Origin of the sequence: Cobetia sp. MM1IDA2H-1 (assembly GCF_002916775.2) — a bacterium.
Lineage (GTDB): Bacteria > Pseudomonadota > Gammaproteobacteria > Pseudomonadales > Halomonadaceae > Cobetia > Cobetia marina.
In genome coordinates, this window is the sequence record NZ_CM133225.1 from 3,741,672 (window position 1) to 3,857,014 (window position 115,343).

Annotated in this window: 92 protein-coding genes, 3 rRNA genes and 1 pseudogene (2 of these 96 cut by a window edge); 30 read left to right on the top strand and 66 right to left on the bottom strand. The window is 62.9% G+C overall.

The window, feature by feature from the left end:
- Positions 1 to 132: the beginning of a 3-deoxy-7-phosphoheptulonate synthase gene (locus BOH68_RS15675; RefSeq protein WP_077378189.1), read on the bottom strand. Its footprint begins 963 nt before the window's first position; 132 of the gene's 1,095 nt are visible here — the first part of the coding sequence; its start codon is at positions 130 to 132; its stop codon lies beyond the left edge, outside the window.
- A 794-nt stretch (positions 133 to 926) separates the two neighbouring features.
- On the opposite strand from BOH68_RS15675, the gene BOH68_RS15680 reads away from it, so the two are divergent.
- Entirely contained in the window at positions 927 to 1,481 is a 555-nt protein-coding gene (locus BOH68_RS15680; protein ID WP_077377876.1) for a sigma-70 family RNA polymerase sigma factor, read from the top strand.
- Positions 1,460 to 2,170, top strand: a complete 711-nt coding sequence (locus BOH68_RS15685; RefSeq protein WP_077377873.1) for an anti-sigma factor — start codon at positions 1,460 to 1,462, stop codon at positions 2,168 to 2,170. The genes BOH68_RS15680 and BOH68_RS15685 overlap by 22 nt, the downstream gene beginning before the upstream one ends.
- A gap of 152 nt (positions 2,171 to 2,322) precedes the next feature.
- Here the strand turns inward: BOH68_RS15685 and folM are convergent, their stop codons facing one another.
- The 5 genes from folM to trxA all read right to left on the bottom strand — a co-directional run bounded on the left by folM (position 2,323) and on the right by trxA (position 7,730).
- Positions 2,323 to 3,036, bottom strand: a complete 714-nt coding sequence (folM, locus tag BOH68_RS15690) for a dihydromonapterin reductase (RefSeq protein ID WP_077377870.1) — start codon at positions 3,034 to 3,036, stop codon at positions 2,323 to 2,325.
- 33 nt (positions 3,037 to 3,069) lie between these two features.
- Positions 3,070 to 3,864, bottom strand: coding sequence for an FAD-binding oxidoreductase (locus tag BOH68_RS15695; protein ID WP_077377867.1), 795 nt, complete (start codon positions 3,862 to 3,864; stop codon positions 3,070 to 3,072).
- A gap of 84 nt (positions 3,865 to 3,948) precedes the next feature.
- On the bottom strand, positions 3,949 to 5,418 hold the full coding sequence (gene ubiD, locus BOH68_RS15700) for a 4-hydroxy-3-polyprenylbenzoate decarboxylase (protein ID WP_077377865.1): 1,470 nt from the start codon (positions 5,416 to 5,418) through the stop codon (positions 3,949 to 3,951).
- A 197-nt stretch (positions 5,419 to 5,615) separates the two neighbouring features.
- Complete coding sequence (gene rho, locus BOH68_RS15705; RefSeq protein WP_077377862.1) at positions 5,616 to 6,875, bottom strand: transcription termination factor Rho; 1,260 nt, start codon at positions 6,873 to 6,875, stop codon at positions 5,616 to 5,618.
- 528 nt (positions 6,876 to 7,403) lie between these two features.
- Positions 7,404 to 7,730 carry a thioredoxin gene (trxA, locus tag BOH68_RS15710; protein ID WP_077377859.1) on the bottom strand — a complete coding sequence of 109 codons (327 nt, stop codon included), beginning with the start codon at positions 7,728 to 7,730 and terminating at the stop codon, positions 7,404 to 7,406.
- A gap of 411 nt (positions 7,731 to 8,141) precedes the next feature.
- Here trxA and ppx point away from each other — a divergent pair, with 411 nt between their 5' ends.
- Positions 8,142 to 9,704 (top strand): exopolyphosphatase, encoded by a 1,563-nt coding sequence (gene ppx, locus BOH68_RS15715; RefSeq protein WP_077377856.1) that lies wholly within the window; start codon positions 8,142 to 8,144, stop codon positions 9,702 to 9,704.
- A gap of 104 nt (positions 9,705 to 9,808) precedes the next feature.
- Here the strand turns inward: ppx and tilS are convergent, their stop codons facing one another.
- The 18 genes and pseudogenes from tilS to rpsB form a co-directional block, all read right to left on the bottom strand.
- Positions 9,809 to 11,269, bottom strand: coding sequence for a tRNA lysidine(34) synthetase TilS (tilS, locus tag BOH68_RS15720; RefSeq protein ID WP_103751452.1), 1,461 nt, complete (start codon positions 11,267 to 11,269; stop codon positions 9,809 to 9,811).
- A 143-nt stretch (positions 11,270 to 11,412) separates the two neighbouring features.
- A complete protein-coding gene (gene accA, locus BOH68_RS15725; RefSeq protein ID WP_077377854.1) occupies positions 11,413 to 12,366 on the bottom strand; it encodes an acetyl-CoA carboxylase carboxyl transferase subunit alpha in 954 nt (317 codons plus the stop codon).
- Between the two features lie 277 nt (positions 12,367 to 12,643).
- Entirely contained in the window at positions 12,644 to 16,144 is a 3,501-nt protein-coding gene (gene dnaE, locus BOH68_RS15730; protein WP_077377851.1) for a DNA polymerase III subunit alpha, read from the bottom strand.
- A gap of 428 nt (positions 16,145 to 16,572) precedes the next feature.
- A pseudogene (gene rnhB, locus BOH68_RS15735) lies at positions 16,573 to 17,217 on the bottom strand (ribonuclease HII); the annotation flags it as partial.
- Between the two features lie 92 nt (positions 17,218 to 17,309).
- Positions 17,310 to 18,461, bottom strand: a complete 1,152-nt coding sequence (gene lpxB / locus BOH68_RS15740) for a lipid-A-disaccharide synthase (RefSeq protein WP_077377845.1) — start codon at positions 18,459 to 18,461, stop codon at positions 17,310 to 17,312.
- Positions 18,462 to 18,463: 2 nt separating this feature from the next.
- A complete protein-coding gene (gene lpxA / locus BOH68_RS15745) occupies positions 18,464 to 19,231 on the bottom strand; it encodes an acyl-ACP--UDP-N-acetylglucosamine O-acyltransferase (protein WP_077377842.1) in 768 nt (255 codons plus the stop codon).
- On the bottom strand, positions 19,228 to 19,671 hold the full coding sequence (gene fabZ / locus BOH68_RS15750) for a 3-hydroxyacyl-ACP dehydratase FabZ (protein WP_077377839.1): 444 nt from the start codon (positions 19,669 to 19,671) through the stop codon (positions 19,228 to 19,230). The genes lpxA and fabZ overlap by 4 nt, the downstream gene beginning before the upstream one ends.
- Before the next feature lie 251 nt (positions 19,672 to 19,922).
- On the bottom strand, positions 19,923 to 20,960 hold the full coding sequence (gene lpxD / locus BOH68_RS15755; RefSeq protein WP_077378183.1) for a UDP-3-O-(3-hydroxymyristoyl)glucosamine N-acyltransferase: 1,038 nt from the start codon (positions 20,958 to 20,960) through the stop codon (positions 19,923 to 19,925).
- An 86-nt stretch (positions 20,961 to 21,046) separates the two neighbouring features.
- Positions 21,047 to 21,559: an OmpH family outer membrane protein gene (locus BOH68_RS15760; RefSeq protein WP_077377836.1), complete on the bottom strand. Its 513-nt coding sequence runs from the start codon at positions 21,557 to 21,559 to the stop codon at positions 21,047 to 21,049.
- A gap of 117 nt (positions 21,560 to 21,676) precedes the next feature.
- Positions 21,677 to 24,013 carry an outer membrane protein assembly factor BamA gene (gene bamA / locus BOH68_RS15765; protein ID WP_170877460.1) on the bottom strand — a complete coding sequence of 779 codons (2,337 nt, stop codon included), beginning with the start codon at positions 24,011 to 24,013 and terminating at the stop codon, positions 21,677 to 21,679.
- A 258-nt stretch (positions 24,014 to 24,271) separates the two neighbouring features.
- A complete protein-coding gene (gene rseP, locus BOH68_RS15770) occupies positions 24,272 to 25,627 on the bottom strand; it encodes a sigma E protease regulator RseP (protein ID WP_077377833.1) in 1,356 nt (451 codons plus the stop codon).
- Between the two features lie 88 nt (positions 25,628 to 25,715).
- Positions 25,716 to 26,936 (bottom strand): 1-deoxy-D-xylulose-5-phosphate reductoisomerase, encoded by a 1,221-nt coding sequence (gene ispC, locus BOH68_RS15775; protein WP_077378177.1) that lies wholly within the window; start codon positions 26,934 to 26,936, stop codon positions 25,716 to 25,718.
- An 11-nt stretch (positions 26,937 to 26,947) separates the two neighbouring features.
- Positions 26,948 to 27,751, bottom strand: a complete 804-nt coding sequence (locus BOH68_RS15780; protein ID WP_077377830.1) for a phosphatidate cytidylyltransferase — start codon at positions 27,749 to 27,751, stop codon at positions 26,948 to 26,950.
- Positions 27,751 to 28,494 carry a polyprenyl diphosphate synthase gene (gene uppS, locus BOH68_RS15785; RefSeq protein ID WP_077377828.1) on the bottom strand — a complete coding sequence of 248 codons (744 nt, stop codon included), beginning with the start codon at positions 28,492 to 28,494 and terminating at the stop codon, positions 27,751 to 27,753. Before uppS ends, BOH68_RS15780 begins: the two co-directional genes overlap by 1 nt.
- Positions 28,495 to 28,549: 55 nt before the next feature.
- Entirely contained in the window at positions 28,550 to 29,107 is a 558-nt protein-coding gene (gene frr, locus BOH68_RS15790) for a ribosome recycling factor (RefSeq protein ID WP_077377825.1), read from the bottom strand.
- 4 nt (positions 29,108 to 29,111) lie between these two features.
- On the bottom strand, positions 29,112 to 29,849 hold the full coding sequence (gene pyrH / locus BOH68_RS15795; RefSeq protein WP_240499639.1) for a UMP kinase: 738 nt from the start codon (positions 29,847 to 29,849) through the stop codon (positions 29,112 to 29,114).
- Between the two features lie 115 nt (positions 29,850 to 29,964).
- Entirely contained in the window at positions 29,965 to 30,834 is an 870-nt protein-coding gene (gene tsf / locus BOH68_RS15800) for a translation elongation factor Ts (RefSeq protein ID WP_065392492.1), read from the bottom strand.
- Between the two features lie 179 nt (positions 30,835 to 31,013).
- On the bottom strand, positions 31,014 to 31,748 hold the full coding sequence (gene rpsB, locus BOH68_RS15805) for a 30S ribosomal protein S2 (protein WP_065392491.1): 735 nt from the start codon (positions 31,746 to 31,748) through the stop codon (positions 31,014 to 31,016).
- Between the two features lie 316 nt (positions 31,749 to 32,064).
- Here rpsB and map point away from each other — a divergent pair, with 316 nt between their 5' ends.
- The 7 genes from map to BOH68_RS15840 all read left to right on the top strand — a co-directional run bounded on the left by map (position 32,065) and on the right by BOH68_RS15840 (position 40,210).
- Positions 32,065 to 32,856, top strand: coding sequence for a type I methionyl aminopeptidase (map, locus tag BOH68_RS15810; protein ID WP_077378170.1), 792 nt, complete (start codon positions 32,065 to 32,067; stop codon positions 32,854 to 32,856).
- Positions 32,857 to 32,861: 5 nt separating this feature from the next.
- The gene (locus BOH68_RS15815) at positions 32,862 to 35,573 is read left to right on the top strand and encodes a [protein-PII] uridylyltransferase (RefSeq protein WP_077377823.1); all 2,712 of its coding nucleotides are present in this window, start codon (positions 32,862 to 32,864) and stop codon (positions 35,571 to 35,573) included.
- Positions 35,574 to 35,736: 163 nt separating this feature from the next.
- Positions 35,737 to 36,936, top strand: coding sequence for a succinyldiaminopimelate transaminase (dapC, locus tag BOH68_RS15820; protein ID WP_077377820.1), 1,200 nt, complete (start codon positions 35,737 to 35,739; stop codon positions 36,934 to 36,936).
- Positions 36,937 to 36,975: 39 nt separating this feature from the next.
- Complete coding sequence (locus tag BOH68_RS15825; RefSeq protein WP_308457344.1) at positions 36,976 to 37,377, top strand: ArsC family reductase; 402 nt, start codon at positions 36,976 to 36,978, stop codon at positions 37,375 to 37,377.
- Positions 37,378 to 37,417: 40 nt separating this feature from the next.
- Positions 37,418 to 38,443, top strand: coding sequence for a 2,3,4,5-tetrahydropyridine-2,6-dicarboxylate N-succinyltransferase (gene dapD / locus BOH68_RS15830; protein ID WP_077377814.1), 1,026 nt, complete (start codon positions 37,418 to 37,420; stop codon positions 38,441 to 38,443).
- 157 nt (positions 38,444 to 38,600) lie between these two features.
- Positions 38,601 to 39,800, top strand: coding sequence for a succinyl-diaminopimelate desuccinylase (gene dapE / locus BOH68_RS15835; protein ID WP_258954885.1), 1,200 nt, complete (start codon positions 38,601 to 38,603; stop codon positions 39,798 to 39,800).
- Entirely contained in the window at positions 39,797 to 40,210 is a 414-nt protein-coding gene (locus BOH68_RS15840) for a hypothetical protein (protein WP_077377811.1), read from the top strand. Before dapE ends, BOH68_RS15840 begins: the two co-directional genes overlap by 4 nt.
- Before the next feature lie 100 nt (positions 40,211 to 40,310).
- Here BOH68_RS15840 and BOH68_RS15845 read toward each other — a convergent pair whose 3' ends face one another.
- Positions 40,311 to 40,775 (bottom strand): cold-shock protein, encoded by a 465-nt coding sequence (locus BOH68_RS15845; protein WP_077377808.1) that lies wholly within the window; start codon positions 40,773 to 40,775, stop codon positions 40,311 to 40,313.
- A 499-nt stretch (positions 40,776 to 41,274) separates the two neighbouring features.
- Here BOH68_RS15845 and BOH68_RS15850 point away from each other — a divergent pair, with 499 nt between their 5' ends.
- Positions 41,275 to 41,532: a SlyX family protein gene (locus tag BOH68_RS15850; protein ID WP_077377805.1), complete on the top strand. Its 258-nt coding sequence runs from the start codon at positions 41,275 to 41,277 to the stop codon at positions 41,530 to 41,532.
- A 122-nt stretch (positions 41,533 to 41,654) separates the two neighbouring features.
- Here BOH68_RS15850 and trxB read toward each other — a convergent pair whose 3' ends face one another.
- The 3 genes from trxB to BOH68_RS15865 form a co-directional block, all read right to left on the bottom strand.
- Positions 41,655 to 42,611, bottom strand: a complete 957-nt coding sequence (gene trxB / locus BOH68_RS15855; protein ID WP_077377802.1) for a thioredoxin-disulfide reductase — start codon at positions 42,609 to 42,611, stop codon at positions 41,655 to 41,657.
- Positions 42,612 to 42,958: 347 nt separating this feature from the next.
- The gene (locus tag BOH68_RS15860) at positions 42,959 to 43,561 is read right to left on the bottom strand and encodes a peroxiredoxin (protein WP_065392448.1); all 603 of its coding nucleotides are present in this window, start codon (positions 43,559 to 43,561) and stop codon (positions 42,959 to 42,961) included.
- 292 nt (positions 43,562 to 43,853) lie between these two features.
- Positions 43,854 to 44,210: a CPXCG motif-containing cysteine-rich protein gene (locus tag BOH68_RS15865; protein ID WP_077377799.1), complete on the bottom strand. Its 357-nt coding sequence runs from the start codon at positions 44,208 to 44,210 to the stop codon at positions 43,854 to 43,856.
- A gap of 346 nt (positions 44,211 to 44,556) precedes the next feature.
- On the opposite strand from BOH68_RS15865, the gene acnA reads away from it, so the two are divergent.
- Positions 44,557 to 47,301 carry an aconitate hydratase AcnA gene (acnA, locus tag BOH68_RS15870; RefSeq protein WP_077377793.1) on the top strand — a complete coding sequence of 915 codons (2,745 nt, stop codon included), beginning with the start codon at positions 44,557 to 44,559 and terminating at the stop codon, positions 47,299 to 47,301.
- Between the two features lie 146 nt (positions 47,302 to 47,447).
- Here acnA and BOH68_RS15875 read toward each other — a convergent pair whose 3' ends face one another.
- The 11 genes from BOH68_RS15875 to radC form a co-directional block, all read right to left on the bottom strand.
- Positions 47,448 to 49,127, bottom strand: coding sequence for an NAD-dependent malic enzyme (locus tag BOH68_RS15875; protein WP_077377790.1), 1,680 nt, complete (start codon positions 49,125 to 49,127; stop codon positions 47,448 to 47,450).
- A gap of 311 nt (positions 49,128 to 49,438) precedes the next feature.
- Positions 49,439 to 50,683: a YeeE/YedE family protein gene (locus BOH68_RS15880; protein WP_077377787.1), complete on the bottom strand. Its 1,245-nt coding sequence runs from the start codon at positions 50,681 to 50,683 to the stop codon at positions 49,439 to 49,441.
- Positions 50,684 to 50,894: 211 nt separating this feature from the next.
- Positions 50,895 to 51,908: a tryptophan--tRNA ligase gene (locus BOH68_RS15885; protein WP_077377784.1), complete on the bottom strand. Its 1,014-nt coding sequence runs from the start codon at positions 51,906 to 51,908 to the stop codon at positions 50,895 to 50,897.
- A 217-nt stretch (positions 51,909 to 52,125) separates the two neighbouring features.
- A complete protein-coding gene (gene ald / locus BOH68_RS15890; protein WP_077377781.1) occupies positions 52,126 to 53,247 on the bottom strand; it encodes an alanine dehydrogenase in 1,122 nt (373 codons plus the stop codon).
- 143 nt (positions 53,248 to 53,390) lie between these two features.
- Complete coding sequence (locus tag BOH68_RS15895) at positions 53,391 to 53,906, bottom strand: acyl-CoA thioesterase (protein WP_077377778.1); 516 nt, start codon at positions 53,904 to 53,906, stop codon at positions 53,391 to 53,393.
- On the bottom strand, positions 53,903 to 54,259 hold the full coding sequence (locus BOH68_RS15900; protein ID WP_077377775.1) for a putative signal transducing protein: 357 nt from the start codon (positions 54,257 to 54,259) through the stop codon (positions 53,903 to 53,905). The genes BOH68_RS15895 and BOH68_RS15900 overlap by 4 nt, the downstream gene beginning before the upstream one ends.
- A gap of 144 nt (positions 54,260 to 54,403) precedes the next feature.
- Entirely contained in the window at positions 54,404 to 55,594 is a 1,191-nt protein-coding gene (locus tag BOH68_RS15905; RefSeq protein WP_077377772.1) for a class I SAM-dependent rRNA methyltransferase, read from the bottom strand.
- A gap of 159 nt (positions 55,595 to 55,753) precedes the next feature.
- Positions 55,754 to 56,569, bottom strand: a complete 816-nt coding sequence (mutM, locus tag BOH68_RS15910) for a bifunctional DNA-formamidopyrimidine glycosylase/DNA-(apurinic or apyrimidinic site) lyase (RefSeq protein WP_054556537.1) — start codon at positions 56,567 to 56,569, stop codon at positions 55,754 to 55,756.
- 155 nt (positions 56,570 to 56,724) lie between these two features.
- Complete coding sequence (rpmG, locus tag BOH68_RS15915) at positions 56,725 to 56,880, bottom strand: 50S ribosomal protein L33 (protein WP_016417370.1); 156 nt, start codon at positions 56,878 to 56,880, stop codon at positions 56,725 to 56,727.
- A gap of 92 nt (positions 56,881 to 56,972) precedes the next feature.
- Positions 56,973 to 57,209, bottom strand: coding sequence for a 50S ribosomal protein L28 (rpmB, locus tag BOH68_RS15920; RefSeq protein ID WP_043336270.1), 237 nt, complete (start codon positions 57,207 to 57,209; stop codon positions 56,973 to 56,975).
- Positions 57,210 to 57,710: 501 nt separating this feature from the next.
- Entirely contained in the window at positions 57,711 to 58,385 is a 675-nt protein-coding gene (gene radC / locus BOH68_RS15925; RefSeq protein WP_077377769.1) for a RadC family protein, read from the bottom strand.
- A 363-nt stretch (positions 58,386 to 58,748) separates the two neighbouring features.
- Here radC and coaBC point away from each other — a divergent pair, with 363 nt between their 5' ends.
- From coaBC to slmA, 5 genes are all read left to right on the top strand, one after another.
- Positions 58,749 to 60,080, top strand: a complete 1,332-nt coding sequence (gene coaBC, locus BOH68_RS15930; protein ID WP_077378165.1) for a bifunctional phosphopantothenoylcysteine decarboxylase/phosphopantothenate--cysteine ligase CoaBC — start codon at positions 58,749 to 58,751, stop codon at positions 60,078 to 60,080.
- On the top strand, positions 60,081 to 60,539 hold the full coding sequence (gene dut, locus BOH68_RS15935; protein ID WP_077377766.1) for a dUTP diphosphatase: 459 nt from the start codon (positions 60,081 to 60,083) through the stop codon (positions 60,537 to 60,539). It abuts the gene before it with no gap.
- Between the two features lie 182 nt (positions 60,540 to 60,721).
- On the top strand, positions 60,722 to 62,104 hold the full coding sequence (locus BOH68_RS15940; RefSeq protein WP_077377763.1) for a phosphomannomutase/phosphoglucomutase: 1,383 nt from the start codon (positions 60,722 to 60,724) through the stop codon (positions 62,102 to 62,104).
- Positions 62,105 to 62,335: 231 nt separating this feature from the next.
- Positions 62,336 to 63,253, top strand: a complete 918-nt coding sequence (gene argB, locus BOH68_RS15945; RefSeq protein WP_077377759.1) for an acetylglutamate kinase — start codon at positions 62,336 to 62,338, stop codon at positions 63,251 to 63,253.
- Positions 63,254 to 63,368: 115 nt separating this feature from the next.
- Positions 63,369 to 63,986, top strand: a complete 618-nt coding sequence (gene slmA, locus BOH68_RS15950) for a nucleoid occlusion factor SlmA (RefSeq protein ID WP_077377757.1) — start codon at positions 63,369 to 63,371, stop codon at positions 63,984 to 63,986.
- A 78-nt stretch (positions 63,987 to 64,064) separates the two neighbouring features.
- Here the strand turns inward: slmA and BOH68_RS15955 are convergent, their stop codons facing one another.
- The 5 genes from BOH68_RS15955 to ftsY form a co-directional block, all read right to left on the bottom strand.
- The gene (locus BOH68_RS15955) at positions 64,065 to 66,722 is read right to left on the bottom strand and encodes a putative bifunctional diguanylate cyclase/phosphodiesterase (protein WP_139345486.1); all 2,658 of its coding nucleotides are present in this window, start codon (positions 66,720 to 66,722) and stop codon (positions 64,065 to 64,067) included.
- Positions 66,723 to 66,900: 178 nt separating this feature from the next.
- Positions 66,901 to 67,776 (bottom strand): RNA polymerase sigma factor RpoH, encoded by an 876-nt coding sequence (gene rpoH / locus BOH68_RS15960; RefSeq protein WP_065392478.1) that lies wholly within the window; start codon positions 67,774 to 67,776, stop codon positions 66,901 to 66,903.
- A gap of 257 nt (positions 67,777 to 68,033) precedes the next feature.
- Positions 68,034 to 69,104, bottom strand: coding sequence for a permease-like cell division protein FtsX (gene ftsX / locus BOH68_RS15965; protein WP_077377751.1), 1,071 nt, complete (start codon positions 69,102 to 69,104; stop codon positions 68,034 to 68,036).
- Positions 69,101 to 69,769 carry a cell division ATP-binding protein FtsE gene (ftsE, locus tag BOH68_RS15970; RefSeq protein WP_077377747.1) on the bottom strand — a complete coding sequence of 223 codons (669 nt, stop codon included), beginning with the start codon at positions 69,767 to 69,769 and terminating at the stop codon, positions 69,101 to 69,103. The genes ftsX and ftsE overlap by 4 nt, the downstream gene beginning before the upstream one ends.
- Entirely contained in the window at positions 69,766 to 71,427 is a 1,662-nt protein-coding gene (ftsY, locus tag BOH68_RS15975) for a signal recognition particle-docking protein FtsY (protein ID WP_077377744.1), read from the bottom strand. The genes ftsE and ftsY overlap by 4 nt, the downstream gene beginning before the upstream one ends.
- A gap of 106 nt (positions 71,428 to 71,533) precedes the next feature.
- Here ftsY and rsmD point away from each other — a divergent pair, with 106 nt between their 5' ends.
- Complete coding sequence (gene rsmD / locus BOH68_RS15980) at positions 71,534 to 72,184, top strand: 16S rRNA (guanine(966)-N(2))-methyltransferase RsmD (protein WP_077377741.1); 651 nt, start codon at positions 71,534 to 71,536, stop codon at positions 72,182 to 72,184.
- A gap of 180 nt (positions 72,185 to 72,364) precedes the next feature.
- Complete coding sequence (gene zapB, locus BOH68_RS15985) at positions 72,365 to 72,625, top strand: cell division protein ZapB (RefSeq protein ID WP_077377738.1); 261 nt, start codon at positions 72,365 to 72,367, stop codon at positions 72,623 to 72,625.
- A gap of 124 nt (positions 72,626 to 72,749) precedes the next feature.
- Here zapB and BOH68_RS15990 read toward each other — a convergent pair whose 3' ends face one another.
- From BOH68_RS15990 to prfB, 6 genes are all read right to left on the bottom strand, one after another.
- On the bottom strand, positions 72,750 to 73,256 hold the full coding sequence (locus tag BOH68_RS15990; protein WP_077377734.1) for a GNAT family N-acetyltransferase: 507 nt from the start codon (positions 73,254 to 73,256) through the stop codon (positions 72,750 to 72,752).
- Positions 73,253 to 74,164, bottom strand: coding sequence for a hypothetical protein (locus BOH68_RS15995; protein WP_077377731.1), 912 nt, complete (start codon positions 74,162 to 74,164; stop codon positions 73,253 to 73,255). The genes BOH68_RS15990 and BOH68_RS15995 overlap by 4 nt, the downstream gene beginning before the upstream one ends.
- A gap of 2 nt (positions 74,165 to 74,166) precedes the next feature.
- A complete protein-coding gene (locus BOH68_RS16000; protein ID WP_077377728.1) occupies positions 74,167 to 74,478 on the bottom strand; it encodes a BolA family protein in 312 nt (103 codons plus the stop codon).
- Between the two features lie 225 nt (positions 74,479 to 74,703).
- Entirely contained in the window at positions 74,704 to 75,087 is a 384-nt protein-coding gene (locus BOH68_RS16005) for a hypothetical protein (protein WP_077377725.1), read from the bottom strand.
- Positions 75,088 to 75,440: 353 nt separating this feature from the next.
- Positions 75,441 to 76,979 carry a lysine--tRNA ligase gene (gene lysS / locus BOH68_RS16010; protein ID WP_077377722.1) on the bottom strand — a complete coding sequence of 513 codons (1,539 nt, stop codon included), beginning with the start codon at positions 76,977 to 76,979 and terminating at the stop codon, positions 75,441 to 75,443.
- A 162-nt stretch (positions 76,980 to 77,141) separates the two neighbouring features.
- Positions 77,142 to 78,240 (bottom strand): peptide chain release factor 2 gene (gene prfB, locus BOH68_RS16015; RefSeq protein WP_103751451.1). Its coding sequence is split into 2 segments (ribosomal slippage): positions 77,142 to 78,164 and positions 78,166 to 78,240, totalling 1,098 coding nucleotides; the frame shifts between segments, so codons are not numbered across the junction.
- A 429-nt stretch (positions 78,241 to 78,669) separates the two neighbouring features.
- On the opposite strand from prfB, the gene BOH68_RS16020 reads away from it, so the two are divergent.
- From BOH68_RS16020 to BOH68_RS16045, 6 genes are all read left to right on the top strand, one after another.
- Positions 78,670 to 80,295, top strand: a complete 1,626-nt coding sequence (locus BOH68_RS16020; protein WP_077377718.1) for a peptide ABC transporter substrate-binding protein — start codon at positions 78,670 to 78,672, stop codon at positions 80,293 to 80,295.
- A gap of 150 nt (positions 80,296 to 80,445) precedes the next feature.
- The gene (locus BOH68_RS16025) at positions 80,446 to 82,110 is read left to right on the top strand and encodes a peptide ABC transporter substrate-binding protein (RefSeq protein ID WP_258038308.1); all 1,665 of its coding nucleotides are present in this window, start codon (positions 80,446 to 80,448) and stop codon (positions 82,108 to 82,110) included.
- Positions 82,111 to 82,169: 59 nt separating this feature from the next.
- Positions 82,170 to 83,096 carry an oligopeptide ABC transporter permease OppB gene (gene oppB / locus BOH68_RS16030; RefSeq protein WP_077377715.1) on the top strand — a complete coding sequence of 309 codons (927 nt, stop codon included), beginning with the start codon at positions 82,170 to 82,172 and terminating at the stop codon, positions 83,094 to 83,096.
- Positions 83,097 to 83,110: 14 nt separating this feature from the next.
- Positions 83,111 to 84,034 carry an ABC transporter permease gene (locus BOH68_RS16035; protein ID WP_077377712.1) on the top strand — a complete coding sequence of 308 codons (924 nt, stop codon included), beginning with the start codon at positions 83,111 to 83,113 and terminating at the stop codon, positions 84,032 to 84,034.
- 147 nt (positions 84,035 to 84,181) lie between these two features.
- Positions 84,182 to 85,777: an ABC transporter ATP-binding protein gene (locus tag BOH68_RS16040; protein WP_077378159.1), complete on the top strand. Its 1,596-nt coding sequence runs from the start codon at positions 84,182 to 84,184 to the stop codon at positions 85,775 to 85,777.
- 300 nt (positions 85,778 to 86,077) lie between these two features.
- On the top strand, positions 86,078 to 87,160 hold the full coding sequence (locus tag BOH68_RS16045; RefSeq protein WP_169477284.1) for a porin: 1,083 nt from the start codon (positions 86,078 to 86,080) through the stop codon (positions 87,158 to 87,160).
- 169 nt (positions 87,161 to 87,329) lie between these two features.
- On the opposite strand, the gene BOH68_RS16050 is transcribed toward BOH68_RS16045, so the two are convergent.
- Positions 87,330 to 88,583, bottom strand: coding sequence for an OmpP1/FadL family transporter (locus BOH68_RS16050; RefSeq protein WP_240499638.1), 1,254 nt, complete (start codon positions 88,581 to 88,583; stop codon positions 87,330 to 87,332).
- A 444-nt stretch (positions 88,584 to 89,027) separates the two neighbouring features.
- Between BOH68_RS16050 and BOH68_RS16055 the strand changes: the two genes are divergently transcribed.
- Both BOH68_RS16055 and BOH68_RS16060 read left to right on the top strand, forming a co-directional pair.
- A complete protein-coding gene (locus BOH68_RS16055) occupies positions 89,028 to 89,486 on the top strand; it encodes a MerR family DNA-binding protein (RefSeq protein WP_077377703.1) in 459 nt (152 codons plus the stop codon).
- Complete coding sequence (locus BOH68_RS16060) at positions 89,483 to 92,314, top strand: heavy metal translocating P-type ATPase (protein WP_308457343.1); 2,832 nt, start codon at positions 89,483 to 89,485, stop codon at positions 92,312 to 92,314. Before BOH68_RS16055 ends, BOH68_RS16060 begins: the two co-directional genes overlap by 4 nt.
- Positions 92,315 to 92,986: 672 nt before the next feature.
- Here the strand turns inward: BOH68_RS16060 and rrf are convergent.
- From rrf to ffh, 13 genes are all read right to left on the bottom strand, one after another.
- Positions 92,987 to 93,102, bottom strand: a 5S ribosomal RNA gene (gene rrf / locus BOH68_RS16065).
- A gap of 138 nt (positions 93,103 to 93,240) precedes the next feature.
- Positions 93,241 to 96,129: ribosomal RNA gene (locus BOH68_RS16070) — 23S ribosomal RNA — on the bottom strand.
- A gap of 242 nt (positions 96,130 to 96,371) precedes the next feature.
- Positions 96,372 to 97,912: ribosomal RNA gene (locus BOH68_RS16075) — 16S ribosomal RNA — on the bottom strand.
- Together the 16S, 23S and 5S rRNA genes form the textbook arrangement of a ribosomal RNA operon.
- 480 nt (positions 97,913 to 98,392) lie before the next feature.
- Positions 98,393 to 100,243: a single-stranded-DNA-specific exonuclease RecJ gene (locus BOH68_RS16080; protein ID WP_077373635.1), complete on the bottom strand. Its 1,851-nt coding sequence runs from the start codon at positions 100,241 to 100,243 to the stop codon at positions 98,393 to 98,395.
- Positions 100,244 to 100,357: 114 nt separating this feature from the next.
- A complete protein-coding gene (gene thrC / locus BOH68_RS16085; RefSeq protein WP_077373632.1) occupies positions 100,358 to 101,749 on the bottom strand; it encodes a threonine synthase in 1,392 nt (463 codons plus the stop codon).
- Positions 101,750 to 101,864: 115 nt separating this feature from the next.
- On the bottom strand, positions 101,865 to 103,181 hold the full coding sequence (locus tag BOH68_RS16090) for a homoserine dehydrogenase (RefSeq protein WP_077373629.1): 1,317 nt from the start codon (positions 103,179 to 103,181) through the stop codon (positions 101,865 to 101,867).
- Between the two features lie 175 nt (positions 103,182 to 103,356).
- Positions 103,357 to 104,127, bottom strand: a complete 771-nt coding sequence (locus tag BOH68_RS16095; RefSeq protein ID WP_077373626.1) for a DsbC family protein — start codon at positions 104,125 to 104,127, stop codon at positions 103,357 to 103,359.
- A 39-nt stretch (positions 104,128 to 104,166) separates the two neighbouring features.
- Positions 104,167 to 105,075: a site-specific tyrosine recombinase XerD gene (gene xerD, locus BOH68_RS16100; RefSeq protein ID WP_077373623.1), complete on the bottom strand. Its 909-nt coding sequence runs from the start codon at positions 105,073 to 105,075 to the stop codon at positions 104,167 to 104,169.
- Positions 105,076 to 105,316: 241 nt separating this feature from the next.
- Positions 105,317 to 105,673, bottom strand: a complete 357-nt coding sequence (rplS, locus tag BOH68_RS16105; protein WP_043336437.1) for a 50S ribosomal protein L19 — start codon at positions 105,671 to 105,673, stop codon at positions 105,317 to 105,319.
- A 196-nt stretch (positions 105,674 to 105,869) separates the two neighbouring features.
- Positions 105,870 to 106,622 carry a tRNA (guanosine(37)-N1)-methyltransferase TrmD gene (gene trmD / locus BOH68_RS16110; RefSeq protein ID WP_065392606.1) on the bottom strand — a complete coding sequence of 251 codons (753 nt, stop codon included), beginning with the start codon at positions 106,620 to 106,622 and terminating at the stop codon, positions 105,870 to 105,872.
- A 25-nt stretch (positions 106,623 to 106,647) separates the two neighbouring features.
- On the bottom strand, positions 106,648 to 107,214 hold the full coding sequence (rimM, locus tag BOH68_RS16115) for a ribosome maturation factor RimM (protein WP_065392605.1): 567 nt from the start codon (positions 107,212 to 107,214) through the stop codon (positions 106,648 to 106,650).
- An 8-nt stretch (positions 107,215 to 107,222) separates the two neighbouring features.
- The gene (rpsP, locus tag BOH68_RS16120; RefSeq protein ID WP_065392604.1) at positions 107,223 to 107,474 is read right to left on the bottom strand and encodes a 30S ribosomal protein S16; all 252 of its coding nucleotides are present in this window, start codon (positions 107,472 to 107,474) and stop codon (positions 107,223 to 107,225) included.
- A 226-nt stretch (positions 107,475 to 107,700) separates the two neighbouring features.
- Positions 107,701 to 109,143, bottom strand: coding sequence for a signal recognition particle protein (gene ffh / locus BOH68_RS16125; RefSeq protein WP_077373620.1), 1,443 nt, complete (start codon positions 109,141 to 109,143; stop codon positions 107,701 to 107,703).
- A gap of 342 nt (positions 109,144 to 109,485) precedes the next feature.
- Between ffh and BOH68_RS16130 the strand changes: the two genes are divergently transcribed.
- From BOH68_RS16130 to BOH68_RS16140, 3 genes are all read left to right on the top strand, one after another.
- The gene (locus BOH68_RS16130) at positions 109,486 to 110,283 is read left to right on the top strand and encodes a cytochrome C assembly family protein (protein ID WP_077373617.1); all 798 of its coding nucleotides are present in this window, start codon (positions 109,486 to 109,488) and stop codon (positions 110,281 to 110,283) included.
- Between the two features lie 99 nt (positions 110,284 to 110,382).
- Positions 110,383 to 111,660, top strand: a complete 1,278-nt coding sequence (locus BOH68_RS16135; RefSeq protein ID WP_077373614.1) for an HlyC/CorC family transporter — start codon at positions 110,383 to 110,385, stop codon at positions 111,658 to 111,660.
- Positions 111,661 to 111,881: 221 nt separating this feature from the next.
- Positions 111,882 to 113,141 carry a multidrug effflux MFS transporter gene (locus BOH68_RS16140; protein WP_170877369.1) on the top strand — a complete coding sequence of 420 codons (1,260 nt, stop codon included), beginning with the start codon at positions 111,882 to 111,884 and terminating at the stop codon, positions 113,139 to 113,141.
- Positions 113,142 to 113,284: 143 nt separating this feature from the next.
- Here the strand turns inward: BOH68_RS16140 and BOH68_RS16145 are convergent, their stop codons facing one another.
- Positions 113,285 to 115,177 (bottom strand): MFS transporter, encoded by a 1,893-nt coding sequence (locus BOH68_RS16145; RefSeq protein ID WP_077373608.1) that lies wholly within the window; start codon positions 115,175 to 115,177, stop codon positions 113,285 to 113,287.
- A protein-coding gene (locus tag BOH68_RS16150; protein ID WP_077373605.1) for a TetR/AcrR family transcriptional regulator crosses the window boundary here: on the bottom strand, positions 115,174 to 115,343 show its end. Its footprint extends 475 nt past the window's final position; the window shows 170 of its 645 coding nt (coding positions 476-645); its start codon lies off the right edge, out of view; the stop codon is at positions 115,174 to 115,176. The genes BOH68_RS16145 and BOH68_RS16150 overlap by 4 nt, the downstream gene beginning before the upstream one ends.

Here is a 115,343-nt window from a genome sequence, read left to right on the forward strand (position 1 = left end):
CAGGTCAGCATCCACCGGCAGCTGCGCGCGCAATTCGCTGGCGCTGGGCAGGGCTTCACGACTGATGCGTCCGGGAGTGGTCGGTGTCTGGGCGGCATCGAAGCGGGTCACGGGGGTAGTCTCGGCGGTCATGGTGTCGACAGTGGTATCGGCTGTGTGCGGGTCATTCGTCAACACGCGTTCAAGGCTGGCGTTCATGGTCTTCTCTCCTGTGACGAAGCTTCGGCTTCATCACGCAATATTCACTCTGACAGACAGGGACTTCGCGAATCGTCACCCCGATGTTGCTCGCCCTGCCCCGCGGTGACAGCGGAAAGAGGCAGGACGCCGCTAAATCGCCAGCGCCAATAACCATGCACGACCCGAGCGGAAGCGAAAGAGAAGCGGGTAGTCGGGATCGTGGTACGCATGGTCATTCCTCCAGTCATTCATGCTGCTATCATCGTTGGCACGTTAGGGTGGCACGCCTCTCTCGTCATGAGAGATTGCCGGGCCCAAACGCAAGAACCCCCGGTCGTGGCTGCGACCGGGGGTTCTTCAAGGTGGTGGCAGCCCGTACGAGACAGGCACGCCGTAACCTCAGGCGCGCCCCTGTGTAAACCAATACCAATAGCCGGCCGCACACGCAGCCGACGCCAGCTGACCCGAAGGGCAGGCAGCGGCAGTGCGAAGGCGGGAGCTTGAGGATTGATTCATGGGTCGGGCCGGTGTCCAGTGATGACGATGAAGCGTCGATGACTCTATCCTTGCACTACGAAACGTCGCACGCAAGCGTGATCGGGCAACAAACCGTTGCCTGCACGTATAAAGAAGGACTATCAGCCCGGAGTGGCATCAGTATAACCTTTGGTTGTCGAACGACATGATCGGCAACGCGCATTCGTCCAGCGGTGCCTGACACCGCGCCCACAGCTTGGAATGCATGCATGCAGGATTCCCGAAATGAAGCACTGATAGAGTATCTGTCGGGATGTGCCCGGCAGGATGCCAAGGCACTGGATCGACTTTATCGCGCAACCAGTGCGCATCTATACGCTCAGTTGCTGCGTATCTTGAGACATGAGGCATCCGCGCAGGATTGTCTTCAGCAGGTCTACATCCGGGTATGGGCCGCCGCCGGCCAGTATGACGCCGGCCGCGCCCGCCCGATGACCTGGCTCGGCACCATGACCCGCAACATCGCCATCGACTGGATACGTCGACAGCGACCCAGCGAGCACGACAGCGACGAATTGATCGCTGCCATGCCCGGTCGAAGTGATATCGAGGCAGATGTCGACCTGGCCCAGCACAGTGGTGAACTCCACCAGTGTCTGGCCGAGCTGAATGACGATCAACGCCGCGCCCTGGAACTGGCCTACTTCGAAGGCCTCACCCACCAGGATCTGGCCAACCAACTGGACCAGCCCTTGGGCACCGTCAAGAGCTGGGTCCGACGTGGACTCGAGAGGTTAAAGACATGCATGAGTCATTTGATCTGAGCGATCCCGAACTGCGCGAAACCGCAGCGGGCGAGTACGCGCTCGGAACCCTGACACGCAGTGAGCGCGCCGCTTTCGAGTCGCTGCTCTCCGTAAGTCACGATCTGCAGCGCGATGTGGAGCGCTGGCGCGAACACCTGAACGTGTTCAATGAACAGCTGCCCCCTGTCGCGCCGCCCGCCGATGTCTGGCAAGGCATCGCCGAGGCGACGGGCACCGCCCGGCAGCCGTGGTGGCGTCGCCTGGGCCTGTGGCAAGGCATGACGGCCACGGCGTTCAGCCTCGCACTCGCCGTCAGCCTGACCTTCAGTCTGGGTCAGAACGAGAGCATGGAGAGCGACTACGTGTTCGTGGTCAGCAACCCTGACAGCAGCCCCGGCTGGATCGTCAATGCCTCCCACTCGGGTGAGATGATGGTCCAGGCCGTCAGCCCCAACGCCCCGGCCCCCGGCAAGGTCTGCGAGCTGTGGCTGATGGCCAAGGATGGCAAGGAGCCGATGTCACTGGGCATCCTGCCGCACTCCGGCACCATGAAGGTGGAGGTGCCGAAGGAATATCTGGCCGCCTTCCCCGACAGCGATCTGGTGATCACGCTGGAAAATCCGGGCGGCGCTCCCTCCGGTCAGAACATGGGCCCAACGCTCAAGAAAGGCCAGTTCACCGCCGTAGAAGGCCGCCACATTCTGTAGGCACTGCCTGCAAGCACTGACGGCAAACGCTGCGTCACCACACGACGCCGCATCAACGAAAAAGCCCCCGCTTCTCAGCGGGGGCTTTTTTCATGCTGCTCTGCCGGGCCTCGATCTCTGGAGGCTACCCGGACACCGGCAGGAAATACCCGTCACGTGAGATGACGTCCGCCATCCACCGGCAGTGTCGTGCCCGTGACATAGGGACTGTCCAGCAGATAACGCAGCGCCTGCCAGATCACCCCTGGGCCCGGCACACTCTGCATCGCAGACTTGGCCCGCGCTCGCTCGGCGTAGTCATCATCGTCGTCCGGGCGCAGCATGATCAGCGCCGGAGCGATGGTGTTGACCTGGATGCGTGGCGCGAACATCGATGCGAACGACAAGGTCAGATTCTCGAGCCCCGCCTTGCTGGCCGCGTAGGCCGCATGCTTGCGCGAGCCTTTCTGGACCACGAAATCACTCATGTGAACGATGTCGGCCTGAGTCTCGATACCTGCCTCCAGCAGATCACGCAGCGCCAGATTGATCAGATACGGCGCCTGCATGTGGACGCGAAACAGATGCTCGAACATCTCGCCGCGCTCCTCCGCCCCACCATCCGGCGCCCAGTCGCTGGCATTGTGCACGATGGCCCTCAACGTCGGCGTCATCTCACGAATCGTCGCGATGAAGGCCTGGATGCCCGCCTCACTGGAGAAATCCGCCTGGACGGTGCGGATACCCAACGCCCGCAGGGCATCGAGCTCTTCGCGCTCACGTCGGTAGCTGATGATGACGGGATGGCCATCATCCACCAGACGTTCGGCGCAGTAGCGCCCCAGTCGCTGGGCGCCACCGGTGATCAGGATGGGGGACTGACTCATTCACTCGACTCCTTCAGGCAACGTCAGGCAGCTTCAGCCGGATACCAGCGCCGGATCCAGCAGCGGCTCGCGTGGTGCATAACTGAAGACATCGGAGCTCAGCGCGCCGGCCTCGACCCCCAGCGGCGTCAGCGCATCGACACAGGCATAGACCATGCCGGGCGAGCCCGACAGATAGACGCGCTTGCCTGCCATGCTCTCCGCATGCGCTCGCAGCGCATCATCGATACGACCGATATGGCCATTGAAGCTTGCCTCGACCCCAGCCGCTTCCAGTGCCTGATGGTGGGCATCACCCGCCTCAGGCGCTTCTTCCAGTACCGGCACGTAGCGGAAATTGGGCTGACTGGCGGCCCAGTGGAGCGCAGCGCTTTCCAGATACAGATCCCGACGCTCACGCGCGGCCCACCACAGTTCGATGGGCTGATTGAGGCCGTGTGCAAACGCTGCCTGCAACATGGCATGCATCTGCGAGAATCCGGTACCGGCACAGATCAGCACGATGGGACTGGGGTCGTCGAGATCGAGCACGCATTCGCCATTCGGCAGGCGCAACTCCAGCTGATTGGCCGCGACCAGCAGGCTGCGCAGACGCGCCGAGTTGCTGCGCTCCGGCCAGTGCTGGATGTGCAACTCAAGCACGCCATCTCCCTTGGCAGCGTTGGCGATGGAGAACGGTACCCAGGTGGTGTCGTCGAGCTTCATCTCGAGATACTGGCCCGGCGCATGCGCCAGGGCCTCGGGACGTGCGGCAAAGCGCACACGAAACACGTCCGGGGTCAGGTCTTCCACACTCTCGACATGACAGGTCAGGGTCCGCGCCGTCATCGTATCCTCTTGTTGTCTGAAGCCTGCCGCGACGCCTGGCGCCGAGGCAGGGTAAATGCATGAGTGGTGATGGTCAGGTGAGACTCAATCCAGAATGCCCAGACTGTCCCAGCGCTCATCGACCCGCGAGACGATCTCGTCGCTCATCACGATGGGCTCGCCCCATTCGCGGTCGGTCTCGCCGGGCCACTTGTTGGTGGCATCCATGCCCATCTTGGAGCCGAGCCCCGCGGTTGGCGAGGCGAAATCGAGATAGTCGATCGGCGTATTGTCGACCAGAACGGTATCACGGCTCGGGTCCATCCGCGTGGTGATGGCCCAGATGACATCTTCCCACTTGCGGGCATCGACATCATCATCCAGCACGATCACGAACTTGGTATACATGAACTGGCGCAGGAAGCTCCAGACTCCCATCATCACGCGCTTGGCGTGGCCGGGGTACTGCTTCTTCATCGTCACCACCGCCATGCGGTAGGAGCATCCCTCCGGCGGCAGATAGAAGTCGACGATCTCCGGGAACTGCTTGCGCAGAATCGGCACGAAGACCTCATTGAGGGCCAGACCGAGAATCGCCGGCTCATCCGGTGGACGCCCGGTATAGGTCGAGTGATAGATCGGATCGCGCCGATGGGTGATGCGCTCGATGGTGAAGACGGGGAAGCTCTCGACCTCGTTGTAATAGCCGGTGTGATCGCCGTAGGGGCCTTCCGGTGCCATGTCATCCGGATACAGGTAGCCCTCGAGGATGATCTCGGCGCTGGCCGGCACCTCGAGCTCCGACAGGCCGCATTTGACCAGCTCGGTGCGCGAGCCGCGCAGCAGCCCCGCGAAGGCATACTCGGACAGCGTATCCGGCACCGGAGTGACAGCGCCCAGAATCGTCGCGGGGTCAGCCCCCAGCGCCACGGCGACCGGGAAGGGCTCACCCGGATGGGCCTTCTGCCACTCACGGAAGTCCAGAGCCCCGCCACGGTGCGCCAGCCAGCGCATGATCAGCCGATTCTTGCCAAGCTTCTGCTGACGGTAGATGCCGAGGTTCTGACGCTCCTTGTGCGGCCCGCGGGTAATCACCAGCGGCCAGGTCACCAGCGGCGCGGCGTCTCCGGGCCAGCAGTGCTGGATCGGAATCATGTCGAGATCGACATCATCCCCCTCCAGCACGACCTCCTGACAGGGCGCACGCTTGACCCGCTTGGGGCCCATGCTCATCACCTGCTTGAAGATCGGCAACTTGTCCCAGGCATCACGGAAGCCTCTGGGCGGCTCCGGCTCCTTGAGGAAGGCGAGCAGCTCGCCGACTTCGCGCAGCGCCTCGACCGATTCCTGCCCCATGCCCAGCGCCACACGACGCGGTGTGCCGAACAGATTGCCCAGCACCGGCATGCTGTGGCCCTTGACGTTCTCGAACAGCAACGCCGGACCACCCGCCTTCAGGGTGCGATCGCAGATCTCGGTCATCTCCAGGTAAGGGTCCACCTCGGCACGAATGCGCTTGAGTTCGCCCTTCTCTTCCAGCGCCGCGATGAAATCGCGCAAGTCTCGATACTGCATGGGAGTTTCCGGTCGGCTTGATCAGGTTCCGAGCATACCATTGCCAGCCGATAGTCGGCAGGCCGACAACGCAAGACGCCCATCTCCTGATCAGGAGATGGGCGTCTCGGGAAGTGCTGATTCCCCACGTGATTCCGTCATTGAACGGAATCACGTGGGGAATCCATGGCATTGCCTCGTCAACTCAGGACATCGGCTCAGCGGCGCTTCATGGCCTCGAAGAACTCGAGGTTGGTCTTGGTATCTTTCAGGCGGTCGATCAGGAATTCGGTCGCGGCCACGTCTTCCATCGGATTGAGCAGCTTGCGCAGGATCCACATGCGCTGCATTTCATCTTCAGACGCGATCAGGTCTTCACGACGCGTACCGGAACGACGGATGTTGAGTGCCGGGAAGACACGACGCTCGGCCAGCTTGCGGTCGAGGTGCGCTTCCATGTTACCGGTGCCCTTGAACTCCTCGAAGATGACTTCGTCCATCTTGGAACCGGTGTCGACCAACGCCGTGGCGAGGATGGTCAGACTGCCGCCTTCCTCGATGTTGCGCGCGGCACCGAAGAAGCGCTTCGGCTTCTCGAGGGCATGCGCATCGACACCACCGGTCAACACCTTGCCGGAAGACGGCACCACGGTGTTGTAGGCACGCGCCAGACGCGTGATGGAATCGAGCAGGATGACGACATCCTTCTTGTGCTCCACCAGACGCTTGGCCTTCTCGATCACCATCTCGGCGACCTGGACGTGACGGGCCGGCGGCTCATCGAAGGTGGAGGCCACGACTTCGCCGCGCACGGTGCGCGACATTTCGGTGACTTCCTCGGGACGCTCATCGATCAGCAGCACGATGAGGTGACATTCGGGGTTGTTGCGAGTGATGGAGGCGGCGATGTTCTGCAGCATCATCGTCTTGCCCGCCTTGGGCGGTGACACGATCAGACCACGCTGTCCCTTGCCGATCGGGGCCGTGAGATCCAGGATGCGCGAGGTGATGTCCTCGGTGGAACCGTTGCCGATTTCCATCAGCAGACGCGATTGCGGGAACAGCGGCGTCAGGTTCTCGAACAGGATCTTGTGCTTGGCGTTCTCGGGACGGTCAAAGTTGATCTGATTGACCTTGAGCAGCGCGAAGTAACGTTCCCCTTCCTTCGGCGGACGAATCTTGCCGGAAATGGTATCGCCCTTGCGCAGATTGAAGCGGCGAATCTGGGACGGGGAAACGTAGATGTCGTCGGGGCCAGCAAGGTAGGAAGAATCCGCACTGCGCAGGAAGCCGAAGCCGTCCTGCAGGATTTCCAGCACACCATCACCATAGATATCCTCGCCGCTTTTCGCGTGCTTCTTGAGGATGGCGAAGATGATGTCCTGCTTGCGCGAACGTGCCAGGTTGTCGATCCCCATGGTCTGGGCGAGTTCCAGCAGTTCCGGGACGGTATTTTGCTTGAGTTGGGTAAGATTCATCGGCTTGTTTGAACGTAGCTCGTGTCAGCAGGGCTGAAGATAAGAAGGGAATCGAGAAGACGAGCAGGAGGCAGAGACTGACACTGTACTGTGTGAGTGCAGGCTGATCTCGACAGCATTCCCGGGGGCAAGCGCCTGAGTGGAAAGAATACAGGTGCCAAAGGTTCAGGAAAGATCACTCACCACGGCCGTACAACGGATTCGGCAACGGAGTGTCGAGCGACTGCAGCCCGTCCGCAAGGACATGGGGCGTCGTGCTTCCTGACGTAAAAGTCTTCTCGATATGGAATCTAGCGGTATGAATCGCCTGGTGGCTGACCTGTGAATAGAAGGACAGAATTACCAGAGGGCTGGCTGACAACTGGGGGACCGTGGGACGGTCGACATGACGCAATCAGAGAGCGTGTAATCAGGCGAACGCCTCGATGGTAGTCAAGCTTCACCTCGAACGCAAGTCCCGTGCTCAGAGGCCATGCCAGCGCAGCCCGGGGGACGGGGCCGCCGCTCAACTGACGGCGTCATCCCCCATCACAGGTTGGCATCCAGGAAGGCGGCCAATTGCGCACGAGGCATCGCCCCGACCTTGCTGGCCTCGACATTTCCGGACAGGAACAGCATCAGGGTCGGCACGCCACGAACGCCGAAACGGGACGCCAGCTCAGGGGCCTCATCGACATCGACCTTGACGATCTTCAACCGCCCTTCATATTCCTCCGCCAGCGACTCGAGTGTCGGGGCCACCGTCTTGCACGGCCCACACCAGGAGGCCCAGAAATCCACCAGTACCGGCTGCTCGCTCTCCAACACCACGGATTCAAAGTCTCTTTCTGAAATCGGTGCCACACGTTCGCTCATCGCGACGTTATCTCCCAGGCCACATCGGCCTTGCTGATCTTCCTGCAGGTAAATGATGATGCTTCAGCGTGACGACGATGACGGCAAGCCCCGCGACGAGCGGTGTCACGCGAGCGCCTTGCACGAGAGGCATCGCTCTCTGGCGCTTCGCACGACTGTCATGTCGCACCAGTAGACTACCACGCCCTGTCTCTGACATGCCCCACTCTCGACCGATCCTGCCGACGACATGCCATGAGGTTTGACACCTCACACAAGTCGCCGCAACCTTGATCCAGACTGACATTGCATTCTTTACCGTGATACTCCGCAGCGTGGACGGCTTGGCACATGGCGCCCTGCCCTCGAGGACAGCGCATGTAGCAGCGCCCGTTCGCGCAAGGCCTGCCAGCAGGACCTGCCACAAGGACCATGCATTTGAGTGATTCAGCCTCCTCTCTACCTGACAGCTCCCCCGCTGCCACGGACACCAGTGACGATGCACCACTGTTGAAGCTGGCCGCCATCGATCTCGGCTCCAACAGTTTCCATCTGCTGCTGGCCAATCATCAGGCCGGACAATTGCAGGTCGTGGCCAAGCAGGGCGAGAAGATCCAGCTGGCAGCTGGCCTGGATGAAGACGGCATGCTCAGTGAAGATGCCATGGAGCGTGCGCTCAACTGCCTCGCACAGTTCGCGCCCTTCCTGGATGGCATCGAGGCGGAGCATCTGCGCATCGTCGGCACCAACGCGCTGCGTGCCGCGCACAACAGCCAGACATTGATCGATCGCGCCGAGGAATTGCTGGGGCATCCCATCGAGATCATCGCCGGCCGTGAAGAAGCGCGCCTGATCTATCTGGGGGCCGCCCATGCCCTGGCCGATGTGCATGGCAAGCGTCTGATCATCGACATCGGCGGCGGCTCGACGGAATTCATCATCGGTGAACAGTTCGAGCCGCTGTTGCTGGAAAGTCTGCACATGGGCTGCGTGGCCTATACCAAGACATTCTTCTCTGACGGCGAGATCAGCGAGAAACGCATGCGCCGTGCCGAACTGGCCGCTCGCTCGGAGCTGGCCAGCATACAGCGCAGCTATCGCGAGCTGGGCTGGGACGACCCCGTCGGCTCCTCCGGCACCATCAAGGCAGCCGCCAGCGTGATGGAAGCCCATGGCTGGGCAGCACACGGCCTGGTGACTCGCGAGGGACTCCATCGGCTGCGCACCGCTCTCTTGGGATTCAAGCGTCTCGACAAGGTCAGCCTGCCAGGCCTGAAAAGTGACCGCGCCAGCGTCTTCCCGGCCGGGGTCGCGATCCTGTGCGGTATCTTCGAAGCCCTGGAACTCGAGCAGATCCGCTACTCCGATGGCGCGTTGCGCGAAGGCGTGCTGTTTGATCTGATCGGTCGCAATACGGCGGAAGACTCGCGCATCGCGGCCATCGATCTGCTGCGTCGTCGCTATGGTATCGACACCCGCCATGCGGCCAACGTGCGCGATACCGCGCTGGCGCTGTTCGACCAGGTCGCGGATGCGTGGTCACTGGGGGCAACCTCCCGTCAGATGCTGGCCTGGGGGGCCGAACTGCATGAAGTCGGGCTGGCCATCTCGCATAGCCAGTTCCATCGTCATGGCGCCTACCTGATCGAGCATTCCGACCTGCAGGGGTTCTCGCGACCGGAGCAGAAGGCGCTCGCCTTCCTGGTACGCGCCCATCGTCGCAAGTTCGCCAGCCGGGAGCTTGCCAATCTGCCGCTGACGCTTCAGCCACGCCTCGCCCGTCTGGCGCGCCTGCTGCGCATCGCCGTGATGCTCAATCATTCACGCCCTGAACAGCCTGTCCTCGGCACGCAATTGAGCGCCAAGGGCGACGAATTGCGACTGAGCCTGGCAGAAGAATATCGGGATCACAGTCTGATCTGTGATGACCTGACCCAGGAAAGCAGTCTGCAGAAGGCCGCCGACATGACGCTCACCCTCGAAGGCGTCGACTGAGAACGGTCGCCGCCTTGGCCTCGTGCTGTCCCGCCACTACGCCCAGGGCCCCGTGAGACTCTCTGTCGAGACTGACTCCCGGGGCCGACTTCTGAGGCCCACAGTCAGCCACTCGGCTTTGCTCGCAACCACCACCCGCACGCGGGATGCCATAGCGCCACGATGGCTTGATCGCGGGCACGTCGCGCCACCCGCAGCTGGTGGCGCTGCCAGGGTGGGATGTCGGCTTCCTGCAGCAGGCGCTTGAGGTCCCGCCGGCCCCTGTCAGCCAGACGCATGACATCACCCGGCTGACGCTGACCGATCACGACTTCGTCCTCCTGCGCGGCCAATGCCTGCCAGCTCTGTCTCGCCCGATCATCCAGTTCACGCCGTTGGCAGTCACTGACCCCATCACCAAGACCATGCCTTGTAACGGTATCACTCGCCTGCCACCACAGCTGACCGCGCCAGAGGCGCACCACCAGACTTGAGACCGGACTGTGCCAGCGCACCTCCGCCACCGAGTCCGGCGGCGTGACGATCCACTGCTGCAGACTGGCCAGGCGCCCGCGCGGCGGCACCGGCCAGCCGCGTGATTGGCACAGGTGGCGCAGGACCAGACGCTGACGTGGCTCACTCAACTCGCCCAGACGTGCCAGCGACAGCTGCACCTCTTGCTCTTGCTCCTGCCCTTGCTCCAGCTCCTGCCCCGGCGTGACGCGCTCCGCGCCTGACAGCCGTACCTTCGCCAGCAGCTCGGCCGCCAGCTCATCCAGCAATGACTGCTCTTCCTGGAGCTGCTGCGCCGAGCGCGCAAGGCTGCCCGCAGCCTGTGGCCAACGCCCTTCGAGTGCCGGCAGCACCGTGTGACGCAGATAATTGCGATCGAAACGCTGACTGAGATTGCTGGGGTCCTCGCACCAGTCTCGTGAGACACATAGCCCTTGCTGACTCGCCAGAGTCTCGAGATCACGGCGAGAGACATCCAGCAGCGGGCGTACCAGTCGTGCACGCGCATGGGGGGGCAGATCTCGCCCAGTGGACAAGTTGCCCACGGTCAGCGCCCGCTCAGGCGGCATGGCCGCCAGCCCGCGCCCGCCACTGCCGCGCAGCGCGTTGAGCAATAGTGTCTCGGCCTGATCATCCTGATGCTGCGCCAGCCACAGGCTATCGCCCGCCGCCAGACAGGCCGTCAGTGCCGCCAGCCGCGCCTCACGTGCGGCAGCCTCCACGCCTCGCGACTTGAAAGCGGCCTCATCCAGCGCCAGATGGCGCACACTCAACGGCAGCCCCAACCGCGAGGCCAGCCTGCGCGCCAGACGCTCGAAATCATCATTGGCCGCCTGCAGGCCATGGTGCACATGCACCAGGCGCAGCCGTCGCGGGCACTCCTGCGCCGCTCGCGCCACCAGCCTCGCCAGCATCACCGAATCCAGTCCGCCCGAGAGTGCGATCCATACCGTGTGCCGTGAATCCGTTGCTGCCAACGCCGCACGGACGGCAACGAGTGCGCGCGATTCCGCCATCTCGCCAAGAGACTGCGGAGACGAGGACATCGAGTCCAGTGAAGAAGACAGAGACATGCCGAGCTCCCGTCGCGAAAGCAGATGGATGGAGTGAGCGGAGAAAAAGCGGCCCTGAACGCAAGGACGCCCCCGGAAGATTCCGGAGGCGTCCTGGTCACTCAGGCGTGAACTGCATGCGCATCAAGCGTGATGTGCAGAGATCATGCCGGTGCGCCGTAGCTCATCAGGCGCTGGTAACGACGCTCCAGCAGGGCGTCGGCATCCAGCGCGCCAAGACGCTCCAGGCCTTCACCCAGCGCGGCCTTGATGCTGTCGGCAGCAGCTTGCGGGTTGCGGTGCGCGCCACCCAGCGGCTCCTTGATCAGGTTGTCGACGAAGCCCAGCTCCTTGAGGCGCGAGGCCGTGATGCCCATGGCATCAGCGGCATCGGCGGCACGCTCTGCGCTCTTCCACAGGATGGAGGCACACCCTTCCGGCGAGATCACCGAGTAGGTGGAGTACTGCAGCATGTTGAGCTCGTCACACACGCCGATGGCCAGTGCACCACCGGAACCGCCCTCACCGATGACGGTGGAGATGATCGGGGTCTTGAGGCGCGACATCACTGCCAGATTGTAGGCGATGGCCTCGGACTGACCGCGCTCCTCGGCACCGATGCCCGGATAGGCACCCGGGGTGTCGATGAAGGTCAGGATCGGCATCTTGAAGCGCTCGGCCATCTCCATCAGACGGCAGGCCTTGCGGTAGCCTTCCGGACGCGGCATGCCGAAGTTGCGACGCACCTTTTCCTTCACGTCACGGCCTTTCTGGTGACCGATCACCATCACCGGCTTGTCGTCGAGACGCGCGATGCCACCGACCAGGGCTTCATCGTCCGCGTAGTGACGGTCGCCGTGCAGCTCATCGAAATCCGTGAACAGGTTCTCGAGGTAGTCGAGGGTATACGGACGCTGCGGATGACGCGCCAGCTGAGATACCTGCCAGGCACCGAGGTCCTTGAAGATGGACTCGGTGAGCTTGGTGCTCTTGTCCTGCAGACGAGCGATCTCGTCAGACAGGTTGACCTGGGAGTCGTTACCGACCAGACGGAGTTCCTCGATCTTGGCCTGCAGCTCGGCGATCGGCTGTTCAAAGTCCAGATAATTGGGATTCATAAGGCGTTTCGTTCGTCGTCTCGGGCAGCCAGGAAAGCGAGTCGGCCGGGTCACTCCCCCTGAGCAAGCGCTCAGGCGATCTGTGGCTCACGGCGGTCACAGTCGGCATGGAATTGGGTACGGAAAAGATAGGGGGGCATTATCGCACCCTGTTCGACAGGTGCAAACCTTGCCCGCCCGTTCGGCGCGGGATTGCCTCTCCCCCACGCCCTTCACCACCTCGTTTCACTTGCATCATCAAGGGGAAGGGATGGCGTCCCTCCCCCTTGATCAACAATCACTCACGGTACTTGAGTCGCACGCCGCGCTGGCCTTCCACCTCACCCAGCTGGATCAGCAGTTCATCGCTGGGGGCGACGCGCCATTGCTCACCAAGCTCCAGCCAGGCCTCCGCGGCGGCATTGCGATAGCGTAGCCGCATCGGCAGGCCTTCGCTGGCCAGGTGCGGCGTCAACAGCGTGGATAGCTGCTGGGTGAAGCGTCCGCCGATATCCTCGGCGGCGATGCTCATCTCGACGGCCTCACCGAAGCGCGCCCGCGCATCGATGATCGGCGTGACATCCTTGCCACGCAGGCGCAGGCCGCCGGAATAATCATCCTGACTGACCTCCCCCTCGACGATCACCACGCTGTCAGGTACCAGCTTGTTGCGTACCTGGTCGTAGAGTTCGCCGAACATCGAGGCCTCGATGCGTCCGGTGCGATCATCCAGGGTCACGAAGGCCATGGTATCGCCACGCTTGGACTTCATGGTGCGCATGGCGATCACTAGCCCGGCGATGCGCTGCGGCTCCCGCGACGGCTTCAGGTCGCTGATGCGCGCATTGATGAAGCGCTTGAGCTCACCTTCGTATTCATCGATGGGATGGCCGGTCAGATAGAGCCCCAGGGTGTCCTTCTCGCCGGTGAGGCGCTCCTTGTCGGTCCACTCACGCGCCTTGCGATAGCCGGCGTAGACATCCGTTTCCGGCTCGCTGAAGGCATCGCCGAACATGTCGGTGATGCCGACATCGTTGTTGGCATGATTCTGGGAGGCGGCCTTGAGCGCATCCTCCACCGCCAGCATCAGCACCGCACGGGACGGGCCGATGTTGTCCAGCGCCCCGGAGCGGATCAACGCCTCCAGGGTGCGCTTGTTGATCTTCTTGGCATCGATGCGCTTGCAGAAGTCGAAGATGTCGCTGAACGGCCCACCCTCGGCACGTGCGCTGACGATCGCTTCGATCGGGCCCTCGCCCACGCCACGGATCGCGCCCAGCCCGTAGACGACGCGCCCTTCGAGGTCGACGGTGAACTTGTAGCCACCGATGTTGACGTCCGGTGGCGTGACCGTCAGGCCGATATGGCGGCATTCCTCGATCAGCGGTACCACCTTCTCGATGGTCTGCATCTCGGTCGAGATCACCGCGGCCATGAACGGCCCCGGATAGTGCGCCTTCAGCCAGCCCGTCTGGTAGGAGACGAGGCCATAGGCCGCCGAGTGGGACTTGTTGAAGCCGTAACCGGCGAACTTTTCCACCAGGTCGAAGATGTTGCCCGCCAGGTCCTTGTCGATGCCCTTCTCGGCACACCCTTCCATGAAGCCGGCACGCTGCTTGGCCATCTCTTCCGGCTTCTTCTTGCCCATCGCGCGGCGCAGCATGTCGGCCTGGCCCAGCGTGTAGCCGGCCAGCACCTGCGCGATCTGCATGACCTGCTCCTGGTACAGGATGATGCCGTAGGTCGGCTCCAGTACCGGCTTGAGCAGCTCATGCTGATAATCCGGGTGTGGATAAGACACTTCGGAGCGACCGTGCTTGCGGTTGATGAAGTCATCCACCATGCCGGACTGCAGCGGGCCCGGGCGGAACAGGGCCACCAGGGCGATCATGTCTTCCAGGCAGTCGGGCTTGAGCTTCTTGATCAGCTCCTTCATGCCGCGGGATTCCAGCTGGAAGACCGCCGTCGTCTCCGCCTTCTGCAGCATGTCGAAGGTCTTGGCGTCATCCAGCGGAATGTCATCGATCTCCAGCGGCGGCAGCCCTTCACGCTCACGGACCTTGTCGACCATCTCGGTCGCCCAGTCGATGATGGTCAGGGTACGCAGCCCCAGGAAGTCGAACTTGACCAGCCCGGCTTCCTCGACATCGTTCTTGTCGAACTGCACCACCAGACCGCTGCCATCCTCTTCACACAGCAGCGGCGAGAAATCGGTCAGCTTGGTGGGAGCGATCACCACGCCCCCGGCGTGCTTGCCGGTACCGCGGGTGGTGCCCTCGAGCTTGAGCGCCATCTCCCAGATTTCCTGGGCCTCTTCATCGTTCTCGATGAATTCCTTGAGCTGAGGCTCCTGCTCGATGGCCTTCTCCAGCGTCATGCCGACTTCAAAGGGAATCAGCTTGGAGAGCTTGTCGCCCAGCGAGTAGGGGCGCCCCTGGGCACGCGCCACGTCACGCACCACCGCCTTGGCGGCCATGGTGCCGAAGGTGACGATCTGCGAGACCGCATTGCGCCCGTAGCGCTCGGCCACGTAATCGATGACGCGATCGCGCTTCTCCATGCAGAAGTCGACGTCGAAGTCGGGCATGGAGACACGCTCCGGGTTCAGGAAGCGCTCGAACAGCAGGTCGTATTCCAGCGGATCCAGATCGGTGATCTTCTGGGCATAGGCCACCAGTGAGCCGGCACCGGAACCACGCCCCGGACCGACCGGCACGCCGTTGTCCTTGCCCCACTGGATGAAGTCCATGACGATCAGGAAGTACCCGGGGAAGCCCATCTGCAGGATGATGTCGAGCTCGAAGTCCAGGCGGGAACGATAGCGCTGTTCGGTGTCGGCCCAGGCTTCGCTGTCGCGGGGATGCCTGTCGCGCGGATAGAGCTTCTCGAGGCGTTCCGTCAGGCCATCATGGGAAACCTTGCGGAAGAACTCATCCATCGTCATGCCTTCCGGCACCGGGAACTCGGGCAGGAAGTAGGTCCCCAACTGAACCGTCACGGAACAGCGCGCCGCGATCAGCACGCTGTTCTCGAGCGCTTCGGGAATGTCGGCGAACAGCTCGTGCATTTCCTCGGCGGTCTTCAGGTATTGCTCATCGCTGTAGCGGGTCTCGCGGCGCGGGTCATCCAGCGCCTTGCCTTCCCCGATGGCCACGCGCGTCTCGTGGGCCCAGTAGTCCTCACGCTTGAGAAAGCGCACGTCATTGGTGGCGACCACCGGGGTATCGGTCGCCTCCGCCAACGCCACCGACAGGTGCAGGCACTCTTCCTCGTACTGGCGCTGGGTACGGGTCAGCTCCAGATAGAAGCGATCCCCGAAGACCGCCTTCCATTCGCTCAGTAGGGTCCGTGCGGTGTCTTCGTGATCCGAGAGCAGATGACGCCCGATCTCGCCCTCGCGACCCCCGGACAGCACGATCAGCCCCTCGGCCTGCTCGAAGATCCACTGCTTCTCGAGATAGGCACGCCCCTGCTTCTGGCCGTCGGTCCAACCGCGCGAGATCAGCTCGGTCAGATGACGATAGCCGATGTCATTCATCGCCAGCAGCGTGATGCGGTAGGGGCGCGTGACGTCCTGCGGATTGGTCATCCACAGATCGGAACCGATGATCGGCTTGATCCCGGCCCCTCGGGCATTGGAGTAGAACTTGACCAGCCCGAACAGGTTGGCCTCGTCGGTGACCGCGACAGCCGGCTGGCCTGCCGTGGCGGTCGCCTTGATCAGCGGCTTGACGCCGGGCAGACCATCGACGAGAGAGAACTCGGTGTGAACGCGCAGGTGAACAAAGGGCGTGGTCATGGAATCGGCTCGTGAAGTCTGCGTGACGGTAAAGGATTCAGTCGCGGCGGGTGACGATGGCCGCGCTGACGCTGCCGGCGCCTCGGACGCTGAAGGCGGGGACTCCGCTGCCAAGGATAGCGCGTCGGGGGCAGCGTCTGAAGGCGCCTCGCCTGTCAGGACGACCTCGACTGACGGGGATGCCGTGGTCTCACTGGCATCAGTCAGACCACGGCTGGCGGCTTTTTTTCAGCGGGAGACTGGCTCGGCTCACTCGTCGCCAGGGCCGCTTCCTGCTCTGACGGCCCCGACGATCGCTCTGACGGCCCCGACGATTGCTCTGATGACTCGACAGCCTTGTCCGGCTCAGCGGTTGGCTCAACCGGGGCTGGCAGCGCGATCAATGCATCTTCCGGCACGGCCTGCGGCACATGCCCGGCCATGTAAAGCCGCTTGACCGGCCCGAAGCTCTTGCGATGCAGGGTAAGGATGCCATGCGTCTCGATGGCGGCCTGATGCTCGCGGGTCGGGTAGCCCTTGTGACGCGCGAAACCGTAGGCGGGGAAGCAGGCATCCAGCGCTGCCATCTGGGCATCGCGGTATACCTTGGCCAGTATGGAAGCCGCGCCGATGGCGGCGTGGCGCAGGTCGCCCTTCACCACCGCCATGCCGGGAATCTCGTGCCCCGGCAAGCGGTTGCCATCCACCAGCAGATATTCCGGGCGCACACCCAGGGCATCGATGGCGCGCCGCATCGCCAGGTGCGTGGCCTGATAGATGTTCAGCTCATCGATCTCTTCACTGGTGGCCTCGGCGATCGCCCAGGCCCAGGCACGCGCACGAATCTGCTCGTACAGTGCCAGGCGCTTCTTCTCGCTGAGTTTCTTGGAGTCGGTGATGCCCTCGATGGGGTCATTCGGGTCAAGAATCACCGCTGCCGCCACCACGGGCCCGACCAGCGGTCCACGCCCGACCTCATCGATACCTGCCAGCAGCTCCCCGTGATAGGGGATCACCAGCGCCGGGAAATCATCGGCAGGTTTGCGCTTGCGACTGGCGGGCAGAGTGGCGGGTCGATCGGCAGAATCGGTCATGGTATCTCGGGGCGTCAGACAACCGACAGACCACTGTTGCGGCCTGCCGATCAGGGGGTATCAGTCAGTAAAGGCATCTCGGGCGGCCGTGATCAGCGCCCCGCCAGCTCACCGATGGCAATGGCGGCCGCGGCGCTGGCATCACAGGTCAACTCACGATGCATGGCGACGAAGCGCTCACGCAGCTCACGCTGGCGACAGACATCGCCGGCGGCACGCGACAGCAAGGGAGCGAGGCTTTCCTCGATGGACTCCGGCGTGGCTGCGTCCTGGATCAGCTCCGGCACCAATGTCTCGCGGGCAATCAGGTTGGGAAGCGAAATCCAATCGGTCTTGACCATGTGCCGTGCGATGCGGTGGGTCATCGGCGCCATGCGATAGGCCACCACCATCGGACGATGACACAGCAGACATTCGAGCGCTGCCGTACCGGAGGCCAGCAGCACGGCATCGGCGGCAGTCATCGCTTCACGCGACTGGCCATCGATGAGGTGAATGCGACTGCGATCCAGCGCCTCGCGCCCCTGCATCAGTGACTCAAGCTCGCTACGCCGCAGCGGCGTGGCGGCCGGAATCACCACTTCAAGCGCAGGGTAACGCTGGCAAAGGCGCTCAATGGAGGCCAGGAAGGTCTCGCCGAGGAAACGAATCTCGTTGCCACGGGATCCCGGCAACACCGCCAGCAACTGCACGTCGGGGGCAATCCCCAGCTGCAGGCGAGCAGCATCGCGATCATCCTCGAGCGGCAACTCATCCGCCAGCGGATGGCCGACGAAGGTCACCGGCACCTGATGTTCGCGATAGAAGGCCGCCTCGAAGGGCAGGAAGGTCAGCATGCGATCGACGGCACGGCGGATGGTCTTCACCCTGCCCTGACGCCAGGCCCAGACGGAGGGACTGACATAGTGCGCCGTAGTGATGCCCCGCTTGCGCAGGCGCAGCTCGAGCCCCAGATTGAAGTCGGGAGCATCAATACCGATCATCACGTCAGGCTGCCACTCAAGCGCGTCGCGCAACAGATGGCGACGCACCTTGATCAACTCCGGCAGATGCTTGAGCACCTCGACCAGCCCCATGATGGAGAGAGTTTCCAGCGGATAGAGGCTGTCGAAGCCTTCGGCCTGCATGCGCGGCCCCCCGATGCCACGAAACTCGACATCGGGATGACGCGCCTTGAGCGCGCGCATCAAGCTGGCACCGAGGATGTCACCGGAGAGCTCTCCGGCTACCAGGAAGATGCGCATGCTCAGCGTGTCAGGCCACGAGTGGACGCCTTGAGCGAGGCGATGAAGACATCGCGCTCGGCGAGAGGCGGCTCACCTTCCAGCTTCTCGAGTGCCTGCGCCAGTGTCAGCCCCTGACGGAAGACCGTCTTGTAGGCCGCGTTCAGGGCGGAGATGGTCTCGCGACTGAAACCACGGCGCTTGAGGCCGACGCTGTTGAGGCCATGCGCCTCGGCAGGGTGCCCATTGACCATCACGAAGGCCGCGATGTCCTTGGTGATGATGGAGCCACCACCCGCCATGGCGTGCTCGCCGACATGACAGAACTGGTGCACCGCCGACAGGCCGCCGAGAATGACGTGATTGCCCAGATGGACATGCCCCCCCAGCGTCGCCTGATTGGCCATGATGCAGTCATCCCCGATGATGCAATCATGGCCCACGTGCGAGTAGGCCATGAACAGGTTGCGACTGCCGATGCGTGTCAGGCTGGCATCCTGGACGGTACCCCGGTGCAGGGTCACACCCTCGCGAATGACGTTGTCATCCCCGATCTCCAGGCGTGTCGGCTCACCGGCGTACTTCTTGTCCTGGCAATCCTCACCGACCGAGGCGAACTGGAAGATGCGGTTACGCTCACCGATGACCGTCGTACCCTTGATGACGACGTGCGGCCCCACCACCGTGCCAGCGCCGATCTCGACGTCGGCACCGATCACGCAAAACGGACCGACCTCGACATCGTCGGCCAGGCGGGCGCCGGGATCGACAATGGCAGTAGGATGTATCAAGCGACCTTCCTCTCGGCACAGATGATTTCGGCTTCACAGACCACGTCACCGTCGACCTTGGCCTGACAGGCGAACTTCCAGATACCACGCTTCTCGCGCAGCACGCGGGCGCTGATCTCGAGCTGGTCGCCCGGCATGACCGGACGCTTGAAGCGCACGTTGTCACTGCCCACGAGGTAATAGATGTAACCATCGGCAGGACGCTTGTCGACCGTCTTGAAACCCAGAATACCTGCCGCCTGAGCCATGGCCTCAACGATCAGCACACCCGGCATGATCGGGTGTCCCGGGAAGTGGCCATTGAAGAACGGCTCATTGATGCTCACATTCTTGCGCGCGACGATGAACTCGCCAAGGGACAGTTCCATGACCCGATCGATCAGCAGGAAAGGATAGCGGTGCGGGAGATACTCACGGATCTCGTTGACGTCCATAACCATTGGCTTGCAACCTCTGAAATAACGAAATGCCTGCCGCACTCGGGCAGGCATGTAATGACGGTCCGGACCGCCGTTCTGGCAATGGCGCGCATTATAGCGTCCTTGCGCGCGACTGGCAGCCGCTCATTGCCCAGAGTCGCCGGGCTGACGAGATGACCTGCCTGGACAGGCGCTCGGCACAAGGCACAAAACCAGCGACCACTGCCTCATGGACAACGCCTGCTGGCACCTGCCGCGGTGCCAGAGCAGCGCTACCTGTCCTTCAAGTCCTTCTCGACCTGGTTCAGACGTCGTGCGAGCTGATCCAGCTGCTTGAAACGCACGGCATTGCGGCGCCACAGGCCATTGTCCATCGCCCCGGTACCCGACGAGTACACGCCCGGCTTGGTGATGGAATTGGTCACCAGACTCATGCCGGTGACCTGCACGCCATCACAGATTTCCAGATGCCCGGCAAGCCCCACGCCACCGCCCATCAGACAGTAGCGACCCACCTTGGTGGAACCGGCGATGCCGACACAGCCGGCCAGCGCCGAGTGATCTCCGATCTGCACGTTGTGCGCGATCTGGACCTGGGAGTCGATCTTGACGTCATTGCCGATGATGGTGTCGCCGAGTGCTCCTCGGTCAATGCTGGTGCAGCTGCCGACCTCGACATCATCACCGATCATCACGCCACCCAGCTGGGCGATCTTGTGCCAGCCCTTGCCGTCGTGGGCGAAACCGAAGCCGTCGGCACCGATCACGCAGCCACTGTGCAGGACTGCCCGCGCCCCGATGACCACCCCGTGATAGAGCGTGACATTGGGATGCAGCAGACACCCTTCGCCCAGCACGCTGTCAGCGCCAATGACGCACCCGGCCTGGAGACGGGAGCCATCCCCGATACTGACACCGGGGCCGACCACCACCTGCGGGCCGATCTCGACATTCGCGCCCAGCGTGGCCGTCTCATCGACGACCGCACTGGGATGCACACTGGCCTGCGGTGCCTGTGCCATGGGATCGAACAACCGTGACAGCTCGGCATAGGCCAGGTAAGGATTGTCCAGCACCAGCGCATGGCTCTTGCACTCGTCGAGATGACTCTCGTGCAGCAGCACCGCCGTGGCCTGAGAGTCCGCGAGATACTTGAGGTAGGCGCGATTGGCGAGGAAGGCGATATCGCCTGGCGCCGCGTCCACCAGCGTCGACAGACCAGAGACCCGAACGTTCGGGTCGCCAACGAGTCGAGCACCCAGCCGCTGAGCCAGATCCTCGAGAGTGTAGGAGAATTGTTGCTTTTTCATGCTGTCTCTAGGCGTCGGGCGCCGCTGGCTCGCATTCGCGTAGGCATGCTCAATGCTGGCATCGCGCGCCGTGACGCGCGACGACATCAGTTGAGCGAGTTGAAGACCTGGGTGACCTCATCGGTCAGGTCGAGACCATCCTTGCTGTAGACCGTGGCACTGCGGTCTACCAGCAGCTCGACACCGTGCTTGTCGACGACCTGCTGAATGGCCTTGTCCAGCTTGGGCTTGGATTGCTTGAGGAATGCCTGCTCGGCCTGCTGCTGCTGCTGCTGGACCTGGCCGCGCAGCTGCTGGAACTGCCCGCCCTTCTGGCGCAGTTGCTGCTGCAGTGACTGGCGCTCGGAATCCGACATCACCGCACCATCCTTCTGCAGCTTGTTCTGCATGGTCTCAAGCTCCTTGGCCAGCGCCTTGGCCTGATCCTGCTTGCCAGCCAGCTGATTCTTGAGCTGATTCATGGAGCGCTGGGCAGCATCGGAGCTCAACAGCGCCTGGCGCCAGTCCATGACCGCCACTTCCGTGGCCTGGGCCATCATCGGGGTCGCAAAGGCTGCGAGGCCGCCTGCCAGACACAGTGCGCGGGTCAATTTACGCATCATAAAACTCCTTGTAGGCCTGTTGTTCGGTGACCGACGCCAGAACAGGAACGGCGGCGCCGGCAGCGGGGACATGACGCCACATCGGTTGCCCACCGGTGTGGCGTCATGTCCGCCTTAGAAGGTCTGGCCCAGTGAGAACTGGAAGATCTCGGTGTCGTCGTCGTCATCGTCACCGATGGGCTGCGCGACACTGAAGGTCAGCGGGCCAACCGGCGTGATCCATGACAGGCCGATACCGGCGCTGTAATTCAGATCGCCGAGGTCCACGCCACTCTCACAGGAACTGGAATAGCTGGAGCCGACATCGTAGCAGGACGTCAGATAGGTATTCCCCGCATCCACGAAGAACGACGGCTGGACGCTGCGCTTGTCCTTGACGAAGGGCATCGGGAAGATCAGATCGATCCCGCCCTCGACCAGGATGTTGCCGCCCAGGGTATCGTCATCACCGTCATCGACCTCGGTGGATGCCTGACCCAGGGTGTTGGAGCTGTAACCACGCACGCTGCCCAGACCACCCGCATAGAAGTTCTTGAAGAACGGGTAGGTATCGCCGGAGAACGAATTGGCATAGCCAAGTTCGGTCCGGAACTTGAGCGACCAGTCATCATGCAGTTCGAACAGCTTCTGCCCCTTGTAGCGGAACTTGTAATAGTCCGCATCGGAGCCGGGCACTGCCACTTCCAGTGACAGCAGCTGCGAGCTGCCCGCCGTGGGCAGGATGCCGCGGTTGAGATTGTTGCGCGACCAGCTGGCGGTCAGCTTGTAGAGGTTGAAATCCTCGCCCTCATCACTGATGTACTGCGTGACCTCGGCGGGGCTGTCATCGAAGTCCTTGACGCGCACGAACTCGTAACCGGCACCGAAATTCAGGCGCGACAGTTCGTTGATCGGGTAACCGAAGTTGATGCCACCGCCGAAGCTGTCGGTCGCGTAGCTGGCGACATCGTCATCATCGTCGTAATCCACCTTGCGGTAGAACAGGTTGTAGCCACGCGAGATGCCATCCAGTGTCCAGTACGGGTCGGTATAGCCGAAGCTGACATTGGTGTAGTCATCGGACTTCTGGGCATTGATGTTGACTTCGTTGCCGGTGCCCAGGAAGTTCTTCTGCGACAGCCCCACCCCGTAGATGACCCCGTCACCCTGAGAGAAGCCGACCGACGCCGAGATCGAGCCCGACGGCTGTTCCTCGACGTTGTAGTTGACGTCCAGCTGGTCCGGCTCGCCGGCGACCGGACGCGTGTCCACATCGACCTGCTTGAAGAAGCCGAGGCGCTCGAGCTTCTGCTTGGATTGCTTGATCTTGTCCGTCGAGGCAGGCGCACCCTCGAGCTGGGTCATCTCACGACGCAGCACCTCGTCCGCCGTCGTGGTGTTGCCCTTGAAGTTGATGCGACGCACGTAGGCGCGCTTGCCGGGGTCGACCGCAAAGGTCAGATCCACCGTCTCGCTCTCTTCATTGACCTCAGGCACGGCGTTGACCTTGGCGAAGGCGAAGCCGTCGGCTCCCAATGCCTGACGCAGGGCCTCGCTGGAGGCCGTCACATCACGCTGGGAATAGAGGGCATCCGGAGCGAGCTTGACCAGATCACGCGCCCGCTCTTCCTTCATCTTGATGTCGCCGGCGAAACCGATCTCACCGATCTTGTACGGCTTGCCTTCGTCGACATTGATGGTGACGAAGATCTCGGACTTGTCCGGCGAGATGGACACCTGGGTCGAGCGCACCTGGAAGTTCACGTAACCACGATCCAGATACCAGGACTTGAGCGTCTCGATGTCCCCGGTCAGCTTCTCGCGTGAGTATTCGTCGTCGGAGAACCAGCCGAAGAACCAGCTCGGGCGGTCTTCCAGCTCGAGCTGTTCACGCAGGGTCTCGTCATCGAAGGCGGAGTTGCCGACGATGTTGATCTGGTGGATCTTGGCGACCGCACCTTCCTTGACGTCGATATTGACCTGAACACGGTTGCGCTCGAGGGTTTCCACCGAGGTCTCGATGCGAGCGCTGTAGCGGCCCTGCGCCTGGTAGACGCGCTCCAGCTCACGCTGCATCTCTTCCAGGGTGGAGCGCTGCAACACCTGACCTTCGGCCAGCCCGGCTTCCTTGAGGCCCTTGCGCAGGTCCTCGTCGGGAATCTGCGAGTTGCCGTCGATCTCGATCTTGGAGATCGTCGGGCGCTCGACCACGTCGATGATCAACACATCGCCATCACGCTTGAGGCGGATATCATCAAACAGGCCAGTGTCGAACAGCTGTCGCGCCGCGGAGGACAGATCATCATCCTCGACGGTCTGATCAGCGGAGACGGGGAAGGCGTTGAACACGGTGCCCGCAGACACGCGCTGAAGGCCTTCTACCCGGATGTCGGATACTTTGAAAGACGCGGCCAAGGCGCCTTGACTGGCCCCGAGCAGCGCAGCTGCCAATCCAATGGTCTTGAGTTTCATGCAGTCGCTTCGCTTCTCTGGATTCCGCCCGCTTGGATAAACAGGCACCTTATACACAACCCCTGGCTACTGACAAGACAGCACCCCTGGGGGTCGGCAATCGGGGCCGAAGTCGTGTGGGCATGATGACGGGAGTTGGCCATGTTGGCCAGCCCGTGCAATGAATTGACCCTCATGAGGGGCGACAGTTCAGCTCTGGTTCATCTTGCAGGAAACGCGAGGCAATCCTGAGGCACCCCGTCTTCGCCATCCTGGTGGTTACCACAGACGCATGAGGTCGAAATAGATCGCCATGAACATCAACGACCCGACCAGCGCCATGCCGATCCTGAGCCCGGCATTCTGCACCTTCTCGGACAGTGGCTTGCCGCGCACCGCCTCGACCAGATAGAACAGCAGATGCCCGCCATCCAGCACCGGAATCGGCAGCAGATTCAATACCCCGAGACTGATGGACAGATACGCCATGAAGCCCAGGAAGGCTTCAAGCCCGGAGCGAGCCGTATCACCGGCGATCCGCGCGATGGTGATCGGTCCGGACAGGTTGGAGGGCGCGATCAGGCCCACCAGCATCTTGCGGATGGAGTCCAGCGTCAGCACCGTCATCTCGCCGGTCTTGCTCACCGCCTGCCCTACGGCAGCCAGGGGCCCATAACTGAGCTCACGCTGATACTCTTCCGGCCAGCTGACATTCTCGACACCGGCGCCGACCTGCCCCACGACACGCCCGTCATCGAGCGCATTGCTCGCGGGCGTCAGCGACAGCGTCTCTTCCTTGCCATCACGCGCCACCAGCACGGACAGCGTCTCGCCCGGCGCACCGCGCACCCGCTCGACGAAGTCGATCCAGTCCACCACCAGCACGCCATCAATGCTGACGATACGGTCTCCCGCCTTCAAGCCGGCAGCCTGCGCCGCACCGTCCTCCAGCACTCGCCCCAGCACCGCCGGCAACTGGGGCCGCCAGGCGGTGATGCCCAGCGTGACCAGCGGACGCGGCGGATCCTGATCCACCAGGAAGCGCTCGACATCCAGTGTCTGTTCACGCGAGGCACTGGCGCCCGGAACACGGGTGGTGATCGTCAGCTGGTCGTCCCCTATCGCGCCGATGAGGCGCAGATTGATCGCCTCCCAGCTTGGTGTCGGCTGATCATTGATGGCGACGATTTCCGCATCGGGCGTCAGCCCGGCACGCCCTGCAGGAGAGTCCGGCGCCACCGCTCCGACCATCGGCACCACGGTCGTGGTACCGGCGACGAACAGCGCCCAGTACGCCAGAATCGCCAGCAGAAAATTGGCCAGTGGCCCTGCCGAGACGACGGCGATGCGCTTCCAGACGGACTTGGTATTGAAGGCCAGATGGCGCTCCGACGGGTCGACTGGCCCCTCGCGCTCATCCAGCATCTTGACGTAGCCGCCCAATGGAATGGCCGCGACACCGTATTCCGTGCCGTGGCGGTCCGTCCACGACCAGAACGGCTTGCCGAAACCGATGGAGAAGCGCAGCACCTTGATGCCGCAACGACGCGCGACCCAGAAATGACCGTACTCATGGATGGTGATCAACACCCCCAGCACGACGATCACGGCAAGAATATTCTGGATCACACCCATCACGCGCTCCTGGAAATTGGTGCCCGAGATGGGCAGCCTGCCCTGTCACGCCCACAAGGAAAGTGACAAGACAGTGCAAGATAGGATTTCAGGGCCCGACGAGGGCCAATTGGGCGGCTGCCAACTCACGTGCCGCGGCATCTTCGGACAGGATCACCTCGAGACCATCCACCGCCAGGGGCGGGCGAGCCTGCATGACGGCTTCCACCACCACCGGGATACGATCGAAGGCCAGGCGGCCCTCGAGGAAGGCTGCCACTGCCACCTCATTGGCGGCATTCATCACTGCAGGCCAGGTGCCGCCTGCCGCGATGGCTTCACGCGCCAGACGCAGACACGGGAAGCGCGTCTCATCGGCGGCACGGAAGTCGAGTCGCGCCACCTGGAAAAGATCCAGCGGCTCGACGCCGGCATCGATGCGCTCCGGCCAGGCCAGCGCGTAGGCGATGGGCGTGCGCATGTCGGGATTGCCCATCTGGGCCAGCACCGAACCATCACTGTAAGCCGCCATCGAGTGAATGACACTCTGGGGATGCACGACGACCTGGATGTCGTTGGGCCCACAGGCGAACAGCCAGCAGGCCTCGATCAGTTCCAGCCCCTTGTTCATCAGGGTGGCACTGTCGACGGAGATCTTGCGCCCCATCGACCAGTTGGGATGCGCGCAGGCCTCGGCCGGCGTCACCGTCGCCAAGCGCTCGGCAGGCCACTCGGCCTCGTCACGGAACGGGCCACCCGAGGCAGTCAACAGCAGCTTCTCGACCCCGATGGGGGCCAGCCCATCGCGATGCTCGGGCGGCAGGCACTGGAAGATGGCGTTGTGCTCGGAATCGATGGGCAGCAGCGTCGCACCATGCTGCTTCACCGCATCCATGAACAACTGGCCGGCACACACCAGCGCCTCCTTGTTGGCCAGCAGGACGCGCTTTCCCGCACGCACCGCAGCCAGAGTCGGCAGCAGCCCGGCAGCACCCACGATGGCCGCCATCACGCTGTCGACCTCGGGGGCCTCGCTGATGTCCACCAGCGCCTGCTCACCGTGACGTACCTCGATGGGCGTGCCCTGGTAGCTCTCGACGCCCTCGAGCGCCTCGCCGAGCCACAGCGCCGCCTCGGCGGAGGCGATCACCGCCACCTGAGGTCGATGGACCAGGCACAGCTCCAGCAACGCCTCATGGCGCGTGGCGGCACTCAATGCATGCACCACATAGCGCTCCGGATGGCGCGAGATCACATCCAGCGTGCTGGAGCCGATGGAGCCGGTGGCCCCCAGAATCGTGATGCGCTGCACCGGCGCATTGGAGGACATGTCACCCGCCATCACGCACCACCTCCCAGCACCCAGGGCAACAGTAGCGCAAACAACGGCACGGCCGCCGTCAGACTATCGATGCGGTCCATGATGCCGCCGTGCCCCGGCAACAGCTGACTGGAGTCCTTCATCTCACGCTCGCGCTTGAACATGCTTTCCAGCAGGTCTCCCAGCACCGAGACGCCAGTGACGCCCAGTGTGACCAGCAGCAGCGGCAGCCAGTCGGCCTGCCCTGCCAGCGCATAATCGGTGGCCAGCAATCCGGTGGCGACCAGCCCGCCGTAGACACCTTCCCAGGACTTGCCCGGGCTGACACGTGGCGCCAGCTTGCGCTTGCCGAATCGCTTGCCGGAGAAATAGGCACCGATATCCGCCGCCCACACCATCAGCAGCACGTACAGCAGCCACTCGCCACCGCTGGTCTTGAGCTGGAGAAAGCCGAACCAGGTCGGCAACAGTGCCAGGACCCCGACACCCAGTCGCATACCGGTGGCATGCCATTCCTGACGCTTTTCGGGGTAATGCATCACCCAGCGCAGATTGACGGCCCATGCCAGCGCCGCCAGATAGAGCGGCCAGCGAGCCTGGGAGGCATCCGCCCACCACACCAGCAGCATCGCCAGCGCCATGCAGACAGGAAACAGCAGACGCGCCGCGCCGGCACGCACGCCGGCAAGATTGGCCCACTCCCAGGCGGCCAGTGCCACCACGCCCCCGGTCATGACCGCAAAGGCGGCACCGTCGAGGCCAAACAGCCCCCACAGCGCCAGCGGGGCGAGAATGAGCGCGGTGATGATTCGTTGTTTGAGCACTAGAGCCCCTCGGCGTCGAGTTGTTCGCTGGTCATGCCGTAGCGCCGTTGACGCTGGGCATAGGCATCGAGCGCCTCATCGAAGGCCGCCGAGTCGAAATCAGGCCACAGCACCGGCGAGAAGTAGAACTCGGCGTAGGCCAGCTGCCAGAGCAGGAAGTTGGAGATACGCTGCTCGCCACTGGTACGAATGCACAGATCCACTTCCGGGAGCGAACTCAGACAGACCTCGGCCCCGAGGCGGGACTCGTCGATATCCGCGGCCTTGAGCTCGCCTCGCTCGACCTGCGTCGCCAGACGTCGGGCAGCCTCGGCAATGTCCCAGCGGCCACCGTAGTTGGCGCAGATGACCACATGCATGCCGCGATTGTCGCGCGTCATCTCTTCGGCACTGCGGATATGTTTCTGGATGGAGCTTGAGAAGCGGCTGCGCTCCCCGATCACGGAGAGGCGTATGTCGTGTCGATGAAGCTTCTTGACCTCACGCTTGAGCGCCATGAGGAACAGCTCCATCAGCGCACTGACCTCATTGGCCGGACGCTTCCAGTTCTCGCTGGAGAAAGCAAACAGGGTCAGTACCTCGACGCTCTGCTCGGCAGCGCGACGGATGGTACTGCGGACGGTCTCGGCACCGGCACGATGGCCACGGATGCCAGCCCAGCCGCGGGATTTCGCCCAGCGGTTGTTGCCGTCCATGATGATCGCCACATGGCGTGGCGTGGAGAGGGAATTCGGTGACGTCATGGGGTCTCGCTACGAGCACCGGATGCCGCCGACAGGGTGCCGGCGGCAGACCCGATCAGACCTGCATCAGGTCAGTTTCCTTGTGCTCCAGAGCACTGTCGACTTCCGCCACATACTTGTCGGTCAGCTTCTGGATCTCGTCTTCTCCGCGACGTGCATCGTCTTCGGAGATGTCCTTGTCCTTGAGCAGGCTCTTGATGTCGCCATTGGCGTCACGACGCACATTGCGAAGCGCCACGCGGGCGTTTTCCGCTTCTGCACGCGCCTGCTTGGTGTAACCACGACGCGTCTCTTCCGTCAGCATCGGCATCGGCACGCGAATCACGTCACCGGCGGTGGACGGGTTGAGACCCAGGTCAGAAGTCATGATGGCCTTCTCGACCTTCGGCACCATGGGCTTTTCCCACGGCACGACAGTCAGGGTGCGCGCATCTTCGGTGGTGATGTTGGCCACCTGATTCAGCGGCACCTGGCTACCGTAGTAGTCGACCGTCACGGCATCGAGAATGCTCGGATGCGCACGACCGGTACGAATCTTGCTGAAGGCGGCACCGAGGGACTCGATGGTCTTCTTCATGCGTGCTTCGACGTCTTTCTTGATATCGTTGATCACAATCTTACCCTCTATCAATCAGCGTGCCTTCCTTGCCACCCACCACCAGGTTGAGCAGCGCGCCTACCTTGTTCATGTTGAACACCCGTACCGGCATGTCATGGTCACGCACCAGGCAGATGGCGGTCAAATCCATCACGCCGAGCTTCTGCTCCAGCGCGTCGTCATAACTGAGGCTCTCGTACTTCACAGCATCCGGGAACTTGACCGGGTCCTTGTCGTAGACACCATCCACCTTGGTCGCCTTGATGACGGCATCGGCATCGATCTCGATGCCACGCAGACAGGCGGCGGAATCCGTGGTGAAGAACGGGTTGCCGGTGCCGGCGGAGAAGATGACGACGTCACCCGAGGTCAGATAACGGATCGCGGTACGGCGGTCGTAATGTTCTACCACGCCACTCATCGGGATGGCAGACATGACGCGAGAGCGGATGTTGGAACGCTCCAGTGCATCACGCAGCGCCAGACCGTTCATGACGGTGGCCAGCATGCCCATGTGGTCGCCGGTCACGCGTTCCATGCCGGCTTCCTGCAGGGCCGCGCCACGGAACAGGTTACCGCCGCCGATCACGATGCCGACCTGGACACCGATGCCCACCAGCTGACCGATTTCCAGCGCCATGCGATCCAGCACCTTGGGGTCGATGCCGAACTCGCCATCGCCCATCAGGGCCTCACCGGAAAGCTTGAGCAGTATGCGCTTGTACTTGGCATTGCGTTCAGCGGAAATGGTGGCCATGCGAATTTCTCCTGATACTGACATACGGGGACGGGGCGGCCCGAAGGCGGGGGCCAGATACACGATGGCGTGCGACTAAGCGCACGCCATCGTGAGAAGCGAAAACAGTCAGCCCTTACGCGCGGCTGGCCTGCTCACGGACTTCAGCTGCGAAGTCCACTTCTTCCTTCTCGATACCTTCACCGACTTCCATGCGCACGAAGGATACCACTTCACCGCCGGCAGCCTTGACGAACTCGGCGACGGTCTGGTTCGGGTCCTTGACGAACGGCTGTTCGGTCAGGCTGTTTTCAGCCAGGTACTTCTTCAGACGGCCCTGGGACATCTTCTCGGCGATTTCCGCCGGCTTGCCAGCCATGTCCGGCTGAGCAAGGATGATGGCCTTCTCGGCGTCCATCTGTTCCTGCGGCATGTCTGCCGGACGTGCACAGACCGGGTTCACGGCTGCGACGTGCATGGAGACGTCCTTGGCCGCGTCAGCGGTACCGCCCTGCAGCAGGGTCAGAGCCGCGATGCGACCGCCGTGGACGTAACCACCGACGACACCACCGGCCGGCGCTTCGACCAGCTCGGCGCGACGCACGGAGATGTTCTCACCGATCTTCTGAACCAGCTGACCACGAGTGTCTTCCAGCTCGCCTTCCATCAGGGAAGCGATATCGGTGTTCTTGGTCTCGAACACGCGGTCGGCGATCAGCTTGGTGAAGGCCTGGAAGTTGTCATCGCGAGCGACGAAGTCGGTCTCGGAGTTGACTTCGACCATCACGCCATAGCTGGCATCGTCGGCGACCTTGATGACGATGGCGCCTTCAGCGGCCACACGGCCAGCTTTCTTGGCGGCCTTCAGGCCGGAGTTCTTGCGCAGGTTCTCGATCGCGAGCTCGATGTCGCCACCGGCTTCGGTAAGAGCCTTCTTGCATTCCATCATGCCGAGCGCAGTACGCTCACGCAGTTCCTTGACCATAGATGCGCTGATAGCTGCCATGGGATGAAACCTCTGTCGTGTCGACGTCTTTGAATACGGGAATTCGGTCACGACCGCTTGAGCGGTCGCAAATGAGGGGGCCGTGGCCCCCTCATTGCCTGACCTGACTGCCGCTTGGCTAGGCCATGCCGCACTTAGTGTAGCGCAGCGTGTGTGACAGTCAGATCAAGCCGCCAGGATCACTCTGCTGCGTCTTCTTCAGCCGCAGTTTCGACGAACTCACCGGCCAGCTCTTCTTCCTTGTTCTTGCCACAGGCGCCTGCAATTGCCTGGACATAGATCTGGATGGCACGGATGGAGTCATCGTTACCCGGGATGACGTAGTCCACGCCGTCCGGGTTGGAGTTGGTATCGACGACGCCGATGACCGGGATGCCCAGCTTGTTGGCTTCGTTGATCGCGATGCGCTCGTGGTCAACGTCGATCACGAACATGGCGTCCGGCAGGCCGCCCATTTCCTTGATACCGCCGATGGAACGCTCGAGCTTGTCCTGCTCACGAGTGGCCATCAGGACTTCTTTCTTGGTCAGCTTCGCGAAGGTACCGTCTTCATGCATCTGCTCGATTTCGCGCAGGCGCTTGATGGACTGACGGATGGTCTTGAAGTTGGTCAGCATGCCGCCCAACCAGCGATGGTTGACGTACGGCTGGCCAGCCTTGCGAGCTTCTTCCTTGATGATCTTGCCGGCAGCGCGCTTGGTGCCCACGAACATGATCTTGTTGCCATTGGCAGCCATCTTCTCGACCACTGACACGGCTTCGTTCAGCGCCGGCAGGGTGTGCTCGAGGTTGATGATGTGGATCTTGTTGCGAGCGCCGAAGATGAACTTGGACATCTTCGGGTTCCAGTACTTGGTCTGGTGACCGAAGTGTGCGCCTGCCTTGAGCAGATCGCGCATGTTGACTTGCGCCATGTGAATATCTCCTGGATATCGGGTTGGGCCTCCACGTCCCCCATGGATCCGACCGCTTGCGCGGCACCCGGGACCATGTGACGGAACGTGTGTGGATTGGGGTTATGTACGTCAGTCCTTTCAATGTCGCCTCGGCCAGATGCCCGGAGGTGGCCGATCGAGGAGAATTTGCAGGAAAGCGCGCGGCTTTATACCATAGCTCGACCACGATATGAAGTCGCGACTGCCCGACACGGCACGCGATGCGTCGCGCCATTCCCCCGCCACGCGCGGCCTGGCGGCGTTTCATCCCTCTTATCTCCTGCCTCGAGTCCTCATGAACATTCCCATCAAGACAGCTGAAGAAATCGACAAGATGCGCGTCGCCGGCCGTCTGGCGGCTGAAGTGCTGGAGCTGCTCGACGAGCACGTCCGTCCCGGTGTCACCACGGGCGAGCTCAATCGCATCGCTCACCATCACATCACCGAGGTTCAGGGCTGCATTCCGGCACCGCTCAACTACCACGGCTTCCCGAAATCGATCTGCACCTCGATCAATCACGTGGTCTGTCACGGCATCCCCGATGACAACAAGAAGCTCAAGAAGGGTGACATCCTCAACATCGACATCACCGTGATCAAGGACGGCTATCACGGCGACACCTCGAAGATGTACATCGTCGGGGAACCGACCATCCAGGCGGAGCGCCTGTGCCGCATCACCCAGGAATGTCTCTACAAGGGCATCGAGCTGGTACGCCCGGGCGTGCGTCTTTCCGAGATCGGTCGCGCCATCCAGAAGCATGCCGAAGCGGCAGGTTACAGCGTCGTGCGTGACTTCTGCGGCCACGGTATCGGTGCCGGCTTCCATGAGGACCCGCAGGTGCTGCACTATGACGGCTACGAAGCCCGTGCCGACGCCGAGCTCCTGGAAGGCATGTGCCTGACCATCGAGCCGATGGTCAATGTCGGTGGTTACAAGGTGAAGGTACTCAAGGACGACTGGACAGCCGTGACCAAGGACAAGAGCCTGTCCGCGCAGTGGGAGCACACCCTGCTGGTCACCGCCACCGGCGTCGAGGTGCTGACACGTCGCACGGAAGAGGACCTCTCCTTCCTCGAGGGTTGATCACGATGCTCCTGCACCACTACCACTTCGTCGAGCGTGAAGCGCTCTACGATGCCGTCACCTTCGACGGCGAGCTGGCCACGACGAAGACGCCCATCCCGCTGTTCAAGCGGGCTCTGGCACAGGTACAGGAGCGTCTCGAGGCCCGCTTCAAGGCGGGTGCCGACATCCGCGACCTCATCCATGGCCGTGCCCGCGCCATCGATCGCCTGCTGGCCATCGCCTGGCAACGCCAGGCCTGGCCGGATGATGGCATCGCCCTGCTCGCCGTGGGCGGCTATGGCCGCGGTGAGCTGCACCCGCACTCCGACATCGATCTGCTGCTGTTGCTGGAGCAGGACGATGACATGCCCTACCGTGAGGCGCTGTCCGCCTTCATCACCTTCCTGTGGGACATCGGGCTCGAGATCGGCCAGTCGGTGCGCTCGCTGAGTGACTGCGAACGCGAGGCCCGTGCCGACGTCACCGTGATCACCAACCTGCTGGAATCCCGTGTCATCGCCGGCCCGCAGCGGCTGCGCGAGGCCATGCGCGAGCGCCTGGGTACCGACCGTCTGTGGCCGGCCGAGGCCTTCTTCGAGGCCAAGTGGCAGGAGCAGATCGCTCGCCACCACAAGTTCGCCAATACCGAATATCACCTCGAGCCCAACATCAAGTCATCCCCCGGTGGCCTGCGCGATATCCAGATGATCGGCTGGGTCGCCAAGCGTCACTTCGGGGTCGAGCGCTACGACAACCTCGTCGAGCTGGGCTTCATGAATGACGCCGAGCTGCGCATCCTAAGCCAGGGGCAGGCCTTCCTGTGGCAGGTGCGCTTCGCGCTGCACATGCTGGCCGGACGCGCCGAGGACCGGCTGCTGTTCGACCACCAGCGCACCATCGCCGAGCTGTTCGGCTTCCAGGACACGCCCGAGCACCTGGCGGTCGAGCAGTTCATGAAGCGCTACTATCGCCACGTCACCGCCCTGGCGGGCCTCAACGACATGCTGCTGCAGCACTTCGATGAGGCCATCCTGCGCCATGACGAGCCGGTCAACATCGTGCCGCTCAATCCGCGCTTCGAGATTCGCAGCGGCTACATCAGCCTGCGCGAGGAAGGCGTGTTCCGCCGTCGCCCCGCCGCGCTGCTGGAGCTGTTCCTGCTCATGGCCCAGCACCCCGAGATCGAGGGCGTGCGCGCCGACACCATCCGCGCACTGCGTGATCATCGTCACCAGATCGATGACGCCTTCCGTGACGACGTCCGTCACCAGAGCCTGTTCATGGAGCTGATGCGCTCCGGCGGCAACGTGCCACGCGTCCTCAAGCGCATGGCGCGCTACGGCATCCTCGGCAAGTACCTGCCGGCCTTCGGTCGTGCCGTCGGCCTGATGCAGCATGACCTGTTCCACGTCTACACCGTCGATGCCCACACCCTGCGCCTGCTCAAGGTCGCCCAGGAATTCCGCGCCCCTGACGCGGAAGAGGAATTCCCCGTCGCCGCCGCCTTGATCCGTGAACTGCCCAAGCTGGAATTGCTGTGGATCGCGGGGCTCTATCATGACATCGGCAAGGGACGCGGCGGCGATCACTCCGAGATCGGCGCGCTGGAAATCGAGGACTTCGCCCGCCGTCATGATCTCAGTCAGCGCGACACTCGCACCCTGAGCTGGCTGGTACGTCACCATCTGCTGATGTCGATGACCGCGCAGAAGCAGGACATCGCCGACCCTGAGATCATCACGCGCTTCGCCGAGATCGTCGGCGACGAGACGCATCTCGACTACCTCTACGTGCTGACGGTGGCCGACATCAATGCCACCAACCCCTCGCTGTGGAATGGCTGGCGAGCGGCGCTGCTGCGTCAGCTGCACATGGAGACGCGCAGGGCGCTGCGACGGGGCCTGGAGCATCCGCCGGAACGCCACGAATGGATCGCCGAGACCCGCGAGGAAGCCCTGTCACTGCTGGCCGGCATGGGCACCTCACGCAGCGACGCCGAAGCGCTGTGGGCCAGCCTCGGTGACGACTACTTCGTACGCTACGCGCCCAGCGAGGTGGCCTGGCACACCCAGGGCATCCTGGCACGTCAGGCGTCCCCCCAGCTGGACGAGCATGGCGAACCTCTGCCGCTGGTGCTGACCAGTGCACCCACCGAAGAGATGACCGAAGGCGGCACCAAGGTCTTCATCCATACCCGCTCGGTGGACAACCTGTTTGCCGCCACGGCGGCGGCACTGGAGCAGCTGGGGCTCTCGATCCACGATGCACGCATCGCCACCTCGAGCCACAACTGGACGCTCAACACCTTCATCCTGCTCGACGATGACGGTGAGCCGATCCGCGACGCCGCACGTCTCGCCGACATCCGCACCCATCTGGTCGAAGAGCTGGATGACCCGGATGACTACTCGGTGATCGTCAATCGTCACACGCCGCGTCAGCTCAAGCATTTCCGCATCGCGCCACGCATCACGCTCAGCCAGGACTACACCAATGGCCGCAGCGTGCTGGAAGTGATCGCCTCTGACCGCCCGGGTCTGCTGGCGCGCATCGGCCGCGTGTTCATGGAGCACGAGATCGCCATCGATGCCGCCAAGATCGTCACCCTGGGCGAGCGCGTCGAGGATATCTTCTTCATCACCGACCGCGCCGGTGAGCCGATCACCGACCCAGAGCGCCAGACGCGCCTGCGTGATGCCCTGACCGAAGTGCTCCAGGTCGGCGAGCGCGGCTGACGCGTCGCGCAGGCATGAACAGCGAGAGGCCGCCGGCACCCCGCGATTGAGGGGACCGGCCGCCTTCCCTATAATCGCGAGTCGACCTGCATGGCAGTCCGGCGGACTCGCGGACGCCTTCCTTCCTGCTCGGCCGGCAACGGCCATCACCCATGGAACGTGCATGAACCCGGATCTCGACCAGCTCAAGCCCTACCCGTTTGAAACCCTGGCCAAGCTGCGCGAGGGCGTCGTCCCCAACCCCGCTCTGGACCCGATTGCGCTGACCATCGGCGAGCCGCGTCACGCCCCCCCCGAGTTCGTGCTCGACACCCTGCGCGAGCACATCATGGGCGTGGCCAAGTATCCCGCCACCGGCGGCCTGCCGGAATTGCGCTCCGCGATCGCCAGCTGGCTGGAGAAGCGCTTCTCGCTCAACGCCACCCCGGATATCGACCAGCAGGTCCTGCCGGTCACCGGCACCCGCGAGGCACTGTTCGCCTTCATCCAGGCCTCGCTGGACAGCACGCGTCCGGCGCGCGTGCTGGTGCCGAACCCCTTCTATCAGATCTACGAAGGCGCGACGCTGCTGGCCGGCGGCGAGGTCACCTACCTGCCCTGCCCCGCCGAGAACGGCTTCCGCCCCGACTACGCCGCGGTGCCGGCCGAGGTATGGCGTGACACCCAGATCGTCTTCGTCTGCTCGCCGGGCAACCCCACTGGCGCGGTGACGCCGCTGGCCGACTTCCAGCAGCTGATTCGCCTCGCTGACGAGCACGACTTCCTGATCGCCTCCGACGAGTGCTATTCGGAGCTTTACCTCGACGAAGCCACACCGCCGCCGGGCCTGCTGCAAGCCTGTGCCGCCATGGGCCGCGATGACTACGCGCGCTGCGTGGTCTTCCACTCGCTGTCCAAGCGCTCCAACCTGCCGGGCCTGCGCTCCGGCTTCGTGGCCGGCGATGGCGAGGTGATCCGTCGCTTCCGTCACTACCGCACCTATCACGGCTGCGCGATGCCGCTGCACCACCAGCACGCCTCCATCGCCGCCTGGAATGATGAAGCCCACGTGCTGGCCAATCGCGACGCCTACCGCGAGAAGTTTGCCGCCGTGACCGAGATCCTCGCGCCGGTGATGGACTTCCCGACCCCGGAAGCCAGCTTCTATCTCTACCCGGCCGTGCCGGGCGGGGATGACGCCGCCTTCACCCGCGAGCTGCTGCGTGAAGAGGCCGTCGGCGTGCTGCCGGCAAGCTACATGGCGCGTGAAGTGGACGGCGTGAATCCGGGCGCCGGACGCATTCGTCTGGCGCTGGTGGCCGAACTGGAACAGACCGTCGAAGCCGCCCGGCGCCTGCGTCGCTTCGTCGAACGCCTGCGCTGAGCGCCAGGCTTGCACGGGCTGACAGCAGCCCAACACTGGATGACAGCCCCGCCCGGCGAGGCGGATTGGCTCAAGGAGACCGCCATGCACGTGCTCTACGGCATCAAGACCTGCGATACCTGCCGCAAGGCGCGCCGCGCCCTCGATGGCCGGGGCGTGCCCTATCGCTGGCATGACCTGCGTGAGGATGGCCTCTCCGCCAGCCTGCTGGAATCCTGGCTGGAGCAGACCGCCTGGAGCAGCCTGCTCAACAAGCGCAGCACCAGCTGGCGCAACCTGAGCGATGAACAACGTGACAGCCTCGATGCCAACTCGGCACGTGCATTGATGCTGGAGCACCCGACCCTGATCAAGCGTCCCATTCTCGAGCGTCATCCCGCCGACAATGAGATGGATCTGGTGATCGGCTATGACAAGGCGGTCTACGAACCGCAGGATTGAGCTACCCCTTACACCACTGGACACCCCGGAGATTGACACGATGTTGAGCCTTGCCCTCGGAATCGGCACCCAGAACACCACCGGCGACTGGCTGGAAGTCTACTATCCTGCCCCGCTGTTCAAGCCGACCGCTGCCGTTGCTGACGCCGCTCGCAAGGCACTGGACGCACCGGCTGGCACCACCGCCACCAGCTTCCTGCCGGAACACTGCGCCGCCCTGGCCAGCGCCCTGCGCGACGCCGGTGACAGCGCCCAGGCCGAACTGGCCGAGAGCCTGGCCGCCAGCCAGCGCCCGCTGGTCGCCATGTTCATCGAGGAAGACGCCGCCCCGCAGAGCGTGCCGGAGGTCTACCTCAAGCTGCACCTGCTGTCTCACCGCATGGTGCGTCCGCACGGCATCGATCTGACCGGCATGTTCGGTCTGCTCAAGAATGTCGCCTGGACCAGCGAAGGCGCCATCGACATCGAGGAGCTGCCGGCGCGTCGCCTCAAGGCCCGCCTGGAAGGTCGCACCCTATCCGTGGACTGCGTCGACAAGTTTCCGAAGATGACCGACTACGTGGTGCCGACCGGCATTCGTATCGCCGACACCGCGCGTGTGCGTCTGGGCGCCTACCTGGGCGAAGGCACCACCGTGATGCACGAAGGCTTCTGCAACTTCAATGCCGGCACCGAAGGCCCGGGCATGATCGAAGGCCGCATCTCCGCGGGCGTCTTCGTCGGCAAGGGCTCTGATCTGGGCGGCGGTTGCTCCACCATGGGCACCCTGTCCGGTGGCGGCAACATCGTCATCAAGGTCGGCGAAGGCTGCCTGATCGGCGCCAATGCCGGTATCGGCATCCCGCTGGGCGATCGCTGCACCGTGGAAGCTGGCCTCTACATCACCGCCGGCACCAAGGTCATGGTCTTCGACAACGAAGGCCAGGAAGTCGAGACGGTCGCGGCCCGTGAGCTGGCGAGCCAGGACGACCTGCTGCTGCGTCGCAACTCCGTCACCGGCCGTGTCGAGTGCCGCACAAACAAGAGCGCCATCGCGCTCAACGATGCCCTGCACGCCCACAACTGAGGCGCGTGACGATGGCCTGTCAGGAGCTGCACCTCTGGCAGGCCGTCGTGGCATTTCCCGGCTCGGGCAGCAGTGTCAGAGCCGGCGTGAAGACACTTCGTCTCTCCCCCGAATTTCGCGCTGTCGCTCCTCGCGATGACGCCTGCAGCGATGGCCCATGATGACTGATTCAAACGCACCGCTTCCGCCACGCCCCGCCGATCTGTCTCCGACGCTGGAGCTGGCCTTCGATCTCATCTCACGCCCCTCGGTCACGCCGGTCGACCTGGACTGCCAGACCCTGATGATCGAACGCCTCGAGGCGCTGGGCTTCACGATCACGCGGCTGCCCTTCGGCGATGTCGACAACTTCTGGGCGGTGCGCGGCCATCATGGTCCGGTGCTGGCCTTCGCCGGTCACACCGATGTCGTGCCGACGGGTCCGGAAGCCAACTGGCAGTATCCGCCGTTCTCGCCGTGCATCGACGATGCCGGCTTCCTGTGTGGCCGTGGCGCCGCCGACATGAAGGGTTCGCTGGCCGCGATGCTGACCGCCACCGAGCGCTTCGTGACCGCCAACCCGGACCACGAAGGCCGCATCGCCTTCTTGATCACCTCCGACGAGGAAGGCCCGGCGGTTCACGGCACCCGTGCGGTGGTCGAGTATCTGCGCGAGCATCACGAGCGCCTGGATTACTGCATCGTCGGCGAGCCGTCCTCCACCGACTACGCCGGTGACGTGATCAAGAATGGCCGTCGCGGCTCGCTGGGTGCGGTCATGCACGTCAAGGGCGTCCAGGGCCATGTGGCCTACCCGCACCTGGCGCGCAACCCGATCCACGAAGCCGCCCCGGCGCTGGCCGCCCTGGCCGCCGAGCATTGGGACAACGGCAACGACTTCTTCCCGGCGACCAGCTTCCAGATTTCCAACATCCGTGGCGGTACCGGCGCGACCAACGTCATCCCCGGCGAGCTGGAAGTGGTGTTCAACTTCCGCTATTCCACCGAGCTGACCGCCGATGATCTCAAGCGTCGCACCTACGAGATCCTCGAGAAGCACGGGCTGGACGTCGAGATCGAGTGGAACCTGAGCGGCGAGCCCTTCCTGACACCGGAAGGCGCGCTGGTCGATGCCGCCGTGCACGGCGTGGAACGCGCGCTGGGCCGCAAGCCGGTACTGTCCACCTCCGGCGGCACCTCGGACGGGCGCTTCATCGCCACGCTCGGCACCCAGGTGGTAGAACTGGGGCCGGTCAACGCGACCATCCACAAGATCGATGAACGCGTCATGGCCAGCGATCTGGATCAGCTCTCCAGCGCCTATGAACACATCCTGGAATACCTGTTTGTCCCCGCGACCCGAGAGACCACGGCATGAGCGAGACCCCGCACACTGACGCCGATGAGCAATACCCGGACATCGAGATCTACCTCAAGCCCTTGAGCCTGGAAGCGCTCGGTGCCTGGCTGGGCGAGCAGTTCGGGCAGGTCGTCGTCTTCCAGCCGGCCGGCAAGCTGCAGCACCGGACCCGCCTCACGCGTGACGGCGCCGAGATCGCGGTACTGGTCGTGGAGAAAGTCGCTGACGGGTTCGCCAGCCTGTGGTTCGACAGCGCCAGCACTCCCTGGGCACGTGATGTCGACTGTGCTCGCGCCGCCGCCCGAGGGCTGCAGGTCGAGGCGCGCTGCTCGCTGGGCAGCTGGCAGCCAGGTGATGAGCCGGACCGCTTCTTCCGCGTCATGGCCGATGGCAGCGAAGAGGCCTTCACCTGGCCAGACCAGGGCTGAGTGACGCGACGCTCGTCACCCCAATGTGCAGGCCATGAACGACAACGCCCCGCAGGCTAGCCTGCGGGGCGTTGTCGTCTTTCACTGAGCGAGTCAGCGATCAGGTGATGACCGTCACGTCATCCGCCTGCAGGCCACGCTCATTGCTGATGACGTGGTAACGCACCTTCTGACCTTCGGCCAGCGTGCGATGGCCCTTGCCACGGATGGCACGGAAGTGCACGAAGACATCTTCACCGCTCTCGCGGGTCACGAAGCCATAGCCCTTGTTGACGTTGAACCACTTGACCTCGCCGATCTCACGATCGTCGTCCTCGACTTCGGCCAGCGCCGCGGAACGCGGTGTCAGCACCGGAATGGCCAGGGTGGCGACCAGCAGCAGAATGAAGACGGCGACAGCAGCAGCGGCGTAGGCCAGTTCAAAGCCCTCGACGCTGAGTGCAGTGGACAGCGTGTCGGCCAGCTCGCCGCCGGTCAGGGTGATGAAGACGGCAATCAGCAACGGTGCCGGCAATGCCAGCAACAGACTGATGATGAAACAACGGAAGAACGATTTGGAACTCATCAAGATAAACTCTCTAAGCAATGGATTAAGGTGGAACGCGACAAGGCAGAAGGGGGTACTTCAGATGATCCATATCAGAATGTTCTGCCAGACGCCGCAGCAAGGGCAGAATCCGGGAGGATGACGACACGCGATGCGACCGTCAGTCGTCGGACCTCTGCCTGAACGCAACGCCTCACGGCGATGCCCGTGGCTGTCACTGACACTCGGTGTCAGCCTGGCCACGTCGTGGCTCGTGATGTGAGTCTCCCCACATCAGTCGATGGAACCGGCAGCCATGTCAGTGCCAGAGGCGAAACTGACAGCTGCCGTCAACAGGTGCACTGCGCGAAAAGAAGGCAGAACACACCGATATCAGTCTAACACGCCTCACCAGAATGCGTCTGATGCCACCACGTGCCTCCCCTCAACCCTTGTCGGTCCGCTTGTGGCTGGTGATATCCTCACGCCACTGACTCGCCCACCGGGACTGACACCTCTCTTCAGGAGTTCATAGCGCATGTCGACCCCGACCGATCTTCCCGGCGATGCTCGGCTGGAAGCACGCCTGGAGGCGCTCGAAAGCCGCCTGGCCCACCAGGATGACTGGCTGGAGACGCTGGATCGCACCGTGATTGCCCAGCAACGCCAGATAGAGACGCTCGAGCGCCTCACCGCGCTGATGAGCGCGCAGCTGCGCCAATTGCGCGAATCTGGCAGTGAACGGACACAGACCGACTCACTGTCGCCTGCCGACGAGCTTCCTCCTCACTACTGAAGCGAGCACTGACGCCTGTGATCAAAACGCAGAACGGCCCCGCAGCGCATGCCACGGGGCCGTTCTTGTGCGTGCCTCCCTGACGGCTTGTCAGGAGACGCGAGCGCGGAGGGTCAGGCCACTCAGGCAGTCAGACCATCCAGATAGCGCTCGGCGTCCAGCGCCGCCATGCAGCCAGTACCGGCAGAAGTGATCGCCTGGCGATAGACGTGATCCATCACGTCACCACAGGCATAGACACCAGGGATGCTGGTCTGGGTGGCATTGCCTTCCAGGCCGGACTGGACCTTGAGATAGCCGCCCTGCATCTCCAGCTGGCCTTCGAACAGGCTGGTATTCGGACGATGGCCGATGGCGATGAACACCCCCATCGAGCTCAACTCCTTGGTGGCACCACTCTCGACATGACGCAGACGCACGCCGGTGACGCCGGAGTTGTCACCCAGCACCTCATCCAGCGTGTGGTGCCATTCCACCGCCATGTTGCCGTTCTCGACCTTGTCGAACAGCTTGTCCTGCAGAATCTTCTCGGCGCGCAGGCTGTCGCGACGGTGCACCAGGGTGACCTTGGAGGCGATGTTGGACAGGTACAGCGCTTCCTCGACCGCGGTGTTGCCGCCACCGACCACCACGACTTCCTGATTGCGATAGAAGAAGCCATCACAGGTCGCGCAGGCCGAGACGCCCTGGCCCATGAACTGCTGCTCGCTCGGCAGTCCCAGATACTGTGCACTGGCACCGGTGGCGATGATCAGGGCGTCACAGCTGTAGCTGCCGTTGTCACCCTTGAGCAGGAACGGACGCTCGCCGAGAGTCACTTCGTTGATATGATCGAACAGGACTTCGGTCTCGAAGCGCTCGGCGTGACGGCGCATGCGCTCCATCAACTCCGGCCCCTGCACGCCGGCATCATCGCCCGGCCAGTTGTCGACATCGGTGGTGGTGGTCAGCTGGCCACCCATCTGCATGCCGGTGATCAGCAGTGGCTTGAGGTTGGCACGCGCGGCATAGACGGCAGCGGTGTAACCCGCCGGGCCGGAGCCGAGGATGATCAGACGTTCGTGACGGACATTGCTCATGGATGACCTCAGGACAGATGAAGGTGGAAAATTCACCAGACGCCGGGTGACGACTGATGATCTATGTACTGAGCGATGCGGACAGCGCCTGCGATCGGCATGGCTCAGGACACGGAGTGGATGGTGAACAGGGACTGCGCAGATTAGCGCAGACGCGCCGAGCTTTCAGCACTGCGTTCAGACCGGCATCGCAGAAGCTTATGACGCTAGCCTCAGATACACGGAAGCCGCCGCCAGGGGCGACGGCTTCCGGTTCGCCTGCCAGTCGAGCCACTCATGGGAGGGTGTCGAAAGGCGGACGCTCGATCAGTCAGCGATGACGCGGCTGATCGCGACCAGGCAGCGACTTACAGGCTGCTGGAGTGACCAGCCAGGTACTTGGCGACACCTTCAGCGGTGTCCTTCATGCCTTCCTGACCTTCTTCCCAGCCTGCCGGGCAGACTTCGCCGTTGGTCTGGTGGAACTGCAGGGCCTTGACCATGCGGACCATCTCGTCGACGTTGCGGCCCAGCGGCAGGTTGTTGACGACTTGGTGCTGAACGACACCGTCTTCGTCGATCAGGAAGGACGCGCGCAGTGCGACGCCAGCTTCCGGGTGCTCGACACCGAAGGCCTGCACGATTTCGTGCTTGACGTCAGCCACGATCGGGAAGCCGACTTCACCGATGCCGCCAGCGTCCGGAGAGGTCTTGCGCCATGCGTGGTGAGTGAACTGGGAATCGATGGAAACACCGATGACTTCAACGCCGAGTTCCTTGAACTTCGCCAGACGGTTGTCGTGGGCGATGATTTCAGACGGGCAAACGAAGGTGAAGTCCAGCGGCCAGAAGAACAGCACACGCAGCTTGCCGTTGGAATCAGACAGCTTGTAGTTGTCGACGATGGTACCGTCGCCCAGCACAGCTGCGGCTTCGAAATCCGGGGCCTGACGTCCGACCAATACGCTCATGGTGATCTCCTGAGAAATGATGATGGAAGGCGCAAAGCCGCCTTCGTGATGAATCGCCACACAGACTAATCGCCTCAGGTGGCAGATGCCAAATGTTTGGCGCAATCACCATCATAGAGTTTGCCTATGAAAGCTCGATGACGATGCCTGCTGCGCCGGAATCATAAGTGACCTCTGAAACAGAATACAGTATCTCCTGTGCGCTGCTCGGGATTCTCGCTCTTGCGGCGCGATTCGGGGCAGATGCGCTGAATCAGGGCACCTGAGATCGCGTCTGAGATCGCCCCCGAGGTCAGAGCACGTCATCGTCCTGGCCGATATCCAGGCCGTCCAGCTCACCACTGACGGGGTCCACATGCTGGCGCACCTGAATCGGCTGACAGCAGCGCTCGCAGTCGATGATGTTGGTCAGACTGCCCTCGTCCAGATCCAGGAACACCGTGAAGGGCGTGTCACAGTAGGGGCAGTTGATTTCCGCCTCGTGCAGCGCCTCACTGGTCACGCCCTCATGCTTGTCCTCGAGCAGCTCATGCCCCGGCCACTCATCGGACTGCCCCGAGGAATGCTCCGCCAGCCACTGCTCGACGGCAGCATCCAGTACCTCGTCATCTTCCGGCAACTCACCCGGCTCACGCCCTCGATCACTCATGCCAACCTCCGTCATGTCATGTGAGAGATGCGATTGATCGCGGCGAAAGCCTTGCCAGCGGCTGACAGTCCACGAGCCATGAGCGCCATGCTCACCTCCCTCACGATGTCTCTCATCCGTCTCTATGGCAGCGAACGCGACGCGGGGTTCCTCACTGCGCACTATCCTCAAGCAAGCAGGCGCTTGAATTCCGGTCAGATGATGACCATAGCCTTATATAGGCAGTATCCCGCGATTTGGCAGTCGCTCTCAGGCGACGCGTCGCAGCCGGCCAAGGCACCTGACGCACCTGTTGGATGACACATCAGCAGTCTGGCCGGTGAAGACAACGACAAGGAGGAGAATCATGGGTTCCCAGCGCTCTCAGTCACTGGATTCGCTCAATACCCTCTCCGAACTGCAGGTCGGAGACAGGCAATATCACTACTACTCGCTCAAGAAGGCCGCCGAGTCGCTTGGCGATCTGACGCGACTGCCCTTCACGCTCAAGGTGTTGCTGGAGAACCAGCTGCGCTTCGAGGATGGTGACACTGCCACCAAGGACGATATCAAGGCGCTGGCCGACTGGCAGAAGACCGCCTCCAGCACTCATGAGATCGGCTATCGCCCGGCCCGCGTGCTGATGCAGGATTTCACCGGTGTGCCCGGGGTCGTCGACCTGGCCTCCATGCGTGACGCCGTCAAGACACTGGGCGCGAACCCCGAGAAGGTCAATCCGCTGACCCCGGTGGATCTGGTCATCGACCACTCGGTGATGGTGGATCACTACGGCGACCCGAGCGCCTTCAAGGACAACGTGCGCATCGAGATGGAGCGCAACCGCGAGCGCTACGAGTTTCTGCGCTGGGGCCAGCAGGCCTTCGACAACTTCTCCGTCGTCCCGCCGGGTACCGGCATCTGCCACCAGGTGAATCTGGAATATCTCGGTCGCGCCGTCTTCACCCGCGAGGAAGATGGCAAGACGCTCGCCTACCCTGACACCCTGGTCGGCACCGACTCCCACACCACCATGATCAATGGCCTGGGCGTGCTGGGCTGGGGTGTCGGCGGGATCGAGGCGGAAGCCGCGATGCTCGGCCAGCCGGTCTCGATGCTGATTCCGGAAGTGGTCGGCTTCAAGCTGACCGGCAAGCTCAACGAAGGCATCACCGCGACGGACCTGGTGCTGACCGTCACCCAGATGCTGAGAAGCCGTGGCGTGGTCGGCAAGTTCGTCGAGTTCTACGGTGATGGCCTGGACGACCTGCCACTGGCGGACCGCGCGACCATCGCCAACATGGCGCCGGAATATGGTGCCACCTGCGGCTTCTTCCCACTGGATGACGAGACGCTCAACTACATGCGTCTGTCCGGCCGCTCCGATGAACAGGTCGCGTTGGTCGAAGCCTATGCCAAGGAGCAGGGTCTGTGGCGTGAGCCGGGCCATGAGCCGATCTTCTCCGACACCCTGGAGCTGGACATGGGTGAGGTCGTCGCCTCTCTGGCCGGCCCCAAACGTCCGCAGGATCGCGTCGCGCTCACCGACATCAAGCAGACCTTCGAGAAGATCCTCGATGACCAGCTGGGTCAGATTCCCGCGGTCGAGGACGGCAAATGGCTGTCCGAGGGTGGCCAGACCGCCGTCGATGTCGAGCAGAGCTACGAGAAGGATACCGACTACAGCGAGCTGGACGGCGAGACCTTCCGTCTCGATCACGGGGACGTGGTCATCGCCGCCATCACGTCCTGCACCAACACCTCCAACCCCAGCGTGATGCTGGCGGCAGGCCTGGTGGCCCGCAAGGCGCGCGAGAAAGGCCTGCGCACCAAGCCATGGGTCAAGACCTCTCTGGCACCGGGCTCCAAGGTCGTCACCGACTATCTCGCCTCGGCGGGGGTTCAGGATGACCTCAACGAGCTGGGCTTCAATCTGGTCGGTTATGGCTGCACGACCTGCATCGGCAACTCCGGCCCGCTGCCGGACCCTGTCGAAGCCGCCATCAACGAGCGTGACCTGACGGTCGCCTCGGTGCTGTCGGGCAACCGCAACTTCGAGGGTCGCGTGCATCCCAACGTGCGCACCAACTGGCTGGCGTCACCGCCCCTGGTGGTGGCCTACGCCCTCGCCGGCACCGTGCGCACCGACCTCTCCAAGGAGCCGCTGGGCAAGGACAACGACGGCAACGATGTCTTCCTCAAGGACATCTGGCCCACCCAGGCGGAAATCGCCACGGCCGTCGAACAGGTACGCACCGAGATGTACCGCAAGGAGTACGCTGAAGTCTTCGACGGCGACGAGACCTGGCAGGCCATCGAGGTACCGGAAGCCGAGGTGTATGAGTGGAAGGATTCCACCTACATCCAGCATCCGCCGTTCTTCGAAGGCATGGAGCGCGAGCCGAAGGCCGTGCAGGACGTCGAGAACGCTCGCGTGCTGGCCATGCTCGGCGATTCGGTAACCACTGACCACATCTCACCGGCCGGTGCCATCAAGCCGGACAGCCCGGCGGGTCGCTACCTCAAGGAGAACGGCGTCGAGGTCAAGGACTTCAACTCCTATGGCTCACGTCGCGGCAACCATGAGGTGATGATGCGCGGCACCTTCGCCAACGTGCGCATCCGCAACGAGATGCTCGATGGCGTCGAGGGCGGCGAGACACGCCACGTGCCCTCCGGCGAGCAGATGGCCATCTACGATGCCGCCATGAAGTATGCCGAGGAAGGCACGCCACTGGTGGTGGTCGCGGGCAAGGAGTACGGCACCGGCTCCTCACGTGACTGGGCCGCCAAGGGCACCCTGCTGCTGGGCGTCCGTGCGGTGATTGCCGAGTCCTATGAGCGCATCCACCGCTCCAACCTGATCGGCATGGGTGTGGTGCCGCTGCAGTTCCCCGAAGGCGAAAGCCGCCAGTCTCTCGGCCTGACCGGTGATGAGGAAATCAGCATCAGCGGTCTGAATGACCTGACGGCCGGCGGCAAGGTCCAGGTCACCTTCAAGAGCGACAAGGGTGAGCAGAAGATCGAGGCGCTGTGCCGCATCGATACTGACAACGAGCTGGAGTACTACCGCCACGGCGGCATCCTCCACTACGTGCTGCGCGGCATGCTGTAACCCGCCAGCCGCTGACCGCAGCGCTGACCGCAATACAAAAGCCCCCGCAGGCATGGCCTGCGGGGGCTTCTTCATTTGCACACTCTGTTTCAGGCAACCTGTTTCAGGCAATCTGCTTCATGCGCTCACTGACGTCGCAGGCGCGATCAGAACGCCTTGCGACGGTAGGCGCGGTAACGCGGCTGCCAGAAGTTCTTCTCGATGTTGGCCTGGATGATCTCATCGCTGGAGGTCAGCGCCACGCCATCGGCCTGGGCCTGACGTGCCACGTCGAAGGCGATCTGACGGCTGATGTCCTGGATGTCGCCCAGCGACGGCAGCAGCGCGCCCTCGCCCTTCAGGACGATGGGAGCGTTGTTGGCCAGCGCATTGGCCGCGGCCATCAGCATGTTGTCGGTGATGCGTGAGGCGCTGGATGCCAGCACACCCAGACCGATGCCCGGGAAGATGTAGGCATTGTTGCACTGGGCAATCGCGTGGGTGTGGCCGTTGTGCTCGACCGGCGCGAACGGGCTGCCGGTGGCGACCAGTGCCTTGCCGTCGGTCCACTCGATGACTTCCGCCGGTGTCGCTTCGACGCGTGAGGTCGGGTTGGACAGCGGCATCACCAGCGGGCTCTCGCAACCGGCCTGCACGGCACGGATCACGTCTTCGCTGAACAGGCCACGCTGGCCGGAGACACCGATCAGCACGCTCGGCCTGGCGGCCTTGACCACATCCAGCAGGCCGCGGTCACCGAAGTCGGCCACGCTTTCGACGTCGTGAGCCAGACGGCTCTGGAAGTCGTAGAGGCCTTCCATGTCGCTGGTCAGCAGGCCGAAGCGATCGACCATGAAGACACGCTTGCGGGCCTCGGCCTCGTCCATGCCTTCCTTGACCATCGCCACCACGATCATCTCGGCGATGCCACAACCGGCACTGCCGGCACCCAGGAAGGTCACGCGCTGGTCGGAGAGCTTCTCGCCCTTGGCCTTGCAGGCCGCCATCAGGGTCGCGACCACGACGGAGGCGGTGCCCTGGATGTCGTCATTGAAGCAGCAGACTTCATCGCGGTAACGCTCGAGCAGCGGCATGGCATTGGCCTGCGCGAAGTCCTCGAACTGGATCATGGCCTTCGGCCAGCGACGCTTCACGGCAGTGATGAACTCGGCCACGAAGGCGTTGTAGTCATCACCGGTGACGCGCTCGTGACGCCAGCCCATGTAGCGCGGGTCGTCGAGCAGCTTCTGGTTGTTGGTGCCCAGATCCAGCGAGATCGGCAGGGTATAGGCCGGGCTGATGCCGCCACAGGCGGTGTACAGCGACAGCTTGCCGATGGGGATGCCCATGCCGCCGATGCCCTGATCGCCCAGCCCCAGGATACGCTCGCCATCGGTGACGACGATGACCTTGACGTTGTCCTTGGTCGCGGAGCGCAGGATGTCATCCATGTGCTCGCGGTCCGGGTAGGAGATGAACAGGCCACGGTGGTTGCGATAGATGTTGGAGAACTCCTCGCACGCCTGACCGACGGTCGGGGTGTAGATGATCGGCATCATCTCCTCGAGGTGCTCCTCGATCACGCGGAAGAACAGGGTCTCGTTGTCGTCCTGCACCGAGCGCAACAGGATGTGCTTGTCGAGGTCGGTGGCGCACTGCTGATACTGGCTGTAGACGCGCGCGACCTGCTCTTCGATGCTCTCGACATTCTGCGGCAGCAGGCCCATCAGATTGAAGCTGACACGCTCTTCGAGGCTGAAGGCGCTGCCCTTGTTGAGCAGCGGCATCTCGAGCAGGCTCGGGCCGGCGTAAGGAACGTACAGGGCGCGCTTGGAAGTATCCGTCATGGCGAGACTCTTGAATCAGTGGGGACGACCTCACGCTCGGCAAGCTTCCCGGCATGCCGGCAGACACGCGCAGCATGCCCGCTGAAGCACCGCAGAAGACCTGCTGGCAACCGGGCGTCCGAGGGACCTTTCGACGTGCAGTTTCCACGTGCGAACAAGGCATGATGATAGCACGCGCAGTGCTATCTCCGGCAGCCTGTGCAGGGTCGGCGTGCGTTGCGCAGACAAGGGTGCTGCATGACAAGAAACGCCCCGCTCATCCCCCTGACAGGGAAGGAGCGAGGCGTTCGCGGCCACGTGCGGGGAATGGCTCAGGCCAGATCGGCACGCGATGCCGGCTTGCGCGGCGCAAGCGCGAAGAACGGGCGCAGCTTCACGCCCAGCATGTTGCCGGCGAAGGCCATCACCAGCCACAGCCAGCCATGCAGACTGCCGGAGGAGATGCCACCGAAGTAGGCACCGATGTTGCAGCCGAAGGCCAGGCGCGCGCCGTAGCCCAACAGCAGACCACCCAGCACGGCAGCCACCACCGAGCGCAGCGGAATGTTCCACTTCGGCGCGAACTTGCCGGCCAGCAGCGCCGCCGCCAGCGCCCCCACCACGACACCGATGTTCATCACCGTGGTGATGTCTTGATAGAGCGGTGCGGCCAGCGCCTTGGCATTGCCCGCCGCCTGCCAGTAGCCCCAGTCACTGACATCGAAGCCCAGCGCGGTATAGGCCTTGGTGCCCCACAGCGCGAAGGCCGAGGTGATGCCCCACGGGCGACCGGCCAGCGCCAGCGTCACGAAGTTGAGCAGCGCCAGCGCCACGGCACCCGCCAGCAGCGGCCAGGGGCCCCGCAGAAAGCGTGACAGACCACGCGGCTGACTGTCGGTCACGGCGGCCTTCTCGAGCTCACCGTGACGGCGCTTCTCCAGCGTGCGTGTCACCACCACGATGATGGCGAACAGCACCAGGCTGACGATGATGCCACCCAGCGCGCCGAAGCTGTCCACCAGCGAGACGGCGGGCAGCGACGGCAGGCTCTGCCACCAGCTGAAGTGCGCGGTGCCGATCACCGAGCCGACGCAGAAGAAGATCAGGGTGATCACCATGCGCGCATTGCCGCCACCGACGGTGAACAGCGTGCCCGAGGCGCAGCCGCCGCCCAGCTGCATGCCGAGCCCGAACAGGAAGGCACCGACCACCACCGAGATACCCAGCGGCGAGACGAAGCCGGACACCTCCTGCCCCCACAGGCTGCCCGAGGCCAGCACCGGGAAGAACAGCACCACGGCGATCGCCAGCATCAGCATCTGGGCACGCAGGCCGCGTCCTCGGCGCTCGGTGATGAAGACTCGCCAGGCGGAGGTGAAGCCGAAGGCCGCGTGGTAGAGCACCACGCCCAGCGCGCCCCCTACCAGCATCAGCAAGCCCTGGCGCCAGCCGGACACCAGCCCCAGCAGGATGGCAGCCACCACCAGCAAGCCTCCGGCCAGAATGGCCTTCGGGTTGATGGCGGTCGTCGGCAGGCCGGACTGGCTGGCCTTGCCGGGTATCGCATCGTGACTCATGTCTTGCTCCTTGAACGAAGTCGTCATGTCGCGTTCATCAATGCGGCAAGCCTAACGCGTTGCCTTATAGCTGTGAACGAATTTTCAGCACGCCATCCATTCCGCCATGGAATATAAGTCACCCCCGTCAGCTCACCTCCCAGACGACGACGCCCGCCATCGAAAGCGATGGCGGGCGTCTGGTGCCGGACTGTGCGGGGTGTCCTCGAGATTACACGAAGTTGCCCAGACCGACGGCACGACGCAGGCGCTCCATCATCGGCGCGGCCTCATCGCGCGCACGCTCGGCACCGCGCTTGAGGATGGCTTCGACATGTGCCGGATCTTCCATCAGCTCGACGTAACGCTCACGCGGCGCCTTGAGATGGTCGTTCAGGTATTCGAACAGCTGATTCTTGGCATCGCCCCAGCCAATGCCGGCGGCGTACTGCTCACGCATGGCGGCGACTTCCGCCTCGGTGGCGAAGGCGGAATAGATCTGGAACAGCGAACAGGTATCCGGGTCCTTCGGCTCCCCCGGCTCCAGCGAATTGGTCTTGATCTTGCGCACGCTCTTGAGCAGCTGCTTCTCGGTGCCGAACAGCGGAATGGTGTTGTTGTAGCTCTTGGACATCTTGCGGCCATCGAGGCCCAGCAGCAGCTGGGATTTCTCGTCGGTCACCGCCTCGGGCATGGTGAAGTAGTTGCCCTTGAAGAGGTGGTTGAAGCGCCCGGCCATGTCACGCGCCATCTCGATATGCTGGATCTGGTCACGCCCCACCGGCACCTTGTGGGCATTGAACATCAGGATGTCCGCCGCCATCAGCACCGGATAGCTGAACAGCCCCATGCTGATGCCACGATCCACGTCCTCGATGCCCGCGTCCTCGTTCTCGGCCACGGCGCCCTTGTAGGCATGCGCACGGTTCATCAGGCCCTTGGCGCAGACACAGTTGAGCAACCACATCAGCTCCGGAATCTCCGGCACATCCGACTGGCGATAGAAGATGGCGTTGTCGGTGTCCAGCCCCAGCGCCAGCCAGGTGGCGGCGATCTCACGGCGGGATTCCTGCACGCGCTTCGGGTCCTGACACTTGATCAGAGCATGGAAATCGGCGAGGAAATAGAAGGACTGGACCGTCGGGTCCTGGCTGGCCTCGATGGCGGGCTTGATGGCGCCGACATAGTTGCCGAGGTGAGGGGTGCCGGTGGTCGTGATGCCGGTAAGAACGCGGGTCTTGGTCATGGATGCACTTCTTGGGCGTCTGAGTCGGGGAGCGTGCCACTTGGCGGGACCTGCTCACAATGAATCACGACAGGGCACGACGGCGCGCATCACGATGCGATGAACCCGCCATGTCCTGCCGCTGCATTGCACTCATCTTACCCTGAGGGGCATGGCCTTCGTAAGGGCCGGACAGACGACCAGCGCCCCATGCACGCCATGTGCCCACCGGCAGGTGTCAGCCCTTTGCCAGTGCATCTTCCAGCGAGATCACCGGCATGCCGAAGGCAGCGCCGACTTCCGCAATCGTCAGCTGGCCGGCATGCACGTTGAGGCCTGCCGCGAAGTGACGATCTTCCCGCAATACCTTGCGATAGCCGCCATTGGCGAGCTTCACCACATAAGGCAGCGTCGCGCTGGTGAGTGCCTGGGTCGAGGTACGCGCCACGGCCCCCGGCATGTTGGCCACGCAATAATGCACGACACCATCGACGAGATAGGTCGGTTCCGCATGGGTCGTGGCGCGACTGGTCTCGAAACATCCGCCCTGATCGATCGCGACATCCACCAGTACCGCACCGGGCATCATGTTGCGCAGATGCTCGCGACGGATCAGCTTGGGCGCCGCGGCACCGGGCACGAGCACGGCCCCGATGATCAATGCCGAATGGCGTACCGCCTCATCCAGCGCCTCGGATGTCGAATAGACCGTACGAATCTGTCCCTGATAGCGGTGATCCAGCGTCTCGAGGCGGTTCAATGACGTATCGAGAATCACCACCTCGGCGCCCAGCCCCAGCGCCATGCGCGCCGCATTCTCCCCCACCACGCCGCCGCCGATCACCGTGACCCGCGCCGGTGGCACGCCAGGCACACCGGGCAACAGCACCCCCATCCCGCCTTGCGCCTTCTCCAGCGCATGCGCGCCGGCCTGGATCGCCATGCGCCCGGCAACGCGGCTCATGGGCGCCAGCAGCGGCAGACCACCGGCGGTGTCGGTGATGGTCTCGTAGGCAATCGCGGTCACCCCGCTATCCAGCAGGCTTTCGGTCAGCTCACGGGCGGCGGCCAGATGCAGGTAGGTGAACAATGTCTGGCCGCTGGTGAGACGCGCCACCTCAGCCGGCTGAGGCTCCTTGACCTTGAGTATCAGCTCGGCCTCACGAAAGACCTGCTCGACATCCGATTCAAGACGAGCCCCGACCCCCTGGTACTCGGCGTCACTGAACCCACTGCCCTCACCCGCACCACGCTCGACGATGACGTCATGGCCATGGGCAATCAGCTCTCGCACCCCGGCGGGCGTCAGAGCGACACGGTACTCGTGGTTCTTGATTTCCTTCGGCACGGCGATCTGCATGACGAGCTCCTTGCACTGCTGGCGGAATACGGCGATGTCATCTCGACACCTCCTACAAGCACAGCAGACTCGTCAGCGTCGCGCCAATCAGATGCCAGCAAGATTCACCAAAACACGACAGCAATGCAGTGGAATGCAGGGAATCATCGTTGGCTGGCAGCATCCTCGCTCACCAGCGCCGCCGAATAGCATTCACGGTAAGCCTCAGGCATGCGTCTGGCTCGCCCACTCGAGAGTTCGATGCAGACGAAGCGCGTGCGTGCCTCCAACAGCGTCAGGCCATCCGAGCAACGACGCAGCTGAAAGCGGCGCGTCAGGCTCAGGCGGCCATCGCACGCCACCAGCCAGGTGGCCAGCATCAGTGAATCGCCAAGCCGTGCGCTGGCCAGATAGTCGATCTCGTGACGGTGCACCGCCATGCCACGATCCTGGGCACGATAGTGTTCAAGGCCCAGCCCCAACGCTTCGGAATGCGCCCAGCTGATTCTCTCCAGCCAGCGCACGTATTCGGCATTGTTGACATGGCCATAGCCATCCAGCGCCTCGACACTTACCGCGATCGGCAGCAGGAAGGGAGACGGCAGCGCCCACCCTTCACAGGTTTCCCGCAAGGGGGCCGGGTTGCCGATGACGGTCTCCGATGCCTGTACGTCCGTCATGCCACGAACTCCGTGTCGTCATCCTGCTCGCGGGGCCCTGCATCATCACGCATGGGTGCACTGGCACCGCAGGACCAGCATTCACTGAAGCTGCCTTCGAGGCGCTCCCCGCAGGCGCACTGCCAATCCGGCTGCGCAGGCGCGGCCTCGATATGCGCCAGCAGCTGGCGAGCGCGGGCGAGATTGTGCTCGGCAACCCACAATTGCGGCTCGCAATCGTTGACGGGCAACTCCCCGGCTGCCGAACCCAGCAGACGGTTGCGCAGCTCGCACGGGATACCCTCGCTTTCCAGAAGGTTGCGCCAGTGATCCAGCAGCACGAGATTGTGATGAGATGTCAGTCGTCGATACATGCCGTCAGACTATCAGAGTCCGGGCGCCACGGAAGCCATCAACGACAACGCCGCCCCGAAGGGCGGCGTTGTCGTTCGTGCCAAAGGACGCGTTCATCGCTCGCGATCCCGATCGCGCTCCTGGTCGCGACCCGAGACTCGATCTCAGTCGCGATAGACCCGCACACCGAGCGCCTTGAGGTAGGAGGTCTCGGGGATGGACGGGTGCACCGGGTGGTCGCTGGCCTGATGGCCCTGGAAGATGACCTGACCGTGGCGGTCCTGGTGACGCACGGCGCCACGCACCACATCCATCAGGCGCTCCGGCGCGAGATGCATGGAGCAGGAGCCGGACATCAGCAGTCCATCGCGGCCCAGCAGGCGCATGGCTTCACGGTTGAGGCGTGCATAGGCGCGCTCACCGTTGGTGATGTCCTTGCGCTTGCGGATGAAGGCGGGCGGATCCGCGATGATGACGTCGAACTGCTCGCCTTCCGCGCGCAGGGCCGTCAGTGCCTCGAAGACATCCGACTCCGCGATGGAGACGCGATCCTCGACACCATTGAGCACGGCGTTGCCAGAGACACGCTCAAGTGCCGCACCGGAGGCGTCAACACACAGCACTTCGCTGGCGCCATGCGCCGCCGCCTGCACACCCCAGCCACCGACGTAGCTGAACAGGTCCAGCACACGCTTGCCTGCCACCTGACGGTTCAGCCAGGCACGGTTGTCGCGGTGATCATAGAACCAGCCGGTCTTCTGGCCATCCAGTACCGGCGCACTGAACTGGACCCCATTCTCTTCCAGCAGCACGCTTTCCGGCAGCTCGCCATAGACGACTTCGACGTTGCGCTCGAGCTGTTCCTGACGGCGACCGCTGGAATCGTTCTTGAACACGATGGCGGTCGGCTTGACGACCTTCAAGAGCGCATCGACGATCACTTCCGCCAGTCGCTCCATGCCGAAGGTGTTGAGCTGGCAGACCAGCACGTCGCCGAAGCGATCGACGATCAGACCCGGCAGCAGGTCGCCCTCGCCGTGGACCAGACGGTAGAACGGCTTGTCATAGAGGCTCTCGCGCAGCGACAGTGCCTGGTTGAAGCGATGCACCAGCAGCGAGCGGTCCAGACGCTGTTCCGGGTTGCGCGAGACGATACGCGCGCAGATCAGCGAGTTCGGGTTGACGTAGGCAACGCCCATCGCGCGGCCGTTGCTGGCCTCGATGATCGCCTGGGCACCCGGCTCGAAATTCTTGAGCGGCGTCGCGACGGTATCGACTTCATTGGAGTACAGCCACAGATGGCCAGCCTTGAGGCGGCGATCAGCATTCTTCTTCAGGCGCAGACGTTCAGTCACGGGAATCATCCATAAGACAGGGAAAGGGACAGGACGACGACAGGGCGCGCCCGAATGGGGCCATTCTAGTCGTCATGGCGGCCCCGGTCACGGAGCCTCCGGTCAAGTGATCATCAAGGGCCAGCGAGACATGTCTGACCCGTGCCGGCACGGACGGCACTAGCTCTGGCAATGAGGGCAGAAGCAGCTGGCACGCTGCCCGAGCACCAGGCTCATGATCTCATGGCCACACTCGCGGCAGGGCTCGCCCCCTCGCCCATAGACGTTGAGGCGCTGGGCGAAGTAGCCGGGCTTGCCATCACCACCGACGAAATCACGCAAGGTGGTACCGCCTTGCTCGATGGCGGCCGCCAGCACGCTGCGTGAGGCCTCGGCGAGGCGCTCATATTCCTCCAGGGAGGTCTCCCCCGCCGGACGACGCGGGTCGATGCCGGCCATGAAGAGCGCCTCACTGGCGTAGATGTTGCCCACGCCGACCACATTGGCGTTGTCCATCAGGAAAGGCTTGATCGCCACGCGTCGCTTGCGCGAGCGCGCGAAGAGAAGCTCACCGGTGAAGGCATCCGACAAGGGCTCCGGCCCGAGCCTCGCCAGACGTGTGTCAGCGTGCGGGTCACCGCGCACGAAGTCGACGAAACCGAAGCGACGCGGGTCGTGATAGCGCAACACCTGGCCATTGCCCAGCACTACATCGACATGGTCATGCGTACGGGGCGGCGTGCCGATGGGTACCAGCCTCAGACTGCCGGACATGCCCAGATGCCAGAGCAGGTGGCCATCGGCGATCGGCAACAGCAGGTACTTGGCACGGCGCGAGAGCTCACCGAAACGCTGCCCCACCAGCCACTCCGCCAGCTCACTCGGTACTGGCGTGCGCAGCCGTGGCTGACGCACGATCACCTCGGTGACCTCCTGGCCCTCGACCAATGGTGCGATACCACGGCGAGTCGTCTCGACTTCCGGTAATTCGGGCATGCTTCCTCCTCGACTGACCGCCAGACGCACAACAGGGTGACGACAGAAGCCGCCACCCTGTTGCAGGATGTCGGAGTTCCGACATCCAGATACTCGAAAACCCGGTCAGGACCGGGTTTTCGAGGGTTCCGACAGCACGCTGGCGGGAGACAAGATCACTTGATCTTGGCTTCCTTGTACATCACGTGCTTGCGAACGACCGGATCGTACTTCTTGAATTCAAGCTTGTCCGGAGTGTTACGCTTGTTCTTGTCGGTGGTGTAGAAGTGGCCAGTACCGGCACTTGACACCAACTTGATCTTGTCACGCATTTTCAGTTTCCTTCCACAGTCGCATTCACCGAACGATTGAGAGCGTTGCCCTCGGCTCGGTTGCCATTGCTACAGGGGCTGTCTTCTAGTGTTTAGAAGCGCTCGCCACGTGCAGTGAGGTCCTTGAGGACTTCGTCGATACCCTTCTTGTCGATGATGCGCATGCCCTTGGTAGAGACGCGCAGCTTGACGAAGCGCTGCTGGGATTCAACCCAGAAACGGTGGGTGTGCAGGTTCGGCAGGAACCGGCGACGAGTCTTGCGCTGGGAGTGAGAAACGTTGTTACCAGTCACCGGGCGCTTGCCGGTAACCTGACATACTTTGGACATTGGAGCCTCCAACCGCTGCGTTGGCTAAGTTGTTCAAAACCTGTCGGGCAAACCGGAAGTGGCAGGCGCCGCCTCATGCCCTGATTTCAAAGTGTGTTACGTCCATTCCGGAAGACAAGCTTCAGGGTACTGGAACGTGCAGGCGCAGCATTTTACCCGAAGAGGAACGCGAAAGCACGCCCAAGACGGATTTTTTTCGCCAACACGCTTCGCCCGAGCTGTCACATCGGTACAGACGCTTGCTTAGCCAGACGCTTCACTCAGCCAATGTCGGCCAGAGTGGTCGCGAATTCTGTGGTGGGTGGTACGGGAGGCGCAACATTACCACAATCGACGCCCTGTTTTGCAATCCCTGTCACCTGGCAGGCCCGACAATTGACCAGACCGGACATCCGCAGGGCGCCTCCTTCCCATCCGCTCCTTCTTCTTCCTTCTCTTCCCCCTGCTCTCGTCTCAGCGCCTTGTCGAAAGAGGTCGCACAAGACCGAGGCGATGCCTGGCTCACAACCAGCCACGCTCGGCGAAGGAGATCACCTCGCCGTCCCCCACCACGAAGTGATCCAGCACCCGGATATCGAAAAGTCCCAACGCCTCTTCCAGGCGCTGGGTGATACGACGATCGGCATCACTGGGCTCCGCCACTCCGGAGGGATGGTTGTGGGCGAGTATCAAGGCACCCGCGTTGAGCGCCAGCGCCCGCTTGACCACTTCACGCGGATAGACGGCAGCAGCATCCAGCGTGCCGGTGAAGAGTGTCTCGAAGCGAATGACGCGATGCTGACTATCCAGGAAGAGTGCGGCGAAGACCTCATGTGGCAGATCACGCAGATGAGAGGAGAGGTAGCGCCGTACCAGCAGCGGTGAGGTCAATGCCGCGCCGCGCATCAACAGGCTTTCCAGGTGTCGACGGGACAGCTCCAGCGACGCCTGCAACTGTACATACTTGGCATCTCCCAGGCCTCGCGCGGCACAGAAATCCTGCTGACTGGCTTCCAGCAGTGGGCGCAGCCCGCCGAAGGTGGTCAACAGATCGCGCGCCAGGTCCACCGCCGAACGCCCCTTGATTCCCACTCGCAGGAAGATTGCCAGCAACTCGGCATCTGACAGCGCAGCAGCCCCCGATGACAGAAGCTTCTCACGGGGCCGCTCCCCGATTGGCCACTCCCTGATGCCCATGCACACTCTCCTCTCGTGACAGTGATGCTGACATCCGGCGCGCCACGAGAGTGGCCATGCCTGCCTCAGGGCAGGCCCACCGACACGCCAAGGAGCATGACGCGACATCAGCATTTGGACTGAGAAGCGTGGTCTTCGCCCGTCACTGCCGCCAGCGTCACTCTCAACGCTTGCATGCCTGGCGCGCTTTCTGGCTGGCTGAGCCTTCTTGGCTCGCGGCTCGTCGTACCGCGACAGGTCAGTGTCCGCACCCGCGACAGACGGCGTGCCCGGCCAGCGACGCTACGCAAGGTTGCATCACGGTGATATGGTAGAGGCGAACGCGAGAGCTTTGACATTGACGGATCAGGGATGCAGGACACCATGCACTCACTCGCCGGACGGCGCATTCTGCTGGGCATCAGCGGCGGTATCGCAGCGTACAAGGCGGCGCTCATCACTCGTCTGCTGAAAAAGGCCGGGTGCGAGGTACGCGTCGCCATGACCGAAGGTGCCCAGGCCTTCATCACGCCGTTGACCCTGCAGGCGCTGTCGGGCAATCCCGTGCATACCTCGCTGCTCGATACTGAGGCAGAGGCCGGCATGGGACATATCGAGCTGGCGCGTTGGGCGGAGGTCATTCTCATCGCCCCCGCCACTGCCGACCTCATGGCCCGCCTGGCCCATGGCCGTGCCGATGATCTGATCACTACCCTGTGCCTGGCCAACAGCGCACGCTGGGTCGTGGCCCCGGCGATGAATCAGGCGATGTGGGCGCACCCTGCCACCCAGCGCAACGCCCGGCAGCTCAGTGCCGATGGCTGGACGCTGCTCGGCCCGGCCAGCGGCGAACAGGCGTGTGGCGACGTGGGAGCCGGGCGCATGCTCGAGCCAGAAGAGATCGTCGCCGGTCTGAGCGAGCTGCTCGATGAGGGCGAGCCGGCACCATTGCCGGCAGCGGGCCTGACCATCACCATCACCGCCGGTCCGACCCGGGAAGCGCTGGATCCGGTGCGCTATCTGAGCAATCACAGCTCCGGAAAGATGGGGTATGCCCTGGCCAGCGAAGCCGCGGCACTGGGCGCAAGTGTTCGCCTGATCAGTGGGCCTGTCGCCCTGCCCACACCGCCTGGCGTCGAGCGCATCGATGTCGAGTCAGCCTTGCAGATGCAAGGCGCTGCCGAAGCGGCGCTGCAGGATAGCCAGGTCTTCATCGGCTGCGCCGCCGTCGCCGACTTCCGACCTGCCGCTGTCGCCGAGCACAAGCTCAAGAAGCAGGTCGGCGAAGAACAGATGCAGGTCCATCTGATCCGCAACCCCGATATCATTGCCGGCATTGCCGAGCAGAGTCAGGCGCGGCGCGCCAATGGACAGCCCGCTCCGCTGGTGGTCGGCTTCGCCGCCGAGACTCGCGATGTCCTTCGCTATGCCCGCGACAAGCTGACACGCAAGCGTCTCGACATGATCGTGGCCAATGACGTCAGCACCCCGGGACTGGGGTTCGGCAGTGACAGCAATGCCGCCACCCTGGTGTGGCGACACCCCGGCCAGGCAAATGACAGACTGCATGAACAGGCCATCGCGGCCTGCCCCAAGATTGCGCTGGCGCGTGCGATTCTCGAGCGCGCACTGGCACTGCATCAAGACGGCGCCCTCCATGGTGCCGCCAATTTGAACATGGCGACCTCCGCCATCGATGACCAGGAAACACCTTAGATGACCCGCCCCCGGCTCGAACTCAAGATCCTCGACGAGCGCGTTCGCGATTACCCGCTACCCCACCATGCGACTCCCGGCAGTGCCGGCATGGACCTGCGCGCACTGCTGGATGCCCCGCTGACACTGGCCCCGGGCGCCTGTGAGCTGGTGCGTACCGGCCTGGCGATCCATATCGCCGACCCGGCGCTGGCCGGCATGATCCTGCCGCGCTCCGGTCTGGGGCATAAACACGGCATCGTGCTGGGCAATCTGGTCGGTCTGATCGATTCCGACTACCAGGGCGAACTGATGATCTCGGTCTGGAACCGCGGCGACAGCGAGTTCGTGCTGGAACCCGGTGAGCGACTGGCACAGTACGTGCTAGTCCCGGTAGTACAGGCCGAACTGGTCGAGGTCACGGAATTCGAGGCCAGCCAGCGCGGTGAAGGCGGCTTTGGCCATTCTGGTCGTCATTGACGGGTCGTCACTGACAGGCCGTCACTGACAGCTCATTGCAGACGACTCGCCACCGAAACCCGACAGCGCTCCGTGACAGATGGAACCGCTTGCTAGCCGCACCCGTCGGCATGCCGCGATAGTGTTCGCACGGCATGCCGGCCATGACTTCTCACGATTGATTCAACCGACAGGGATGCACCATGAGTCAGGTACCCGCTTCAATTTTTCGCGCCTACGACATCCGTGGCATCGTGGATGAGACCCTCACCGAAGACGGCGTGCGCGCCATCGGCCAATCCATCGGTAGCGAAGCCGCGGCACGCGGTGAGTCCACCGTCGTGGTCGCCCGCGATGGTCGCCTCTCCGGACCGCGCCTGTCCAAGGCGCTGATTGCCGGCCTGCGCGATGCCGGCCGTGATGTCATCGACATCGGCATGGTGCCGACTCCGGTGCTCTACTACGCCACCAACATCCTGGAAGGCACCCGCTCCGGCGTGATGCTGACCGGCAGCCACAACCCGGCCAACTACAACGGTCTGAAGATCGTGCTGGCGGGTGAGACCCTGTCCGGCGACACCATCACCGACCTTTATCGCCGCCTGCAGGAAGGCGATCTGGCGCAAGGCGAAGGTAGCCTGCGTGAAGAAGACGTGCGCGAACGCTACCTGGATCAGATTACCGGCGACGTGGTCGTCAAGCGTCCGCTCAAGGCAGTGGTCGATTGCGGCAATGGCGTGGCCGGTGAGCTGGGCCCGGAGCTGATCCGTCGCCTCGGTGTCGAGACCATCCCGCTGTTCGAGGAGATCGATGGCAACTTCCCGAACCATCACCCGGACCCGGGCAAGCCGGAAAACCTGCAGGACCTGATCAGAACCATGCAGGAAACCGGCGCGGACATCGGTCTGGCCTTCGATGGCGACGGCGATCGCCTCGGCGTCGTCACGCCCAAGGGCGAGATCCTGTATCCCGACCGTCTGATGATGGCACTGTCGGAAGACCTCATCGAACGTGTACCGGGCGCGCGCATCATCTTCGACGTCAAGTGCACCGGCAACCTGGCCACCGTGATCGAGAAGGCGGGGGGCACACCGGAAATGTGGCGCACCGGCCACTCCCTGATCAAGGCGCGCATGAAGGAAACCGGCGCGGCCCTGGCCGGCGAGATGAGCGGCCATATCTTCTTCAAGGAGCGCTGGTTCGGCTTCGACGATGGCCTCTACGGCGCGGCGCGTCTGCTGGAAATCCTCGCCAAGCAGGATGTCGATGCCGACACCTTCTTCGCACGCTATCCGCAGGATCTGGGCACCCCCGAGATCAACGTGGAAGTGACCGATGAGACCAAGTTCGCTATCGTCGAGCGACTGGCCAGCGAAGGTGACTTCGGTGACGACGGCGTGAAGACCACGCTGGATGGCATTCGCGTCGACTACGCCGACGGCTGGGGCCTGTGCCGCGCCTCCAACACCACACCGGTGCTGGTACTGCGCTTCGAAGGCAAGTCAGAGGCGGCGCTGGAGCGCATCAAGGACAGCTTCCGCTCCGCACTGAAGCAGGCCGAGCCAAGCATCACCGCCCCGTTCTGATCGAGGCGTTCTGGTCGGCCCGGGCAGGCGATCAACGACCGGCGCGGCAGCAGGATGACCGCCGTGCCGGTCCGCTGACTCCCCGGCCCGGGTGACTCTTTCCCATGGCAGCGCCGGTTGCCATCACCTCTTTCCATGACGTGGTGCGCGCAGGCGTAACGCAAGTGATAGTCTCGAGTGACAGTGTCCGAACTCTCCTTTCGGACCCAATTTCTGTGGAGTGATACGTTGATGAGCCACGCCAACCGCGACCCGCACCAGGTGGTCGAGGTCCTGTCCGAAGCCCTGCCCTATATCCAGCAGTTCTCGGGCAAGACCGTGGTGGTCAAATACGGCGGCAACGCCATGACCGAAGATACCTTGATCGACTCCTTTGCCCGCGACATGGTGCTGATGAAGGAAGTCGGCATCAACCCGGTGGTCGTGCACGGTGGCGGCCCTCAGATCGGCGCCCTGCTCAAGAAGCTGAACATCGAATCACGCTTCGTCGACGGCATGCGCGTGACCGACTCAGAGACCATGGATGTGGTCGAGATGGTACTGGGCGGCCTGGTCAACAAGGGCATCGTCAATCTGATCAACCAGTGCGGCGGCAAGGCCATCGGCGTCACCGGCAAGGACAGCGGCCAGATTCGCGCGCGTCAGCTCAAGGTCACCCGCCACATGCCGGGCATGAATGCCTCAGAAATCATCGATATCGGTCACGTCGGTGAAGTCGAGCATGTCTCGACGGATCTGATCGAGCTGCTGACCCGCAATGACTTCATTCCGGTGATCGCGCCGATCGGCGTCGACGATGAGGGACGCAGCTACAATATCAATGCCGACCTGGTCGCCGGCAAGGTCGCAGAAGCGCTGGGGGCGGAGAAGCTGATGCTGCTGACCAACGTCGCCGGCCTTCTGAACGCCGAGGGCGAAGTCATGACGGGGCTGACCACCGAAGCGGTGGATGGACTCATCGAGGATGGCACCATCTATGGCGGCATGCTGCCCAAGATCAGCTGCGCGCTGGATGCCGTCAAGCAGGGCGTGCGCAGTGCACACATCATCGATGGTCGCGTACCGCATGCCACCCTGCTGGAAATCTTCACCAATGCCGGTGTCGGCACCTTGATCAGCAATGCTGATCCGGTCACCTCCAAGGCATGAAGAGCATAAAGCCGGGGCCAGACTTCCGGTGATTCGCGCGAGGCCAGCGACACGCCTCAGGACACGGACCCGCCCGCAGCACATCGCTGCAGGCCGCGAGAAATGACAAGATTCCATGACGCAGGCGAATCCAAAACAATCACGTCGCGAACAGATCCTCCAGGCACTTGCCTTGATGCTGGAAGAGGACAGCGGCAAACGTATCACCACCGCGGCATTGGCACGTCAGGTCGGCGTCTCCGAGGCTGCACTCTATCGTCACTTCCCCAGCAAGGCGCGCATGTTCGAAGGGCTGATCGAGTTCATCGAGAGCACCCTGTTCGAGCGCATCGCGCTGATTCTGCAGGACAACGATACGGCTCATGCCAGGGTGCACCATATCCTGAGCCTGCTGCTTGGCTTTGCCGAGAAGAATCCCGGACTGTGCCGCCTGCTCAACGGCGATGCCCTGACCGGGGAGACGGCTCGTCTGCGCGTGCGCATGGCGCAGCTGTTCGAACGTCTCGAGACCCAGCTCAAGCAGGTGCTGCGCGAGGCCGAGCCTCGTGAAGGCCTGCGGCCTGCCATTACCGTGACAGCCGCAGCCAATCTCCTGCTGGCCAGTGCCGAAGGCCGCATCGGACAGTATGTCCGCAGCGACTATCGCAAGCGACCCACCGAGCACTGGGAAGAACAGTGGAGACTGTTGAGTCGCGACCTGCTGCTGAGCAGCCAGGAGCGGATTGCCGTCTGACGGCCCTCCGCATGAGCAAAAGAAAAGCCCCCGCCTCGAAGAGACGGGGGCTTTTTCATGCCACCTTCACGTGCAGACTCAGTTGCCAGGCCCATAGCGCTCGACGATGGCCGTCGCCGTCATCGGGCGTGCCAGCAGGTAGCCCTGATAACTGTCGCAGCGCAATCGCTTGAGCCCCTCGAACTGCGCCTGTGTCTCGACACCTTCCGCCACGATCTCATGCCCCATCGAATGCCCCAGACTGATGATGGCACCTACCAGCTGGATGGCCTGCTCATTGGCTCCCTGCTCGCTGGCCACCTGACCGCCGCGCCCTTGCTCGGACGCATCTTCCGCCAGGGCGTCCATCTTCATCACGAAGCTGCGGTCGACCTTGAGCACATCCAGCGGCAGGGAAGACAGATAGGACAGTGACGAGTATCCCTGCCCGAAGTCATCCAGCGCCACACGCACACCAAGCTCCCGCAGCGCTCTAAGCACGCTGAGCCCACCCTCCATGTCCTGGATCAACAGGGTCTCCGTGACCTCGACCTCCAGGCGCGTCGGCGCGAGATTCTGACTCTCGAGCACGCTGATCACTTCATGCTCATAGCCCGAGGTCAGCTGGCGCGCCGAGAGGTTGACGGCCATGCGCGGCATGTAAAGGCCGCTTTCCTGCCAGCGCACCATCTGGGCGCAGGCCTCTTCCAGCACGAAACGCCCCAGCCGGAAGATGAGTCCCGTCTCTTCCGCGAGCGGAATGAACTGGGCCGGAGAGATCATGCCCAGCTCAGGATGCTGCCAGCGCAGCAACGCCTCGACCCCCAGCAGCTCTCCCGCCGCGTTCAGCTGCGGCTGGTAGTGAAGGAAGAGCTGCTGGCGCTCGATGGCCTGACGCAGGTCCTGCTCCAGCGTCATGCGCGAGGCGACATGCTTGTCCAGCGAGGACTCCCAGCGCAGGGCATGATCGCCACGCGACTTGGCATGATAGAGCGCCACGTCCGCATTGAGCATCAACGCCTGGGCATCACCATCTGCCTCGGCCAGGGAGTAACCGGCCGTCAGGCTGATGATCAAGGGACGCCCGAGAATCGTGAAGGGGCGCTCCAGCTTCTGCTGGACATCGGCCACGATCTGCTCGGCTTGCTCGCCGACCTGAGGGAAGTAGAGGCCGAACTCATCCGCCCCGAGACGCGCGACCAGGCCACCGGGCGGCAGGATGCGCCGCAGGCGCTCACCGATCGAGACCAGCAGCTGATCCCCCGCCTCATGCCCCAGGCCATCATTCACCGTCGAGAAGCGATCGATGTCGGCATAGATCATCACGCCTCCGATCGCGACCCGCTCATCCGCCGCCGCCATGAAGGCCTTGCGGTTGTAGAGCCCCGTCAAGGCATCGTGGCGCGCCAGGTAGTCGAGCTGACGCTCCGACTCCTTGTGGGCGCTGATGTCCAGCAGCAGGCCTTCCCAGTAACGTACACCCTCCTCTCCCTCGATCATCACGCTGCGGTCCAGCACCCAGCGCTCGTGATCCGCGACGATTCTGAACACCTGTTCATGACGCATCTGAGCGCACATCGCCCAGTGACGCGCCGACGCGACGGACGGGCGATCCTCGGGATGGATCAGCTCATTGAGGGTGATGCCGGCCCCGACCAGAGACTCGGCCGAACGTCCGAACAATTCCGCGGCGCCACTGCTGATGAAGGTCAGCGTGCCGGTGTTGACCTCGATGCGATACACCACACCGGGCAGGTTATCCATCAAGGTCACCAGAGTACGCGAGCGCGCCGCCATCGATTCAAGCTCGCCCTCCAGCTCATCGTGGCGCTCACTGCGTTGCCGCTCGGCACGCGCGATCATCACGCCAAGCACCACCAGGAAGATGCCTCCCAGCAGCAGACCGAACCAGATACGCTGCCACCAGACCCACCACAGGCTCGAGACGGGCTGACTGACGACACTGAACAGCTTGAGTGGTGCGATAAAACTGCCCGCCGCCATGCGCGGACGGCCATCAAAGCCGTCCACGTGATAGCGCCGCACGCCACGCTCGGAGATGTACTTGCCCATGTTGGCCAGCGTCGGCAACGGCAACTTTCCCGTCACCCCCAGCGCGTGCTCCTGAGGGCTGGAAAACAGCAGCAGACCGTTGGTCGAGAACAGGCGCAGGCGCTGCCCGTCATCCGCCCCCGGATTGGCCAGCAGACTTCTGGACTCCGAGAAATCCAGGCACCCGATCAGCAGCCACGCCTTGTCCTCGAGCTGCATATGGCGATAGAAAGGCAAGCCGGGCTGGCCGGACCCGAGAGGCAATGCCGAACCGAACAACAGATTGCTTCTGCCGGGCAGGGATTGCGCCTCGGCCTGCGAGAGCTGCCACTTGCAGCTGCGCCCGACACCGATCTGATTGAGGCTGCTGCCACGATAATCGGCGAACGGCACCATCATCAGGGAGACCAGCGCCGGATGACGCCCCAGCGCACTCTCGAGCGAGCCTCTCCACTGTCTTGGTGTCTCCTCGTGCAACACACGCTCGAGCACCATCATCTCGCGTGCGACATCCGCCACGAGCTGTTCAGTCGAGATGTGCAGTTGCGTATCGAGCGCTTCGAGGCGTTGCATCTCCTGTTCGCGGACATCAAACCATTGTCCCGCCAGAAACAGCCCGCCCAACACCACCAGCAAAGCGACATTGATGCCAAGGATGCGCCACAGTGAATGTGTGCCTGGTTGACGCGAGGTAATCGGGTCCACATAGCCACCAATGAGGAAGGGAAATGACCGCTTAGCGTAGTGCAACAGAATGAAACATTCTGTTGCACGATACAACTGTCTACTGCCATAGCCGGTCGTTTCACTGTCCCTCAACGACAGAAGCCCCGCCGGAACACCGGCGGGGCTTCATCTACTGCGGGAAGTCAGCGAGGGAGTGTCAGGCAGCGAACCCTTCGCTCATGTCACCCATCGATTCACGCAGCTTCTTCATGGCGTTCTTTTCCAGCTGACGGATACGTTCTGCCGAGACACTGTAGATGTCTGCCAGCTCGTGCAACGTCGCCTTGTTGTCGCTCAACCAGCGCTGCTGGAGGATATCGCGCGAACGCTCATCCAGTGCTGCCAGTGCCTTGAGCAGACGCCCGTGGGAGTCATCTTCCAGATCCTGCTGCTCGACCTGAGCCGCCGGATCGAGACTGTGGTCCTCGAGATAATTGACCGGCGCCTGGTAAACGGAGCTCTCGTCATCACTGGGACCCGCATCGAAGCCGGCATCGTGAGCCGAGAGACGACTTTCCATCTCGCGTACCACCGATGGCTTGACGTCCAGGTCGCCTGCGATGGCGTCCACTTCTTCATTGTTCAGCCATGCCAGACGCTTCTTGGCACCGCGAAGATTGAAGAACAGCTTGCGCTGGGCCTTGGTGGTCGCGACTTTCACGATGCGCCAGTTGCGCAGCACGAACTCGTGAATCTCGGCCTTGATCCAATGCACGGCAAAGGACACGAGGCGAACGCCCTGATGGGGATCAAAGCGCTTGACCGCTTTCATCAGGCCGACATTGCCTTCCTGGATCAGGTCCGCCTGCTGCAAGCCATAGCCGCTGTAGCTGCGCGCGATATGTACCACGAAACGCAGGTGCGACATGACGAGTCGACGGGCCGACTCCAGATGATTCTCTTCATGCAACCGCAGGGCAAGCTCATGCTCTTCTTCAGCAGTAAGCACAGCGATACGGTTCACCGACTGGATATAGCCGTTTAGATCTTGACCCGGTGACAGGTGGCCAAGTGGCTGAAGACTGGTGCTCATAATGCAGATGTCTCCATGGTTGCCTAACACGCATGCAAGTAGTGAGACTGTGAAGGTTGCGACAGGTTCCCGTCAATAGCTGTACATGACGTGTACAATTGTCATGACGAGTAGCGCTTCGTAACGCCAGCGGGTGTGCGGTACGTTTAACTACCCACCAGCCCCTTCACTGACGCCCGGCGCAATTGTTGCCGGAGCGTAACTGATGACCTTTCTGGAGAGGAACACTGGCGGAAAACCGCGAAAAAAGATCGGCATCAGCGCGGAGAAATACTCGCCAGATGACGTCCGACCGCGATCCAGGCCCCCAACCAACCCAGTATTGTACTCGAAAACAGCAGCGTGGTACCCCCTGTGATGCCCAGTGCGGGCAACACATAGTTGCCGCCATAACTTTGTACAAGAGCCGTCACGGGTGCCGCCAACCAGTTACCGCCAAGCGCCAGAATGCCACACGCCAGCAACCCGCCGCCCAGGCCATACCAGGCACCGCTATAAAGGAAGGGACGCCGCACGAAGGCGTGGGTCGCACCGATCAGGGTCACGACCTCGATCTCCTGCCGGCGACTCTCCACCGACAGCCGGATGGTATTGCCTACCACCAGCAGCACCCCCAGTCCGAAGAGTAGCGCAAGTCCCAGCGTCACTTTCTGACCCAGCTCACTCAATTGACGCAGACGCTCCAGCCACGCCAGATCCAGTCGTGCACTCTCGACGCCCGGCTCGCCCTCGAGGCGTGCGGCAAGATCGCGGACGGATTCCGGCGAGGTATCCAGCGGCGTGATGACGATGCTGGCCGGCAAGGGGTTGTCGTCCAGCAGGCTCAGTGAGCGCTTGAGATCGAGTGCCTGGGCGAATTCCTGCATGCCCTCGGCGGCAGTGATCAGACGTACGCCTCCGACGCCCGGGGCGCCGCGCAGCGAGTCCGACAGCGTCAGTGCCTGGCTCTCGTCGACCGACGTCTCGAGATAGAGGGTGAGCTGAGCGCTGTCATTGAGCTCATTGTCCAGCAGGCGCGCACTGTCCAGCGCCAGCCACAGCGCGGCAGGCAGTGTCAGCGCGATGGCGATCGCCAGCATGGTCAGCAGGCTGGCGACCGGAGTGACCAGCAGACGGCGTGCACTGTCACGCGCCATGGCGCCATGATGACGCAGCCAGCTGCGATAGCGACTCTCGACGGAAATCCGGCTGGAGCGCGCGCCCTTGCGCGCCTGACGCTCGACAGACTCCGTGGATTCGACAGCGTCCGAGGCGGCCTTGGCGGCACGACCTCTTCCCGCCTGGCGCTTGTCGGACGAGGACTCGTGGTGAGTGCGGGGAGGGCTCATCGGGCCTCCTTGTCGGCAATCAGGCGACCGTCGGAAAGCTCCAGCGTGCGATGGTGCAGACGCGCGATCAGCGCCAGATCATGACTGGCGATCATCACCGTGGTACCGATGCGATTGAAGTCCTCGAACAGACGCATGATATCGGTCGAGAGTTTCGGGTCCAGGTTGCCGGTCGGCTCATCCGCCAGCAGCAAGGCTGGCTTGTTGACCACCGCACGCGCGATGCCCACGCGCTGCTGCTCCCCCCCGGAGAGTTCGATGGGCAGCGCCTTCTCGCGATGCAGCAGGCCCACCTTGTCGAGAGCGGCACGCACGCGACGCGCCTGCTCGCGCGGCGTGACCCCCTGGATCATCAGGGGCAGCGCCACGTTGTGGAAGATGTTGCGATCGCTCAGCAGCTGATGGTCCTGAAAGACCACACCGATCTGGCGGCGGTAGTAAGGCACCTGCGAGGCATGCAGGCGTCCGATATCGTGCCCGGCCACCAGGATACGGCCACGCGAGGGACGCTCGAGGAGCATGATCAGCTTGAGCAATGAGCTCTTCCCTGCCCCGGAATGCCCGGTCAGGAACGCCATCTCGCCACGCTCGATGCGAAAATCGAGCCCGGCGAGTGCATCGAAGCGCCCTCCATAGCGCTTGCCCACATGCTCGAAGGCAATCATGCCTCGCGTGTCTCCGCGCCATCCGCCGGACGTGCATCCTCTTCCTCTCCGGCACGCGCGAACAGGGCGTTGACGAAATCGTCCGCCGCGAAGGGCCGCAGATCATCCACTCCCTCCCCGACACCGATGTAGCGAATCGGCAGATTGAGCTGCTTGGCCAGCGCGAAGATGATGCCACCCTTGGCGGTACCATCCAGCTTGGTCAGCGTCAGGCCGGTGATGTTGACCGCTTCATGGAAGGTGGAGGCCTGTGACAGCGCGTTCTGGCCGGTACCGGCATCCAGCACCAGCATCACTTCGTGGGGCGCGGCGACGTCCAGCTTGGCCATCACGCGCTGCACTTTCTTGAGCTCTTCCATCAGGTGGCTCTTGTTGTGCAGACGGCCCGCGGTATCGGCGATCAGGATATCGACGTTACGCGCCTTGGCGGCTTCCAGAGCGTCATAGATGACCGAGGCGCTGTCAGCACCGGTGTGCTGCGCGATGACCGGCACCTTGTTGCGCTCGCCCCAGACCTTGAGCTGTTCCACCGCTGCGGCACGGAAGGTATCGCCCGCCGCCAGCATCACGCTGCGGCCCTGGCTCTGGTAGCGCTTGGCCAGCTTGCCGATGGTGGTGGTCTTGCCGACCCCGTTGACCCCGATCATCAGGATCACGAAGGGGCCATCGCCCTTGGCCGGCAGCTCGAGATCCTTCGCGACCGGCGCCAGCATCACGCGCAGCTCTTCCTGCAGCGCTTCGTAGAGCGCCTGCGGCTCCTTCAATTCCTTGCGCGAGATACGCGCGGTCAGGTTGTCGATGATCTCGGTGGTAGCCTCGATGCCCACATCTGCCATCAGCAGCTGGGTCTCGAGGTCTTCCATCAGCTCATCGTCGATCTGCTTCTTGCCGAGGAACAGACTGGCGACACCCTCGGTCAGGTTGGCGCGCGTCTTGCCTAGACCTGCCTTGATGCGCGCGAAGAAGCCACGACGCGGCTTCTCACGTCCATCGCGCGCCGTATCGCGGGCATCCTCATCGTCCACCGTGGCATCAGCCTCCGCCACGGCGACTTCGGCAGCACGGGCCTCTTCTTCCAGGCGAGCCTGCTCCAGCGCGGCCTGTTCTTCGGCCTCGATGGCGGCCAGCTGCGCGGCAGCCAGGCGCTCTTCTTCTTCGCGGGCAGCCAGGCGCTCTTCTTCTTCGCGGGCGGCGAGGCGCTCAGCTTCAGCCTTCTCAGCTTCAACTCGGGCGGCTTCCTCGGCGGCGAGGCGCTCGGCTTCGGCTTTCTCAGCTGCCGCCTTTTCAGCCTCGACACGGGCGGCTTCCTCGGCGGCGAGACGCTCGGCTTCGGCTTTCTCAGCTGCCGCCTTTTCAGCCTCGACACGGGCAGCTTCCTCGGCGGCCAGGCGCTCGGCTTCGGCCTTTTCGGCTGCCGCCTTTTCAGCTGCAACCTTTTCAGCCTCGACACGGGCGGCTTCCTCGGCGGCCAGGCGCTCGGCTTCCGCCTTTTCGGCCTCTCGCCGGGCTGCCTGCTCGGCAGTGTCCTGCTTGCCTGAGTCCTGCTCGTGGGGCGTGGCATCTTGTGTCTGTTCAAGAGCCTGTTGCTCGAGGGCCTGCTGCTCGGAGGCTTGCTGCTCCTGAGCCTTGTGTTTCTTGCGCTTGAAAAAACCGAACATGGCGAGACAGTCCTGAACTCGTGAAAGTGGCGTCATCCTACCATCCCTTCAGGCCTTAAGGTACGCACCACGCGGCATCCGGCGTCGCACATGCTAGACTCGCGGCATGAAAAAACGCGCACCTCACAAAGGCCCCGCACGGGGCAAATCCTCAGCCCCCTCGCGCTCTGGCAAGGCAGGGCCAGCGGGGCGTCTGCGAATCATCGGCGGACGTTTCAAACGCCGCCTGCTGACCGTGATCGAGGCGCCCGGCCTGCGGCCGACGCCAGACCGCGTTCGCGAGACACTCTACAACTGGCTCGGCTTTCATGTCGGTGGCGCCAGAGTACTGGACCTGTTCGCCGGCAGCGGCGCACTGGGACTCGAGGCGCTGTCACGGGAGGCAGCCCAGGTCACCTTCGTGGAACGCGAGAGCCGTGTCGCTCGGGCGCTGGCCGACAACATCACGACCCTGAGCAATGAAGGCCCGCTGCCGGCGACGGTCATCACCGCCGACGTGATCCACTGGCTGCAGAGCGGCACCCCGCCCGAGGAGGGCGTGGATCTGGTCCTGCTCGACCCGCCCTTCCGGCTCGGACTCGCCGCCGAGAGCTGCGAGCTGCTCGAGTCGCGGGGCTGGTTGAGGGAGGGCGCCATGATATATCTGGAAGTCGAGGCGGAGCTGACGCCTCAGGTCCCCGCCAACTGGCAGCTGCATCGCGAGAGCCGCGCCGGCGACAGTCACGGACGCCTCTATCGACGCCAGCAACCGGCCTGAGCACCTTTCGCGCTTGTGTCGATAAAGGCAGCATCGTAGTCTGCCTGCAGGCGGGTATCGCTGCGCCGTTCCGGCAGGGACTGCCGGGGTGGCCGATCTTCATCGCACCAGCATTCACCGCATACTTTTACCGCCCTCAACGAACACCCTCGAGCCCTTGGGGCCCGACAAGGAGATAGCATGAGCACTGAACTCTTTACCCAGCTTGAGCAGAAAGTCGGCCAGGCGATCGACTCCATCGAGATGCTGAAGATGGAAGTTGATGAGCTGAAGGAAGAAAACCAGCGTCTGAGCGACGCCAAGCAAGGTCAGGGTGAGGAACTGGAGCAGCTGCGTCAGGCCAATGCGCGCCTGCAGGAAGAGCGCGACCAGTGGGCAAGCCGTCTGGAAGGCCTGATCGCCCGCTTCAGCGAGAACGAGAGCGAGACCCAGAGCGCCTGATCACTCTGGCCTTGCACGACAACGCCGCCGACAGTCTCCTGTCGGCGGCGTTGTCGTCTCTGTCAGCAGTCGCTTGCGATGTGCCCCAAAAGGCCAGCCTCTGAAGAGACGTCCTGCCGGCACCTCACTCCAGTGGCAGCGACATCAGCAGCGCATCTTCGCGAGTTCCCGAGGGCGCAGGAGGCAAGGCCGGGTAGTAGCCGCGCCGCACGCCATCCACATGGAACCCGGCATGCGCATAGAGCGCACGCGCCGCGTCATTGCCTGCGCGCACCTCCAGCAAAAGGCGTTCCAGCCCCGTGGCATGATGCCATTGTCTGGCGCGCTCGATCGCCGCCTGCAACAGGGCCCGCCCGATGCCCTGACCGCGCAGGTCAGCATGCACGGTGATCGCCTCGATCTCGGCCTCGAAAGGGCCGCGCGCCAGTACCACGAATCCCGCCAACCGCTCAGGCGTGGCTGGCGCATGCCAGCCAAGAATGCAGCGTGAGGCATCGCTGAGCACATCCGCCAGCTGGCATCTGGAGAGCCCATGCGCCTGGGTGCTCTCGATGGCCTGCAATGCCGCCAGCGTCGCATCGTCCAGCACCAGCTTGCGCACCGCGCCCGTCTCGCCGTCGGCCCCGCTCATGACGACATGCCTCCCGTCATCCCGCGAGACCACGCCTTTCCCCAGCGAATCAGCAGCGGCCACAGCTGGCGCTTGGCATCACTGGAGCGCGCCAGCGTGGCAAGCTCGGGCCCCTGCCAGACGGGAATGTCCAGCAGGATTGAGGTTTCGGCGTCTCCCGAGGAGGAGGTGATGCCCAGCACCTCACGCAGGGTCGCGCAGTCTTCGCGATTGCCGAAGATCAGGACCCGCTCGGGCTGCCAATCACGGCGTGCGGGGCCATTCAGGAAGGCCCGCAATCCCTCCCGTGCCTCATCCAGCGGTGCACTGGCCTTGAGGTTCGCGAGCAATGGCCAGCGGAAGTGACTGAACGTCAGGTCTGTCGTCGGCGTGATGCCTGCCGCCCGCCACAATGCCTTCAGCAACGCCTCGCCTTCCAGATGCGGCGCCTCATCACCGGGCAACATGACCAACCAGCGTCCGTCGAGTGCTGCCAGCTGTACGCTGAATCGCAGCGGCGGGTGGTCGGCCGGAGGCGTGACCTGCGCCTCGACCACTGTCTCCGTCGTCGCCTGAGCAGGTGGCGTTCCCCAGGAGGCCGTGCTGCTTGACTCGCCCCCCGTCGCCACGGCCGTGGCCACGGAGGCCTCGGCCGGCGCCATGCCCAGAAGGGCGCGCGCACTGGCGGCAGGCGATGGTCCCGGTGCTCGCGCAGGAGCCGGCTCCGCCTGCGGCGAGCTCACCGTCGGTTGCGGCGCCTCTTCAATCAGCGCATGCAGACGTGCCTGAGGTGCCACCGGCTCAGCCATCACCGGTTCTGGCCATTCACAGGCCTCGGTGGGCAGCGCATTGGGCAGCTGATAGCGACCGACCCAGGCGGTCAGGCCCATGGCGTCCAGGTATTGCAGGCGTTGCGGTTCAGAGGTCATGGTCAGTGCTTGCCACCGCCCAGGCAGTTGGGGGACTCGGGAATCTCACCACCGCGCGCCGTCCATTGCTGCGGGGTATACAGATGCAACGCCAGCGCGTGGACGGGGCCGGCGAGCTCTTCATCCAGCAGGGCGTACAATAGCTGGTGACGCTTGACCGGCATCAGGCCGTCAAAGCGCTCGCTGACCAGCGTGACCTTGAAGTGCGTCTCGGAATTGGCCGGCACGCTATGCATGTGGCTCTCGTTGACGACCTCGACCATCAGCGGGTCGAGCGTCGCTAGCTTGCTTTCTATCCGGGCCTGGACGCTCATGCGCGATCTCCTTGAATGGGGCAGCCGCCGAGCGGATGGACGGCAGGTGAAATGAAACGACATGTCGGGAAAAGGGCGCTCCACGTGACAGGTACCGGGTGGCAGATACCACAGGGAAAGCCGCCACAGAACGCAAATGGCCCCGAGCACATTGCCCGAGGCCATTGTAACGCCTGTCGCGCTGACTGACAGCGCCGTCACGTCAACAGACGGCGCGCGACGGACTCAATCGAGATCCGCCAGCAGCTCGTCGTCCACTTCGCAGACTTCCAGCGGCGCCTCGTCATCCAGGTCAACGGCCAGGTAGCTGTGCTCGACGGTCAGGAAGCGCTCGAACAGCGCCTTGTCCATCGGCTCCGGCCAATGGCGGGTGTCTTCCTCCCAGGCGCGCAGCTCGCTTTCCAGCACGTCCAGCCAGCGCTCGGACACGAAGCCAGCCAGCGCTTCGCGAGTGTCCATCTCGGGAATCAGGTAGACGGTACTCTCCTGATTGACATCCTCCAGCGCCAGATCCTCACCTCCCTCACCTTCGGATTCCAGCGAGTTGATCCAGTCGACAAACGCCTGGGTCGGCTTGACGCTCAGGGCGGAACGGTTAAGCAGCTTCATTCTGCACTCTCCAGGACATTCAGGGGACAATTCCCAAGGCAGGACACCGCCATCGTGGGTGGCTCGACACAGCCGGCACACGCTCTCGCACGGTAGACCTCGACGATACTGTCATCAGCTTCAGCACCATGAAACGGCTGACTGACAGGACGCCGACCATTATGGCCGCTCGCAGGCAACAAAGCCAAGCACCGCCTCGCCTCATCCGTGACGATTGCGCCTCGGCCACCGCTCGTCGTCAGCCAATGTCGCCCTGCAGAGACCACGACGCCCCCGATCGAGGATCGGAGGCGTCGCAAGTGCCATCAGCGTGGTTCGTCACGATGACTCACCACGGGAGGCGAGCAGCGCGATCAGCCCTGTTGCGGACGCATCGCCGGGAACAGCAGCACATCGCGGATGGAGGCGCTGTCGGTCAGCAGCATCACCAGACGGTCGATGCCGATGCCTTCACCCGCCGTCGGCGGCATGCCGTATTCCAGCGCGCGCACGTAGTCGGCGTCGTAGAACATGGCTTCGTCATCCCCGGCATCCTTCTCGGCCACCTGAGCCTGGAAGCGCTCGGCCTGATCTTCGGCGTCATTGAGCTCCGAGAAGCCATTGGCGATCTCGCGGCCACCGACGAAGAACTCGAAGCGATCGGTCACGTGCGGGTTGGCATCGTTGCGACGCGCCAGCGGGCTGACTTCGGCCGGGTACTCGGTGATGAAGGTCGGCTGGTCGAGACGGTGCTCGGCGACGGCTTCGAAGATCTCGGTCTCGAGCTTGCCCAGCCCCCAGATCGGCTTGACCTGGATACCGAGACGCTCCGCCGTGGCGCGTGCGGCGTCGTAATCGGCCAGGTCGGCTGCGGTGATGCCATCGCCATACTTGATGATCGACTCGCGCATGGTCATCTGGATGAACGGCTGGCTCAGGTCGTACTCGCTGCCCTGACAGGTGATCTGCGTAGTGCCGAGCACTTCCTGGGCTGCGGTGCGGATCATGTCTTCGGTCAGCGCGATCAGGTCACGGTAGTCCGCATAGGCCCAGTAGAACTCGAGCATGGTGAACTCGGGATTGTGACGCGTCGACAGCCCTTCGTTGCGGAAGTTGCGGTTGATCTCGAACACGCGCTCGAAGCCACCCACCACCAGACGCTTCAGGTACAGCTCCGGGGCGATGCGCAGGTACATTTCCATGTCCAGCGCATTGTGGTGCGTGATGAACGGACGCGCGGTCGCGCCACCCGGAATCTGCTGCAGCATCGGCGTCTCGACTTCCATGAAGCCGCGGTCGCTGAGGAAACGACGGATGGAGGCGACGATGCCGGCACGCAGCGCGAAGGTGCGGCGTGACTGCTCGTTCATGATCAGATCGACATAGCGCTGGCGATAGCGCATTTCCTGGTCGGACAGACCGTGGAACTTGTCCGGCAGTGGACGCAGGTTCTTGGTCATCAGCTGGGCGCTTTCGATCATGACGTACAGATCGCCCTTGCCGGACTTGTGCACCGGGCCACTGGCACCGACGATGTCGCCGATGTCCCAGCCCTTGATGTCCTCGAGCAGCGCTTCCGGCAGGCCCTTCTTGTCGACATAGAGCTGAATCTGGCCGGAGACTTCCTGCAGCACGATGAAGGGGCCACGCTTGCGCATGATGCGCCCGGCGACGGCGGCCTTGCGGTCCAGCGTCTCCAGCTCGGCCTTGTCCTTCTCGCCCAGCTCCGCCTGCAGGTCAGCGGCGAGGCTGTCACGACGGAAGTCATTCGGGAAGGCGCTCTTGCCTTCGGCGGCGGCCTGCTCACGGCGGGCACTCAGCTTGGCGCGACGTTCGGCGATCAGGCGATTCTCTTCCTGAGCCTGTTCGGCGGCCTGCTGCTCATCAATGGCGGGGGTCTGCTCTGTCGACATGGAGGGGCCTGTCTCGTATCAAAGGGTCATGGCCAAAGCCACGACAGATCAAGATCAGCCTGGGGATAGCGCATCAGGACTGATCGCGATTCGGGAATTCGTGGCCTCCGCCGGCGATACCGGCGGAGGCGAATGGGCGCTGGTTCGCGAGTCTCCTCGCGATCAGAGCCCCATCTTGAGGCTGGCGACGATGAAGTCATCGAGATCGCCGTCGAGCACCTTGTCACAGTTGCTCGACTGGACACCGGTCCGCAGGTCCTTGATGCGCTGGTCATCGAGGACGTAGGAGCGGATCTGGCTGCCCCAACCGATGTCGGACTTGGAGTCCTCGAGTTCCTGCTTGGCGGCGTTGCGCTTCTGCATCTCGGCTTCGTAGATACGCGCCTTCAGCATCTTCATGGCGCGGTCACGGTTGGAGTGCTGGCTGCGCTCGGTCTGGCAGGCCGCCACGATCCCTGTCGGGATGTGGGTGATACGTACCGCGGAGTCGGTGGTGTTGACGTGCTGACCACCGGCACCGGAGGAGCGATAGGTATCGGTGCGCAGATCGGCCGGATTGATGTCGATCTCGATGTTGTCATCGATTTCCGGCGACACGAACACGGACGCGAACGAGGTGTGACGACGGCCGCCGGAGTCGAAGGGACTCTTGCGCACCAGACGGTGCACACCCAGCTCGGTGCGCAGCCAACCGAAGGCATAGTCGCCCTCGATGTGAATGGTGGCGGACTTGATGCCCGCGACTTCACCGGCACTCGCCTCGACGATCTCGGTCTTGAAGCCGTGATGCTCGGCCCAGCGCAGGTACATGCGCAGCAGCATGTTGCCCCAGTCCTGAGCTTCGGTACCACCGGAGCCGGCCTGGATGTCGAGGTAGGCGTTGTTGGCATCCATGTCACCGGAGAACATCCGGCGGAACTCGAGCTTCTCGAGACTGGCCTTGAGCTGATCCAGCTCGCGGACGACTTCGTCCACGGTGCCTTCATCCTCTTCCTCGACCGCCATCTCCAGCAGGTCAGCGCAGTCGGACAGGCCGTTGCTCATGTCGTCGAGGGTCTTGACGACCAGCTCCAGCGACGCACGCTCCTTGCCGAGTTTCTGCGCGTATTCCGGGTCATTCCAGACATCCGGATTCTCGAGTTCGCGAGTGACTTCCTCTAGCCGATCCTGCTTTTCGGCATAGTCAAAGATACCCCCTCAGGACTTCTGCCCTTTCGGACAGGTCCTTGATGAGGTTGGTGATCGGATTGATCTCTTGCATGGTCGTCCTGTCTTGAGGCGATGATGCGTGAATGGGGCGCGACAGCCCTGTCGAAGGGGACAGCCTGCGAGACGTTGTCCACTGGACACCTGCGCAGATCGACAGCGCGCGAAGCCCGATATTGTAGCCATTTCCCGGCGTGGCGACCATGCCCGCCCCATCATCCGTGGCCAGGTGGCCGAAGGACGCTCTCGGGTATCCGTCACGCTGCCCGCCAGCCGGCAGCTGCCTGCCTTCCATGCGACTGCGACCAAAGTCATTCAAACGGCTGTCAGCCCCGGAACGCCCGATTTTCCGTGCCTTGCATGGTGATCATCGAATGCATGCATGAGCTATCCATTTTTTAACATGGACAGCAGGCAGGAAAAGACTCGATGGTAGAAGGCATCACTCGTATTCCCCCTAACAACAATAGCGAGCCTCCCTACCATGGCACTACTGCACTCCTCGTCTCATGCGCCGGCCCTCCCCAAGCGCTTCGCGCTCAAGCGACTGGCAAGCTCCCTGCTGCTGGCCGGGAGCATCGCCGCTTCCCCGGGCCTCATGGCCGATACGCTCAAGCTGGCGATCATGGGGGAGCCGGCCTCGCTGGACCCGCAGCAGATCTCCGGCACCTGGGAAAATGACGTGGTGGGCGATCTCTTCGAGGGGCTGGTCACCGAAGCCGCCGATGGCGAGCGCATCCCCGGCGCGGCCGAGTCATGGCAGATTTCCGATGACGGCAAGACCTATACCTTCACGCTGCGCCAGGACGGCAAGTGGTCCGACGGTGAGCCGGTGACCGCCGAGGACTTCGTGTACGCGCTCAAGCGCATCATGACACCCGAGAATGCCTCGGATTACGCCTACATCCTGTATCCGATCAAGAATGCCAAGGCCATCAACAGCGGCGAGGCCGAGCCGGATACCCTCGGCGTGCGAGCCGTGGATGACCACACTCTCGAGATCACCCTCGAGCGCCCGACGCCCTACTTCCTGGACCAGCTCTCGCATTACACCGCCTACCCGCTGCCGAAACATGTGGTGGAGAAGTACGGCAAGGACTGGACCGACCCGGGCAAGATGGTCTCCAACGGCGCCTTCGAGCTGAGCGAGTGGCAGCCGCAGACCCGCATCGTCGCGCTCAAGAATCCTGAATTCCACGATGCCAAGGAGGTCGCGCTGGATGAGGTGATCTACTACCCCATCGAGGAGCGCAACAGCGCCCTGAAGCGCTTCCGCGCCGGCGAGATCGACATCGCACGCGAATTCCCCACCCAGCAATACGGCTGGCTGAAGGACAACCTGCCGGACGCCACCCACGTCGCGCCCTACCTGGGTATCTACTACTACGTGCTCAATTCACGCGACGGCCATGCCACGGCAGACCCGCGGGTGCGCGAGGCACTCAACCTCTCCATCCGCCGCAACATCATCACCGACAAGATTCTCGGCACCGGCGAAGTGCCGGCCTACAGCTTCGTGCCCACCGGCGTGAACCACTACGACATCCAGGAGATGCCCTTCAAGGACATGTCGATGGATGAACGCATGCAGAAGGCCAGGTCTCTGATGGAAGACGCCGGCTACGGCCCGGACAACCCGCTGGAGCTGACCCTGCGCTACAACACCAGCGAGGACCACAAGAAGGTGGCCATTGCCGCCGCCGCGATGTGGAAGCCGCTGGGCGTGAAGGTCAATCTGCTGAATGCCGAGGTCGCGGTGCACTACGAGGACATGCGCCAGGGCAAGTTCGATGTCGGTCGCGCCGGCTGGATCGGCGATTACAACGATGCCCAGAACTTCCTCAACCTGCTGGAAACCGGCGTGCCCAACAATTACGGCGCCTATTCCAACAAGGCGCTGGATGACGACATGCAAAAGGCCGCCGATACCCTCGACATGGATGACCGAGAGGCCCTGATGCAGGACGCCGAGCGCAAGGCGCTGGATGACTACGCCGTGTTGCCGATCTACTACTACGTGTCACGCAACCTGGTGAATCCCAAGCTCAGCGGCTGGCAGGGCAACATCGAGGATATCCACCGCTCGCGCTGGGTCTCGTTCTCCGAATGAGGCGAGCCTGCTGAGCCTCTGACCAGGCTCGCAGCTCTCTCGAATGTCATGGGTTCACGCGGCTGTCCACCGGGGCAGCCGCGTGGCATCTGCCAAGGATGGCACCAGAAGATGCCGTCGCGCCCCACGGGCGTGACAAGGAGTCGACGCATGTCCCCCACTTCCTCGATGCAATGCGCGGCAAGCCTCGGCGCAGGCCTGCTGCTGTCCGTTCTTCCCCTCTCCCTTGGCGCTTCCAGCAGCGCCATGGCCGCACAATCCACCAGCTCCACAAGCCCCGCAAGCCCCGCAAGCCAGGACGAACAGATCCTGCGCATCGCCAACGGCGCCGAACCCGGCTCGCTGGACCCGCAACAGACCAGCGGCACCTGGGAGACACGCATCGTGCGTGATCTGTTCGAGCCGCTGATCGCCTACTCCGCCGACGGCGAGCTGATTCCCGGGCTGGCAGAGCGCTGGGAGTCGTCCGCCGATGGACGGATCTGGACCTTCCATCTGCGCGCGGGGCTTGAGTGGTCAGGCGGCACGCCGTTGACCGCCGAGGATGCAGTCTTTGCGCTGCGCCGCCTGCTGACACCGGCTACCGCGGCCCACAACGCCACCCTCTACTACCCGATCGTCAATGCCCGCGCGGTGAATACCGGCGCGCTGCCCCCGGATCAGCTCGGCGTGGCCGCGCCCGATGCGCAGACGCTCACCATCACGCTCAGTCATCCGTCGGCAACACTGGCGCAGACGCTGGCGATGAGCGAAGCCGCCCCGCTGCCACGCCATGTCATCGTGGCCAATGGCGCTGACTGGACGCGGCCGGCCAACATGGTCACCTCGGGCGCCTTCGTGCTCAAGGAATGGGCGCCGCAGTCGCATATCACGCTGACACCCAACGCGCGCTATCACGGCGCACAGAACGTCACTCTCGACGAGGTGGTCTACCTGCCCATCGAGGAGAGCCATGCCGCGCTCAATCGCTTCCGTGCGGGTGAAGTCGAGATCGCCTATGGCGTACCCGCCAGCCACTACGCGTGGATTCAGGACAATCTGGCCGAGGCCCTGCACACCTACCCGATCCTCGGCGAGTACTTCTATGTCTTCAATCTGCGCGAGGGCTCGCCCGTGGCGGACCGGCGCATTCGTCGTGCGCTGAATCTGGCCACGCGCCGTGAGGTGATCACCGAGCGCATTCTCGGCATGGGCCAGATCCCCTCCTGGCATTTCGTGCCCGAGGCGTTGAGTGAACATCAGGGCGCGCGCTTCGACTTCGCTGACTGGTCGATGGACCGGCGCATGGCGAAGGCCCGCGAGCTGATGGCAGACGCGGGCTACGGGCCAGACCACCCGCTTGAGCTGACCCTGCGCTACAACACCCTGGAAGACCACAAGAAGATCGCCGTGGCGCTCGGAGCGATGTGGAAGCCGCTGGGCGTGCACGTGACGCTGACCAATACCGAGGCCGCGGTGCATTACCGGGATCTGGCGCTGGGCGATTTCGAGGTCGGCCGTTACGGCATGATCGCGACCATCGCCGATGCCTACGACTTCCTGAACGCCTTCAGCAGCGACAACACCTCCAACGCACCCGGGCTCAGCTCACCGGCCTACGATGCGCTGATCGAGGCGGCGGCCCGCGAGGGCGATGACGATGCTCGCCGGCAACAACTGCACGATGCCGAGCAGTATCTGCTCGACCACGATGTGGTGCTGCCGCTCTACGACTACGTCACCTCCAGTCTCGTGACCCCCGCCATCAGCGGCTGGGCCCCCAACGCGCTGGACGTTCACCCGAGTCGCTATCTGCATATCGACACCTCGCACTGACCGATGACAGCCACCCATAACAACGACACACCCGGGCAGCGGCCCGAACGGAGCACTGGATGCTGAGCTACACCCTCAAACGGTTGCTGCAGGCGATTCCCACCCTGCTGATCGTGATCACCCTGTCGTTCTTCCTGATGCGGGTCGCCCCGGGCGGCCCCTTCGATGGCGAACGCCGCCTGCCGCCGGAAATCGAGCAGAACCTGCGCGCGGCCTATCACCTGGATGAACCGCTGCCGATGCAGTACATCCGCTATCTGGGTGATCTGGTACAGGGCGATCTCGGCCCGTCCTTCAAGTACAAGGACTTCGACGTCAGCGAGCTGATCAGCCAGGGCTTCCCGGCCAGTCTGGAGCTGGGCATGTGGGCGATTCTGGCCGCGCTGCTGATCGGGGTACCGCTGGGGGTGATCGCGGCCATCCGGCGCAACTCGACGGCGGATTACGTGGTGATGAGTACCGCACTGGCGGGGATCGCGGTGCCCAACTTCGTGATCGCCCCGCTGCTGGCGCTGGTGTTCGGCGTGCTGCTCGGCTGGCTGCCGGCCGGCGGCTGGAATGGCGGCGCCTGGCAGAACCTGCTGCTGCCGGTGGTGGCACTCTCCATCCAGCAGATCGCCTACATCGCCCGCATGATGCGCGCCAGCATGATCGAGGTACTGGGCAGTCACTACATCCGCACCGCCCGCGCCAAGGGTCTGAGCGAGTGGAAGGTGATTCTGCGCCATGCCTTGCGACCGGCGATGCTGCCGGTGGTCTCCTACCTCGGCCCGGCCATCGCCGGGATCATCACCGGCTCCGTGGTGATCGAGCAGATCTTCGGCATTCCCGGCATCGGGCGCTATTTCGTGCAGGGTGCGCTCAATCGTGACTACACCCTGGTGATGGGCACGGTGGTCTTCTATGGCGCCTTGATCCTGCTGCTCAACCTGATCGTCGATCTGCTCTACAGCATGCTCGACCCGCAGATCCGCTACGACGACTGACCCGAGGCCCTGACATGTCACAGACAACTCCCGCCCCCCACGGCACCGGCGCTGCCAGTGCCTTCGACCGCCAGCCCCCTGCGGCACCGGCAGGCGACAGCCTGACCCGCGATGCCTGGCGTCGTCTCAAGCAGAACCGCGCCGCCATGTGCAGTCTGGTGGTGATGACCCTCGTCGTGCTGGCCTGCCTGATCGGCCCATGGCTGACGCCCTTCGAACTCGACGAGGTCGACTGGAACGCCATCGGCACCGGCCCGGACCTGGCCTCCGGCCACCTCTTCGGCACCGACGTCAACGGGCGTGATCTGCTGACCCGCACCCTGCATGGCGGTCAGATCTCGCTGTCGGTGGCGCTGGTCGCCACCTTCGTCAGCCTGGTGATCGGCGTGCTCTACGGCGCCGTCTCCGGCTACTTCGGCGGACGCACCGACAACCTGATGATGCGCTTCGTCGACATCATGTATTCGCTGCCGTTCATGTTCCTGGTGATCCTGCTGATGGTGGTGTTCGGTCGCAACATCTTCCTGATTTACGCCGCCATCGGTGCGGTGGAGTGGCTGGACATGTCGCGCATCGTGCGCGGCCAGGTGCTGGCACTCAAGAAGCGCGAATTCGTCGAGGCGGCGCATGCACTCGGCGTGCGTGATCTGCAGGTCGTGACGCGTCACCTGATTCCGAACGCGCTGGGCCCGGTGATCGTCTACGTCACGCTGACGGTGCCCAAGGTCATCCTGCTGGAGAGCTTCCTGTCATTCCTCGGGCTTGGCGTGCAGGAACCGCTGACCTCCTGGGGCGTGTTGATCTCCGAAGGCAAGGACATGATGGAGACCGCGCCCTGGATGCTGCTGGTGCCCTCGGCCTTCCTCGCCGCGACCCTGTTCTGCCTCAACTTCCTCGGCGATGGCCTGCGTGACGCCCTCGACCCCAAGACTCGCTGAACCGGAGCGCTGATCATGACCTCTTCACCTTCACCCTCCGGCACCGCCTCCAGCCTGCCGCCAGCGCGCAACGCCGCCGACCAGGCTCGCGCCGACACCCTGACTCGCCTGGGACTGGCGGCCGAGGCGCCGGGCACGCCGCCGCTGATGGAAGTCGATGACCTCAAGGTCGACTTCCAGCTCCCGGACGGCGCGGTACCCGCCGTCAAGGGCGTCAGCTTCACCCTCAACAAGGGCGAGACGCTGGCGCTGGTCGGCGAGTCCGGTTCCGGCAAGTCGGTCACGTCCACCGCCATCCTGCGCCTGCTGCCGGAACTCGCCGAGATCAAGGGCGCCATCCGCCTGCGCGGCGAAGACCTGCTGAGTGCCTCGACGCGGCGCATGCGCGAGCTGCGCGGCAACCGTATCGCCACCGTCTTCCAGGAGCCGATGACCTCGCTCAACCCGCTGCATCGCATTGGACGACAGATCATCGAGGTACTGGCACTGCATCGTGATCTCAAGGGCCGCGCGGCCCGTCACAAGGCGCTGGAGCTGCTGGAGCAGGTCGGCATCCCGGAGCCGGCGCGACGTATCGACAGCTATCCCCACGAACTGTCCGGCGGCCAGCGTCAGCGCGTGATGATCGCCATCGCGCTGGCCTGCGAGCCGGACCTGCTGATCGCCGATGAGCCGACCACTGCGCTGGACGTCACGGTGCAGGCGCAGATCCTGCGGCTGCTCAAGTCGCTGCAGCAACGCTACGGCATGGCGATTCTGTTCATCACCCACGACCTGAGCATCGTGCGCCACTTCGCGGACCGCGTCTGCGTGATGCGCCACGGCGAGCTGCTGGAGACCGGCACCACCCACGAGGTCTTCGACAACCCGCAGCACGCCTACACCCGCATGCTGATCGATGCCGAACCGGCCGGCGAGAAAGCACCGGTGGCCGCGGATGCACCGGTGCTGCTCTCGGCACGCGATGTGCGCGTCAGCTTCACCATCAAGCGGCCGCTGTTCGGCCCCAAGGTCGCCTTCGAGGCGGTGCGCGGCATCGATCTCGAGGTCCGACGCGGCCAGACCATCGGCATCGTCGGCGAGTCCGGCTCCGGCAAGTCTACGCTGGGTCGTGCCCTGCTGCGCCTGCTCAAGAGCCAGGGCAACATCGACTTCGATGGCGTGGACATCGCCGCGCTGGACAAGTCCGGCATGCGACCGCTGCGCTCGCGCATGCAGGTCGTCTTCCAGGACCCCTTCGGCTCCCTGTCACCGCGCCTGACCGTGGGCGAGATCATCAGCGAAGGCCTGCGCGTGCATCACCCCGAGCTCAATCGCGCCCAGCGCGATGCGCGGGTCTGCGACGCCCTGAGCGAGGTCAGCCTCGACCCCGGCATGCGCAATCGCTATCCGCATGAGTTCTCCGGCGGTCAGCGCCAGCGCATCGCCATCGCGCGCGCCCTGGTGCTCAAGCCGGAATTCCTGCTGCTGGACGAGCCGACCTCGGCGCTGGACCGCTCGGTACAGGTCACGGTGATCGACCTGCTGCGCGACCTGCAGGCGCGTCATGGCCTGACGTACCTGTTCATCAGCCATGACCTAGCGGTCGTGCGTGCACTGTCAGACCACCTCATCGTGATGAAGGAAGGCGAGGTGGTGGAAAGCGGCAGTACCCACGCCATCTTCGAGGCGCCCCGTGAGCGTTACACCCGTGAATTGATGCAGGCTGCCTTCGCCCCGGACCTGGGCCAGGCGCACCACTGACACCCTGAACACGACGACATGCCTGATGGGCGCTTCGGCGCCCATCAAGACCCCGCTTTGCCTGAGAAAAGGCTCAGGCGAGGGCAGCCGAGTCGGTCACGCGAATCGACATTGGCTGCCAACCGGGTGCGTGCACCCGACCGAGGCCGGAGCAGGATGCTCCGGCATTCCCCACACCGATGGAAAGACATGCACAGGATGACGATGCAACCTACAACAACAGCCAGCATCCCCCTTCTCACTCACCCTCGTCTGCGTCACGCGATTGGCGCAGCCCTGCTCGGCACGGGACTGCTGAGCATGAGCCCCATGGCTCAGGCCATCGAGGTCTACAAGACGGATACCGACCGCGTCGAGTTCAGTGGCCGCCTGGCGGCGTTTGCCGTGATCCAGGATGGCGCACATGATGAGATCTACAACGGTGGCTCGCGGATTCGCCTGATCCACGAGCATCAGTTCCAGCAAGGCTGGAGCTCCATCATCCGGGCCGAATGGGGCTTCGACCCCTGGTTCAAGGATGGCACCGATGCTCACTACAAGCGCATGCTCTACGCTGGGGCGGCACACGAGAAATGGGGCAGCTTCACGGTCGGCAAGCAGTATGGCCCCTGGTACGACATGGTGGCCGTCAACACCGACTGGTTCTGGATCAATGGTGGCGAGGCGTCCGGTACCTTCGAAGGCCGCAGCGGAGATGGTGGTCTGCATGGCACGGGACGCCCGGACAACTCGCTGTACTGGAAGAAGGGTTTCGGAGAGTTCACCGTCGGCCTGCTCTACCAGCTCAGTCATGATGGCCAGCACAGCAACGAGACCTCGCTCTTCGAGGACGGCGTCTTCACCACCGAGACCGAGTACTCAGGCTATGAGCGCGACTACAGCTATGAAGCCGCGCTCAACTGGCATCCGAACGAGGACGTCACGGTGGGCGGGGTCTTCCACCATACGGAGCTGAGCGACTACGAGAGCGGCAACAGCGAGAACGGCGATGTCGATGCCTGGTTGCTCGGCGGTCACTGGTCGCCGGGCAACTGGTACATCGCGCTCGTCGGCGGGGAATATCGCAACCACATCGCCGGCAGCACCCTGGACTCCTCGGAAGCCTTCGTCGACAAGGCGCGCGGCGCGGAATTCGTGGTCAATTACAAGTTCAAGGAGGTCATCTGGGGCGATGACAGCGTCGAGCTCTATGGCGGCCTGAACCACCTGGAAGACACCGACAGCGAAGCCCGCTACGCCTATCAGATCCTGGGCGCGGCTTGGCGAGTCAAGGACCTGACGCTGGCCACCGAGTACCGCTTCGACAACAGCCGCCAGTCAGACGGCAGCGAGTACAGTGCTGACCGGGACCAGCTGATGTTCCTGGCACGCTACGACTTCTGATCGTCATGTCAGACGCTGGTGACGGACCGCCGATGCTCGCGCTGAGGCGATGGTCCCGCCCCTGCCGGATGGCCTCCGGCAGGGGCAACAAAAAACGCCCGGTCATGTGACCGGGCGTTTCTGTATTGGTTGTCCTGAGATCCGCTCAGCGTTTCAGCCGCTTACGTACTCAGAAGCGATAGGTCGCGCCGAGACCGAAGCCATGCGCTTCATTCTCGTAATCGGCTTCATAGGTCCCACGGTTGGGCTCGCTCAGGCTGACGGTGGCCGTCTCTTCCCACAGGTAGGTGTAGGCCATGTCGATGGTCAGCTCCGGCATCGGCGTCCAGCCGGCCCCCAGCGAGAAGATGGTGCGATCCCCGGACGGGATACGCGCGCTGCGATGCTCATCCACGGTCGGGCTGTCATCGAAGGCCATGCCGGTACGCAGCACCCACTGCGGATTGAGCTGATAGCTCAGACCAACCGCATACTGCCAGCTGTCCTCGTAGCCCTGCTCCTCGACGATGTCGTTCATGTTGTCGACTTCCACCGCGATCTCGTCGAAGCGGCTCCAGTGCACCCAGGTCACGCCCGCCATCAGCGTCCAGCGATCATCCAGCTTGTGCGTCACGGAGAAGTCGATGCTTTCCGGCAAGGTCACGTCCAGCGACGCATCCTGCTCGGTATTCGCGAAGCCCGTGCCAGTGAAGACATTGTTGTACTTGGCCTCGCCTTCCAGGCTGTAGTCGACCTTGGAGCGATAGGACAGACCGAGACGGGTACTTTCCACCGGCTGGAAGATGACCCCGACGTTGTAGCCCCAGGCGGCATCGTCGCCCTTGATCTTGACCTTGCCATCCCCTGCGCCGACATCGACAGTATTCGACGTCAGCTCACCCTTGATGCTGTTGTAGGTCACACCGGCGCCGATGGCCCACTTGTCATTGATGCGGTAGGAGATGGTCGGCTGGGCGGTGACCACCTCGACTTCACTGTAATTGGCGAAATAACGGCCACGGAAATCAGAGCCATAATCGGTAATCACACCAAAGGGCGCATAGACCCCGAAGCCCAGCGCGACCTGATCGTTCATCGGTTGCACGTAATAGAAAGAAGGCACTGCCGCCCCCGGCACCATGTCGCCGTCATCTCCGCCAGAGACTGGCCGACCGAGTGCATCATTCGCGCTGGCGACATCAATATCGGTATTGACGTCCAGATAGGTCACCCCACCGGTGATCTGGGCGCGATCCAGGAAGGACATGCCAGCCGGGTTGCCGAAGACGGTGGAAGCATCGTTGGCATTCGAGGCGCGCCCGGCGAAGGACGTCCCCTGAGTGCTGACGCTCTGCTCGTTGAGCTGGAAGGCCCCCGCGTGAACGCCACCGGCATAAGCCGTGGCAGCCGCTGCCAGCGCGACCCCGAGGGTGAGTTTGTTCATCTTGTTTTTCATTATGGATGGCGTCCCATTGCAGGTGGCTTGGAGAGCTGCATGTTGTTGTTATCGTTCGTTGATGCATAGCCCTGACACCTACGTTTTGGGCGAGTCGCCCGTTCAAGTCAAGGGCGAACGTTTGTTTGAATAGGGAGATTTCTAGTATTTGAGGAACTTTCATTCATGTCTGCACTGTCATCGTGTTGCTAACCCCATGTCCTGGCGATCATTTAGCGTCTGTTCGCCAGCGTTTAAAACATGGCGGGGCTCTCGCCTTCCTCTCTAGCCTATTGGTCGAACATCAGGTTTTTCGTATGTAGTGGGTCGCTTGACCTATGTCCTGCACATAGGTCTTACACTGAGGATCATTCACGGAACATTGGCTGCCGACAGACCTTCAGGGCAGCCGAATGCTCTCTCCGCCACTCTTGATCACGAGGAGATGATGCAATGAAAGTCGCTGAACTGGCCCGCGAAGGAAACGTCACCGCCGAAACCGTTCGCCATTACACCCGCCAGGGCCTGATCACGGCCCGGCGCGATCCCGTCAACAACTACCAGCGCTTCGATGAGCAGGCGCTGGTACGTCTCAAGTTCATCAGTCAGGCACGCCAGTTGGGCTTCAGCCTTGCCGATATCAAGCAGATTCTGCAGCAGGCTGACCAGCATGACTCCCCCTGCCCCATGGTGAGAGACCTGCTCAAGGAACATCTGCCCCGAGTGCGTGAGCGCATCCGCGAGCTGGAAGCCCTGGCAGAGCGCATGGAGCATGCCATGGAGAGCTGGCAGGACATGCCGGACGGCGTGCCGGATGGCAACAGCGTGTGCTGCCTGATCGAGGGGCAATCGTTCCCGCCCCCCTCAGAAGAGAACGGAACGTACACCCCTGACACCGGGAGGACCTCATGAGCCACGACCCCATTGCCACGATCAGCGTGATGAACACTGACGGCATCAGCTGCCAGGGGTGTGTCACCAGGATTCGCAAGGCCTTGCTGGCACAGGATGATCAGGCCGAACTGGTCGGCGCTCCCCAGGCCCAGCTGCTGCTGGTACACACGAGGCTGGGTGAGGAAGGAGTGGCGAAGGTGGCGCAGGACAGCGGCTATCCGCTCACCCCGGCAGCACCGGCCACCCCTGCGAACCTCGAGATCAACGTCTACGGCATGCACTGCCAGAAATGCGTCGCCAAGCTGCGCAATGCCATTCAGCACTGGGATTCGTCCGCGACCGTCAGCGGTACGCCGGCAGACAATGTCCTGCAGGTCTCCAGCTGGCTGCCGGAAGCCTTGCTTGAACGTCTTGTCATCGAGGCGGGCTATGCATTGGAACCTCCTGCCGAGGGCGACACATCAGGGGATCTCACTGAGTCCGACGACACCACGGAGGATCACGCAACGGCGGCTCCATCGGCAGCAGAACCCTCTCCGGCCAGCCCGACGGATAGCGGAAGTCTTGAGCTCTCGCTGTCCGGCATTACCTGCGCCAGCTGTGTCGCCACTATCCAGAAGACACTGGATGGGCTGGATGGCGTGGAACATGCCGAGGTCAACTTCGCTTCGCGCACGGCACAGGTCAAAAGCCAGCTTGCGACCACCGAGATCATCGCGGCCATCGAAGGCGTGGGATATGGGGCCAGCGTGGTGGAAAACCCGGGCGCCAATGACGCGCAACAGCAGGAAGAGGCTGACCAGGAATATCGCTCTCGCATCCGTGACAGCGTGCTGTCACTGGGCATCGGTATCCCGCTGATGATCAGCATGTTCTTCCATCATCCCGGCTTCGAAGGTCTCGAACGTGGAGTGTGGCTGGCCATCGGGGTCGCCGTGCTGGGTGTACTCGCCACCGCAGGACGCAGCTTCTTCACCAGCGCCTGGAAGGCCTTCACCCATCATCAGGCCAACATGGACACGCTGGTGGCACTCGGTACCGGGGCGGCATGGCTCTATTCCATGGGCGTGCTGATCTTCCCCGAGACGGTGCCCCAGGCGGCTCGCGGCCTCTACTTCGAAGCCTCGACCATGATCATCGGCCTGATCAGTCTTGGTCAGGCACTGGAGGTCAGAGCCCGCGGGCGTACACAGAAAGCACTGCGCGCGCTGCTGGATCTGCAGACCCGTACCGCTCGGGTCATTCGCGAGGGCGAAGAGCGCGAGATCGATGTCAACGACGTACGCAGCGGTGACCACGTGCGCATTCGCCCCGGTGAGCGCATCCCGGTGGATGGCAAGGTGATCGAGGGACAGAGCCACATCGATGAATCGATGTTGAGCGGTGAGCCGCTGGCTGTCTCACGTGGTGTCGGCGATGACGTGGCTGCCGGCACACTCAACACGCGTGGCAGTCTGGTCTTCGAGGTCGAGCGCATCGGCAGCGAGACACGCCTGGGCCGCATCATCAGTCAGGTGCGTCAGGCGCAGAACTCGCGCCCCCCGATCGGACGGCTGGCCGATACCATCTCCGGCGTATTCGTGCCCAGCGTGATGATCATCGCCATCGTCGCGGCGCTTCTCTGGTTCAACGTCGGGCCCGCCCCGACTGGCGTGCATATGCTGGTGGTCGCGACGGCGGTTCTCGTCATCGCCTGCCCCTGTGCACTGGGTCTGGCGACGCCGATCTCGACCATGATCGGGGTCGGCAAGGCGGCAGAGCATGGTGTGCTGGTGCGCAGCGGTGAGGCCCTGCAGACCGCCAGTCGCTTGACCGCACTCGTGGTCGACAAGACCGGTACCCTGACGCGCGGCAAGCCGGAAGTCACTGAAACGCATCGGGTCTCGGGGGAAAGCGAGCAGGAGGTGCTGGATGCCGCCCATGCCCTGGAGCGGGGCTCCGAGCACCCCCTGGCCACCGCGCTGCTGGCACATATCGACGCACAGCGTCCCGAGGCCTCGCGCAGCAAGGCCTTCAATGACTACCAGACCATCAGCGGGCGCGGCATTCAGGCTCAGGACGATGCAGGCCGCACCTGGCGCATGGGCAATGCCGCCATGCTGGAGGATGCAGGTATCAGCCTTGCACCGCTGAGTGAGCAGATCACATCGCTGGAAGACAATGCCCGCACCGTGATCCTGATGGCACGTGACGAGGCATTGATCGCCGTCTTCGGGCTGGCCGACCCGCTGCGTGACGATAGCCGCGACGCCATCGCTCGCCTGCATGCCGTTGGCCTCAAGGTGATCATGCTGACCGGTGACAATCAGCACACGGCCGCTGCCGTGGCCCGTGAGACCGGGATCGATGACTATCGTGCCGGCGTCTCACCGGATGACAAGCACGATGAGATCGCCCGCCTCCAACAGGAAGGCCATGTGGTGGGAATGGTCGGCGACGGCATCAATGATGCGCCGGCGCTGGCGCTGGCCGATGTCGGCTTCGCGATGGGTGAAGGTACTGATGTCGCCATCGAGACGGCCGGCATCACGCTGATGCAGCCCTCCCTGGCAGGGGTCGCGGACGCGATCGCGATCAGCCAGGCCACGCTGCGCAACATCAAGCAGAACCTGGTGGGTGCCTTCGGCTACAACCTGATCGGCATTCCGATTGCGGCAGGCATCCTCTATCCCTTCACCGGCATGCTGTTGTCGCCGGTGATCGCCGGGCTGGCCATGTCACTGTCTTCCGTGACGGTCGTGACGAACGCCAACCGCCTGCGGAGGTTCACTCCCCCGGGGGCAGCTCGGTCACGTACGGACAGCACAGGAAATTCTTCCACCATGCCACAAGGAGAGTCAGCATGATCTGCATACTCGTCAATCTGATAGGGCTTGGCCTGATCGCTGCCATCGTCTGGTGGTTCTGGCTGGCCAGGTCATGAACCACGGCTCTGCCACTGATCCGTAGCACCTTCATTTGATCAGTGAAGGCAACTCAAGACGCCCTGCCACGCACTGTGTGGCAGGGCGTCTTCGCGTCAGCCTCTAGCGAGTCCGATGTCCACCAAGACCCTGCCGCTTTTCCGGGACAGCGCCATGTAACAGCGACAGTTGCCTCGTAAGTCGGGGCGCTCTCACGCCGCCAGGGGGTGTGGACAACTTGTTTTCCTGGTTGGCGCCCACCTGTCCACACCCGCTCTCCCGGCGGTTCTGCATATCAGTGCGTCACTACCTCGACGAAGCGCCTCCCGCTTTACCGTACTCTGCCCACCTCGATGCCCCAACGCAGACCGCCCCTGCAGCAAGGCTGCAGGGGCGGTTCAGTATAAGTGCCTGACGAGCTTTTCATGACGGTCGTGGGGCGGCCATCCGTGGGGCGGCCGTCCGCGACGCTTACAGGGAGAAACACCGTCCAGGCAGAGCTATCTCCTATCTCTCCCCTCTCACGCAGTGCGTGCACCTCTCCGAGCACGACTTTTTCCGCGCACAAAGAGAACCGCCCCTGCAGCTGGGCTGCAGGGGCGGTTCAGTATAAGTGCCTGACGATGACCTACTCTCACATGGAGAAACTCCACACTACCATCGGCGCTAAGCGGTTTCACTTCCGAGTTCGGCATGGGATCGGGTGGTTCACGCTCGCTATGGTCGTCAGGCGAAACGGTGGCATCTTGCGATGCCTGAGTCCCGAGGCTTGTGGCCTCGCGACTCGCAATATGAATCATGCTGACCGATATGTCGTCGATCCTGTCGCAATCCCGGCGGTTTGCCTGCGCAAACCCCTTGGGTGTTATATGGTCAAGCCTCACGGGCAATTAGTACTGGTTAGCTCAACACATTGCTGTGCTTCCACACCCAGCCTATCAACCTTGTAGTCTTCAAGGGCCCTTCAGGAGGCGCAAGGCCTCAGGGAAGTCTCATCTTGAAGGGGGCTTCCCGCTTAGATGCTTTCAGCGGTTATCCCGTCCGAACGTAGCTACCGGGCAATGCCATTGGCATGACAACCCGAACACCAGAGGTTCGTCCACTCCGGTCCTCTCGTACTAGGAGCAGCTCTTCTCAAACTTCCGACGCCCACGGCAGATAGGGACCGAACTGTCTCACGACGTTCTAAACCCAGCTCGCGTACCACTTTAAATGGCGAACAGCCATACCCTTGGGACCGACTTCAGCCCCAGGATGTGATGAGCCGACATCGAGGTGCCAAACACCGCCGTCGATGTGAACTCTTGGGCGGTATCAGCCTGTTATCCCCGGAGTACCTTTTATCCGTTGAGCGATGGCCCTTCCATACAGAACCACCGGATCACTAGAACCTACTTTCGTACCTGCTCGACGTGTCTGTCTCGCAGTCAAGCACCCTTATGCTCTTGCACTCAATGCACGATTTCCAACCGTGCTGAGGGTACCTTCGTGCTCCTCCGTTACTCTTTAGGAGGAGACCGCCCCAGTCAAACTACCCACCATACACTGTCCTCGATCCGGATAACGGACCTGAGTTAGAACGCCAATGATGTCAGGCTGGTATTTCAAGGTTGGCTCCACCGCATCTGGCGACGTGGTTTCAAAGCCTCCCAGCTATCCTACACAGACAACATCAGCATCCAGTGTAAAGCTATAGTAAAGGTTCACGGGGTCTTTCCGTCTAGCCGCGGGTACACAGCATCTTCACTGCGATTTCAATTTCACTGAGTCTCGGGTGGAGACAGCGTGGCCATCATTACGCCATTCGTGCAGGTCGGAACTTACCCGACAAGGAATTTCGCTACCTTAGGACCGTTATAGTTACGGCCGCCGTTTACCGGGGCTTCGATCAAGAGCTTCGGACGAATCCTAACCCCATCAATTAACCTTCCGGCACCGGGCAGGCGTCACACCCTATACGTCCGCTTGCGCGTTTGCAGAGTGCTGTGTTTTTAATAAACAGTTGCAGCCACCTGGTATCTTCGACCGGTAAGAGCTTACGGAGCAAGTCCTTCACTCGAACCGGTGCACCTTCTCCCGAAGTTACGGTGCCATTTTGCCTAGTTCCTTCACCCGAGTTCTCTCAAGCGCCTTGGTATTCTCTACCTGACCACCTGTGTCGGTTTGGGGTACGGTCGCATGTGATCTGAAGCTTAGAGGCTTTTCCTGGAAGCGTGGCATCGATGACTTCCTGACCGTAGTCAGTTCGTCTCGCATCTCGACCTCAGAGGAACCGGATTTGCCTGATTCCTCGGCCTACATGCTTTCACCAGGACAACCAACGCCTGGCTCACCTAGCCTTCTTCGTCCCCCCATCGCAACCACATCCGGTACGGGAATATTAACCCGTTTCCCATCGACTACGCGTTTCCGCCTCGCCTTAGGGGCCGACTCACTCTGCTCCGATTAACGTAGAACAGAAAACCTTGGTCTTCCGGCGGGGGAGTTTTTCACTCCCCTTATCGTTACTCATGTCAGCATTCGCACTCGTGATACCTCCAGCAGACTTCTCAATCCACCTTCATTGGCTTACACGACGCTCCTCTACCGCTCATCCATAAGGATGAACCCGTAGCTTCGGTACCTGATTTAGCCCCGTTATATCTTCCGCGCAGGCCGACTCGACTAGTGAGCTATTACGCTTTCTTTAAAGGATGGCTGCTTCTAAGCCAACCTCCTAGCTGTCTGAGCCTTCCCACATCGTTTCCCACTTAATCAGGATTTTGGGACCTTAGCTGACGGTCTGGGTTGTTTCCCTTTTCACAACGGACGTTAGCACCCGCTGTGTGTCTCCCACGCTGCACTCACTGGTATTCGGAGTTTGCCTCGGGTTGGTAAGTCGGGATGACCCCCTAGCCGAAACAGTGCTCTACCCCCAGCGGTGATACGTGAGGCGCTACCTAAATAGCTTTCGAGGAGAACCAGCTATCTCCGGGCTTGATTAGCCTTTCACTCCGATCCACAGCTCATCCCAGCATTTTTCAACATACTTGGGTTCGGGCCTCCAATTGATGTTACTCAATCTTCACCCTGGCCATGGATAGATCGCCCGGTTTCGGGTCTATACCCTGCGACTGGTCGCCCAGTTAAGACTCGCTTTCGCTACGCCTCCCCTATACGGTTAAGCTCGCCACAGAATATAAGTCGCTGACCCATTATACAAAAGGTACGCGGTCACACCACGAAGGTGCTCCCACTGCTTGTACGCATACGGTTTCAGGATCTATTTCACTCCCCTCGCCGGGGTTCTTTTCGCCTTTCCCTCACGGTACTGGTTCACTATCGGTCAGCCAGGAGTATTTAGCCTTGGAGGATGGTCCCCCCATGTTCAGTCAAGGTTTCTCGTGCCCCGACCTACTCGATTTCACGATACTCAGACTTCGACTACGGGACTATCACCCTGTATCGTCAAGCTTCCCAGCTTATTCGTCTGTCAGTTGTATCGCTTAAGGGCTGGTCCCCGTTCGCTCGCCGCTACTTGGGGAATCTCGGTTGATTTCTTTTCCTCCGGGTACTTAGATGTTTCAGTTCCCCGGGTTTGCCTCTATAGGTTATGTATTGGCCTATAGATACTCACCTGATGGTGAGTGGGTTTCCCCATTCGGAAATCGTTGGGTCGCAGGGTATTTGCCACCTCGCCAACGCTTATCGCAGGCTATCACGTCCTTCATCGCCTCTGGCTGCCAAGGCATCCACCGTATGCGCTTAATCGCTTGACCATATAACCCCAAGGGGTCTGTCAAGGATTACGAATCTGTCGGACCTCTCCGACATATCGTTTTGATGGAGATGTGCTTGGCGCACATTCCATCGTCAGCATGATTCACATTGTTAAAGAGCGGCTGTTCAGAGAACAGTGAGAAGCGCGCTCTGTTGAGCACGCTTGCCACTGCCGGCTAAGCCAGCAATAAGATCAGGTAATTCGTTGTGAGCACTTGCCGCGAGCGGTAGACAGTGTCGATAAGGAGGTGATCCAGCCCCAGGTTCCCCTAGGGCTACCTTGTTACGACTTCACCCCAGTCATGAACCACACCGTGGTGATCGCCCTCCCGAAGGTTAGGCTAACCACTTCTGGTGCAGTCCACTCCCATGGTGTGACGGGCGGTGTGTACAAGGCCCGGGAACGTATTCACCGTGGCATTCTGATCCACGATTACTAGCGATTCCGACTTCATGGAGTCGAGTTGCAGACTCCAATCCGGACTGAGGCAAGCTTTATGGGATTGGCTCCACGTCGCCGTATTGCAACCCTTTGTACTTGCCATTGTAGCACGTGTGTAGCCCTACCCGTAAGGGCCATGATGACTTGACGTCGTCCCCACCTTCCTCCGGTTTGTCACCGGCAGTCTCCTTAGAGTTCCCGACATTACTCGCTGGCAAATAAGGATAGGGGTTGCGCTCGTTACGGGACTTAACCCAACATTTCACAACACGAGCTGACGACAGCCATGCAGCACCTGTCTCAGAGTTCCCGAAGGCACCAATCCATCTCTGGAAAGTCCTCTGGATGTCAAGGGTAGGTAAGGTTCTTCGCGTTGCATCGAATTAAACCACATGCTCCACCGCTTGTGCGGGCCCCCGTCAATTCATTTGAGTTTTAACCTTGCGGCCGTACTCCCCAGGCGGTCAACTTATTGCGTTAGCTGCGCCACTAAGTCCTCAAGGGACCCAACGGCTAGTTGACATCGTTTACGGCGTGGACTACCAGGGTATCTAATCCTGTTTGCTACCCACGCTTTCGCACCTCAGTGTCAGTGTCAGTCCAGAAGGCCGCCTTCGCCACTGGTATTCCTCCCGATCTCTACGCATTTCACCGCTACACCGGGAATTCTACCTTCCTCTCCTGCACTCTAGCCAAGCAGTTCCAGATGCCGTTCCCAGGTTGAGCCCGGGGCTTTCACACCTGGCTGACTTAGCCACCTACGCGCGCTTTACGCCCAGTAATTCCGATTAACGCTTGCACCCTCCGTATTACCGCGGCTGCTGGCACGGAGTTAGCCGGTGCTTCTTCTGCGAGTGATGTCTTTCCTCGGGAGTATTAATCCCGAAGCGTTCTTCCTCGCTGAAAGTGCTTTACAACCCGAAGGCCTTCTTCACACACGCGGCATGGCTGGATCAGGCTTTCGCCCATTGTCCAATATTCCCCACTGCTGCCTCCCGTAGGAGTCTGGGCCGTGTCTCAGTCCCAGTGTGGCTGATCATCCTCTCAGACCAGCTACGGATCGTCGCCTTGGTGAGCCGTTACCTCACCAACAAGCTAATCCGACATGGGCTCATCCGATAGCGCAAGGTCCGAAGATCCCCTGCTTTCTCCCGTAGGACGTATGCGGTATTAGCCTGAGTTTCCCCAGGTTGTCCCCCACTATCGGGCAGATTCCCATGCATTACTCACCCGTCCGCCGCTCGACGCCTTCTAGCAAGCTAGAATCGTTTCCGCTCGACTTGCATGTGTTAAGCCTGCCGCCAGCGTTCAATCTGAGCCATGATCAAACTCTTCAGTTGAAAGCTTGATAGTCTGTTAAGCAGACCAAACTTGGTTCAGAGTCAAACTTCTCGTGAGAGGCTTGCTCCGATATTTGGTGACCTTGTCACCACTCATCGGCAAGCGCTCACACGAATTACCTGATCAAATTTTTAAAGAGCGTCGCTGTTAAGCGAGGAGGCATATTCTATCCGGAACGCTTGAGAAGTCAAGCACTTGATGATGAGTCAATCGACTGCCTCTAAGCATCATCCAGCGGCGAGGAGCGTTGCTCGATCACCTGTTCCGTAAGGAGTGCGGCGTATTCTAGCGAATCGCCCGGGATTGTCAATCGATGATTTGGAAGCGGACTTCAAAAACATCAAACAAAACAACCACCTGCAAACCTCTTTCACCGCTGGTAACGCCATGCGTCCCCGGCAGCGGATGCGTACTTTACGCACGATCCTGGCTGAGGGCAAGGGCTTTCTGGCCAGATACCGCAATTCATTCAAACACGCTCATGCTGGTACGGCATGCTCCAGCATCAGCTGCAGCGACTCTCTCCCCCGCCAGCGATTGCGCGACAGCTTGTAAGCACACTTCAGAGCGGCCCCCACGCCGAATGCCGGCGATTCCCCCGGCGACAGCGCCCGGAACCAGATCGCCTTGAGGCGTGTACGCCCAAGCGAGAGCTCAAGCGACAGATGTGTGCCATCGGCACCTACCGGTCGCAGACTCTCGACCAGGAAACTGCCCTCGAACAGCGGTGCCTCGAACTCACGCCCGAAAGGTGCCAGACGCTCGAGTTCATCCAGGGTCTCCAGGCTCAACTGCCCTTCTGCCAGTTCACCATCACTGAGAATCAAGGGGTTGAGCGCCCTTTCACCCAATTGCTCCGCGGCCGCCTGTTGCAGAGCACGAGTGAAGGTATCCTTCTCCGCCAGGGGCAAGCCCACCCCTGCCGCACCTCTGTGCCCACCGAAACGCGGCAGACACTGCGGTGCCAGGTCATGCGCTCGCTGCAACGCATCCCGCAGATGCAATCCTTCGATGGAGCGCCCGGACCCCGTCAACATGCCGGGCACCGCGGCTGGTGTCAGCACGACGGTCGGACGCCCGAACTGCTGCACGAGACGTGAAGCGACAATGCCCTGCACTCCCGGGTGACCATCTTCCAGATGCACCACGATCACCTGATGCCCTTCCCGCAACGAGGCGAGCGCCAAGGCGCGCGCCGACTCCACCATCTCGGCTTCGATCGCCTTGCGCGACTGATTGTCCTGATCGAGCACCTCCAGCGCGCGCTGAGCAGCCTCATCTTCACGCGCCAGCATGAAATGCAGTGCGGCGTAAGGATCATCCAGTCGTGAGCGGGCATTGATGCGCGGCCCCATCTGGAAGGCCAGCGTCTCGGCATCGAAGGGCACGCTATCGGCACCGAGCCGCTCTGCCATGGCTCGCCAGCAGGGCTCCTGCATGCGATTGATCAACGTCAGACCCAGATTGACTACCGCACGATTGATCGCACTGCCCCCCAGTGACACACAGTCCGCCACCGTCCCCAGCGCCACATATGACAGCCATGGCGACAACTTGGGTGCATCCCCCGGCAATCTGCCTTGCTCGATCAGCACATTGCGCGTCAATGACATGGTCAACCAGGCCACCATGCAACCGGCGATGGTCGCATCCGGATAGGCACAATCGTCACGTGTCGGATTGACAGTCGCGTAGGCGGAAGCCGGCGGCCCCTCCTGAGGCAGCGCATGGTGATCCGTCACCACGACCTCTATCCCCGCTTCCTTGAGCAGCGCCAGGCGAGCCTCATCACTGGAACCACAATCCGCGGTGACGATCAGGCTCGGGCGCGGCGACAATGTCATGATGCGCTCGACCAGCGGCAGACTGATGCCGTAACCATCGTGGATGCGATGACCGATCAGACTGTGCACCCGGTCGTAGGGCACATCGAACAGCTCCGTCAGCGTGCGCAGCATCACCACATGCGAGGTGATGCCGTCCACGTCATAGTCCGTGAGGATGCCGATGTGCTCACCCTCGGCGACAGCACGCGCGATGCGCTCTGCCGCCCGCCGGCCATCCGCCAGCCGCTCGGGATGCTCGATGTGCCGGAGCGCCGGCGTGACCAGCGCCTCCAGCGGCGCCTTGCAGCTCTCCAGCGTCAACCGCCCTGCCAGTACTCGTGCCTGCAGTTCGCTGAGCCCCGTCGCGATCCCCTGCTGGTAGAGGCGCTCATCTCTGACGCGAGGCTGGATGACCCGCGCGATGCTGGCCGCCAGCGTACGCTCATCAGGGCGCGATGCGGTGCCTTGTGCCAAGGAGGGTGACAAGGAGGGAGTGACAGACATGAAGAACTCCTGACAAACGACATGGCCGTCATTTCGACAGCGGACTGCGAAAATGACGGCCATGAAAGAAGGACGACGACTCAGCCCCGGAGGCCTGAGCCGTCGTTGATGCGATCACCCGCGGCGATTCTCGCGCACGAAGTCCTGCACGGCAGCCAGCTCGGCCGGCAGCACGCTGTAGCGCTCTTCGCGCTCCAGCAGGTCATGCAGATGTGGCGGCAGATCGACACCCGCGAAGCCAGCACGCGCCACCGCTTCGGCGAACTTGGCCGGATGCGCCGTCGCCAGCGTGATCATCGGCGTCGCGGTATCCGTCCGGCAGACTTCTGCCGCGCGATAGCCTGTCGCCGTATGCGGATCGAGGATCTCGCCGGTGCGCTGATGCGCTTCACGGATGACCTCGAGAATCGTCTCGTCGTCGACGCTGTGGCTGGAGAACAGCTCACGCAGCTTAGCCAGCGGGGCATCCGCCAGCGCCGCCGGTTCGCGCGAGAAGTGCTCGAGCAGTTCACGGATCGCCTGACCATCACGGCCATAGGCTTCGAACAGCAGACGCTCGAAGTTGGAGGACACCACGATATCCATTGACGGTGCCAGCGTCGCCTTCAGCTCCTGACGCGAGAAGTCGTTGGAAGAGATGGTGCGATGCAGGATGTCGTTGGCGTTGGTGGCGATCACCAGCTGACGTACCGGCAGCCCCATGCGCGAGGCCAGATAGCCGGCAAAGATGTTGCCGAAGTTGGCCGACGGCACCGTGAAGCTGACCTGACGCGCCGGAGCGCCCAGCGCCACACCGGCGGCCACGTAGTAGACGGTCTGGGCCATGATGCGCGCCCAGTTGATCGAGTTGACCGCGACCAGACGCGTGCCATCCAGGAAATCCTGGTCGGCGAAGCTGGCCTTCACCATCGCCTGGGCATCGTCGAAGTTGCCTTCGATGGCGACGTTGAAGACGTTGGGCGCCAGCACGGAGGTCATCTGGCGGCGCTGCACTTCGGAGACGCGGTTGTGCGGATGCAGGATGAAGATATCCACATGATCGCAGGCACGGCAGCCCTCGATGGCGGCAGAACCGGTATCACCGGAGGTCGCGCCCATGATCACCGCACGCTCGCCACGCTTGGCGAGGAAGTGATCGAGCAGGCGACCCAGCAGCTGCAGCGCGACATCCTTGAAGGCCAGTGTCGGGCCGTGGAACAGCTCCAGCAGGTAATGGTTGCTGTCGAGCTGATTGAGCGGCACGACCGCATCGTGACTGAAGGTCGCGTAGGTCTCGCGCACGAGTTCACGGAAGGTCTCGTCATCGATGGCACCATCGACGAAGGGCTTCATGACACGGAAGGCGATTTCCGCATAGGACTCACCAGCCATCGCCGTCAGTTCTTCGGCACTGAACTGCGGCAGGGTTTCCGGCACATACAGGCCACCATCGCTGGCAAGCCCCGTGAGGACCACATCTTCAAAACCGAGCGCCGGCGCCTGGCCGCGCGTGGAGATATAACGCATGTCGTGTCTTCCCGTGGCGTTCGCCACCGTTATGATTCTTGCTCTTCCGGCCTGCGCCGGCTGCCCAGCGGTACCGAGCCATCTACCTCGATGACCCGGTACCGTTTGCCCGCGATCAGGCGTTGTCGTCGAGATCCTCGACGCGAATGCGCACCACGGAACCGGCGACATCCACCAGCGCTTCCAGCTGGCGAATCGCTTCGTTCATGTGCAGTTCGCGCGCGCGGTGCGTGAGCAGAATGATCGGCACCAGCTCGCCTTCGGTGGCTTCCTTCTGGATGATCGCCTCGATGGAGATGCCCTGTTCGGAGAGAATCGACGCGACACGCGCCAGCACGCCCGGACGATCCACCGCATGCAGACGCAGGTAGCAGGCCGTCTCGATCTCCTCCATCGGCAGGATCGGCAGGGTGTCACCGTGCTGATTGATCTCGGCGAAGGCCAGATACGGCACGCGGTAGCGGTGGTCGGTGGCGATATCGCGCGCCACATCGAGCAGATCCGCCACGACGGCAGAGGCCGTCGGCTCGGCACCGGCGCCGGCACCATAGTAGAGGGTGGGGCCCACTGCATCGCCCATCACCTCGATGGCATTCTTGACGCCATGCACGTTGGCCAGCAGGCGCTCCTTGGGAATCAGCGTCGGATGCACGCGCAGCTCAAGGCCCTTGGCCGTGGCGCGGGTGATCCCCAGGTGCTTGATGATATAGCCCAGGTTGTCGGCCTGCTCGATGTCATCAGCCGTGATGCGCGAGATGCCTTCGGTGTAGGCCTTGTCGAACTGCAGCGGCACGCCGAAGGCAATGGAGGCCAGGATGGTCAGCTTGTGGGCGGCATCGATGCCTTCAACGTCGAAGGTCGGGTCCGCTTCGGCATAGCCCAGCGCCTGCGCCTCGGCCAGCACGTCATCGAAACTGCGGCCTTCATCGCGCATCGCGCTGAGAATGAAGTTGCCGGTGCCGTTGATGATGCCGGCCAGCCACTGGATACGGTTGGCGCCCAGGCCTTCCCGCAGGGACTTGATGACCGGGATGCCACCGGCAACCGCTGCCTCGAAGGCCACCATCACCCCTTTCTCGGCCGCGGCGCGGAAGATCTCGTTGCCGTGCACGGCGATCAGCGCCTTGTTGGCGGTCACGACATGCTTGCCGTTGGCGATCGCTTCCATCACCAACTCATAGGCCACGTCATAGCCACCGATCAGTTCGACCAGCACATCGATCTCGGGGTTGCGCGCGACCTCGAAGATGTCATGCGTGCGGCTGACGCCGGTGATATCGCAGTCAGGGTTGTCACGACGAGCGCCAACCTGTTCGACGATAATCGGGCGTCCAGCACGACGCGCAATCTCATCGGCATTGCGTACCAGCACGTTGAACGTGCCGCCGCCTACGGTACCCAGACCACAGATTCCTACTTTCACCGGTTTCAACGTCGCTTTCCTCTCTTGTTACGGTATCCAGCCTTGGAGGCCGCGCCGGAGCGCCGTGGCCTTGCCGACCTGTCGTCGGTCTATTATCCAGACGGCTCGCGTCTGTGTCTTTCGTGACCACGGTAGCAAGGCAGGACGCCCTGTCAACGCGCAGCCACTCTGAGGCGTCACACCATCAGCCATCCAGTCCCAACATGGTGGTCAGGCGATCCACCGGCAGATAGCCCGGCACCATCTTGCCATCCGGCATCACGATGGCCGGTGTGCCCTGCACGCCCATGCGCGTACCGAGCTGATACTGGCTTTCCACCGGGGCATCACAGCTGGCTTCCTGCTTGGGCGCCTGCCTCTGATTCTTGATCTGGTTCATCGCCTCGGTGCGATTCTCGGCACACCATACCTGAGCCAGCTCGCGTGCGCCCTGCGAGCGCAGACCGCCACGCGGGAAGGCCAGATAACGCACTTCGACACCACGCGCATTGAGCTCCGGCACTTCCTCATGCAGCTTGCGGCAATAGGGGCAGGTGGTGTCAGTGAAGACGCTGATCACCGCCTTGACCTCACCCGCCGGCCGGAAGATGACCATGTCGTCCTCACTGACCTCGGCCAGCAGCTTCTGGCGCTCGCCATTGGCCTTCTGCTCGCTGAGATTCACCAGCCCCTTGTCACCGTCGTTGCGGTACATTTCCCCCACGATCAGGTGCTTGCCCGTCGCATCGGTGAAGAAGGTCTCGCCGCTGGTGAGCTTCACCTCGAAGAGACCCTCGATCGGACTGGAAGCCAGCGACTCCACCGGCAACGGCTGGCCATTGACTACCAGCTTGTCACGCAGGTCATCCAGCGCGTCAGCCTGGGCGAGCGGTGCCATCACGCTCAGCAGGGTAGCAGCGCTCAACAGACGCAACGCCTGTGGCAGGCGCTGCGGGCGGCGGGTGAACTTGCTCATCAGACTCTCCTTGGCGTCCGCGGGGCGAAGTGCCTGGTATCAACCACGCGGATGATGTTCGGCGTGCAGGCGTTCCAGACGCGCCTGAGCCACATGGGTATAGATCTGGGTCGTGGATAGATCACGATGACCCAGCAACAGCTGCACGACACGCAGGTTGGCACCATGATTGAGCAGGTGCGTCGCAAAGGCGTGGCGCAGGGTATGCGGTGACAGGGGCTTGTCGATACCGGCCGTGACGGCGTGGCGCCGGATGCGGTGCCAGAAGGTCTGCCGCGTCATGGCCTTGTCATGCCGACCGGGAAACAGCGCCGGGCGCGTCTGGTCGGCCATCATCGCAGGTCGGCCAGCCGACAGCCAGCGTGACAGCCAGTCACAGGCCTCCTCGCCCAACGGCACCAGCCGCTCGCGATCGCCCTTGCCGATCACTCTGACCACGCCCTGGCGCAGATTGAGCGCATCGACCCGCAGACCGACCAGTTCACTGATGCGCAATCCCGCGCCATAGAGCACCTCCAGCATGGTACGGTCGCGCAGGCCGATGGCCGTCTCGAGATCCGGCGCCTCCAGCAGGCGCTCGACTTCCTCCTCGTCGAGCGTGCCAGGCAGGCTGGGGATCACGCGGGGAAGGCGCACCTCATGCACGGGATCCGCCTCGATCATGCCCTCGGCCAGTGCCCAGCGATAGAACCGCCGCAACGCAGACAACAGTCGCGCGGTGGAGCGCAGCGCATGCGATTCACGTCGTGAGTCACAGAATGCCTGCACCTGCACAGGGGTCGCCTCCAGCAATGGCGTGGCTTCGCCTCCGGACTCCTGCTGCTCCAGCAACCACCGCTGCCAGCTCTCGAGGTCACTTCGATAGGCACCAAGCGTGTTGTCACTGGCGCCGCGCTCCAGCCACAACGTATCGAGAAATGCCGCGACCAGCGTCTCGTCATCCTTCATGCCTGCTTCCTCCTTCCCGATGCGCGCAACCGACACCTTCCGGCGCGACGACTGCCGAATTCTACCGTGACGCCCTGACGTTGAAATGAATCCGACGGTCACTGCGGCAACTTTCCCTCATCCACAGACACAAAGACCCCGCCATGCGAGGCATGGCGGGGTCTTTGTGTGGCGGAGGAGCAAGTGGCAATTCGCTCCTCCGCCGTACTGCCGAGTTCTGCAGTCAGGGAATGCGGAGCGCTTAGCCCAGCTTTTCCTTGATGCGTGCAGACTTGCCGCTACGCTCACGGAGGTAGTACAGCTTGGCCTGACGGACGTCACCACGACGCTTGACGTCGATGGCAGCAACCTGCGGGCTGTAAGTCTGGAAAGTACGCTCGACGCCCACACCGTGGGAGATCTTGCGGACGGTGAAGGCGGAGTTCAGACCGCGGTTACGCTTGCCGATCACCACGCCTTCGAAGGCCTGCAGGCGCTCGCGGGTACCTTCGACGACCTTGACCTGGACGACGATGGTGTCGCCCGGTGCAAAGGCCGGGATTTCCTTGGCCATCTGCTCGTTTTCGATCGCCTGGATCAGTTTGTTCTTGCTGCTCATCGCTAGCTCCAAATTCGTTAGCATCAACCCTGAGGCTGATGTTCGTCATGACCCCGGCACCGCAAACGGCCTTGAACACGGGGATCGACCTTGTGTGTGACGCGCCACGGGGCTCCCGCAAGATGACTCCGGGCCGTGCCGCACCTCCGCCACGGTGGCGGCCTTCTCCTGACGGCGAACGCGAGGTACGCGAAGGTCAGGCCTTGCCTTTCCGGGCGTGCTGCGCGATGAACTCGTCGAGCAGCTTGCGCTCCTCACGAGTCAACGTGCGGCTCTCCAGCAGATCCGGACGCCTGAGCCAGGTACGTCCCAGAGACTGTTGCAACCGCCAGCGCTTGATCAGGGCATGATTGCCACTGAGCAGCACTTCCGGCACTCGCTTGCCGTCGATGACTTCGGGGCGAGTGTAGTGCGGACAATCGAGCAAGCCGTCGGTGAAGGAATCCTCCTCCGCACTGGCTTCATGCCCGAGTACGCCCGGCACCAGGCGCGCTACCGTATCGATCAGGACCATGGCTGGCAGCTCACCGCCAGACAGGACGTAATCGCCGATCGACCATTCCTCGTCGATCTCCTCTTCCACCACGCGTTCGTCAATGCCTTCATAGCGTCCGGCCACCACGATCAGGCGCTCATTCGTCGCCAGTTCGCGGGCACCGGCCTGATCCAGCTTGCGGCCTTGCGGGGAGAGATAGATCACGCGGGCGTCGTCACCGCCAGCGGCACGGGCGTCACGAATGGCGCCTCGCAGGGTCTCGACCTTCATCAACATGCCGGGACCACCGCCGTAGGGACGATCATCGACCGTACGGTGCCTGTCGGTGGCGTAGTCACGCGGGTTCCAGAAATCGACCTCGAGCAGGCCCTTGTCGACCGCTCGGCCGGTCACGCCACTGGCGGTGATCGCCGTGAACATTTCCGGAAACAGACTTACTACACCAATCCACACAGGCGTCAGCTCTCTGTGCTTTTCATCAGAATTCGGGATCCCAATCGACGCTCATGCGTCCATTGACGAGATCCACATCGCGAACCACCTGATCGGGCAGGTACGGCACGAGCCGTTCCTTCTCATCGATGCTGTCGTCGTTCGGCTTGATCACCAGAACGTCGTTGGCACCGGTTTCCATCAGGGTGTTCACTTGTCCGAGGCGCTGGCCATCCAGCGTCACCACCTCGAGACCTTCCAGTTGATGCCAGTAGTACTCACCCACCTCGAGCTGCGGCAGTTGCTGCTTGGGCAGGAGAATCTCCGCCCCGGCCAGCGCCTGCGCCGCTTCGCGATCGTCGACACCTTCCAGCTGCGCCACCAGACCCTTGCCATGACGACGTGCCTGGGCAAGTCGCGCGGGAATCTGCTTCCCGTCAAGCTTCAGGATCCAGCCGGCGTAGTCGAAGATGCCATCGATCGGGCTGGTGTAGGAGTACACCTTGAGCCAGCCTTTCACGCCATAGGGGCTGGTAAGCTTCCCCATGACCACCACATCATCGCCATGCGAGGTGTGTGCGGTCGGCTGCGGGTTGTTCGAGTGAGTAGGCATCCTGGAAATCAAGCCTGCTGCTTGCCAGCTTCCTTGATCAGCTGAGCGACACGGTCAGAGACCTGTGCGCCCTGCTGCTGCCAGTGAGCGATGCGCTCGAGATCGATGCGCAGACGCTCTTCCTGGCCGCGAGCGACCGGGTTGAAGAAGCCGACGCGCTCGATGAAGCGGCCATCACGGGCTGTGCGGGAATCAGCTACAGCCAGGTGGTAGAAGGGACGCTTCTTGGCGCCACCACGTGCCAGACGAATGGTAACCATTGCGTAATCTGTCCTTCGTGTTGAAGTGAAAATCGTGCCACAGAACTCGGCTTCGCATGGAGGGTCCACACGAAGAGGCGACATTCTACGGAAAATGCCAAGCCTTGGAAACCTTTTTCCATGGCCATACGCGCGCCCCGCGACACGAGCCGTGTCACGGGGCGCGATTCGTGACTCTGACGCCACGAAATCCTGTCGGCGAGAACCTCAGTGCCTTGCCGGAGACTCAGCGACGCGGGAAGCGTCCTCCGCCCGGGCCACCCATGCCTCCCATCCCGCCGGGACCGCCCATGCCGCCGGGGCCACCCATGCCACCGGGACCGCCGCCGCCCATCATGCCGGACATGCCACGCATCATCTTCTGCATGCCACCTTTCTTGCCGGCCTTCTTCATCATCTTGGCCATCTGCTTGTGCTGCTTGAGCAGACGATTGAGGTCCGGCACCTGGGTACCGGAGCCCATGCAGATGCGACGCTTGCGCGAGCCATTGATGAGATCCGGGTTGCGACGCTCCTTGGGTGTCATGGAGTTGATCATCGCCTCGAGCTTGCCCAGCTCCTTCTCGCTGGCCTGGCTCTGGGCGACTTCCGCCAGCTGCCCCATGCCCGGCAGCTTGGACATCAGGCTACCCATGCCACCCATGTTCTTGAGCTGCTGAAGCTGATCGCGGAAGTCCTCGAGATCGAAGCCCGAGCCTTTCTGGACCTTCTTGGCCAGCTGCTCAGCCTTGGTCTTGTCGACGCTGCGCTCGGCTTCCTCGATCAGCGACAGCATGTCGCCCATGCCGAGGATGCGCGAGGCGATGCGGTCCGGGTGGAAGGGCTCGAGGGCATCGACCTTCTCCCCCATCCCCATGAACTTGATCGGCTTGCCGGTGATGTGGCGAACGGACAGCGCCGCACCACCACGCGCATCACCATCGGCCTTGGTCAGCACGACACCGGTCAGCGGCAGGGCTTCATGGAAGGCCTTGGCGGTATTGGCGGCATCCTGACCGGTCATCGCATCGACGACGAACAGCGTCTCATCAGGATTGACGCTGCGATGCAGCGCCGCGATCTCGTCCATCATGTCGGCATCGACATGCAGACGGCCGGCGGTATCCACCAGCACCACGTCGTGGAACTGGATACGCGCGTGCTTCATCGCCGCTTCAGCGATGGCGACAGGCTGCTGGGAGGAGTCGGAGGGGAAGAAATCCACCTCGACTTCCCTGGCCAGCGTTTCCAGCTGGTCGATGGCGGCCGGACGATAGACGTCCGCCGAGACCACCAGCACCTTCTTCTTCTCGCGCTCACGCAGATAACGCGCCAGCTTGGCGACGGTGGTCGTCTTGCCCGCACCCTGCAGACCCGCCATCAGAATGACGGCCGGGCTGCCCTTGAGCACCAGACCTTCATTGGCTTCGCCCATGATCGCTTCCAGCTCCTGCTGGACGATCTTGACGAACTGCTGACCCGGCGACAGGCTCTTGGACACTTCCTGACCGACGGCACGCTCGCGCACGCGGTCGATGAAGGCCTTGACCACCGGCAGTGCGACATCCGCCTCAAGCAACGCACGGCGCACTTCACGCAGCGTGTCCTTGATGTTGTCTTCCGTCAGCTTGGCCTGGCCGGTAATCGACTTCAGCGTCTGCGACAGGCGATCACTCAAACTTTGAAACATGGGCCTCTCCGGCTAGGGACGTCTGGGGGCCGCTCGCAGCGGCTCGAGGACAGTGCTGTCCTCGATTCCGGGGGTCACGGCATGACGCCCCAGCGCGTGAATGGTTCATCCTGTGGCGCATTATACGCACAGGGCGGGTCTGTCTCCATGATGGGGACACTCAAGCGCCGACCAAATCCTCTCTCGCCGGGAATTCTCTCCCCGACACGGCTCCGCCAGCCTCCTCAAAGCGCGTGGCGTGGATGCAATCACATGAGTGCATTCGGTATAGTCACATCATATAGGCAGCGTCTCGTACAGGACCTGCCTCCTTGTACATCCTCGGCACCTGGACAACAGCACATGCAGGCTCTGCCCTTTGCCTTTCTGGCCATCATCTTCTATCTCGGCGCCGGCCTGTGGCAGGGCCTGACGCTCATCCGCCGGGTACCGTCCAGACCACGTCTGGTACGCGGCCTGGCACTGGTAGCCGTCGCCTGCCATGCCGTGATCGTCTGGCTCACCATCAGCCATGGCGGCGAGCTGCACCTCGGACTGTTCGAGAGCGCCTCGCTGGTCAGCTGGGCCATCAGCCTGCTGCTGATCCTGGCCAGCATGTTCAAGCCGGTGATTGCCGGCGGTGCCGCCCTCTTCCCCGTGGCGGCCATCTGCGTCCTTGGCGTGATGAATCTTCCCAGCGCCAATACCGAGAATCCACTTTCCGCGGGACTCATCGCCCACATCCTCACCTCGGTGGCGGCACTGGCCTTCTTCAGCATCTCGGCCATGCAGGCCGGTCTGCTGTCATTGCAGCAACATGCGCTGAAGAAGCGTCACACCCGCGGCATCGTCCAGGTACTGCCCGCGCTGACCAGCATGGAGCGCGCACTGTTCGAGCTGATCTGGGCCGGAATGATCCTGCTCAGCGTGTCGATTCTCAGCGGCATGATCTACCTCGACAACCTGTTCGCCCAGCACCTCGCGCACAAGACGGTCCTGAGCTTCGGCGCCTGGGTGATCTTCGCCGTGCTGCTGTTCGGCCATCATGTCCTGGGCTGGCGCGGACAGCGCGCGGCGCGCTGGACGCTGGGCGGCTGCCTGGTGCTGGCGCTGGCCTTCTTCGGCACCAAGTTCGCCCTGCAGGTCGTGTTTTCCCACTGAGCGTCGCTGTCGTGACGGGCAGCACCCGCAGCAGCTGGTGCATTGCCGTCACGGCAGCAGTATCATGCGCGTAAATCCGCCACCGAGGACCCTTCACTCTTGAGCGACGACACCCCGCTGGGGCTGCTGTTCGGCCTGCTGGTCATCCTGATCTTCCTGTCTGCCTTCTTCTCGAGCTCCGAGACCGGCATGATGTCGATCAACCGCTATCGCCTGAGCCACCGCGAGAAGAGCGGTGAGCGCGGCGCCAAGCGCGTCACCCGCCTGCTATCTCGCCCGGACCGTCTGATCGGCGTCATCCTGATCGGCAACAACTTCGTCAACAATCTGGCAGCGTCTCTGGCCACCATCATTGCCATCCATTACTTCGGTGATGTCTCCGGCCCTGCCATCTCCACTGCCGTCCTCACCATCGTGGTGCTGATCTTCGCCGAAGTGACGCCCAAGACCATGGCCGCCGTGAATCCCGAGCGTATCGCCTATCCGGCGTCGGTGATTCTCGAACCCATGCTCAAGCTGCTCTATCCGCTGGTCTGGCTGGTCAATGGCATTTCCAATGGCCTGCTGCGCCTGTTCGGCGTTCGCGATGTCAGCGGCGGGGCCGACAGCCTGACCCGTGACGAGCTGCGCACCGTGGTCCACGAGGCTGGCAGCATGATCCCGCGCCGTCACCAGGGCATGCTGCTGTCGATCCTCGACCTCGAGAACGTCACCGTCGATGACATCATGGTGCCGCGTCAGGAAATCTTCGGTATCGACCTCGATGATGATCTCGACATCATTCTCAGTCATATCCGCGCCAGTCAGCACACGCGAGTGCCGATCTACAAGGGTGACATCAACAACATCATCGGCATCCTGCACCTGCGAAATGCGGCCCGTTTCCTGTCACTGGACGAGGTCACCAAGGCCTCCATCATCCAGGAGGCCCGCGAGCCCTACTTCATCCCGGAATCCACCCCGCTGCATACCCAGCTGCTCAATTTCCAGAAGCAGAAGCGCCGCATCGGCATCGTGGTCGACGAGTATGGCGATGTGCAGGGGCTGGCGACACTGGAGGATATCCTTGAGGAGATCGTCGGCGAGTTCACCACCGACGTGGCCGGCACCCATCAGGAAATCCATCCTCAGGACAACGGCAGCTACGTGATCGAGGGTACCGCCAACATCCGCGAGATCAACAAGGCCATCGGCTGGCAGCTGCCGACCGATGGCCCCAAGACGCTCAATGGCCTGATCCTCGAGCACCTGGAATCCTTCCCGGATGCGCCAGCCAGCCTGGCCATCGGCACGACCCGCATCGAGATCCAGCAGGTCAAGGACAACCAGATCACCTCGGCACGCTGCTGGCAGGCCTCGCGCACCACGCGCACCTGATCCAGCGCCTGCTGGGTAACGTTGCAGCGTCATGCGCGAAGGGCCCGCCATCTGGCGGGCCCTTCGCGTTCACGTCCATTGCAATGCGGTGTTGCACGCCACGGGGCGGCCAATGCCGGAGACACACGCTATCCTGTGCCTGCCCGGAACGCCGGATCGCCGGATCGCCGGATCGCCGGACCACCTTTTCCTGCACTGCCCACTACCCGCAAATGGCCCTCATGACCCAAGCCTCCTCCCCGACGACTGTCCTGCACCACCACCCCGCACGCTTCACGCTGATGCTGGCACTGATGGTGGCGCTCGCGCCTCTGGCGACCGACGCCTATCTACCCGCCATGCCTTCCATGGCAGGCGACTTCGGTGTGGACGAGCATCGCATCGGCCTCACCATCACCATGTTCTTCTTCGGCTACGCGATGGGTCAGCTGGGCGGTGGCCCGCTATCCGACAGTCTCGGGCGCCGCCCCGTCGCCCTGAGTGGTTTCGTGCTGTTTCTCGTCGCCGGACTTGGTTGCGCACTGACACGAGACTTCCACTGGCTGCTGGTCTGGCGAGTGCTTCAGGGCATCGCCACCGGCATGACCGGCGGTGTCTCGCGCACCGTGGTGAGAGACGTCGCGACCGGCAAGGACGCCGCTCGCCTGATGACCAACGTGACCATGGTACTGATGACGGCGCCACTGATAGCGCCGTCCCTGGGCGCCCTGGTGATCTCGCTGAGCCACTGGACGACGATCTTCTTCGCGCTGGGAGTCTACGGGCTGATAGTCGGTCTGATCATCCATCGCTGGCTGCCGGAGACCCACCCCGCCAGCGAGCGCACGCCCTTCAGACCACGCAACGTGCTGCGCAGCTATGGCGACGTCCTCACCACCCGGGGAGCCCCGGGGCACCTGATGCTGATCCTGTGCGGGCCCGGCATCATGTTCACCTTCATCACCAATGCCAGCTACCTGTATCAAGGGCTGCTCGGGATGACACCGCCGCAGTTCGCGCTGGCCTTCGGCGCCAATGTGGTCGCGATGTTCGTCGGCAACCGTCTCAATCACCTCGGCCTCAAGCACCTGCGCACGCGCACGCTGGTCAAGCTGGCATTGAGCGTCCAGCTGACCGGCATCACCTGGCTGCTGGGACTGGGCCTCACTGGCACGATCAGCGCCGCCATCCTGATTCCCGGCATGCTGGTGGTACTTGGCGCAGGCGCCATGATCACCCCCAACGTGATGGCGGACTACCAGTCGCTGTTCACCCGCGGCCACGGGGTCGCCAACGCCATCTCGGGCACCGCGCTCTTCCTGGGCGGCGGACTCTACGGTGCGATTGCCAGCCTGTGGCTGAACGGCTCCAACATGCTGCCGGTACCGCTGGTCATGCTTGCCGCATGCCTGGTGGGCGGCATCGGCTTCTGGGTCACCCGCCACACCGCGCCATCCAATCAGCCTGCCGCCCACGGCAGCAGCTCCAGCGCCCCCGCGTAAGCGCCATCACTGTCCACAGAACGTGAACCGCATACGTAAAGACGCCGCCCGTGAAGCCACGGACGGCGTCTTTTTTTCAGGGAACGCTCTTGCGCTCACCACGTGAGGGGGCAGCCACCCTCGACCAGAGCAGCTTCACCCCGTCATTGGCAGTCCGCCAGGCGTGTCGCCTTGCGATGCAGATCGCGCACGGCCTCTTCCAGCTCCGCAGCCTTGACGTTCTCCGGCGCGAAGGTGCGACCGACGCACAACTCCACCCGACCACGCAGGCGACGCGGCCACTTGGCAAAGGCCGGTCCGCCGCCGTGGGAGAACCACGACCCCCACAAGCCCCCCAGAGCCATCGGGATCACCGGCGCCGGATCACGCGCCAGGATCAGCTCCAGCCCACGCCGGAAGCGTCCCACTTCCCCATCTCGCGTCAGCTTGCCTTCCGGGAAGATCATGACCACCTCGCCCTCGCGCAGCGCCTTGCCGACCTCTTCCAGTGAACGGCGCACACCGGCGGGGTCCTTGCGCGAGGAATCCACCGGAATGGCCCCCGCAATGCGGAAGAACCACTTGAGCCAGGGAGAGTGATAGATCTCGGCATCCATCAGAAACCGCAATGGGCGCGGGCTGGCGCCGCCGAGTATCAGCGCATCCATGAAGCTGACGTGGTTGCACACCACCAGTGCCGCGCCTTCCGCCGGTATCCGCCAGCGCCCCTTGAGGTGCAGCCGATACATCAGGTGAATGAGGATGAAGATGATCAGCCGCAGGAAGGGCCGCGGGTCACGCAGCATGCAGATCACCGCGATCAATCCACTGATCAAGGACAGCAGCAGCAGGAAGTCCGGAATATCACGCCCCATCACGCCCAGCACCAGAATGCCGGCACCGGCCGAGAGCACCATCAGCAATGCATTGAACACATTGTTGGCCGCGATCATGCGCGCGCGATGGTCCTCGGGGCTGCGCAGCTGCAACAGCGTGTAGAGCGGCACGATATACAGGCCGCCGCCGAAGCCGATGACGCCGAGATCCAGCCACATGCGCCAGAATCCGGCGATGCCCAGCAGCTCGATCAGCGGCGTGGCCATCTGGGCCTCAGCCAGCGCCGGGCGCAAGGCAAGGTCCAGCCCGCCGGCAAAGATGATCAGCGCCCCGAAGGGCACAAGCCCTGTCTCGAGTCGTCCGCGCGAGACACGCTCACAGGCCAGCGACCCCAGGCCAATGCCGATGGCAAAGGCCGCCAGCAGGGCCGATGTCGCCCCTTCGGCCCCATGGACGATATCCCGCGCATACGCCGGTAATTGCGTCAGATAGCTCGCGCCGAGGAACCAGAACGCACTGATGCCGAGCAGCGCCCAGCGTAGCCGACGATTGCTCAGCCCCTCGCGCATCACCGCCACGCTGCCGGACAGCGGCCGCCAGGGCACCGGCCCCGGAGAAGCGGAAGGCGCCGGAGGAATGCGCATGGCAGCCAGTACGCCCAGCACCGCCAGCGACACCAGCGATGCCGACAGCGCCCAGCGCGCCAGCTCACCGCCCAGCGCCATCAAGGCCGCAGCCGCCAGGGTACCGACCAGAATGGCGAGGAAGGTGCCCAGTTCGACCCAGGCGTTGCCACTGACCAGCTCATCGGCCTTGAGATGCTGAGGCAGGATGGCGTACTTGACCGGGCCGAACAGCGCGGACTGGGTGCCCATCATGAACAGCAGCGCCAGCAAGAGCTCCCAGGCCTCGAAGATCAAGGCACCCGCCGCCACGCTCATGGTGGCAAGCTCCAGCCACTTGAGCCTGACGATCAGCCGCTGCTTGTCGAGGCGGTCCGCCAGCAGGCCACCCCAGGCGGAAAACAGCAGAAAAGGCAGGATGAACAACCCGGCGGCCAGATTGTTGACGACGCCGGTGTCCCAACCGCGCTGCTCGATGACCACGAAGGTCAGCAGCAGCAGCAGCGCGTTCTTGAAGAGATTGTCATTGAAGGCCCCGAGGGCCTGGGTCCAGAAGAAGGGGGCAAAGCGTGGCCGCCGCAGAAGGTCTCGACTCATCGCCCTGCTTCCGTGGCATCCCCCGAGCCTGCAGCCTCGCTGCGCACCTTGAGCCCCGCCAGCATGGTATCCAGCAGCTGGTCGAGCAGTTCCGTGACTTCCAGCGGCTGTCCTTGCCACAGACCCAGGCGTTCATTCATGCCCAGCTGGACCAAGCCATGCACGC

What these genes read in the sequence shown, in the direction of transcription:
- BOH68_RS15680 (WP_077377876.1), top strand. Translation starts at nt 927, where the DNA reads ATGCAGGATTCCCGAAATGAAGCACTGATAGAGTATCTGTCGGGATGT.
- BOH68_RS15685 (WP_077377873.1), top strand. Translation starts at nt 1,460, where the DNA reads ATGCATGAGTCATTTGATCTGAGCGATCCCGAACTGCGCGAAACCGCA.
- folM (WP_077377870.1), bottom strand. Translation starts at nt 3,036, where the DNA reads ATGAGTCAGTCCCCCATCCTGATCACCGGTGGCGCCCAGCGACTGGGG.
- BOH68_RS15695 (WP_077377867.1), bottom strand. Translation starts at nt 3,864, where the DNA reads ATGACGGCGCGGACCCTGACCTGTCATGTCGAGAGTGTGGAAGACCTG.
- ubiD (WP_077377865.1), bottom strand. Translation starts at nt 5,418, where the DNA reads ATGCAGTATCGAGACTTGCGCGATTTCATCGCGGCGCTGGAAGAGAAG.
- rho (WP_077377862.1), bottom strand. Translation starts at nt 6,875, where the DNA reads ATGAATCTTACCCAACTCAAGCAAAATACCGTCCCGGAACTGCTGGAA.
- trxA (WP_077377859.1), bottom strand. Translation starts at nt 7,730, where the DNA reads ATGAGCGAACGTGTGGCACCGATTTCAGAAAGAGACTTTGAATCCGTG.
- ppx (WP_077377856.1), top strand. Translation starts at nt 8,142, where the DNA reads ATGCATTTGAGTGATTCAGCCTCCTCTCTACCTGACAGCTCCCCCGCT.
- tilS (WP_103751452.1), bottom strand. Translation starts at nt 11,269, where the DNA reads ATGTCTCTGTCTTCTTCACTGGACTCGATGTCCTCGTCTCCGCAGTCT.
- accA (WP_077377854.1), bottom strand. Translation starts at nt 12,366, where the DNA reads ATGAATCCCAATTATCTGGACTTTGAACAGCCGATCGCCGAGCTGCAG.
- dnaE (WP_077377851.1), bottom strand. Translation starts at nt 16,144, where the DNA reads ATGACCACGCCCTTTGTTCACCTGCGCGTTCACACCGAGTTCTCTCTC.
- lpxB (WP_077377845.1), bottom strand. Translation starts at nt 18,461, where the DNA reads ATGCGCATCTTCCTGGTAGCCGGAGAGCTCTCCGGTGACATCCTCGGT.
- fabZ (WP_077377839.1), bottom strand. Translation starts at nt 19,671, where the DNA reads ATGGTTATGGACGTCAACGAGATCCGTGAGTATCTCCCGCACCGCTAT.
- lpxD (WP_077378183.1), bottom strand. Translation starts at nt 20,960, where the DNA reads ATGAAAAAGCAACAATTCTCCTACACTCTCGAGGATCTGGCTCAGCGG.
- BOH68_RS15760 (WP_077377836.1), bottom strand. Translation starts at nt 21,559, where the DNA reads ATGCGTAAATTGACCCGCGCACTGTGTCTGGCAGGCGGCCTCGCAGCC.
- bamA (WP_170877460.1), bottom strand. Translation starts at nt 24,013, where the DNA reads ATGAAACTCAAGACCATTGGATTGGCAGCTGCGCTGCTCGGGGCCAGT.
- rseP (WP_077377833.1), bottom strand. Translation starts at nt 25,627, where the DNA reads ATGGGTGTGATCCAGAATATTCTTGCCGTGATCGTCGTGCTGGGGGTG.
- ispC (WP_077378177.1), bottom strand. Translation starts at nt 26,936, where the DNA reads ATGTCCTCCAATGCGCCGGTGCAGCGCATCACGATTCTGGGGGCCACC.
- uppS (WP_077377828.1), bottom strand. Translation starts at nt 28,494, where the DNA reads ATGACGTCACCGAATTCCCTCTCCACGCCACGCCATGTGGCGATCATC.
- pyrH (WP_240499639.1), bottom strand. Translation starts at nt 29,849, where the DNA reads ATGGCCACCATTTCCGCTGAACGCAATGCCAAGTACAAGCGCATACTG.
- tsf (WP_065392492.1), bottom strand. Translation starts at nt 30,834, where the DNA reads ATGGCAGCTATCAGCGCATCTATGGTCAAGGAACTGCGTGAGCGTACT.
- rpsB (WP_065392491.1), bottom strand. Translation starts at nt 31,748, where the DNA reads ATGGCGCAAGTCAACATGCGCGATCTGCTCAAGGCAGGCGCACACTTC.
- map (WP_077378170.1), top strand. Translation starts at nt 32,065, where the DNA reads ATGAACATTCCCATCAAGACAGCTGAAGAAATCGACAAGATGCGCGTC.
- BOH68_RS15815 (WP_077377823.1), top strand. Translation starts at nt 32,862, where the DNA reads ATGCTCCTGCACCACTACCACTTCGTCGAGCGTGAAGCGCTCTACGAT.
- dapC (WP_077377820.1), top strand. Translation starts at nt 35,737, where the DNA reads ATGAACCCGGATCTCGACCAGCTCAAGCCCTACCCGTTTGAAACCCTG.
- BOH68_RS15825 (WP_308457344.1), top strand. Translation starts at nt 36,976, where the DNA reads ATGACAGCCCCGCCCGGCGAGGCGGATTGGCTCAAGGAGACCGCCATG.
- dapD (WP_077377814.1), top strand. Translation starts at nt 37,418, where the DNA reads ATGTTGAGCCTTGCCCTCGGAATCGGCACCCAGAACACCACCGGCGAC.
- dapE (WP_258954885.1), top strand. Translation starts at nt 38,601, where the DNA reads ATGATGACTGATTCAAACGCACCGCTTCCGCCACGCCCCGCCGATCTG.
- BOH68_RS15840 (WP_077377811.1), top strand. Translation starts at nt 39,797, where the DNA reads ATGAGCGAGACCCCGCACACTGACGCCGATGAGCAATACCCGGACATC.
- BOH68_RS15845 (WP_077377808.1), bottom strand. Translation starts at nt 40,775, where the DNA reads ATGAGTTCCAAATCGTTCTTCCGTTGTTTCATCATCAGTCTGTTGCTG.
- BOH68_RS15850 (WP_077377805.1), top strand. Translation starts at nt 41,275, where the DNA reads ATGTCGACCCCGACCGATCTTCCCGGCGATGCTCGGCTGGAAGCACGC.
- trxB (WP_077377802.1), bottom strand. Translation starts at nt 42,611, where the DNA reads ATGAGCAATGTCCGTCACGAACGTCTGATCATCCTCGGCTCCGGCCCG.
- BOH68_RS15860 (WP_065392448.1), bottom strand. Translation starts at nt 43,561, where the DNA reads ATGAGCGTATTGGTCGGACGTCAGGCCCCGGATTTCGAAGCCGCAGCT.
- BOH68_RS15865 (WP_077377799.1), bottom strand. Translation starts at nt 44,210, where the DNA reads ATGAGTGATCGAGGGCGTGAGCCGGGTGAGTTGCCGGAAGATGACGAG.
- acnA (WP_077377793.1), top strand. Translation starts at nt 44,557, where the DNA reads ATGGGTTCCCAGCGCTCTCAGTCACTGGATTCGCTCAATACCCTCTCC.
- BOH68_RS15875 (WP_077377790.1), bottom strand. Translation starts at nt 49,127, where the DNA reads ATGACGGATACTTCCAAGCGCGCCCTGTACGTTCCTTACGCCGGCCCG.
- BOH68_RS15880 (WP_077377787.1), bottom strand. Translation starts at nt 50,683, where the DNA reads ATGAGTCACGATGCGATACCCGGCAAGGCCAGCCAGTCCGGCCTGCCG.
- BOH68_RS15885 (WP_077377784.1), bottom strand. Translation starts at nt 51,908, where the DNA reads ATGACCAAGACCCGCGTTCTTACCGGCATCACGACCACCGGCACCCCT.
- ald (WP_077377781.1), bottom strand. Translation starts at nt 53,247, where the DNA reads ATGCAGATCGCCGTGCCGAAGGAAATCAAGAACCACGAGTACCGTGTC.
- BOH68_RS15895 (WP_077377778.1), bottom strand. Translation starts at nt 53,906, where the DNA reads ATGACGGACGTACAGGCATCGGAGACCGTCATCGGCAACCCGGCCCCC.
- BOH68_RS15900 (WP_077377775.1), bottom strand. Translation starts at nt 54,259, where the DNA reads ATGTATCGACGACTGACATCTCATCACAATCTCGTGCTGCTGGATCAC.
- mutM (WP_054556537.1), bottom strand. Translation starts at nt 56,569, where the DNA reads ATGCCCGAATTACCGGAAGTCGAGACGACTCGCCGTGGTATCGCACCA.
- rpmG (WP_016417370.1), bottom strand. Translation starts at nt 56,880, where the DNA reads ATGCGTGACAAGATCAAGTTGGTGTCAAGTGCCGGTACTGGCCACTTC.
- rpmB (WP_043336270.1), bottom strand. Translation starts at nt 57,209, where the DNA reads ATGTCCAAAGTATGTCAGGTTACCGGCAAGCGCCCGGTGACTGGTAAC.
- radC (WP_077377769.1), bottom strand. Translation starts at nt 58,385, where the DNA reads ATGGGCATCAGGGAGTGGCCAATCGGGGAGCGGCCCCGTGAGAAGCTT.
- coaBC (WP_077378165.1), top strand. Translation starts at nt 58,749, where the DNA reads ATGCACTCACTCGCCGGACGGCGCATTCTGCTGGGCATCAGCGGCGGT.
- dut (WP_077377766.1), top strand. Translation starts at nt 60,081, where the DNA reads ATGACCCGCCCCCGGCTCGAACTCAAGATCCTCGACGAGCGCGTTCGC.
- BOH68_RS15940 (WP_077377763.1), top strand. Translation starts at nt 60,722, where the DNA reads ATGAGTCAGGTACCCGCTTCAATTTTTCGCGCCTACGACATCCGTGGC.
- argB (WP_077377759.1), top strand. Translation starts at nt 62,336, where the DNA reads ATGAGCCACGCCAACCGCGACCCGCACCAGGTGGTCGAGGTCCTGTCC.
- slmA (WP_077377757.1), top strand. Translation starts at nt 63,369, where the DNA reads ATGACGCAGGCGAATCCAAAACAATCACGTCGCGAACAGATCCTCCAG.
- rpoH (WP_065392478.1), bottom strand. Translation starts at nt 67,776, where the DNA reads ATGAGCACCAGTCTTCAGCCACTTGGCCACCTGTCACCGGGTCAAGAT.
- ftsX (WP_077377751.1), bottom strand. Translation starts at nt 69,104, where the DNA reads ATGAGCCCTCCCCGCACTCACCACGAGTCCTCGTCCGACAAGCGCCAG.
- ftsE (WP_077377747.1), bottom strand. Translation starts at nt 69,769, where the DNA reads ATGATTGCCTTCGAGCATGTGGGCAAGCGCTATGGAGGGCGCTTCGAT.
- ftsY (WP_077377744.1), bottom strand. Translation starts at nt 71,427, where the DNA reads ATGTTCGGTTTTTTCAAGCGCAAGAAACACAAGGCTCAGGAGCAGCAA.
- rsmD (WP_077377741.1), top strand. Translation starts at nt 71,534, where the DNA reads ATGAAAAAACGCGCACCTCACAAAGGCCCCGCACGGGGCAAATCCTCA.
- zapB (WP_077377738.1), top strand. Translation starts at nt 72,365, where the DNA reads ATGAGCACTGAACTCTTTACCCAGCTTGAGCAGAAAGTCGGCCAGGCG.
- BOH68_RS15990 (WP_077377734.1), bottom strand. Translation starts at nt 73,256, where the DNA reads ATGAGCGGGGCCGACGGCGAGACGGGCGCGGTGCGCAAGCTGGTGCTG.
- BOH68_RS15995 (WP_077377731.1), bottom strand. Translation starts at nt 74,164, where the DNA reads ATGACCTCTGAACCGCAACGCCTGCAATACCTGGACGCCATGGGCCTG.
- BOH68_RS16000 (WP_077377728.1), bottom strand. Translation starts at nt 74,478, where the DNA reads ATGAGCGTCCAGGCCCGGATAGAAAGCAAGCTAGCGACGCTCGACCCG.
- BOH68_RS16005 (WP_077377725.1), bottom strand. Translation starts at nt 75,087, where the DNA reads ATGAAGCTGCTTAACCGTTCCGCCCTGAGCGTCAAGCCGACCCAGGCG.
- lysS (WP_077377722.1), bottom strand. Translation starts at nt 76,979, where the DNA reads ATGTCGACAGAGCAGACCCCCGCCATTGATGAGCAGCAGGCCGCCGAA.
- BOH68_RS16020 (WP_077377718.1), top strand. Translation starts at nt 78,670, where the DNA reads ATGGCACTACTGCACTCCTCGTCTCATGCGCCGGCCCTCCCCAAGCGC.
- BOH68_RS16025 (WP_258038308.1), top strand. Translation starts at nt 80,446, where the DNA reads ATGTCCCCCACTTCCTCGATGCAATGCGCGGCAAGCCTCGGCGCAGGC.
- oppB (WP_077377715.1), top strand. Translation starts at nt 82,170, where the DNA reads ATGCTGAGCTACACCCTCAAACGGTTGCTGCAGGCGATTCCCACCCTG.
- BOH68_RS16035 (WP_077377712.1), top strand. Translation starts at nt 83,111, where the DNA reads ATGTCACAGACAACTCCCGCCCCCCACGGCACCGGCGCTGCCAGTGCC.
- BOH68_RS16040 (WP_077378159.1), top strand. Translation starts at nt 84,182, where the DNA reads ATGGAAGTCGATGACCTCAAGGTCGACTTCCAGCTCCCGGACGGCGCG.
- BOH68_RS16045 (WP_169477284.1), top strand. Translation starts at nt 86,078, where the DNA reads ATGAGCCCCATGGCTCAGGCCATCGAGGTCTACAAGACGGATACCGAC.
- BOH68_RS16050 (WP_240499638.1), bottom strand. Translation starts at nt 88,583, where the DNA reads ATGAACAAACTCACCCTCGGGGTCGCGCTGGCAGCGGCTGCCACGGCT.
- BOH68_RS16055 (WP_077377703.1), top strand. Translation starts at nt 89,028, where the DNA reads ATGAAAGTCGCTGAACTGGCCCGCGAAGGAAACGTCACCGCCGAAACC.
- BOH68_RS16060 (WP_308457343.1), top strand. Translation starts at nt 89,483, where the DNA reads ATGAGCCACGACCCCATTGCCACGATCAGCGTGATGAACACTGACGGC.
- BOH68_RS16080 (WP_077373635.1), bottom strand. Translation starts at nt 100,243, where the DNA reads ATGTCTGTCACTCCCTCCTTGTCACCCTCCTTGGCACAAGGCACCGCA.
- thrC (WP_077373632.1), bottom strand. Translation starts at nt 101,749, where the DNA reads ATGCGTTATATCTCCACGCGCGGCCAGGCGCCGGCGCTCGGTTTTGAA.
- BOH68_RS16095 (WP_077373626.1), bottom strand. Translation starts at nt 104,127, where the DNA reads ATGAGCAAGTTCACCCGCCGCCCGCAGCGCCTGCCACAGGCGTTGCGT.
- xerD (WP_077373623.1), bottom strand. Translation starts at nt 105,075, where the DNA reads ATGAAGGATGACGAGACGCTGGTCGCGGCATTTCTCGATACGTTGTGG.
- rplS (WP_043336437.1), bottom strand. Translation starts at nt 105,673, where the DNA reads ATGAGCAGCAAGAACAAACTGATCCAGGCGATCGAAAACGAGCAGATG.
- rimM (WP_065392605.1), bottom strand. Translation starts at nt 107,214, where the DNA reads ATGCCTACTCACTCGAACAACCCGCAGCCGACCGCACACACCTCGCAT.
- rpsP (WP_065392604.1), bottom strand. Translation starts at nt 107,474, where the DNA reads ATGGTTACCATTCGTCTGGCACGTGGTGGCGCCAAGAAGCGTCCCTTC.
- ffh (WP_077373620.1), bottom strand. Translation starts at nt 109,143, where the DNA reads ATGTTTCAAAGTTTGAGTGATCGCCTGTCGCAGACGCTGAAGTCGATT.
- BOH68_RS16130 (WP_077373617.1), top strand. Translation starts at nt 109,486, where the DNA reads ATGCAGGCTCTGCCCTTTGCCTTTCTGGCCATCATCTTCTATCTCGGC.
- BOH68_RS16140 (WP_170877369.1), top strand. Translation starts at nt 111,882, where the DNA reads ATGACCCAAGCCTCCTCCCCGACGACTGTCCTGCACCACCACCCCGCA.
- BOH68_RS16145 (WP_077373608.1), bottom strand. Translation starts at nt 115,177, where the DNA reads ATGAGTCGAGACCTTCTGCGGCGGCCACGCTTTGCCCCCTTCTTCTGG.